This window comes from Vibrio sp. 1557, from assembly GCF_033340175.1.
Taxonomy (GTDB): domain Bacteria; phylum Pseudomonadota; class Gammaproteobacteria; order Enterobacterales; family Vibrionaceae; genus Vibrio; species Vibrio alginolyticus.
In genome coordinates this window covers 57,672-173,014 of the sequence record NZ_JAWOVZ010000002.1, presented here as the reverse complement: position 1 = coordinate 173,014, position 115,343 = coordinate 57,672, and the positions used below count along the sequence as shown (strand labels likewise).

The following is a 115,343-nucleotide window of genomic DNA, read 5'->3' as shown; positions in this document are numbered from 1 at the left end:
TGATATTGATGCCTGCATCTTGCAGGTCAGACACCTCATCACGTAGTGCCAAAGCAAGTTGCTGCGCAATTTCTTGACGTGTGATGTCTTCACGTGGGAACGTCCAACATAAAATCGTTACTGGTCCAGTCAACATGCCTTTCATCTGTTTGCTGGTTAGCGATTGTGCGTACGTCGACCATTCAACTGTGATCGGTTTTTCACGTTCAATGTCAGCAACTACAATGGCAGGTTTCACACAGCGAGAACCATAACTCTGTACCCAACCAAATTTGGTCGTTTGAAAACCCGCCAAGTTCTCAGCGAAGTATTCCACCATGTCGTTACGCTCTGCTTCACCATGAACTAGCACATCTAGGTCGAGCGCCTCTTGACGTTTTACTGCGTCAGCAATATGTCCTTTAAGTGCTTGGATATATTCAGACTCAGATAATTGACCTGTACGATAAGCGCTGCGCTGCACCCGGATTTCATCCGTTTGAGGAAAAGAGCCGATTGTCGTTGTTGGCAACAAAGGCAAGCCCAATACTTCAGCTTGATGCGCAGCACGCTCCGCGTAAGGTGCGCTGCGCTCGGCAAGTGACGCAGTAATACTGTTTAAACGTGCTTGAACTTGTGGCTTATTCACATGCGTTGCCGTTTTACGTGCTTTGATTGGCTGGCTGTAGGTATCACAAGCGAGAATCGCATCTTGATCACCATCGAGTGCGCGGCCAAGCAAGGCGACTTCTGTTACTTTTTGTTTTGCGAACGCAAACCAGCTTTTCACTTCCTCACTGAGTTCTGTTTCCTGTTCCAGATCAACCGGGCTATGTAGCAAAGAGCATGAGCTCGCAACCCAAAGGTTGTCGCCCAGTTTTTCTTTTACTGGCTGTAGACGTTCAAGTTGCGCACTCAAATCCGAGCGCCACACGTTACGACCGTTGACCACGCCAGCAGACAGCACCCACCCCTCCGGTAGTTTGGCAACCACGTCGTCAAGCTGCTGAGGCGCGGCAGATAAATCGATATGTAAACCATCCACTGGTAGCTTTACAATTTTGTCTAGCGTATCGCTTATAGAGTCAAAGTACGTCGTTAGCAGCACTTTTACATCGCTTCGAATCACTTGGTACGCTAGCTTGAACGCATCAGCCCATTTGCTTTCTAGCTCCAGTGACAAAATTGGCTCATCAATCTGAACCCACTCAACACCTTGACTTGCGAGCTTTGCCAAAATAGCTTGGTAAGCCGTAAGCAATCGTGGCAGTAGCGTCAGGCGATCGAACCCTTCTTCTACCTCTTTACCTAAGTAAAGATAACTGACTGGACCAAGCAAAACTGGCTTCACTTTATGCCCAGCTTGGGTTGCTTCGTTGACTTCTTCAAACAGTTGCGGCCAGCTCACTTCAAACGTATCGTCCTTGCTGAATTCAGGGACAATGTAATGGTAGTTTGTGTTGAACCATTTGGTCATATCCGATGCCGCAGCGCCCGCACAGCTGCAACCCGCCTGAGATTGACCGCGACCCACTTTAAACAACGTATCCAGGTTAGGGAAACCATCAGCGTGACGCTTTGGCACATGACCCAATAGCAACGTGGTCGTCAGTACATGATCGTACCAAGCGAAGTCGCCAGCGGTGGCAAAACTCAGACCAGCATCCGTTTGTATTTGCCAGTTTTTGGCGCGTAGATCTGCCCCAACCTTTTTAAGCTCAGCTTGATCAATTTCTCCTCGCCAGTATTTCTCCTGAGCGAATTTTAATTCTCTTTTTTCACCAATGCGTGGATAACCTAGTATGTGAGTCGTTGTCGCCATGTCCCTATTCCTTTCTCAATTTTGTTCAATTTGTTTGGGTCAGAGCATCTTTCGGTAAATAATAAGATGTCTGGATGGCTAAACTATCGCTCTCATCTGATATTAGAACAACGTCCATTTATTCAACTTGTTTATTAAAAAAATTCATCATGAAGCGACATGATTCGCAAATAAAAACAACAAATAGACGTCTAGACGTTTACATATCCATTTTTTGTCGTTAAGTTATTTACACGATTGCTATTCTGTTCATAGCGAGCAACAAAGGATGAAAGGAATTCATGATAGAGCTAAAACATTTGCGGACACTCACTTCGCTTCGAGACACTGGCTCTCTAACGGCGACAGCGACCGCTTTGCATCTCACTCAGTCGGCACTGTCTCATCAGATCAAAGATTTGGAGGCGCGAATTGGAGGGCAACTGTTCCTGAGAAAGACTCGTCCGGTGAAGTTCACTTCAGAGGGAGAAATCCTATTGCGTCTTGCAGAAGATATCCTTCCGAAACTCGCAAGAGCAGAAAATGATATAGCGAGCTTGAAAGAAGACGTCAATGGCCGATTACATATGGCCATTGAATGTCACTCTTGCTTCCAATGGCTAATGCCTGCACTTAGGGAGTACCAACTTGCTTGGCCTAGCGTAACATTGGACTTTTCCTCTGGTTTTGGCTTTGAACCACTCCCAGCTCTATTGGCAGGCGAACTTGATCTCGTTATTACTTCCGATATCCAACCTCGATCTGAAGTCCACTACGAGCCTCTATTCGACTTTGAAATGCGTTTAATTACCGCAACCAATCACCCATTGGCGGAAAAAGAAATTATTGATCCGCAAGATCTCGCAGATCAAACCATGCTCTCTTATCCGGTTCAAAAACAAAGGCTGGACGTCGTAAAACACTTTCTTCAGCCAGCAGGAATAGAACCTGCGAAATGGAAGCAAGCCGACAACACTCTCATGTTAGTTCAGATGGTCTCTGCTGGATTAGGGGTGGCGGCACTACCCAATTGGGCGATTTCTGAATTTTCTCGCCAAGGTCTTATTACCAGTAAACCTTTCGGCCAAGGCTTATGGCGTCGCTTGTTTGCTGCAACGCGTCACTCAGAGAAAGAAAAGCGTTACTTACAAGCTTTTTTCGCAACCGCGAGGCTACAATGTAAAAGCCACCTTGACGGAATCAAGGTGGCTTAAAAGATTTGGATTATGAAAGGCTTAGCGTTGATATGCTTTAAATTGGTTAGTCAATGGATCGTACTGATAACCGAGCATATCAAGCTTGCCGACTACAGACTCTACATCCATCTCATACACTGATACTAACTCGTCAAAACTGTCGCACTCTAAACGTAGCTTTTCGTTGACGATACCTAGCAAAATAGTGCTGTCCAGATTACCTACATTGCTTAAATCCATCGCGACTCTCCTCTTCGACAAGGTATATAAACAAGCGTAGTAGCAATTATGCGAATTTAAAGTGAGTGCGATCTAAAACGTGATCACCTTATACCCAAGCACCAAGAAAGCACTTGGATATAAGCTGTCTAGCTTTGTCTTTAGAATAGAGGTTAAGCCGCGAGAGAGAATAAACCTTGCAGGCTCGTCATCGACGCGAGTGCTAGCAACAAGGCAACGCTCAGTTGCACCTTTTCTGGTTTCTTATGCGTAAAAATATGCCAACACCACACAATAATTGAAGAAATTAGCATAGCTAAAGACAGCAAGATCGGCTGTGTCGCAGCGTTTAGTGTGGCTTCATTTAACTGGTAAGAAGCAAACAACGTTGCGATGACTAATAGCATTCCAGACACAATGCCCGTAACTGGTAAAATACGGTGAAATGCCTGTAGTCTGCTGCGAGCTATCGTAAGCAGCAATTGAGAAAATGACGCCCCAAGGAAAAATATCATTAGCGCCATCGCTATCGATGCTGGCCAGCTTGATTGCTCAAATACTTGAATACTCACATACGCAAAGGCCAAACCATTCGCTAAATGCATCGCCCATAGTGGCCCTTTCTCACGCGTTTTCTTGGTTTGAACCTGAGAATAAAAGTAGAAAATAGCAAACACGATCATAAATGCTTCAATGCGAAGTGACGCAACAGCGAGCCACAATACAGCTACTGCTGGCAACATTTTATGAAGACGTCCTCGCTGACCAGGACAAATATCGCCCTTTATTAGAAGCAAAGTCAGTAGCGCTTGTGCGCCAAATAGCATCGGAGGGAAAGTAACCAGCAATTGTTGAATCATGTTGAATGCACGCTCAAAAGTCATTTTGGGGGGCGATAATATCAAATCAACTATCGCCAAACCACCGAAAGTCGGCCCCCAAATGAGCTAAAACGGTAAGACAATTTTATTCACAGAGAGGCAAGATACTTCAACGCGTCTTCCTGCGTTAAAACTCCACGGTACTCTTCTTTGGTATTACACAGTACCCAAGGGAAACGAATGCCGGTTTTAACCAACTCTCGAATAACAGAGACAGGTAAATCCTCATCAACCAACACAAAATCGGTGCTCATTATATGATTAACAGGACGTTTCCAAATTCGGCTTTCTCGTTCAGTTTCTCGCTCTGTGCCCATCGAGGGCGTTAGGTGTAAATTCACCGTCTCTTTCGTAATTAACCCAACACAACGATTTTCATTGAGAACAACTAAAGGCGAGCTTGGATTCAAATTCATGTACTCCACTGCCAAGGAGAGCGGTTCTCCAGGGTCCATAGACCTGACTTGTTCATGGCTCACAGATTGCAACACATCACTTTGCTTAGACTCAATCGCGATGTCAGAGAACAGATGCTCATAACTGTTCGCTTTATCCATCAAATCGACAGGCACGGCAGCAGAAAATAGAAAGCCCTGCATGTAATCGACACCGATTTCTGCCAATACTTGAAGTTCTTGCTTGGATTCCACGCCTTCAGCAACCACTTTTACATTCATTTGCTGTGCAAGCTCGGTGACCATTTTCACAATGTTATAGCTGGTGCTCCCTTTATGAATGTTCTTGATGAATTTTCGGTCTATTTTCAGTAAATCAAACTGCCCTTTTTCTAGATAAGAAAAAGAAGAATACCCAGTACCGAAGTCATCAATCGCGATCTCAATGCCCTCTTTCCGCACTTCCTCTAGAGCTCGAGTATGCTCCTCATCTTGTTCAAAATACGCGGTTTCTGTTAGCTCGATAGTTACTCGCTTAGGGTCTACACCACTGGCTTTAATCAAATCATGCGACCGCTGAAGGATCTGAAGAGAATCCAATTTCGTATTGAGGGAGCGATTGATGGTCACGCCCACTTCCTCGCCATAAATTTCTTGTAAGCGCGGAAAGTGCTTCAACGCAGCTTGGCAGACCACATCATCAAGTGCCGCTATGAGTTCTAGATCTTCAATAATAGCGATCATCTTCTGCGTACAATACGCATCATTTTCATCATAGAAGCGTGCGAGGGCCTCGAACTTAACCACTCTTCCGGTTTGAACGTCGATAATCGGTTGAAAGTAAACGTCCACTAGTCCACTCTCTATTTGCGCCTCCAAAAACGCCTCGAGATGTTGGCGCTTCACTAATTCAGAGTGAAGTTCACTGTCGTAAAAGTTGAAATAGCTGCCTTCACCGGAAATAGAGGACAACATCGCTTGCGCTGCATGTGCTAGCGCTTGTCTTGGTCGGTTCGTATCATAGCCAAGGATTGACACACCAGTTTGGCCTTTAACGATAGTGGCATGCATTTTTGTGCCCATTTCATTTCTAAGCTCATTAAAGAATCCTTTCATGGCAATTTGGATCAAACGAACCGGGCTCAACCATTGACAATGAGGGGTCTGCAAGCATACGACAAACACATCCCGAGATAACTGCCCCGCAATACTGGTGTAGCGACTTCGCATAATAAAATCTGCAAAACCTAATTGCTGTTCAAGCAAGTATCTCTCCGAAAACTTGGGTCTGAGTGTCATAACAATGTTGAGTTCTTTATTTCTGCTTTCATTCGCTAAGTTAGCTAATTGGAGTTCAAATTCTTTCCTCGTTGGTAAAAAGGCAGCCCAATCATGCTGTTGTTCACAACGATTTTTCATCCACAACAACGAAGCAGAAATATCCGTAGAAAATCCGAGATAAAGAATTCGTCCAGAGTGAAACGTAAGTCGGTAAATACAAAGATGATGAGCTTGGTTGCTACCATTTGCTGTTTTGCTCAGCAAGTTACCACACCAACATCCTTCATCATTAATTTGCTGCCACAGCTGCTCATAAAACGCTTGGCTATGGTGAGAGGTACTGAATATATGAGTTTTAAGCCCAACCAGATCTCGGTTTTGATAGCCCATTTGTAACTCAAAGGCACGGTTACAACCTAAGATGCGCGTATCTTCATCGGCAACTAAAACGCCTACATTTGGCAAATCAAAAATCGTTTCGAGGATTTTCGCTAACTCCTCGCAACCAGTGATTGTTAATTGTGGAATGATAGTGCCTTGGATAATGCGCTTATTGAGCCTTTCAAAACTAATAGTAACGTGCACTAAGTTAACGTTTTTTAGCATCATGCAACAAGAAAACCGCCCCCGTCCGCCAAAGAGTTCCACTTCTAGAATTCGTTGTTTTAGAGTTTCTTGTTGCCCCATCAGCATATGATCAAACAAGTTATTTAGGCTGGTTACTGGCGTACTTATCCCAAATGCCTTTGCCATTCCTTGCTGATCACATTCGAACTCGCGAGTATCAATATCGTAAGACCACTCTATAACAGGAGTTAGACTGGAAGTCGTTTGCATTTTTGGATGCACTGTTGTCGTAGATTCACTCATACCCTAGCCCCTTTTTTTGTAATTAGCCCAAGGCTCAAAATTCACAGTCAATTCGCGACATTCCAGTTGGGACCTGCCGATCCTCTTTATAGATGGATTGTGTCAACGATAAGCCTATCGACTTAGAACTATTTCCAGAGCAGCTCAGCCTTTTGCATTTAATATGCACTAATTTGATTATAGGCTTTACCCCATATAAGCACACCATTGCTTATACTTTGTATTAAGATTGCGACATTTTTCATGAACCGATCTATAACCATGAGGCTTTCAAGGTGAAATTAGACAGAAAATCGCCGATAGAGCATTGATATTTTTACAAACCAAATAAAACTCGATGAACTAAGCTGGAATAGATGAGTTTGTTATAGATACCTGATAATCAAATCGCTATAATTCGCGCTCCCTGGAACAGAGAGCAAAATATGACCAATAACATCACTCCTATTCATGAGTACAAAAAATACTGGGCAGAGTGTTTTGGTACGGCACCTTTCTTGCCGACCAGTCGCAAAGAAATGGATGCCCTAGGATGGGATAGCTGTGACATTATCATTGTAACCGGTGACGCTTATGTGGATCACCCAAGCTTTGGTATGGCTATCATTGGCCGCCTGCTAGAAGCACAAGGTTTCCGTGTCGGTATCATTGCTCAACCAGAATGGCAAAATAAAGATGCGTTCATGCAACTTGGTAAGCCAAATCTGTTCTTCGGGATCACTGCGGGTAACATGGACTCCATGATCAACCGTTACACTGCGGATAAAAAACTTCGTCACGATGACGCGTACACACCAAATAACGAAGGTGGCAAACGCCCAGACCGAGCAACGTTGGTTTACTCTCAACGTTGTCGTGAGGCATACAAAGAAGTACCTATTGTTTTAGGTGGTATCGAAGCTAGCCTACGCCGTGTGGCACACTACGATTACTGGTCAGATAAAGTTCGCCGTTCTGTACTGTTTGATGCAAAAGCAGACATCCTACTTTTTGGTAACGCAGAGCGCGCACTTGTCGAAGTAGCACATCGCATCGCAAACGGCGAAGACATCAGCACCATGACCAATATTCGTGGTACTGCCGTGAACTTGCCAGCTGCACCAGAAGGCTACACGGTTATTGATTCTTCTCGCATTGAAAAACCTCGTAAAGAGGCGTTCGTACCAAAGAACCCATACGAAGTAGAAACTCAGTGTGAAACTAAAAAAGACGAGCCAGTTGCACAACCAATCACAATTCGCCCATCACGCCACGATGCTGCGACGACTGCGGTCCGTTTACCTTCGTTTGAAAAGCTAAGAAACGATCGTATTCTTTATGCGCATGCAAGCCGTGTATTGCATCTAGAAACGAACCCGTACTCTGGTCGAGCGTTACTTCAAAGCCATGGTGATCGTGAACTTTGGGTAAACCAAGCCCCAATCCCATTGACGACCGAAGAGATGGACTTTGTGTTTGGCCTGCCTTACGCGCGTGTTCCTCATCCTATGTACGGCAAAGCAAAAATTCCTGCGTACGACATGATCAAGACGTCTGTGAACATCATGCGTGGTTGCTTTGGTGGCTGTTCTTTCTGTTCGATTACCGAGCATGAAGGTCGAATCATTCAAAACCGTTCGAAAGAGTCTATCATCAACGAGATTGAAGAAATTCGCGACAAAGTTCCGGGCTTTACCGGCACAATTTCCGATCTTGGTGGCCCGACTGCAAACATGTACCGCCTGGGCTGTAAAGATCCAAAAGCGGAAGCGAACTGTCGTCGTCCTTCTTGTGTATTCCCGGGCATCTGTAACAAGCTAAACACAGACCACAAACACACAATCGATTTATACCGCGAAGCGCGTAAAGTTGAAGGCGTGAAGAAAGTGATGGTTGCATCTGGCGTACGTTACGACCTTGCGATTGAATCACCAGAATACGTGAAAGAGCTCGTGACTCACCACGTGGGCGGTTACTTGAAGATTGCACCGGAACATACAGAGAAAGGTCCTCTTGATCTAATGATGAAGCCAGGCATGGGTACGTACGATCGCTTTAAAGAGATGTTCGAGAAATACAGTGCAGAAGCAGGCAAGAAGCAGTACTTAATCCCTTATTTTATCTCTGCGCACCCAGGCACAGAGGACGAAGACATGCTGAACCTTGCTCTGTGGCTGAAAAAGAACAACTTCGAATGTGACCAAGTACAAAACTTCTACCCTTCGCCAATGTGTAACGCAACGTCGATGTACTACTCAGAGACAAACCCTCTGAAACGCGTGAAGTACAAAAAACGTGAAGATGTACCTGTAGCAAAAGGTGAACGTCAACGTCGCCTGCATAAAGCGCTGTTGCGTTATCACGATCCAGCAAACTGGCCAATGATCCGTGAAGCCCTAGTCAGTATGGGTAAAAAACATTTGATTGGTGACAAACAAGGCTGTCTCGTTCCTGCAGAAGACATTGAAGCACAAACACCTGCGCAACGTCGTAAATCTGGTCGTCACGGGGCAAACCGCTTTGCAACCAAACATACCAAAAACCAACCAGGCTTCGGTGGTCATTTGAACAAACGCTCTGAAGGCGGTTCAAAAGATGGTAAACCATCTGGCAACCGTAACGGTTCGGGTAAAGCTACAGGTGGTCAACGCCCTGCAAGCAACGGCCAACGTCCTAGCGGCAACGGTGCAAACCGCCCGGCAGGTAGCAAGCCGCAAGGCCAAGGTCGCCCACAAGCACAAGGCAAACCAACTGGTCAACGTAAACCAAAGCGTCGCTAACTCTTTAGCACTTAGATACTAGAAAGGGCTCCAGAGGTAACTCTGGAGCCCTTTTGTTTTGTCGGCTCATTGAGGCGTCACTCACAACTAAAACTTTGATTCAATCAATACAAAAAATGGTAAACACCAACCAACTTATTGGAAAAACAAACAATTATTTGATTGACGCAAAACCATAAAAATCTAACTCATTGATTTTTAATTGCTTTATTTTGGTGCGATATTTGCGTAACAGAGTAAAACTCTTAAACATGGGCTAACGATGAATAATCCACTTCCCCCAAAAACTTCTATGTTCTGGTATGACAACAGCTATACCTATGAGGAGGCCGTTCAGGCATTTGAAAGCGATGGTACACTGAAATCGCTGAATATCGTTCCAACCACGGAATCCGATGATCTTGCTGGCTCACCCCCAGAGCGCAGTATGTTTTGGGAGGGAGAAACAAAAAAAATCGATCCGCCACCGCCGTCTGAACCTGAGCCTCTCAATTTAAAAACTGAGAAAGAAGCAACGGAAGCATCACCTGCGCACTTTATCCCAGTCCGCTATGCCATCGATCAGCTAGAAACAGAAGAGACACAACCTTTTGGTTTGCCTGAAGAATGGAAAGGCCAAGGCCCAGCCAAACTCAATACCGTTGGTTACACCCTGCGTCAACTGCGCGACGGTTGGCTGTATGTCTATGATGCAATCAACAAAAGCTTAGACGAATACGAAATCAAAGGAACGCAATTCACGCTCTATAAGTTGGGAGAATCAGAAAGCCCAAAATCAGAGCAGCGTGGGACACCACAAGATGCAAAGCCCTTCCTTACTTACGTCAACGGAAGCGTACTATCGATTTGCTTCTCTGAGCACCGGTGGACATGGCACACGTTCATGCGCGTACTTAACAATCCGAGTAATCATATCGATCGCATGCAAACCATTGTTCTGTCCTCAAACGAGAATCAGCACAACATTGCACCAATAGATAAGTTAACCCAAGTCGCTGATATTGAATCTTCTGCCGTCGATGATGGTCGCTTTGCGGATTCTGGCATCGCCACCAAAGCAGATGAAGATGGTTCTGTCTTTAAACCTGTCGCAGTCGAAAGCGATTTAACCTCTGCGATTCCAGAAGAAGAATCAGGCTACTTCGTCGCGATAAAAGATTACGCCGCAGACATTCAAGATATGTCACTGCATTTTGTTGGTGCCGCAAGCCCTTACCGCCTTTTCACTGACCAGTTTTCAAACCAGTGGAACTTGATGCAGACCGCCATGCAACTGTGTATGTTTGGTGCAAGTGACGAGATAGACATGCCAGCTAGCGTTAAGCGTAACGGCGAAGAGCTGTCGTTTTATACCGACATGGCTGACTATTATGACTCCTCTCACCAACTTGATTTGGCAGAGCAGAACAAAAGCTCAGTTCAGTCCGGCTATCCTGCTAAATTTTCCGCTGGAGCGATTGAATCACACCAACATACCCAAAGTGACATTGCTAAAGCGATACAGGACAAATATCGAATTTCTGCGAGCCGTTTTGGTAAATACGAACAATGGATAGCGACTGAACGCTGGCGTCAGCAGCTCAACTGGAAGCAAATGCTGAGCGAGATGCAAGAGCTGTCAGAACAAAAAGAAACCATGCTAGCCCAAGTGGTTTCGGTCAAACGCGACTTTATCGCAGTAATGGAGTCCTTAACGCCGCATCATCTCGAAAGAACCTTCGACCTATACAGCGAAGACACACAGTACAGCTTGTATCAACTGCACAAGCAAGCCGTTGAGTCATTTACTCTGGTGATGCAAGAAGAAGACCGACAGTGGGCTGAAAGCCAATGGGAAAAACCAACCAGTTTACTTGCTCTCTATGCCTCAGGGTTTAGTCGTAGTTTATTTAAAGTGATGGAGAAGAATATTACAGAGGCGCTTGATGAACAGTCGATCGCCTCAGAAAATCCTGATCCTGATAATCAGTTGATGGACCAGATATCTGATACCAGCAACCGCGTGAATATGTACTCTAAGATCATGGATTTTGTTTCCAACCCAAACACTGCGGAAACGGACTTTCTCAAGGATATCGCCAAAGGCTTCCAAGAGCTGGACATTATCTTTAAATCTGCAATAGGTGCACTTGCAAAAGGAGTTTTAGAGTTTGGCGTTAGCATGACTTCACAAGCATCGATTTTACTGATGCCTGTTTTCGCTAAACCTCTGAACCGTCAGAGCTATTATTTGTTAGCCGTTATTGCAGAGCATATGGCACACAATATGCCGGTGACTGTAAATGAAAGCTACGCTCGCGATTTTAAAAAATGGAAAACACGCGTAAATGATTACCTAAGTGAGCTCAAGAAAAACGATGCGGTCATTGCTGACTTCCAGAAAAACAACCGCAAAGCCGACTCTAAATACACAACAGCTTTAAAAAATAAAAAGAGAATTAAGAAGGCACTCGCTGTAACTACATTGGAGTACCCACAATATATTGAATTACCCGATGATCTACCGCAAAGAACCGTCGAGCTTAGAACTCGGATCGCTATGAATAAGCTCGATGATTTGAATAAACTGTTCGAGAATGCAGGTGGCCTAGGCTTTTTAGCACTAATATTCAACTGCATCGCGCTTGGTGATGCCATGAGTAGTATCCAAGACACGGGGTTAATGTCCTCAGATGAATTTTTGGATATTCAGCAAAAGCTTTTTTATACAGTAAACGCTTGGACGGGAATTCGCACCGGTAAGCTATGGGATAGCGTGAAAGGTGAAGCCCAACTCAGAGCACACTCACGGATAAGGCTTAAAAAGCTAATTGCAGATCAAGCCGATGGTTTCGAACACCTAATAATAGACGACATAAAAACCTTCAATAAATGGCTTGCAGTTACTGGGATCATAGGTGCACTAGCGTCAGGAATAGAGGCTTATCGTGTTTTAAATAGCATCGATGACCTAGAAAGAGATGCAAGAATCGCTGGGTATTTTAACTTTTCTTCGTTGGTCGGATTAACGGTCGTTGGTGCCTTTCAGGCCATTGGTGGAATAACAGGTATATGGTCGGCAAACGTTCTCTTTGGAGGACCAGTAATGTTTGTCATTATGGGACTCACTGCGGTTTACCTTCTTAGTAATCATATCATGAGTAAACTTAAACAAGACGATTATCAAAAATGGTTAGATAAACTTCCTTGGGGCTATCACCCAGATAAAGCACGTTGGAGTCAATCCTCAAGCTTGGTAAAGAGAGAAAAGCATAATTCTTCTTTAGTACAAGAGGCCCTTTTTGAGTTAAAAACCATAATGGATAAACCTTTAATCTGCCAAACACCAATGATGCGTACCGTTCCGAATTCATCAACACAGTACCCAGCAGCAAAACAAGAATTGTTTGGTATTGAGCTACATATCCAAGTTCCCACCAATAATGCAAGAGATGGCATAAAACTTCGGACAAATACTTCTGTAACAGAGGAGGGACTGATGTCGGGAGCTTGGTACACTGGAGTAAATCTAGAAACGTTGAATAGTTCAACGGATTCCTCAGATTCTCAAAGCGTCTATAAATTAACTTTACCAATGAAAGACTCAGCTAACTATCTAGCATTTGAGATTGAATACATCCTTGATGATAAAAACGAATTAAGCCGTAAGTACTGGTTCCAAAATAATGCAAAACAGCGTGCAACTTATACGGCGATTTCAGACAATACTAAACAAGCAACGATCAGAAGTTCATTAACTTCTGATGCTAGTGAACTTAGCTTACAGGAGTAACCCTTGGCTTATTTACCTTTTTACATCACGCCAGACGAACTTTCGGCCTACCAAGAAGAACAAGAGCAACAAATTCTAAAGGGGAAAGATCTTGCAACCTGGCACAAGCACGATATTGAGGAACCTTTTCGATACTTATATTTATCGATTGCTATAGCCGCAGTTAGCCCATTATTTTTCCTTACCTATTTCCTACATGATAGTAGTGAAATGATCTTAACTTACATTTTATCGGGTCTGACGATAATCATGTCTGGAGTGTCCTATTTGACTTTTGGTTTAGACAATCGCTATGACTACACCTTGTCCGACAACGGCTTAGTGATAAAAAAGCGACGTGATTTACCTAATTGGGTAAACTCAGCAACGCAGGTCATGGGCTGGGTTGGTGCTATAGTTTGTGTAGTAATGGTAGGTATTGCTGGGCCCATGGTTCTTGTCGGTGCTGGAGGGTTTATACTGGTTTCATTTCGTATGCTAAATCGTCAGCCTGACGAACCTACGGAAGTTCGAGTAGCAGAGACAGAAGATTGGCTGTTCGCCTACTACAACAAAAAGCGTAAAGTGATTCGCTTCTACCACAAGTATGACGAGTGTTCTAAATGGAGCCTAGAGAAGCATACCATCTTCAGAGCTCAAACTCGTGGTTATAGCTACATATTCTTTAGGACTGTTCAAGACCTAGATGCAATGCTAGAGACCCTTTCAAACAAATACGACATTGAATGTATTGATTTTCCAGACCATAAAGCGTTTTTTGAAGGCAGACCTGAACCTCGAATTGAAGATATCCCTTCTCGCAGCCTTGAATTTCCGGTAGCCGATACCTTTGACCTGAGAGCTAAAAACGCCCCACTTCCTGAATGGCGACGTATTTACAACGGCAAGTGGCAAACGGAATCTGAAATCGAACAATCAAAACCTGAACTAACGACAGCCAAGGAGTAACCCTTGGCTTATTTACCTTTTTACATCACGCCAGATGAGCTTTCGGCTTATCAAGAAGAACAAGAGCAAGAAATTCTAAAGGGGATGAACCTCACAACCTGGCACAAGCACGATATTGAAGAGCCTTTTCGATACTTATACCTATCGATTGCTATAGCCGCTGTCAGTCCATTATTTTTCCTTACCTATTTCCTACATGATAACAGTGACATGATCTTAACTTACATTTTATCGGGTCTGACGATTATCATGTCTGGTGTATCTTACCTGACATTTGGGTTGGACAATCGTTATGATTACATCTTGTCCGATCGCGGATTGGTTATAAAAAAGCGACGTGATTTACCGAATTGGGTCAACTCTGCGACTCAAGCCATGGGCTGGATTGGAGCAATAGTTTGTGTCGTGATGGTTGGGGTTGCTGGCCCCATGGTTCTTGCCGGAGCTGGTGGGTTTATATTGGTTTCATTTGGTATGCTTAAACGTCAGCCTGATGAACCAACAGAAGTGAGAGTAGGCGAACGAGAAGATTGGCTGTTTGCGGGCTACAACAAGAAAAGGAAAGTGATCCAATTCTATTTTAAGCAGGACATATGCAGATATCGAGATACTGCTCATAAGACTATCTTTCGCTCACAAGATAGATCAGATTGTTATGTTTTCTTTAAAACTGAAGCAGATTTAGAATCCATGATCGCGCAACTGTCAAAGGTCTACAAGCTGGATTGTACAGAGGTAGATGACCACAAAAAGCTGTTTGAATCGAAGCCAGAATCAAGGCTCTTTAGTATTCCAGTTTGTAGTAGAGAATATCAAACCGAAGAGGTATTTGATTTAAGGGCGTCAAATGCCCCACTTCCTGAGCGTGAATACCTTTACAACGGCAAGTGGCAAACCGAGTCTGAAATCGAACAATCAAAGTCTAAACTAACTACAGCTCTGGAGTAACCCTTGGCATATTCACCATTTTACATCACCCCAGAAGAGTTGGCAGTTTATCAAGAGGCGCAAGAGCAAGAAATACTCGCAGGCGATAATGTCAGAACATGGCATAAGTATGATGTAGAGGAACCATTTCGCTATTACTTTAAACTTTTTGCGCTTCCATTTGTGATCGCCCCATTCCTACTAACTTTGTTTATACACACGAGTGACACGGTTGGCGTAACTATTTTTTCTTTTATTTTGTCGGTGATGGTGTCTGGAGCCTTTTACCTTACGATTGGCCTCGACTATCGCTATGACTATATTTTTTCTGACAAAGGCTTTGTGATGAAGAAGCGTCGCAACATGCCTAAGTGGGCGAATACCGCCACACAAGCCGTTGGCTGGATCGGTGCGGTAGTTTGCGTTTTGATGGTAGCGGTAGTTGGCCCGATGGCGTTAGCAGGCGCTGGTGCTTTTATATTAGTCTCCTTTAAAATGCTTAAACGTCAGCCTGATGAACCAACAGAAGTGAGGGTCGGAGAACGTGAAGACTGGCTCTTTGCTGATTACAATAAGAAAAGGAAAGTAATTAAGTTCTTTTTTAAGTATGACAGGTGCGAATACCAAGATACTGCTCAGGAGTTTACTTTTCGCTCACAGGGACGATTTTATTGTTACATTTTCTTTAAAAATGAAGTGGAATTAGAATCCATGGTCACGCAACTGTCAGAGGCCTACAAACTGGATTGTAAAGAGGTCAATGATCATAAAAAGCTGTTTGAAGCGAAGCCTGAACCTAGACTTTTTACGACTCCCGCTTATTATCGTGAATACCCTACCAATGAAGTGTTTGATTTAAGGGATGCGAAAGCGCCACTCCCAGAGTGTAAGTATCTTTACAACGGCAAGTGGCAAACCGAGTCTGAAATCGAACAATCAAAATCTGAACTAACGGCAGCCAAGGTATAAACCTTGGCTTGTTTACCTTTTTACATCCCCCCATGAAAAGCTTTAGGTTTACTCTGATGTACAAAAAGAAAAATTGGTTCAAATAACGAATTTTTAACTCGAGGATAGGATAGTAAGCCCGAACCTTTCTATCCTCAACTAAACACCCATTTTGCACTGAGTAAATAGTTACTCACCATGCCTGCCAATATGCCTAAGATCAAAGCCAAATAGACCATCACCCCTTGCGTTCCTAGCGCGAGCGTTACGCCTTTGAACACAATAAAGTTAGGCAAAGCACTGATAAAGGCACTCGCCATAAATTTTTGCCATTGAGCGAAAGGGTTGGTTTTTTCTGCTTGAGAGAAAGTCAGCCAGCGATTGCCAAGCCACGTTGTGGTAGCTGCAAACAAAAATGCTATCCCACGAGCCAGCATCAGATCCAGACCAAACCTATGGAACAACACAGAAAAGATAAGGGTGTCGACCATAAAGCCGACACCACCTACTAGAGCAAACCTTTCCAGCGAAGTAAATTTTGGTAATTTGCGCATTCCGTTATCCAACCACACAGGTGTAGAGTGAGCGTTTCGATTTTGCTGTGAACTCGTTGGTACAACTCAACGCATTTTCATGAATCATGCTATCCACTTGCTGCGATTTACCAATCAGGTGGAATTTCTTCAGATTGTTTAAGTCATTCTTATCTTCAAGCTTTTTCGCCTGACCATGACTATAGAACTGACCTGAGAACGGGCGCTTACCAATGTAAAAGACCGGAGCGTTGTCATTAATTTGCGCGAAGATTATACGGTCGCTGCGGCTATCTGCTTTGCCCATATTCAAAACCAACATCGCAATCATAAGCAGGGCTGGCAACACCGCTGCCGTTCCGGTCAACCATTTGAAATCGTGTTTATCCACCAGCATTGCAATCAAAATACCCAACGCAGGCACACCCGGTAATACGTAAGCAGGCAGAATATTCCCAGCCATGGTGAACAAGATCATTGGAGAAATCAGCCAACACATCAGGAAGCTAAATAAACCTTGATGATCGGTTTCAATAGCTTTGAGTACCTTACGACGTTTCCAAGCCAAGATAGGCAATACAATTGACCAAGGCGCAGCCGATTGCAGCCAGAATACCCAGATCATCCCACGTGGTTGATCATGAGCAGAGCCATACAGGTCCCCTTCCCAACCGCTGACAACAAAACGCTTGAAGTGCTCGCCAACAATGAAGTAATCAATAAATCCAGGCGTCGCCATTTCTGCCATGATGTACCAAGGCAGAGCAATCGCCAGCATAAGCGCCAAACCCGATACAATTGGAAAACGCTGCCACAAGGCTTTGAAGGCACCGAAGAAACCATGCTGAATCACAAGCCAAGGAAACACTGCGATGCCCATGATCACGATCGCCACTGGACCTTTTGCTAATAATCCACAAGCCAAACCAAAGAAACCGAGGTAACCCCACAATCGGCTGTGTTTGTCTTTGCCAAGCCAGCAGTAGTAAAAGCCGACCATCGCCATCGTCATTGCCAACGTCAGCGCCATGTCTGTCATCACCGCACCCGCAGCAATTGAAAAGATGCCACACGTCGCCAGTACCAACGCTGCGATGACTGCATTAAAGCCAGCGCGATGCGCCATGAAAGCAACAAAAACAATCGTCGCAACACCCGCTAACCAATGAGGCGCGCGCACTGCAAATTCATTCAATCCAAACAGCTCAATGCCGTAAGCACTCATCCAAGTGAACAGGGGTGGTTTCCCCCAAAAAGGCACGCCGTAATCAAACTGTGGGGTAAGCCAATTGCCTGTTTCCACCATTAAACGCGCCATTTCGCCGTAGCGGGCTTCTGTGGTGTCCATCAAAGGGTAGGCAGCAAGTGAAATAAGACGAAGTAAAAGAGCAAACGCCAACAACAACCACAGATGGGTTTTATTAATACTCATGATTACGCGGTTTCTCCCAATTTAAACTTCATGGTTTGGATGGATTGATGTTTTGCAGGCTGCTCGTAAACAGACTGAACAAGATAAAGAGGACGTTGCTTGGTCTCGACAAAAATGCGGCCAATGTATTCGCCCAAAAGGCCAATCGACAGCAGTTGCACACCGCCCAAGGCAAGTTGGACGACCATCATGGATGGGTAGCCAGTGACAGGCTCACCAAACACAACAGTTTTCATCACTATGAATGCGCCATAGATAAAGGCACTGAACGCCACCAATGCACCGGCAAGTGTCGCTAAGCGCAAAGGACGAATGGAAAACGAGGTAATGCCGTCCATTGCAAGGCCAATCAACTTGAGGTAGTTCCATTTGGTCTCACCACAGAAACGAGCGTCACGCTCAAACTGAACCGTCACTTGCTTGAAACCCGGCCAAGAAAAGATGCCTTTCATGTATCGGTTACGCTCTGGTAGCGCATTGATGTGTTTAACCACTTTTGCGCTCAGTAGACGGAAATCGCCCACATTCTCCGGCACATCCAATTTCGCCATGCTATTAAGCACTTTGTAAAAGCAAGCGGCCGAGAAGCGTTTGAACCAAGTTTCACCGTGGCGTTCGCTGCGCTGCATATTCACCACGTCATACCCTTCACGCCATTTTGATACCATTTGTGGGATCAACTCCGGCGGGTCTTGCAAGTCGGCATCAATCACGATCACCGCTTCACCTTGGCAGTGTTCCAGACCCGCACTCATGGCGGACTCTTTGCCGAAGTTACGGCTTAATGCAATACAACGAACGTCGCTAGAAGATTGAGAAAAGTTTTGCGCGATCATTAGGCTTTCGTCTTTGCTACCGTCGTCGACATAGACGATTTCACAGCGTTCTGGCATTTCATCCAAAACGGCGGCTAAACGACGATGAAATTCTGGCAAGACTTCTTGTTCGTTAAAGAATGGCACCACAACAGACAAAACTGTTTTAGGCTCAGTGTGTTGGCTCACCTTTGAAAAGGTTGCAGCGTGAATGTTGAAGGTTGACATGCTACTCTTCCACTAAATCCGATGAATGAATCCAGTCTACAAACATCAATGTGAAAGAGATGTTGTTGACATCTTTTTCACGTTCTTAGTGAATAATGTTCGGTTAAGACGAAGTCTTATTTTCGAAAACCCGCCCACTTGGAGAGAAATACATGAAACGCGTACTTTTAGTCGAAGATAATCGAGAAATCGCAGGCATGCTGTTCGATTATTTTGAGTGTGCAGGTATGGAACTCGATTATGCAGACAACGGTGAGCTCGGCTTGAAACTGGCGATGGAAAACACCTTCGACATCATCCTGCTCGACCTCATGCTACCACGCATGGATGGCCTGACCATGTGTAATAAACTTCGCGACGCGGGCAACAACACACCAGTGCTTATGCTGACGGCACTTGATAGCCGTGACGATATGCTCAAAGGCTTCCAACACGGTGCCGATGATTACCTGACTAAACCTTTCGATCTTGATATTCTAGAAGCGCGCATGATGGCACTGATCCGCCGTTACCGTGGCACTGTCGCATCGAGTAAGTTGGAATACGGTGAAGTCTCTATCGACCAAAAAACGCGTAAAGCTTACCGCCAAGATAAACTGCTAGCGCTAAACCCAACCACTTACACCATTCTGGAAATGCTTGTGAAAAGCGCACCAGATGTGGTGACACGCGAAGAAATCGCCTTCCAACTTTGGCAAGAGAACGAGCCGAACAACGACGTTCTGCGCAGCCACATTTACCAACTTCGCAACCAACTTGATAAGCCATTTGAACAACATGTGCTTATCACCGTGCCGAAAGTTGGCTTCCGATTGGAGACTGGTGCATGATCAATCGCTTACTTGCTAGCACGCAAAGCACACAAAGTATGACAGGGCGACTCGCTCTGTTTTTCTCTTTTGTGTCGGTCGTGATTGGCATCTTCTGCTTTTTGTTGATTACCGGCTCCCTGCTTTGGTCTGAAGACCGCGTGGGCGAGCGTCGTATTATGGTCGACAAAAAAGAAGCGATTGAACATTTCCAGTCCCACCCAGAGCAAGGTAGTATTCAGCTTGACCTGCTCACCACCGCATACAACGACATCTCATTGGTTGCCGAGCGCTACCAAAAATACCTGATTGGTCAAAAGCACTTTCTTGATGAGGTAGAAGACGGTGAATACTCGCGCATGGTTTACATGAGCACCTACACCTATAAAGGCGTTGAGCATCCGGTGATTCTGGTTTCCTTGATTGATGAAATCGAGATCACCTCAGAGGAATTCATTCTCGTCGTCGCAATGGTGCTGTCCATTGTCGCCGTGCTGGTGTTCCTGTTTGGTAGCCTGCTGCTGCGTTTATCACAGCGCCTGATTGAACCCGTCAATGCGCTTAAAATCCAACTCGATCATCACCAAGGCGATGCCACGCAGACCTTTAGTGTGCCTGAGGGCTCAGCCAAAGAGTTCCAAACCCTTGCGGATGAGTTGAATGAGTACCGCCACAAAATCAACCAAGTCATCAAGCGCGAGCAAGCCTTTGCACGATACGCGAGTCATGAACTGCGTACACCGTTAACCGTGATGAAAGGCTCAAGCAGCTTACTGGCGAGAAGTGCGAACACGGATTTCCAAACCCGCCAAGTGCACCGAATTCAGGATGCAACGCAGCAGATGTCGACCATGGTGGATGCCCTACTCGGCTTAGTACGTTACGAGCGTAATGCAGATGATTCACCAGTGCGCAGCATCACCGAAGAAGAACTCAACCAAATCATCTTCCAAAGCCAAGCTCAGGCGGATGAGAAAGCACTCAGCTTTGATGTACAGATCGACGGCAACCCTAGAACGCGCGCGACCAATGCCGTGTTGACCATTATTCTTGGCAACCTGATTCGCAACGGCATCGCTGCGACACCTTCGGGATCAATTCATATCAATATGGATGAAAACACCATCTCGGTGCGCGATGAAGGTGAAGGCTTTTCGACCATTCCACATTCTGATGGGCACGGATTAGGTTTGATGATTGTGGACGATTTGTGCCAACGCTATGGCTGGCAATTTAAGATTGGTACACATCCAGAAGGTGGTTGTGAGGCGGTGATTAATCTTGCGTCAGAGCATCAAGAGGCTTGATCAGAGTAACTTCCTCAGCGCCTAATTCAATTGAGAGGTATCTACTTTGCTAAGTATCAAACGAGCAATTCGATACCTCTTTTTAATTTCGATTGAATGAAATCTTATGCTGCAAGCGCTGCTAATCGATTGAATGCTTGCGATGCCGATTCCGACGCCTCACACACAGAAAACATATCTTCGATAAAGTACTTCAACGCTCTAGATTCAATGGTTCGGATTGCCGCTTGCTGTTCGTCCGATAAGTAACCGTAAATGCTCGCCGCACCAAAATCGCCGAAGATCATCTCACCTTGCTCATTAACCAAAGTATTGTGCGCATACAAATCGCCATGGCACACCTTGTTGTCGTGCAGGTGATTAAACACGTCCACCATCTGCTCAACAATGGAATTGACTTGCTCGACCGTCAACGTAAAACCTTGTGGGAATGTATCTCGGGTGCAAGTTTCCAACGTTGGTGGCAAACCCAAGTTGTAGTAACAGTTTGGGATCAGCTCCATCACCAAAGCAAGCTCATTACCGTCATCCACTTGCGCGATGGATTTCACCAAGTTGTTGTGATGCCCGGCTTGCAAACATGCTTCAAGTTCATCATGTGGGTAGCCGTCGCTGGTCACTTCGCCCTTGAACACTTTCACCGCCACTTCATTCGGGAAGTCGTATTGAGCGTCAGTCCAGTTAGCATGAGAAATCACACCACTCGCACCTTGGCCAAGAACATGATTAAGCGAGTAACTGTTTGTCGTCACTTTCGGCACACTGTCTAACGAAGATGGGTGTTTGCAGAATGGGTTACCTGCGAAAGCAAACCATGCCAATTTAGGCAGCTTCATCAACACATCCGGGAAGTGCTCTAACTGGTTCGCAGATAAACGAATCAATTCTAAATTGACCAAGTTTTCCATGCTGTTTGGCAGTTGTTTGATGCGATTGCCCGCCAATGCAAGCTTTCTTAGGCGTGGTCTTTCACCCAGACTGTTTGGCAGAACTTCAATCTCGTTGTCGGTCAGAATCAACCAACGTAACTGAGTTGGTAGTGAGGCTTCACTCACCACTTTAATCTTGTTGGTTTTAAACCCAACCATCTCAAGGTTTGGCAATTTACCCAAGACCTCTGGCAGATGGGTGAACTGGTTGTTGGAAGCAAAGATGATTTTTAGCTTGGTCAACTGTTCCAACTCTGGTGGTAAATCTGACAGTGCGTTACCAGACAAATCTAACACTTCAAGCGTTTCTGCAAGCTCTAAAATTTCCATAGGAAACTCAGTTAGCCCTTCTGCCAACTTCAGTTGTTTCGTTCCTACTAATTGTCCTGTTTTTAATTGTTCTAGAGTTTGCAAAACCAAGCCTTCTGATTGAGTTGAAATAAGCGGCGTAGTTTACGTGGCTTGAAGCAGAAAGGCGAGCCATTGCATTACAGCCCCAGTAAAAGCGCGTCAAAACATCAGGAATAACCGAAATGGTTGTACTGAAACCCAGACTTTTTATCTGGGTTTAATGGCGTTACACTACGCGCCCTTTTTAAATGGCAAAGGTGACACGGTTTATTCCGTCAGCATCGACATGAAACTCTCAGAAAGTCCTATCACCCAACATAGCTTTAATGGGCACAAATTTTTCCTTAAACGTGACGACATGCTCCACTCCCACTTTTCTGGGAACAAAGCACGTAAGTTTATGACGTTAATGGAAGAGCACAATCCCGACATCACCACGTTAATAAGCTTTGGCTCCGCTCAATCTAATGCCATGTACTCGCTAGCGGCTCTCGCCCAGATTAAAGATTGGGCATTTGAGTTTTATGTTCATCACATTCCATCTTGGCTAAAAAGCTCCCCCATCGGAAACTATCGCGGCGCTCTCGATTTGGGTATGAAAATCACCGCCATGCAAGACATCGGTAGCGAACTCCACCCTAGTGAGTACATCCACCAGGTACGAAGATTAGATGAATCGACATTGCTTATTCCAGAAGGTGGACGTTCCCACCTCGCTGAAGCTGGCATCAAACAGTTAGCACGAGAAATTCTTGATTGGACGCGATTGAGAGGTAAAGAGCAGTTTGCGGTCGCCCTGCCATCAGGCACTGGCACGACGTCTTTATATCTTCATAAACATTTAAGTCCACACGGCATTGAAGTGCTAACTTGCCCTTGTGTAGGCGATGCAGATTACTTAACTGAGCAGTTCAACCAGCTCGGTGAAAACAGCCACCCAACCATTTTAACTATCCGCAACAAACACCATTTTGGTCGCTTGTACGAAGAAGATTACATCACATGGAAAGCACTCTTTGAGCAAACCGACCTCGAATTTGACCTGTTATACGACCCGTATATGTGGCAATGCCTCACCCCTTGGTTGGAAGAGAACACAGATAAAATGGTGATTTATATTCACCAAGGCGGGTTACTTGGCAACGAGTCGATGTTGCCAAGATATCAACGAGAATTTGAATAGCGTGTTCAGATAAAGTTGTTGTTGATTCCAGTGATTACTCTATTTGATGAGCGCCAGAATTTCTTTGAATTCAGGTGCTCGGCAATCTTCGACCATTTCATACAAACACATTTCTAGCCCAGTGAGCACCACACCGTTAGCGGTTAACTTCGCAAGAGCGAGCGCTTTATTGGCAGCGGTTCGGGAAGATACACAATCCGCGACTAATTCAACGCGATAACCGGACTGGCGCAGAGAAACCGCGGTTTGATAGACGCAAATGTGGGATTCAATACCGCAAACCAACCAGGTATCAACTTTCGCGTTCTCCACCGCGACCTTAAACGTCGCCTCTTTGCAACCATCAAACGTGTACTTGGTAATAGGTAAATGCGTGCTTTCAAGCACTTCACGAATCGGCTCCGCGGTTGGGCCCAACCTTTCTCGATTCTGTTCTAGCCACAGAATAGGCAAATCTAGTGCTTTGGCACCCTTTACCAGTTTCGTGATATTTTCAATCAGTGCGTCGCTTTCATGCATTAATGTAGCGAGTTTGCCCTGAACATCCACCACAATCAGGCCCGTGTTTCCTTTCGATAACATTTCCATCTCCTATCTTGTGCGACCACAAACCATACTCAACAAGTTGAGCAACAGTTAATGTATCAGAACCCTTTCATGTTAGAGCAATAAAACCTAGAAAGATGACCTTCGCTCACACATTTGCCCTTAGGTAAGTGTGGTTTGAACTGACTATTTAAATTTCTCTCGAATTAGCTCAATCAAGGCTTTGACTTTATTGGGCAGAAATAAGGCCGAGGGATAAATCAGAGTAAGATGCTGCTTCGGATGCGCGAATTGAGGCAGCACCTCGACCAACAAACCGTCTCTCAGTGCAGGCTTGGAATGAATTTGAGGAATAAACGCGATGCCGTTTCCTGCTATCGCCATCGAGCGCAGCAAGTTGAGGTCATCCGAACGCAACGCCACATGCAGATCTGAATCGAGCAAATCGGCATTGTAACGATTAGTTAAAAGGCGATGCTGCTTAAGATCTTCCACCGTTTTTACTGGCGGATGCGATTCTAGATAGGCTTTTGACGCAACAAAGTGACTACGATAAGGCAAAAGACTGAACTGCACATAGCTGTCATCGGTGACTTTGACCACGCTCGGAAGAAGCTGTAAATCAAACGATTGACGCTTAAGATCGACACTCTCTTGATGGTTTTCAATCTCGACCGAAATCTCCGGATACCGCGTTGTGTACTCGGTGATGATCGCGTTAAACGCGGCAGAGCTCATCAATGCGGAAGGAATGGCTAAACGCACCTTGCCCGTCAGCTCTTGTTGATATTCGTGCATGGCATTTAAACCTTGCTGAATATGGTCAATAGGCTGCCCCACCAACTCAAACAAGCGTTTCCCGTGCTCCGTCAACTCAATGCTGCGTGTTGTGCGGATCAAAAGCTGTACCCCGAGCGATTTCTCTAATTCTTGCAGGCGACGACTCACTTTTGAGCGTTGTAGTTGATTCGCCTCTGCCGCTGCACTTATACCGCCGTGAACCACCGTCTGAGTGAATAGGTAAATATCATCAAAACTAACGTTCATTGTCCTATTTTTAGGTCATTTATGTTCGTATTATCATTCTACTGAATTGTGAGTGACTTCTCTATAATTCGCTATCCAATATGTTTAACGGAACTTGTAATGACGGCTGACCAAAAATTCAAACACTGGATGCGAACTTTGATTGTCCTGTTCATCGTACTATTTTTGTACATTATCATTGCTGACCGCCACGCCCCCTTAACGACCGAAGGACGAGTGCAAGGATACGTTGTCCAAGTCGCACCCGAGGTATCTGGTAAAGTGACCGACGTTCTCATCGAGAATAACCAGTCCGTTCAAAAAGGCGATGTGTTGTTTACGATTGATGATCGTAAATACAAGATAGCGCTTGAACAGGCGGAGCTGTCTCTGCAATCCGCCTATGAAAAAGAAGCAACGCTGTATTCTCAACGCGAAGCCGCTCTTGCCAATATTGCCCGCGCACGAGCGACATTTGATAATGCACACCGCGAGTACAACCGCTTACTGACACTATCGAAGCAGAAAGTCATCTCTCAATCGACACTCGATAATGCCTTTGCCCAAAATCAGGTATCACGTGCAGCGCTTAAAGCGGAACGACAAAACTTAAAAGTCATTGAGGCGCAATTAGGCGACCAAAAAGGTCAAAGCACCGCCGTTCGAATTGCCAAAAACGGCATCGAAAAGGCGCAACTTGATTTGGCAAATACCGCGGTACTCGCTCCCAGTGATGGTGTCGTGACCAACCTGCAACTAGAAGTTGGCACGATGGCAAACACCAACATGCCATTGCTGACGTTTGTACCAACAGGATCACTCTGGGTAGCCGCTGATTTTCGTGAAAAATCCGTCGCGAACGTAGACAAGACTTTCCACGCCTTGGTCACATTTGATGCCAACCCAGGTTCGGTGTACGACTTTGATTTAGCTAGCCGCGATTACGGTGTAGCAGCCGCACAACAAACGCCTAATGGCGCACTAACCAAAGTGGAAGTGAACAACCGCTGGGTACGTGATGCGCAGCGTACACGAGTGAACCTAACCAGCAGCGAAGAGTTACCACCAGCACTGTTTGTCGGCTCTCGCGCTACCATTGTTTTGTACCCAGACAACAGCATTTTCTGGCAGTTGATGGCGCAAGCACAGATTCACCTCGCAAGCTGGTTCCACTTCATTTACTAGGCGGCGACAATGAAAACCTTACGAATTTGGTTCGGCTGCTCTTTAGGGCTCGCGCTAAGCATGATGTTCGGTTGGTCTTACGGATTTTTTGCCATCATGATGCCGCTGTTTATATTGGGCAGAATGGACAACTTTAATCTTTCGGCTTTATTGATCGTGTTTTTCTCTGCGGTGTGGACAACCATACAAGCCACATTTTTGCTGGAATACTTGCAGTTTCATCCAACATTAATGACCGTAGCCGTCGGAATCATGATGCTGTTCAAGTGCATTGCAATGATGAACCAGAAAACCTATTTGTTTGGTTACATGGGGCTGTTAGTGGGTTCAATTGTGTTGAATTTTGCCAGCTATAACTTCATGGATATTGAAGAGTTCAATGTCAACATGTGGGTGATGGCGTTCAGCAATATTTTTGTTTGCGCATTCGCGTATTGGTTGTTCCCGGAGCCAAAATCCTCCGCCGAACACATTGAGATGTCGACCCCAGTGAAAAGCGATATTGACTACATCAGCCAAGTTGCCATGGGTTGGGTAGTGGCGATGGCGGCGTTTATCGTATTCCAAGTAGCGGACTTATATGACTCGTTATCCGCACAAGCTTCCATTTTGATCATCCTAACCCCAATGACTTTAGCGGGCTCGCTCGCCATGGCAAAAATTCGCATCATCGGCACCGCACTAGGCTGCATCGCAGGGATGGCTGTTCAGCTGATATTGGGCAGTTGGTATGGGCATGGGCTACTCTTTTGGCTCGCCTTTACCATTGCAATGGGGCCATCCTGCTTGTGGCTCACAAAGGGGCAAATTAAAGCGGCTATCGCGTTTTCTGCCATGTCTGCCCTATCGGTTCCGCTGACGACTTCATTGGTGCCAGAACAAAAAGACGCGTTCTTTTCGATCTTGTACCGTTTCAGCTCGATTTTCGTTGCGGTTCTGCTCACCGCGATGGTGATGTGGGTGGTGCATCACTGGATTCGTGTGATGTTGCTAAAGCATCCTGAGATTAAGAACGTGGAGTTGAGTTAAATCTGGCCGAGGCTGGAAACGGGAAATGTATGCCGCTCACTTTACTGTGAGCGGCATTTTTATTTAAAACGGTCGCCCTGAACATCGAGGAACGAGCGTGGTTCAGGATCTACTCACCGAGTGCTGTGAAGTTCTAAGGTTATCGCCATTTCCTAGCGAGCTGTAACCCGATTCCTAGTCTCGTTTAAACTCGCTGGAATGACGCTATCTTGAAACTGCTCTAATACCTAGGGTTGTGGCGAGCAATATATCTTCCAACATCCGTCACCCTGAACATCGAGGAACGAGCGTGATTCAGGATCTACCCACCGAGTACTTTGAAGTGCGAAAGTTATCGCCATTTCCTAGCGAGCAGTAACCCGATTCCTATTCTCATTTAAACTCGCTGGAACGATCCTATCTTGGAGCAGATCCAATGCCTGGGGTTGTGGCGAGCAATGCATTTTCCAACATCCGTCATCCTGAACAGCGAGGGACGAGCGTGATTCAGGAGCTACCCACCGGGTGCTTTGAGGTTCGTAGACTATCGCTATTTCCCAGCGAGTTGTAATCAGATTCCTAGTCTCGTCTAGACTCGCTGGAATGACGCTATCTTGAAACTGCTCTAATACCTAGGGTTGTGGCGAGCAATGCATTTTCCAACATCCGTCATCCTGAACAGCGAGGGACGAGCGTGGTTCAGGATCGACTCACCGAGTGCTGTGAAGTTCTAAAGTTATCGTCATTTCCTAGCGAGCTGTAATCAGATTCCTAGTCTCGTCTAGACTCGCTGGAATGACCCTCTCTTGGAGCAGATCCAATACCTAGGGTTGTGGAGAGCAATGTATCTTCCAACATCCGTCATCCTGAACAGCGAGGGACGAGGTGATTCAGGAGCTACCCACCGAGTGCTTTGAGGTTCGTAGACTATCGCTATTTCCCAGCGAGTTGTAATCAGATTCCTAGTCTCGTCTAGACTCGCTGGAATGACCCTCTCTTGGAGCAGATCCAATACCTAGGGTTGTGGCGAGCAATGTATCTTCCAACATCCGTCATCCTGAACAGCGAGGGACGAGCGTGATTCAGGATCTACCCACCGAGTGCTTTGAAGTGCGAAAGTTATCGTCATTTCCTAGCGAGCTGTAACCCGATTCCTAGTCTCGTCTAGACTCGCTGGAATGACCCTATCTTGGAGCTGCTCAAATATCGGTTTTGTGGCGAGCAATGTATCTTCCAACATCCGTCATCCTGAACAACGAGGGACGAGGTGATTCAGAATCTACTAATCACGTGCTTTGAAGTGCGAAAGTTATCGTCATTTACCAGCGAGCTGTTATCAGATTCCTAGTCTCGTCTAGACTCGCTGGCATAACCCAAATTTGAATACAAGCCAAATAGTTGGGTATGTGAGTAACATATCTCCCAACATCCGTCATCCTGAACAGCGAGGGACGAGCGTGATTCAGGATCTACCCACCGAGTGCTTTGAAGTGCAAAAGTTATCGTCATTTCCTAGCGAGCTGTAATCAGATTCCTAGTCTCGTTTAAACTCGCTAGATTGACCCTAATTTTAGTTCATGGTGCGGAGCCTAAGTATTAATATCAACCCACCAACTCTTTACGAATGATCTCCGCACCCGCACTTAACGCATTGAGCTTAGCGGTCGATACTTCACGAGACAAAGGTGCCATACCACAGTTGGTACATGGGTAAAGCTTGTCGGCATCAACGTACTTCAACGCCTCTCGCAATGTGTTCGCTACTTCTTGTGGCGTTTCAATTTCGTTGGTAGCGACGTCAATCGCACCAACCATCACCTTCTTACCGCGAATCAACTCAAGTAACTCAATAGGCACTCGTGAGTTATGACACTCAAGCGAGATAATATCGATATTTGACTGCTGCAATTTAGGGAATACTTCTTCATATTGTCGCCATTCAGTGCCTAGCGTTTGCTTCCAATCTGTGTTCGCTTTGATGCCGTAGCCATAGCAGATATGCACCGCCGTTTCACATTTCAGCCCTTCAATCGCACGCTCTAAACATGCAATGCCCCACTCGTTCACATCATCGAAGAACACATTGAACGCAGGTTCATCGAATTGAATGATATCGACACCTGCCGCTTCAAGCTCTTTCGCTTCTTGGTTGAGGATCTTTGCAAATTCCCAAGCCAGCTTTTCACGGCTACCGTAATGATCATCATAAAGTGTGTCGATCATCGTCATAGGGCCTGGCAGCGCCCACTTGATAGGTTGCTTAGTTTGCTGACGCAAGAACTTGGCATCTTCAACAAACACGGGCTTTGTGCGGCTTACTGGGCCAACCACAGTCGGAACACTTGCTTCATAACGGTTGCGAATGGTCACCGTTTTGCGGTTTTCAAAATCTACGCCGCTTAAATGCTCAATAAAGGTCGTCACAAAATGTTGCCGAGTTTGCTCGCCATCACTGACGATATCAACGCCTGCCAGTTCTTGTTCTTGCAAAGCGACACGTAGCGCATCGCGTTTGCCATCAATCAGTTCTTCACCTTGCAGTTTCCACGGTGACCAAAGTTTTTCTGGTTCGGCCAACCAAGAAGGTTTCGGTAAGCTGCCAGCCGTTGAAGTCGGTAATAGTGTTTTCATCGTCATTCCTTTCTAGATTCTCGTTATCGATTACGCGCAGCTTGCAGACCATTGTTCAAGCACAGATTGATAAGGTTTGATGAAATGCTCCTCGGCAAATTTCCCTTGTTCAATCGCCAGTTGGCTGCGCTCTTCTCGGTCGTAAACGATTTGAGTTAGCGAGTGGTCTAGGTTTTTTAAGTTTGGCTGGTAGCAATTACCGGCAACCGCGTTGGCATTGTAAATCTCAGGTCGGTAAATCTTCTGGAATGTCTCCATCGTGCTAATCGTACTGATAAGCTCTAGGTTTGAATAATCGTTCAACAAGTCACCGAAGAAGTAGAATGCCAATGGTGCAACACTGTTTGGCGGCATAAAGTAGCGCACCTGTAAGCCCATCTTTTTGAAGTACTGCTCCGTCAACGAAGATTCGTTCGGCTGATATTCAAAGCCCAAAACAGGATGTTGGTTTTCGGTGCGTCGATATACCTTGTTGTCCGATACGCTCAGACAAATCACTGGCAGCTTTTTGAAATGCTGTTTGTAAGACTCAGAATTAACGAAAGCTTTGAACAGTTTGCCATGCAAATCACCGAAGTTCGCTGGGATACTGAACTGTGGCTGGTTTTTGTTGTGGTCCAACAGCAAAACGCTAAAGTCGTAATCACGCACGTATGAAGAGAAGTTGTTGCCCACAATGCCTTCGATACGCTCGTTAGTGTTGTGGTCAACAATGTTAGTTTTGAGCACTTCAATCGATGGGAATGCTTCTCCACTACCTTGGATATCCATATCAACAGAGATGATTTCAAGTTCAACTGAGTAGCGGTCACCTTGCGCGTTATCCCAATATGCCAACGCATTAAAACGATTATCGATCATTCGGAGCGCATTGCGCAGATTCTCTCGGCGGTAGTTTCCGCGAGCCAGATTAGCAAAGTTGGTAGTGATTCGCGTGTTGTCTGATGGTTGGTAATTCTCATCAAAGCGAATGCTTTTGATAGCAAATGTGAAATCGTTATTCATCGTGAGTTGGTATCCTATTTCCTTAGATAAAGCAGACTTTTCCTAACTCTGTGCATGGGGACATTTTTTGTTTTTTGGTTTTCCCAATCGTTAGGTTGCACAGCACTTACGACGAACGGTTCGTACAAAAAACGACCGTCGCAGTGCCTAACACCAGAGCAGTCCTTTTTTTATACTTGCTTCACGAGTTGAGTAATATTGGTATTGTTTCACATTGAACATGAAGGAAATTCATAGTGGCAGTTCCAACCCTGAGAGAGCTATCGTAGATACTGTTTTTCATTGACACCAATACACGTAACTTGGCGAGCATATTGCCAATATGTGTAATTAAGAAACGGATAAGAGATTAGCAGTACGTAAACCAGTTTAAGCCGAGAAAACGCATTGTATGAACAAGGCACCAACTGGAATATAGGGCAGCGTAACTTAAATAGCACTTTTCACACTCCATCGTTTATTCAAGCATTCGTTTAATTAGAAGTACGTTACATTTTATATTCTCGAAACATGATTATTTAATAATCTTATTTATTTCTTTTTCTATCTTTACCATCTTAAACGTAAAGTTTAATTTCCTGCTGTAAAAGCACATATAACTTCATACACGAACATGGCAACTTCATTGACGGACTTTATCACTAAACTATTACATTAAGCTCTAAAAAAATAATAACAAAAAAACATAAGCCACTGTTTTAATTTGAATTAAACCCATAAACCCGAGATAACCACATAACGATACTTTACTTAATTTGGTATAACAAAAACCCTAAAAATAACATGGCTAACATTTATAAAATTCAATTTTATCAATAGAAAATATCAACACAACATTAGAAAATTAAAATTAAGCAATAACTTAAAAAGACAAGACTTAATAACCAAATTCTTATTTATTATAGTTGAGTGGTGAATTTAAAAACTATGAGACATTAATCCCACGAATCTATCCTTTTTCTTTTTTTAATAAAAAACAAGATGCACTATTTCACCGCTCATTTATTGAGCTTGAATTTATAACCTGTCCATAATTATAAAGTGCCCATCAAGATGGTTTAAAACAAAAGTCTTTATGGGCTGACTAATAGGAAAAAATAATGGAAAAACAGCATCTTTCCGCGAGTATTATCGCACTCGCTTTACTTGGTTCTTTAGCACCAGCACATGCTGAAGATACATTGAAATCTTACACTTCGACATTGCTTCAGCTTGATGATGGTGATGCACGCTCGAAAAAAATCCGCTTAATTTATTCTTTAGAAAATGTCTGGAACCAATCTTTGCTACCAAATGGCGCTAAAGAAGCCAAGTTGATCCTAAATGGCGGTTCTGGCTTCGACATGACTAATGTTCCAAACAAAGAACAAATCTATGGTTTTGCTACTGGGGGAGATTACCGTTACACCGTTCCAACGGCTTTTAAGCTGGCACTGAGCTATTTAAATGGCGCCCCTTTACGCCACATGAGCCATGCTCCAGAAAACACCATTGCAACGGCATCTGTCAGTGAGTCTCTAGATTTTAACCTTGGATTCAGTGCTTCTACTTCTCCAAATATTAGTGGGGGAATCTCCTGGAGCAACCGTGTAACGTACGACCAGCCCGAGTTTCAAACGGTCGCCGATTTTAACCAAGCTAACGAAAGCATTAATTGGTTAATTGAAAACAAGACTATCCGCCATAATACGCCAGCTAAAGACTGGTTATTATATCGTTGGACCAGTTGTGACATGGGTAATTTGATAGATTACAATGAGTTACCTGTCGTTATGCGTTCAGATTTTAAACCACAAGTCGGCGTCGTATATAGAAAAAATGACATTCAAGATGGCCTAGATACATCAGAGGTCAAGCTGGTTGCTGGTTGGCGAAAAACCAATTACTACTTTGGTCGCGACTGGTGTAGCTGGTATACCACACCAGAAAATACCTGGAAGAAAAATCGTGATAGCAGTCAATGGACAGAGACTAGCCGAGCCGTAACTATCTCTTGGAATGACGATCTCTACCACTAACTTATTAGCCTGCGGCCACGGAATAAATAAGTGGCCGCCGCATTTACTAATGAAATAAACGGTAAGACATGACACATGACAAGTAACAAAAAACTCTTGACTGGATCGGCGCTAGCACTTGGTGCAGTACTCGCCATATTTCTGATTAATTCAAATAACAAGAATGCCCAGACCGAACCTGTTGCAAGCCTTGACGAGCAAATCAAGACAGAAGACGCTGCGACAATAAGTGTAACGCCTCCTGAGAGCAATGCTGCTCAAGAGGTTGTTACCGCTCCAACACCACTAAGTCGCAATGATGATACTTCCGACGTCATTCCAGCTACACCTTGGATATCTGCCCCATTAAGTGAACTGAGCAATGAACTGTACGATTTTATTGAAGCTGAACAGGTAAGTTACATCAGTACGACCGACTATCCATTCGACGAGAAAAAGCAAAAACAATTGCGAACATTAGCTAAGCAAGGGGTTCCTATCTTGTTTGACAATACGGAGTCATCCTATTTGGATAGCTACGGTGTCAGCGAAACCAAAGTCGTATCAGAGTATTTTGGTACGGCGTCTGAAGGTGATGTCATCATCGCTACCGGAGTACAGAATGCAGATGGCAGCATTCATTATCTAGTTTTGCCTTTGAAGAGCAAAGATCTCAACGATAACAGTAAATTGATTGAGGACACTAAGCTCGCAATCACTCTACTTAAAGAACAAAAGCATGACTTGATAAAAGAGAGACAAAACGAACATCGCGAATAAAAGTAAAGGGAGATAGCCTCTGTATCGCTATTTCCCTTAAAACTCAGTTCTCAATTAAGAAAAGCTCATTTCTCCCTACTTACCGGCACCCTATCCGAAATCACCTTGCCGTCTTTGATGGTGATGATGCGTTTAGTGCGCTCTGCCAGAGCGTTATCGTGCGTCACGATGATCAGCGTTCTACCTTCGGCGTGGAGTTGGTTGAACAAGGCTTCAATCTCTGCGCCGGATTTTGAATCCAATGCACCCGTTGGTTCATCTGCTAAGATGATTTGCGGATCGTTGACCAAGGCTCTTGCAATCGCGACCCTCTGTTTTTGACCACCAGAAAGCTGGTTTGGTTTATGGTCTAAACGATCCCCTAGCCCGACTTGCTCTAGCAATTTAGCTGCGCGCTGGCGACGTTCTTTGGCTTTGATACCAGAGTAAACCAACGGCAGTGCCACGTTATCAAGCGCCGTCGCGTATTCCAATAAGTTAAAGCTTTGGAAGACAAATCCGATCTTTTGGTTACGAATGCCAGCCAGCTCATTCGCACTTAAACTTGCGACGTTTTGGCCGCCAAGTTGGTACTTGCCATCGGTGGGCTTGTCTAAACAGCCGAGCATGTTCATCAACGTTGATTTGCCTGAACCGGACGGGCCAAGAATCGAAAGAAACTCGCCTTGATTAATGGTTAAGTCAACGCTGTCTAGCGCGCGAACTTCCGCCTCCCCGCTTGAGTAGTATTTACAGATGTTGGTCAGCTCAACAAGCGGCTTGTTCGACATGTTCTTTCCAGAGTTATTGTTGTTATTCACTTTGTAGCGCCTCCAACGGGCTGACTTTTGCGGCTCGGTTTGCAGGTAACCATGCAGATGCCACACCAATGATCACTAAGGTGAGGATGACAATCGCGACAACGACCCACGACAACTCAGGGACAGGTTTACCCAGTTGTTCATAAAAAGCATTGCCCTCTAAAGGAATGGAACTGATGGCAGACACCAGCGCGTACGTAACGGCTAACCCAAACGCCCCCCCCATCATCATTGTCAATAAAGACTGTACTAAATAGTGCATGCGAATAGCCGTTGGTGTTGCACCGACTGCCATGCGCACACCGATATCACGCGTAGATCGCTTTACGGTGGCATACATCACATTGGCGATGCCAACACCAGCAACAGCTAACGTCACGAAGCCGATAATGCCAAGGAAACTCTGCAAACCTATCAGAAACTGCTGCATACTCTTTTGCTTAAGGAACATATCATCGACTTGGACGACCTGTTCATCACTGACACTTGCCCCGTGTTTACGGGCAATCACTTGCCTGATCGTCTTTGCTAAGGCTTCTCGGTCTACATCCGCTTGTGGCTGCACATTGATGCCACCAATTTCACCGTTGACATGAAATCGCTTCCACGTCGCTAACGGCACAAAGCTGGAATAGTTGATAAGATCCCCCAGTTCTATTTGGGCGCTGTTTTTCTCCAATACGCCCACAACAATGAACTCCTCATTGCCGATTTTTACCTTTTTCCCCACAGGGTTGACTTGCAATGTGACTGTCGCAAACCAACTAAAGTCCTCATTAGGGTTGAATAAGTCGGCTGCCAGTTCATAACCCAGTACAACGACTTTGCGCGTCTCTTTTTGATCGAGTGGGTTTAACCATCGTCCCCCCGCCATCGGCACCAAATTGGTCATGGATTGAAACTCGCTCGTGACCGCTAACGGCTCTTGCCACGAGCTTCTGTCACCAACGGTGATGCGCTCTTTCCACTTCGCCGTTGGCGCAACGCTTTTTACATCGGGTAACGCTCGAACAACCTCTGAATCGTCCATTTTTAGTGTCAGAAACTTACCTTGGTGAAAAGCACCGTGGTCGACGGTGGCCATCCCTCCGGTCAAATAAATCAAGTTGCCGTTACCATTTTGTGCGGTTTTCAATACGCCCTGACGAATACCCTCACCTACCGCCAACATAGCAGCGATACAAAGGGTCGCCCACGCTACTGCTAGAATGGTCAAACCCAGTCTCAGCTTTTCTGCGGCCATTTCTTGGAAAATTTGTCTCATCGGTAACAACATGGCTAAGCCCTCGCACTCAAAGCAATGACTGGCGTGAGACGTGATGCTCGCCTTGCTGGGAAATACGATGCCATCAATGCCAAGATAAGCGTCACAAGTAAAGACCAAGCAATGGAATCTGGCGTGATCACAGGCAAACCAATCCATTCCGGTAATCCCATGCTGCTTAGGACAGATACCACGGCATACGAAAACATCAGACCTAATGCCGTGCCCACAGCTACCAAAATAAGCCCCTCAAGAATAAACTGACTGAGTATGGATTTTTGAGTCGCCCCGATCGCCAAACGCACACCGATTTCACGCGTGCGCTCAGTGACGGATAAAAACATGATGTTGGCAACACCAAGCGCACCGACCGCCATGGTCATCGCACCGCTCGCTCCGAGAAAAATCTGAATGCCACGCAAAATTCCACTGATGACCGCCGCACCTTCACTAAAATCGGGTAATTCGACCGCATCTTTATCACTTGGGTCAAAATGAAGCTGCTTGGCGAAAAAGTTCACGATATTTTGTCGAAATGACGATGCATCCATCCCTTCTCTCGGCTTCATCAATACCATCCAAGGTTTCGCATCCCACAAATCGCGGTACGTTGTTTGAGGAATGAAAACCGTGCGGCTATCGCCGAATGAAATGCCAGTGTCCTCACCAACGGTTATCCCAATCACCAAAAACGGAATGCCGTTGACTTTGAGCCTATCCCCGATTTGGATTCCGCCCATTTGCGCAATTTGATCGCCTAACACTGCCACGCGAGTGTGGTTGTCCATATCACTTGGTGACAGGTTTCTCGAACCGGATTGCAGCTTGCGTTGCATTAAAGGAAAGTAAGACGTATCAATACCGCTGACCGTTCTCGATAAATTCTGTCCTTTGAGATTGGTGATATTCGCATCCCATTTGGCGTAAACGCTCGACGCCTGTTGCACAAAGCCTGACTGTTTGATCATGTCGACTTTTTCTTGTGGAATATCAATTTGTCGCCTTGAAGGTAACCCTTGCCACGGTTTACTGGTACTCGACGGAAACACCACTTGCACATTGTTGATCATAAATGAAAACGACTGAGTCTGATGGCGATAAAAGCCTTCGCCAAGTGCGATTAACACCACCACAGAGATCACGCCCCAAGCAATCGCGATAATGGCTAGAACGCTCTTCATGCGGTGCGCCATCAACGTTTGCCAAGTTTGTTGCAATAGGCTGCTCATGAATGAAAAGCCCGAGAGATCAACGCCATGGTATCGTCATCGAGTTTCCCTGCGGTTTGCAGTAAGCCGATTCTCTTACGCCAGTAGCTGTACAAGTTGGTTTGCAGACTGTTTTTCGCCTCAAACAAGCTGTTGTGTGCGCTGATAACTTCCGACACTTCAAGCAGACCAGCGTCGTAAAGTTTCTCTTTGCTTTGCAACACTCTGGCGCGCGACTCAACCAGCTCGTTCGCTATCAAAACTTGATTCCAGTTGATATCGACCTGAGTAAACTGCTGAATAACTCGTTTCTGAATATCAATTTCCACTCTACGCATATCTTGCTTGGCGCTTAAAATGTTCAACGATGCTTCGTCCACTTTCGCTCGCACTGCACCATTGAGGTCAATCGGCAAACTCAAACTAATCCCAGCGTTAAACTCGCCGTTTGAACGATTGTCACCATCGCTGTAGCCCACACTGCCTTTGACGGTTGGGTAGTATCCACCTTTAGCTGAATCTTTCGCGAACTCGCTCGCTTTCACCATCTGCGCCGCCACCAACAGCTCTGGACTGCTGTCTTTAGCCAGCTTTAGCCATTGCTCCTGAGAGTCCACCAGCATCGGCGGCTGAATCAAAGAATCCGTTCGAATTTGGTCGACACTCTCCGGCATTTGATTGATTAACGCCGCAAGCTCTGCTTTTTTCACTTCGAGATCGGCTTTTGCATTGAGGATACTTGCTTGCTCAGAAACTTGATTCGCTCGCATCTCTTCAACATCAACCGACTTCACTTTGCCTGCTCGATAGCGTTTCTCGATGATGTTGAGAAGTTCCTTCCCCTCCTCCAGCTTGGACTGCGCCAATTTGAGGTCGCCCTTTGCGCTTGCCACATCTAGGTAAGCGGTGAGCAACTTCTGCGCAAGCTCGTTATGTGATTGAGATAGCTCTAACTGTGCTTTGAGATAATTGGCATTCGCTTGATCCAGTTCCGACCACAAACTGCTATCCCAAATAGTTTGAGATAAGGTAGCGCCGTAACTGTTGGAATGGCTTGAGGACTCATTCCAATCCGCTGACGCACTGGCACTTAAACCCGGCAATAACGCACTGCGGCTACTCTGTACGCCAACCTCGCCAAGCTGGACGCCGATTTTCGCTTTTTCGTAATTTGGATCGTTCTGCTTTGCTTGTTGCCAAGCTTGTTCAATAGAAATTGCGTAGGTCGGCAAACTGAGCGTGGCAGCCAACAATGCAAAGGCGATTGTTGATCGTTGCAGCTTAACCATGCGCCGCTCCCATCATACTGTTGTCGATAACCTCTTCATCAAGCTCCACGCCGTCAAGCACTTCGACATTGATGCCATCTGACAGACCGAGTTTCACAGGTTGTTTATGAAACCCTTGTTCTGAGCTATCGGGGATCAGAACATTCGGTGCGTCACCATCAAATTGCAGAGCGCGCTCCGGTAGCGTGAGCACGTTTTCAGAAGTCTTCAGAATGATTTGAGCCGTCGATGAAAAACCAGAACGAAGCAACACATCTTGTGGGATCTTGAGTTCTCCCACTTCAACCTCAAAACCGTTATCAAAACTTTTAGCCGAAGCGTTGCCTTCTGGTGAGTTAAGGTTCTCAGATTGAATCGCTACTTTGGTTAGCACACCAGAAATCGCCACATCAGGATAAGGCGCAACCGTCAACATAACGGGCATTCCCGGAGACAACTGCGCAGCATCATGCTCACTGACGCTACCTTTAAAAATCAGACTGTTCATGTCGGCCAATGACATCATTTCAGTCGCGGCTTGGCTTGATTGAGTCGAGATGATCGGCTCTCCGACCTCAACTTTCTGGTTGAGTACCGTGCCATCAATTGGCGCGTAGATCGTCGACGTTAAACGCGCATCACCGATAGACGCCTCACCACTGCGGATGAGTTCGAGATTCTGGCGCTTTTGCAATACGTCCGCTTGCGCAGATTTGACTGCCGAGCGCGCACTTACGTATTCGTCGTAGTTACTTGGAATAATATCCTGCTTGACCAAGCTTTCTAAGTTGGACATTTTTTGTTTGGCGGATTCCAGATCGGCTTCGCTACGCATGAGTTCTGCCGATGCATCCGTTAATGCTTGGGGGGTTGGGTTTGGACGCACTTTGATCAGCGGTTGGCCTTGCTTCACCTTTTCACCAACTTTCGCGTAAATTTCACCGACGATACCGTCGATTTGTGACTTGATAGACACGGAGTGTGCAGGGACAATTTTACCAACAGCCACCGCTTGTTTTTCAATCGTGCCTTTTTCCACAATCAATGTAGGCAGCAATTCTGGTTGAGCAGCAGATTGGAGATAGAAATACGTACCACCGCCGAGCAGCGCGAAGCTCACAGCGGAGACAAACCAACGTTTCGTCATTATTTATTCCAACAATTATTGGGTAGTCTAATGACTACTCCTAAAACACAAAGTTGAAGGAATAATATCCTGCTTTAATAGCGGTTTGGTTGTCACAGTTGGTATGGTTTTGTCAGTCGGCTCTGACAATCAAAAACTAAAGAATCATTCAGCAAAGACGTTGTCTACGATGGCGACTAACAAGCTCTGTAACCGCTCGTTTCAACCGCCACCCTTTTCATTCTGAACAATGTGCAAAATGGCGCTGATCTGTATCCAAGTGAGCAGCTGTTTCTTGAGCGTTTAATATGTTCTCTTGATTAGCCCCAAACTCAGCCCCCGTTCCAGGCCAATAATATGTATCTTTATCACGACATAGTGTGAGAATGACAGGATCATTGTGTATATTGGGCTCATCTCCTAGCTCGCCATACATACTGAAAGTAATCTCAGACCCAACGTCTCCACGAAGTTTCTGAATCACTTCTGCTTGAACTTTAAAGAGAACATCTTCCTCGTGTTCAGCAAACTTTTCAAAACCTGTAATTTTCACCACTGCAGAATAGGGCGTTTGAAATATCGCATCTTTGAGTACCTCATTCTGAGAGTACACTCCCTGTGAAGCACAAGCTGATAAGCTCACACAGCCTAGCAAACTTATAAATTTCTTCATATTTAACTTTCCGTTCCTGCTAAGACAGAGCCTTTTGTATATACAGGTAAAGTACCTTTTGTTTCATCGTAGTTACTCGGTACTACGAACTTGTCCCAGACATCAATAGAGTACTTTGCTATATTGACTTGGTTGCTTTGGTTTCCTCCTAACATGTACAAATGCCTACCATCAGGGCTCTTTCCCACGACAAAAGCAACATGCCCACCACCTTTTCTCGATTTAATCCCTAGAGCTCCATGTATAGGTTCTGAGATGTTTTTACCAAAACCCTTCCACTCCTTTGCTCGATAAGCTTCTTTTACTGGAGTGATTCCGTGTTGTTTAAAAACCCAAGCGGCAAACGAACCACACCAAGCATTTTGACCTCCAGAGTCATCAGTGCCCCAGAACTTAGATGCTGTAAAATACTCTAAAATCCTTGGATTGGCCTTAGTGCCTGAAACTTCTTTTTGTCCAATTTCTCCCAACGCTGTTTTCATCCAAGGTACTTTGGTTACTAGTTTTTGAGCATCATGAGGATCATTTTTCACTGAGCTATAGGATGGTAATCCATTGAGCTTACGATGAGTTCTACCATTTACATCGATCCGACCATCTGGCTTTACCATATAAAGTAGCTTACGCTGACACACTTTTATTGCCTCTACTGTTTTCGACAAATGAGGACTCCGCCCTAACGAGCCATCAACAACCAACAGTCGGGTAAAACCTATTCTCTTTTGGTTATCATTTAAAAATTGTTGAACTGCTTTAACATCATTTTTCGAATTAGTGCCATTTATACCAACAGAGCCCCGGATTTTTAATCCCATTCTCGTTACCTTTATAACTAATCATATAATTAAGAAAGTACGCTTTAGCGTGACAACAATAAAGATAAAATGTTGTTTTATACGATTAGCCATACGAGGGAAATTAGGTGTTGAAAATATAGATTACAAATAAACTCAGCTCATATCACTAAAAACATCTATTTAGCATCTTTTGGTCACGCTTCAAAACAGGACAGCCAGATGTTTTAAACCATGCGTATTAATAGACGAAAAATGTTTATAAGAGAACACTTAAATTAACATAGTGAAACTATCAATTACTATTTTAAATTTAAATAAAATTCCTTTTTAAGGTCAATCTATAATTAAATTTATTAAACTTTAATTTTTTATTAAATTGAGCTTTGATTTATTAATCTGACTATTTAACTAATTTCATTTCAGTTAATTGTACTTTTTGGCATGTTAGCGGGTGATGGCGGCGCCAATAACACCGACCCATTTTCAGAAGGAATAACGGACGATAACCAATGGATTGTGGAAGAACCACACATGATGATTATTACCCTAGACCAAGTGTTGCTCGATTCTCGACCAACCGGTTCAAGTTATGATGGCCCATACGAGATGTGGAATGGTATGCCATACGCACACATTATTATTCCCGTTAGAGCGAGAAAATAAAAAGAAAAAATCCGATACTCAATATTTTGAATATCGGATTGTTATTGCGTTATCGAGCTAACCAAATTCTCGCTAATATTCCTATCGGAGTAGTAACGCCAGTTGTGACGGAGGAAATTTCACCATTTCTTAAAACATAAATGGTTGGGGTCACGCTAATTTTCCATTCGCGCATAATATCGCTTGAAGGATCGTTTATGTTTTCGAAACGATATTCTTTTGCCCTCATAAACTGCGCCACACGCTCATTCGGTCCCGACGATCCAGAAACGCCAACTACGGTGTAGTCATCACTCAGCCAACTCACGCTTGGGCTTACAAATTTACAAGCGGGACACCAAGTCGCCCAAAAATAAACAACGACAGGTTGTTCATAACTTTGCGCGATTGCATCGAAGTATTCACCATCGCTCAATACTGAGCTCAATGGTGGTGACTCCTGTTTAGGAATATCTTTAGTGCGATACCAATCCATCGCGATAGAAATCGCGGTGACAATGAGCACCATCTGTACGATTTGAATGAGCCAATATCGGAATGTTCTACGCTGCTTTGTCGAACTCATTGAATAGCTCCCCCACTCGCTTGCTTCACCGCACTTAAAACAACATCATCAGTCAGAATCACAGGTAACGGGATACCTTGTGGCGCTGCCGGGCCATAGACGATGTTAAACGGCACACCGTAACGCCCATGAGCTCGTAAAAAGTCAGTTACCGAGCCGTCCGGATGTGTCCAATCCCCTTTTAACGTCGCTACATTAGGGCTTTGCAGCAATGAGTAGACAGGATCTTGCCAGATCACACCGATCTTGTTCGCTTTACACGTGACACACCAATCCGCAGTGACATCCACAAACACCACTCGCCCATTATTGACGTGATCTTCAATCGCCGAGTTAGAAAGCTTCTGCCACGCTAAGTCCTCAGGAAGCGGTGTCGCCCATTGGTCGGCAGTGATACTACCAAGTAGCAGCCCGCCAGCAATTAAGATAAGCGATGCAGAGCCGGATAGCACGAGTGCTTTATCGCCATGAACGCGTTTAACGCGAATCATCAGAACAATAAACGCGACTAAACCGGCGAAAATGACCCAAAACACTGGGAGGTGATTGGCCATCAAAGACAGTAGCCAAACGCTGGTGGCCAACATCATCACACCAAATACGTTTTTGACCACGTTCATCCACTGACCCGGCTTCGGCAATTTAAGCGCAATACTTGGGAAAATTGCCACCATAATCCAAGGCAACGCCATCCCCAACGCTAAGGCGGTGAAAATAGCAAACAGCGTAACCACATCGGCACCCAAAGCAAACGCCACGGCCGTTCCTAGGAAAGGCGCAGAACACGGCGTAGCAAGCAAGGTTGCAAACATCCCTTGCACATAGTGTCCAGCTAACGAGTTGTCACCTTTCGAGGCCAGCCATGTATTGGTACCCGATGATAGACGGACTTCAAACAGCCCCAGCATATTGGCCCCAAACAAAGTGGTGACCAACACCATCAAACCTAAGAACCAGGGGCTTTGAAATTGCACGCCCCAACCAATGGCATTACCTGTTAGCTTGAGCACCAAAATAAAACCAGCGAGAATCCAGAACGACGTTAATATACCAAGTGACGAGGCAACAAACTGAGCGCGAATTTGACGACGCTCGATACCTTGAGCGGCAACAATACTACTTAGCTTCATCCCCAAAACCGGAAGAACGCAAGGCATAATGTTAAGAATTAAACCGCCGAGCAACGCGAATAGAAAAACACTCGTTAGAGACGTGCTCGGCAGCGGTTCAACTATTGCCTCAGCAGTTGCTTGAGTGGTTTCTTCTGCTAGTAAATTGGTGTCTTTGATGGTCACAAACAGCGACTGACCATCTAACTCCACATCGCCCAGCCAAGTATCAACGATATAGCTCGCGGTGACGATGTTTCCTTCTGGATGCATTCCTTCAAGCTTGAAGCTATAGTCTCGCGTTGCTTCATCGACAACATCCACCAGCACTTGTGGTTGTTGCCAACCCTGACTGTTCTGTAGCTTGATTTGTAGTTTCGATTGGTTCGCATCCCAACTCGCCTGAGTAACATCAATAAACGGCGATGGCTGCGGCACGTTACTCACTGCTTGAGCGTAACTGAACATCACGTCTTCATCGACTTTTAGATCAGAAGGCAAGAACGTCAATTGAATTTGATAGTCGGTCAGCACACAAATCGTCGTACAAGAAGAAAGTGTCAGTACCGCATCAATCGTGACAGGTTTGGACATGTCTTCGACGTGCAGCGTCATGGGGAACAAAGTGTCGCCTTTATACCCAAGAGTCTCGATACCTAATAGTTCGAATTTTTGTGGGTGCGGCCATTGCCAATCCACTTTGGATAAATTTTGTGAATTTTGCCAATCAATAGATGGTGCTACGCCGCCCTCACCAGGTGAACGCCAGTAAGTTTTCCAGTCCCCAGCCAACTTGACGTCCAGATAACCAGTAATTGTTTTGGCTTGCGGATCTTGTTGACCAGTGAGCACAAAGCGCGTTTGCACTGGAGGATGTTGTGGGTTGGTTAGCCAACCTGTATCAGTAGTTTGAGCTGAAATACTCAGAGAGAGCAAACTCAAAGCAAGCGTCATAAAAAACATGGACGCAAACTGAGTCAGTTTAGTAATTTGATTCATAGTGATTCCTAGTTAAAAGACAAAGGTGCTAAATAACTGACGCTAGTGGTCAGAAAGCACGCTTTTATTCTCGGAACACACAGAAAGTCAGATGGACTCGATACTTACGGCCTATCGGTTCCGTCCAATGTTGCGCACCAATATAGGCACTGCACAACCAAATTGCCGAAGCAAAAAGACCCACAAACAGAACAACAATAAATACATCGAGTTGATGTTGAGAAAACTGAATTAACTTTTCAGACAATTCGCACTTGCTGGTTTCTTTAGTATCAATCGACTTGACGCTCGAACGCTCATCAGTAAGTGAAACCGCGGGCGATTCCGTCTCATATTTCATAGAGCATGACGATGCAAAGCCTGAATTTTGCATCAGACACACAACGACCACCCAGCCAATAATCGCCAGTAGCCATTTTGCCCGCTTATGTGGCGTGTGATGTCGTTTAGTCAACAAACTCATAAGAATTCAGATAAAGTAAGAACGAAGAAGATAATACGCGAGTCGTCATAAAGCTCAAGTTGTATCCTCTAAATAGCCTTAAGAGGCTTCACTCGCTAAGCTTTAATCTAACTTGCCATAAATATATGCCAACTCTGCGACGGTTTTTGCCGAGAACTTCTTCAATAGATTGGCTCGGTGTACTTCAACCGTTCGCATTGCTATGCAAAGTTCGTCAGCAATACGAATGTTGCGTTTTCCTTCAATGATCAAACGTAAAATGTCTTTTTCTCTAGGTGTGAGCGATTCATAAGCCGATTTAGCTACTGCCATATCGAGGTTTGTGGCAGACTGCGCCTGTCCCTGCAAAATAGCTCGTGCCAGTTCATCGCCTTTGACTGGTTTTTGGAAGAAATTGACCGCCCCAGCTTGTAATGCATCGACCGCCATCGGGACATCACCATGCCCTGTCAGATAAATAACGGCCAACGGGCTGTTGGCTTGATTTAAAATTTGGTGCACTTGCTGACCACGAAAGTTGGGCATTCGGCTATCAAGGATCACGCATCCGGCTTGATGAATGTCCACTTTATCGAGAAAAGATTGCCCATCAGCAAAAGTCGTCACGTTGAAGTCATGCTCTTCCAGCATAAAAGCGAGCGAGTCACGCACCGATTCATCATCATCGACTACAAAAACAGGTAGCTGCTTTTCACCGCTGCTCATTGAATGCTCCTATGCCTAGTTCAGATTAGTTTTGATATGGAAACACAAGCTCAACCAAACAACCATGTGGTGCTGTCGAGCTGATGACAAACTCGCCACCATGCATTTCCATCACATCGCGACAAATGGCTAACCCCAGCCCAAGCCCTTCTTCTTTGCTACTCACAAACGCTTGAGTCGGATTCTCTTGCTGCAACCCTGTACCATTGTCTAACACTCGAATGGAAAGTTGATTGACTTGGTAGTCACTATGCAGGGCAATTTTACCTTGATAACCTGACGAGTGATATTTCTCTTGGAACAAAGTACACGCATCAATCGCGTTACTGATCACATTAACTAAAACCTGTTGAACGCCAACTGCATCGACAAGTAACGGACGAATGTTCCCTTCTGTACTGGCCACAATAGAAATGTTTTGCTTCTTCATTCGAAAATGGAGCAACTCAATCGTGTCATCAATGAGTACTTGAGGATCGCACGGCGCTTTGTCGACACTACGCTTGCGGATCAACGTTCTTAAGCGCTGAATAATTGCATCGGCTCGTTCAACTTGGCCCTGTATTTTCTCAAGCACTGGGACAATATCTTCATGAGGGCGCTTTTTGGCCAAGCGAAGTAAACCGCCTTCACTGTAATTGCGAATGGCCGCCAATGGCTGATTGAGTTCATGGGCAAGACTAGTGCCGATTTCTCCGACAATCGCGACTCTTTGTGAGTGTTCTAACTGTTCGCTTTTCTCTTTTAATCGTAACGATGTCTGCTCCAACGCTTGCTTACTCTTGCTAAATCGATACTCAAGCCAAAAGTGGTACGCGTTCAACACAATAACAAACATGAACAGCGCCCATGCCCATTCTTGATGACTACGCAGCCAGCGCAATGCTTCTTGCCACCAAGGTTGTTGCAACGGATGGAGATCCAACGCCTGATAAAGTTTGTCGATGCTCAGCAAGCTGACGGGGGACGTCCAACCTGACGCGCCTGCCGCAATAACCGCAGGGTGTTCAGGTGGCATCGCTAACAATACTTGCGCAATCTGTTTGGCAATCTGAGCTGAGCCGCGCTCTGTTTTGGCAAATGACCAGTTAGGATAAAGCGGTGTGGAAAGAGCGCATAACGAGCGCTCGTTCGGCTGTTGATTTAAAACTCGGTAATTACCCGGTTGTAAAAGCCCTTCACTTAACATCTGTTCCAATAAACAAGCAGGGACGACGGCCGCTTCCACATTGCCATCACGTAATTGATACAGGTTGGCATCAATAGGAAAACCAAGATAGCGGACATCGGAAAAGAAATCGTTTGGATTAAGCCCCATTTTGACTATTTGATAGCGCATCGTTAGATAACCACCAAAGGCTTTTTCTGATACCGCCGCAACGGGACGTCCTGAGACATCTTGCACCGTTTGATAACTTGAATTGGCTCGAACCACAAGCGCCGAACCAATTCCGTAATTCGAGTTTTGTGGTGCTCTGCTGGTTAGCGTTGCCATCCACGACAGCGCGTATTGCCTGCCCAACCGCACTGCTTGACCTGGGTTGGTTAAGATGAAATCCATGGTCTGAAACTTCACCGCTTCGCCCATTTCATCCAAGTTAAGGGGATGAAGAACAAAATGCACATCGGAAATTTGCTGATTGAGCCAATCAATGGTCGGTTGCCATCTCTGCTCGGCATAAAGATGACCACGTATCGCTAACACGCCCACTTCGACTTTTTTCTTGACCTGTGGCTGCTCTGCTTTTTGCTCTTGCAGATCTGCTTGTTCAGAAACTGCGCCGTGAGCCAAAGATGCAAAGGCAACTAAGCAAAGAATCCAAAGCTGAAGCCACAGTGCTTTTTTCATGATGAGTCGAATCGTTCCGTCAAGAGAGTACGACAAGAATAACAGCTACCTTCCCTAAACCACATTTGTTTTAGATCAAGTTTGATCTGGGTATGTGGAAATCCACAATATAAGCCTCGCAGTGCATTTCTCACAATGGAATCAGTCAATTCAAATACAACAAAAAAGCAGGTGAGTTATGGATTCCACCAAACGTCGCTTTCTCAGCGCGGTCACAGCCGGAGCCGCGTTAATTCCAGTCGCAGGCATTGGCACGGCAACTGCGGGAAACATTATTCGAAATAACCAGTCCGCTGACCGAAAAGGACAAGTCGGGAAGCGTTATGCCATGGTGATAGATTTGCGTAAATGTGTCGGATGCCAGGCTTGCACTGTGGGTTGCAGCATCGAGAACCAAGCGCCTATCGGTCAATTCCGAACCACCGTAAAGCAATACGAAGTTACGTTAGATGATGGCTCTACCACGCGAGAAGCAAAAGCCTTTATGCTACCGCGCCTTTGTAACCACTGCGACAACCCACCTTGCGTGGCAGTGTGTCCGGTTCAAGCAACCTTTCAGCGCGAAGATGGCATTGTCATGGTGGATAACAGTCGCTGCGTAGCGTGTGCGTATTGTGTACAAGCTTGCCCTTACGATGCTCGCTTTATCAATGAAGACACCCTCACCGCAGATAAATGTACCTTCTGTGCTCACCGTCTAGAAAAAGGTCTATTGCCTGCCTGCGTGGAAACCTGTGTTGGCGGAGCACGTGTAATTGGTGATTTGAATGATCCATCAAGTGAAGTCCGCCGCTTAATTGCGAAGCACCAAGACGATATCACAGTGCTAAAACCCAATGAAGGCACCAAGCCTCACGTGTTTTACATCGGCATGGATGAACGCTTCACCAGCCACATCGACGGACAACCTGCTATTTACGACCCACAAGGAGAGCGCGCATGAACATCACCGAAGTGTTAGTCCAACCTCAAGCGATGGCTTGGCTCCCGTGGGCGGTGCAGTATTTCTTCTACATCGGTTCGGCTTATGCGGCTGCTGTTTTATTCCTAATCGCACTGTTATTTGAAAAACACACCAGTCACAGACTGCGCGCTGCGCTTGTTCTGACGCTGGCCATCGGCGCTATCGTAGGCCCGTTGGCGTTAACTGGCGACCTTCACCAACCGGGACGCGCATGGCATTTTTACGCCCACATCACTCCGTGGTCATGGATGTCTTTAGGGTCGCTTTTCTTGCCTGTTTTCTCAGGTTTAGCGGTAGTAACCGCATGGCTGTATCTCCGCGAGGATCTGATCAACTTACGTAATCAGCCAGGGAAAGTACTGCCTCTAATTTCAAAGCTGTCACTGGGTGACTGGGCGCTCTCTCGTAGAGTCATGCTTATGGTATCTGTTATCACGGTGCTATCAGGCATCACCATTGCAGTCTACACAGGCGCTGAAATTGCAGTCGTTAAATCGCGCTCTTTATGGCACCAACCCGCGTCGCCGGTTCTTTGGTTTGTCACTGCATTTATGAGCGCGGTCGGATTTTCTCTGTTGATTTGGCTCTTGCTGCCTAGTCAGTCAAAGACACTGACATCTGGCGATACTAATTTACTTAAAAAATCAGTGGTTACCAGCGGTGTATTAACGCTGATACTGCTACCGATTTGGGCATCCAACAATTCCGCATTTTCGCTCTATTCTAGCGAACAGTGGATGCACAACATTGCCCTGCTCACTTTTGTCGTTTTAGGTTGTGTTTTGCTCGCTTTCATCTTCTTGCGCGATACCCAAAAGTCCGCATCAGCCAGATTTCGTCACGTCATAGGGCTCAGTTTTGTGTCTGCTGCCGCACTGGCAAGTGCATGGCTGATTCGCTGGTTTACCATCATGGAAGTGCAAATCATCGCCAAGTTCGATGCAGGGCTGTATCCATACCAACTCACTATGGATGGAAATGGCTGGATAGGCATTATCGGCATGCTCGGATTATGGCTTGCACTGGCACTGCTCGGTTCGGAGCTGGTTCAGCCAAAACAAAAGATCGAAGTAAAAGCCTCATCACTCACCTTAACTGAACGCTAATCAAAGGGGATTTCATCATGGATAACAAACGCCGTCAGTTTTTGAAATCAGGCATTGCAGTGGGTGGGCTTGGCGCATTCGCTGCGGGTTACGCCACCACCACCAAACACATGGTCGAAGGTGCGCTCGAAGGCACTGCGGGAGAAAAAACGCGTGATATTCACCACGGTAACTCGCTTGAACCAGAGTACACGGTCAACAGCAAAGGCAACCTAATCCCTAATCCAAATCAGCGCGTTGCGCCATCGATGTGCTTTGGTTGTTGGTCACTGTGCGGATTGCGTGTACGCATTGATAACCGCAGCGACGATATTTTGCGTATTACTGGCAACCCATATCACCCACTCTCTCATCAGCAACACATTCCGTTCGAAACGCCAGTCAAAGATGCTTATTTAAGTTTGACAGGAGAAGCGGGCCTTGACGGTCGTTCAACAGCATGCGCACGTGGCAATGGGATGCTAGAAATTCGCAACAGCCCGTACCGCATTACTCAGCCACTGAAACGAGTTGGAAAACGCGGCGAAGGAAAATGGATTCCGATCAGCTATGAGCAATTGATAGAAGAAATCGTAGAAGGTGGTGATTTATTTGGTGAAGGCCATGTTGATGGCTTACGCAACATTCGCGATTTAACAACGCCCGTAGATCCTGAAAACCCAGAATATGGACCGAAAGCCAACCAATTATTAATGACCAACGCCGGTAACGAAGGCCGAGACGACATATTCAAACGCTTCGCGTTCAACAGCTATGGTACACGTAACTTTGGGCATCACGGCTCTTACTGCGGCTACGCATTTCGTGCTGGCAGCGGCGCATTTATGAACGACTTAGATAAGAACGCACACTTAAAGCCAGATTTTGATAATGCGGAATACATCATCTTCATCGGTATGTCGCCTGCGCAAGCTGGCAACCCTTTTAAGCGCCAGGCGCGCCAACTCGCCAATGCGCGAACAGAAGGTAGCCTGGAATACTCCATCATCACGCCAAGTTTGCCTGCGGGTTCATCGAGCTTGGCCGCCGGTGACAACAACCGCTGGATACCAATCAAACCGGGCACCGACTCTGCCCTCGTGCTTGGCATGATCCAATGGATTATCGAAAACCAACGCTACAACAAAACCTTCTTGGCGCAGCCGGGGGCAAACGCGATGAAACGAGCCGGCACAGCGCACTGGTGTAATGCTACGCATCTCGTGATAAGCGATAATCAGCACCCGAGAAACGGCACGTTTTTACGCGCGTCGGACTTGAATCTGCCATTCGAGGGAGAAGCGTTGTCTGACTCCGACCCGTACGTCATCGTGGATGAGCAAAGCGGCGAATTTGGTGTTCATACCCAAGCTGAGGAAGCGGCACTGTTTGTCGATAAAACGGTTTCGCTTGCATCGGGCGAAGTGCGCGTAAAATCGTCTCTACAAAGACTCAAAGAAGAGGCGTTCAAATACAGTCTTGCGTTCTACAGCCAACAATGTGAAATCCCTGTCGAACAAATTGTTGAACTAGCAAAGCGCTTTACCAGTCACGGAACAAAAGCGGTGGTCGATACCCACGGTGGCAACATGCACACCAATGGGTTCTATAACTCGTTTACTATCATGATGCTCAATGCGTTGATTGGTAATATCAACATGAAAGGCGGCGCGATGGCCAAAGCGGGTGGCTATCCAACTTCCGCTGCGGGTCCTCGTTACGACTTCACCAAATTTGCTGGCAAAGTCGGCCCGAAAGGCGTCTTTTTATCGCGCAGTAAATTCCCATACCACAAAACCAGCGAATACAAACGTCGCGTTGAGGCTGGTGAATCCCCTTATCCAACTCGCGCGCCTTGGTATCCGTTTGCCGCGCCACTGCTGACAGAGCACCTATCTGCGGCTATTGATGGGTACCCATACCGCGTTAAAGCGTGGATCAATCACATGGCGAACCCAATGTATGGTGTACCCGGTTTGAAAGCGCTGCTGGAAGACAAGCTTAAAGATCCAAAGCAGCTCGGTTTGATTGTGTCTGTTGATGCGTTCATTAACGAAACCACCGCATTGTCGGACTATATTGTGCCGGACACGGTCACCTACGAAAGCTGGGGTATGGCAACGCCTTGGCACGACGTTCCGGTGAAAACCGTCACCGCTCGTTGGCCGATAGTGGAAGCACGAACAGAGAAAACCGCCGACGGTCGCTCGATTTGCTTAGAAAACTTTTTGATTGATGTCGCCAAGAAAATGCAACTAGGCGGCTTTGGTGACAACGCGATTCAAGATGCGCAAGGGAATTGGCTCGCTCTCCACAGAGCTGAAGATTTCTACTTACGTTCCGCGGCAAACTTGGCTTATGTGAAAGGCGGGGTGCCTGAAGTTTCGGCAGAAGACATTGCGTGGTCCGGCCTAGAGCGTTTAATGCCAGCCATGCAGAAGACGCTGACAGCGGATGAGATGAAACGTGTGGCGTTTATTTTTGCTCGCGGTGGACGTTTTGAAAATGCAACCGAAGCGTATCAAGGTGAGCAAATGAAGCACAAATGGACACGACCTGTCGCGATATGGAATGAACGTGTCGGCAGCGCAAGAAACACCATGACCGGTGATTTCTACACGGGTTGCCCAACATGGCATCCACAAAAACTGGCCGATGGCACACCAATGGAAGACCAGTTCCCAAGCTCAGAATGGCCTTTCAGCCTAACGAACTTTAAATCCAACATTCACAGTGCGGTATCCAACCTATCGCCAAGGTTGAACTCGATTAAAGGCGTAAACCCAGTGTACATCCATCCAATCGATGCCGAGCGCGCAGGCATTAAAACGGGTGATGAGTTTGTTATCGAGACACCATCTGCAAGCACCAAAGCACTTGCGATGATAGTCAGCGGGATTCGCCCTAGTACACTCGGATTTGAACATGGGTTTGGTCATACCGAGCTAGGACAACGCTCGCACTGGATCGGCGATAAACAACAACCCGTAAAAACGCGCAGCCAAGATGGCGTCAATATTAACGACATTGGCTTAATTGACCCTACTCGAGAAGGCAAAGGCGTGTTGTTGGATTGGGTCGTGGGCGCGGCGGCACGTCAGTCCCTGCCGGCCAAAATCCGCAAAGCGTGACGCCGCACGTTAAGACGTCTCTACCACTTAGAGCTGCCGATTTGTGCAGCTCTTCACCACTTGTTTTTATCGCTTATAGAACAACCAATAAAAACAAATACGGCCATTTACACTTATTAAATATGTGGAAATCCACAATACCTTTCATTATTGACAAGGCCGACAATATTGTCCAAGTGACTACCAAGTAGCACTTGGACATATTAATAAAAATTAAAGTGAGTCAGCATGTCAAAAATTCTTCCAGTGGTGGTGGCCTGTTTGTTAGCAACCACTATGGGCGCAAGCGCCTCGTCTATTCCGGAAAAAGCCAGCGTATGTAGCGGTTGTCACGGCCAAGATGGCATGGGACAGCCAAATATCGCGCCTATGATCGCTGGTTTAAACGCGAATTATCTCAACACTCAAATCGAACTATTCCTTAGTGGCGAACGCCAAAATGTGGTCATGCAAGGCATGGCGAAGGAACTCAGCGATCCCGCAGACCGTAAGGAAGTGATGGAGTACTTTGCTAACCTCCCGAGCTATGAGTTCACGAATCCAGAACAACGCGGCGACCAAGCTGATATTCGTAACCCGTATCGTAAATTAATTTTCCAAGGCGATTGGGATAGAAATATTCCAGCTTGCGCAACTTGTCATGGAGCCAGCGGTATGGGCGTCGACAAGTTCCCTCGCCTCGCAAGCCAACATGCTGATTACTTAAAAACGCAATTGATGGCATGGAAAAACGGCACTCGCAGTGGCGACCCGCTCAATATGATGGGGACCATCGCAAAAAATCTCACTGACAAAGAGATCGAAAATCTTGCTTACTACTTTGCCTCATTACGTTACTAGGAGCAGTCATGAAACGTTTCTATTCTTTGTTCGCACTGCCTTTCATTTCTACGCTCGTACTAGCTAACGATCCATTACCGGACCGCCAGAAAGAGCTACCTGCGATAGAAAAAGAAAATCACGGTGAATACTTAAAACCGCGTGATCTCAGCACAATCCCAAACACCGCATTTGGTGAGCAAGTAAAACGCGGTTACTCGCTCTTTGTTAACTCACAACAAATGCGCGGAAAATACGTTGGCAACGAACAAAACTGTGTGAACTGCCATATGGAGGCAGGACGAAAAGCAAACGCTGCGCCACTGTGGGCAGCTTACATGGCATACCCGGCATATCGTAAGAAAAACGATCGCGTAAACAGCTATGCTGACCGTATCCAGGGTTGTTTCGAGTATTCCATGAACGGTAAAGCGCCCGCTTACGATTCGACAGAAATTGTTGCCCTTAGTGCTTACGCCTACTGGTTAGCAATGGGCGGCTTGCTTGACAAACATGGTATGGCGGATGAACCCATTCCAGAGCTAGACGCAAAAACGTTGCAAATTGGTGGAAAAGCAAGAGACTTCCCGTTGCCCGAAGCCATCGCACAAGCATTACCAATTGAAAAGCGGGGTAACCTCTCTGGGCGTGGCTACCCAAAAATCGCCGCCCCTGAGCAAGAACCATCAATAGAGCGAGGCGCATTGGTCTACGAAAAGAACTGTGAAACTTGCCATCGCGCCGACGATTCAGGCATCAAAGACACCAACGACTATTCATACATTCCACCACTTTGGGGCGAATATGCGTATAACTGGGGCGCAGGTATGCACCGGATTAACACTGCAGCCTATTTTATTTACGAAAACATGCCGCTTGGGAAAAGTGTGCAGCTGACAGAGCAAGAAGCTTGGGATGTCGCAGCATACGTCAACAGCCATGAGCGTCCACAAGATCCTCGATTCAAAGGCAATGTCACCGCAAACGCGGAGAAATATCACCAGCACCAAGGCTATTACGGCAAAACGCTCAACGGTACGCAAGTCGGCTCCAATGCCTTTAAGAGCGGAACGGTCAAGTAAAGTACAACTAAGTACCTTAAATAAAATGCTCTTTTTCCCTGCTCTGATTATCTGGGCAGGGTTACTTACCCTTAAAAACAAGTAATTACCCCTCCACAGACAAGCAATATCACATTATTTTCGGCTTCCAACATACTCATCTTCGCCGTAAAATCTTGTACCAAACGTGACTTCGTTTATGTCTTAGATCTCCCATATGCTCTAATGCCAAAAGTAAGAAACTCGTAAACTCCTGAATCAAAACAAGCGTGCCTAGTGAAAAAAGAGTATTCTTAAAGCAAATGAATCTAAAACCTACCCGATGAGTATTCAACCTAATTCCCGTCAGTTAATTTCATGCGAAGAGTGCGGCCTTGTTGTTCGCATTCCCGATATCGAACAGGGGCAAAAAGCACAATGTCCTAGATGTTCGCATTCGCTGACTAAAGTGAATGCCAAGCCTTACCAAAGCGTGATCGCCATATCATCGGCATGTTTGATCATGTTAGTGCTAAGCATTTCTTTCCCTTTTATGTCGTTCAGCGTGCAAGGGTTGTCGCAAGAAATCACCTTGTTGCACGCTGCCAAAATGCTGGCTGAGTTTCAAAATGTGCTTTTGGGTGTGCTGCTACTCGCAACAGTTCTCGTTTTGCCTGCAATCTATGTTGGTCTCATTCTCTTTCTTCACCTTGAAGCATTAAAAGCACGTAAACATACCCCCTCTAGAAAGCAGCAACGAATGGCAAAAGTTTTATGCCGTCTTCTGTTTCGAGTCGAACCCTGGTTAATGGTGGATGTCTTTTTGATTGGCGTGTTAGTCAGCTTAATTAAAATCGCTTCCCTCGCAGACATAGGAATGGGCACTTCATTCTGGGCGTTTTGTGTATATACCGTTCTGGTAGTCAAATGCATATCAATGGTCGACAAAAGCTGGCTCTGGGGACACTTTATTCCAGCTATCGAGCTATCTGATGTAAAAGAGGGTGATACGCACCATAACCACAACCATATTGGTTGTCATACGTGTCACCAGCTCAACCCTATTGAAGCTAAAAAACACCAACACTGCATTCGTTGTAAAAGCCCTATTCACAAATACAACCCCGCAGACAATTTACAAAAAGCTTGGGCACTTTTGTTTGCTTCAGTCATTTTCTATATCCCTGCAAACCTCTACCCTATGATGTACACCGTAAGCCTTGGACATGCAGAAGGTTCGACTATCATGGAGGGGGTAATATTGCTTTGGCATTTAGGTTCTTACCCTATTGCGATGGTAATTTTCTTTGCTAGCGTATTTATTCCAATGGCGAAAATGCTGGCACTCGCGTGGCTGTATTACAATGCGCAAAAAGCGCGATATCTTCCGCACGAAGAGAGTATTTCACGCTTAAAGATCTACCGCATAACTGAGTTTATTGGCCGTTGGTCCATGATCGATATCTTCGTCGTCGCGATCTTAGTTGCACTGGTTCAGCTGCAAAACTTAATGGCGATTTATCCAGGTCCTGCTGCGCTCTCTTTCGCGGCAGTGGTCATTTTTACTATGCTTTCTGCAATGATATTTGACTCACGTTTGTTGTGGCAATTGCCACAAAACGAAGTGCAGGAGCCGATTTCTGACAACTTAAACGAGAAAGCCAAATATGAGTGATGAGAACAACGTAACCGCTCAAATAAAACCGCAAAAGCAGATTTCTGCGATATGGATTGTCCCGATCCTTGCGCTAGCCATGGGAGCGTGGATGCTGTTCCAATATATCAACAGTACAGGCCCACAAATTACTCTCCAACTGCCAACCGCAGATGGGATTGAGGTTGGCAAAACCGAAATCCGAGCATTGAATGTAAAAGTCGGACTGATTACTGAAGTCACTCTCAGTGAAAATTACGATCACATCATCGCTAAGGCACAAATGAACAAGGATGCAGAACGCATGCTGCGAGATGACACCATGTTTTGGGTGGTGAAGCCTCGTATTGGCCGTGATGGCGTTTCAGGTTTAGAGACCTTGCTCTCTGGCGCTTATATCCAACTTCAACCGGGTAAATCTAAGATAGAGAAAGAGCGCTTTACGGTCTTAGATGTTCCCCCAGTGGCCTCTCCTGATGCAGAGGGGTTACGCCTTGTGTTAACACACCGCGAGGCCGGTAAACTAGGCGTTGGTGACCCCGTCATTTATAAAGGCTTTACGGTTGGTCGTGTAGAGAAAACCAGCTTTGATGTTGACACTCGCAAAGCGTTATACCAACTCTTTATTTTCAAGCCTTATGACAGCTTAGTGCGCACTCGTACCAAGTTCTGGCTGAATTCTGGCGTAGATTTACAGCTCAATGCTGAAGGGTTCGAAGTCAAGTTTGGCTCATTAGAGAGCATGCTAACGGGTGGTGTTACCTTCGATACCGTTCCAGGTCTTGAATCCGGTGAACAGCTCACTGAAAATATGGTCAACTTCCGCTTGTACGATGATATTAAACAACTTCGAGAAGGCATGTACGATGATTATATTGAATTCGTTATGCTTTTTGATGAATCGGTACGAGGACTTAAACGTAAGGCACCTGTCGAATATCGAGGCTTGAGAATTGGTACTGTGATGCGTGTACCAATGCGACTTCCAACCCCAGAAGAGAACTTTTCTGCGAAAAAAATTCCTGTATTGGTACGTATCGAGCTCGGCCGTGTTTATGGCGATTTCCAATCCCAATCTTTACCAATGTTAAAAGATAAATTGAAGAGTGAGTTTGCTAAAGGCCTACGTGGTACTTTAAAAACAGGTAACTTATTAACAGGCGCACTATATGTTGACGCCGACTTCTATCCAAATGACGAGCCTTACGTACCGAGTAAGTTTGCTGATTTAGATGTTTTCCCAACCATGCGTGGTGGTTTTGCGCAGGTTCAGCGCCAAGTGAACGACTTCCTAAATAAGATTAATAACTTACCGATGGAAGAAACGCTAGATTCTCTCAATTCAACGTTAAAAACGTCTGAAAAAACGTTAGCTTCAGCAGAACGCGTGGCGGACAGTATTGATAAACTTTTGAATCAAAAAGAGACGCAAGAGATCCCAACAGATATTCGCCAAAGCTTACAGCAATTACAAAAAACACTCGATGGTTATGGGCCCAACTCAACCATGTACAGCGAAATGGAAGCCACGCTAAAAGAATTAGAAAGCGTGATGACAGAGTTTAAACCCGTACTTAAACAGCTAAACGAAAAGCCAAACTCTCTTGTGTTTGGAGAAGATGAAATCAGTGACCCAATACCAGTTAAAGGCAAAAACTAATGAAACGAGTATTCTTTCTGTCTATCGCGCTATTTGTCGGTCTAACGGGTTGCAGTAGCGCTCCGCAAACTAAAGGAGCTATGTACCTTCTACCTAAGGCGGAACCAGTGACGCTGAGCTCTTCTGATATCGCTCAGCGCCCAACTTTAGTTGTTCGTCCAGTGACATTGGCGAGTTATTTGAATGATAATGGCATTGTTTATCGAACCTCTGAGACCCAAGTTATTCAGGCGAAGCACAATCAATGGGCGCACAGTATTTCTGAGCAAATCACTCAGAGAGTCGTCGCGGAACTACGTCACAAGCAAAGTCATTACTGGCCGACTGAAATGAATAATCTGTTGGATCAAAGCGGTGAAGCCAAACTCCAGCTTACGTTAAATAAATTTAATGGCAGCTACAAAGGTAATATCGAAATTGAGGGGGAATGGTTACTCATTAATGCCGAAGGTAAGGTAGAAAACAGCGCGCCAATACAAATCTCTCAGCCGCTTCAAGATGAGGGCTATGAAGCGCTCGTCAACGCTTTATCCATAGGCTTAGAAAGCCTAACCTCAGACATTGCCAAACAACTCTAAGTCAATGTTAATTACAGGGAAGCAAGTTGCTTCCCTTTTTTATGCAGAGTGTAGCGACTTCTACTAAGCTGAAAGCTGACGAAAAGCCGAAAAGGAAATTGGATGAAACCATGTAACCTGCTATCACTCTCCTCACTCATTCTTGTATTACCTACATCAGTAGCGCTCTCAGCTGAGACACAAGAATCTCGTTGGCGAAATAGCATAGAAGTGTACATGCTAGGACTGAATATCCACGGGGATACCAGTATTGGTCGCTTTTCATCAGAGGTGGATGTCGATCCTAAGTTCATCGTAGACCACCTCGATATTGGGGCGATGTTGCGATTCGAGAGTATTTACCAAAGTAAGTGGGGCTACTACATAGATTATAGTTTCATGAACTTAAGTGGTGATGTTAATAATATCAAGGGCGCTCTGCCTAACGCTCGTTATCGTGCGGACATCGAAATACGGCAAGGTGTTCTAGAAGCAAAGGCATTCCAACGCGAACAATATTCATTTGGTAAACTGGATTATATGTTTGGATTACGTTGGTGGGACAATGACATCACCGGCAAGCTGTATCGTAATGACAACCGGGTACTAGAAGATAGACTGTCATTACAAGAAGATTGGGTCGATTTTTTAGTTGGCTTGCGACTCATTGATGAATTGAGTGAAAACTGGCGATTTCATGCCAGTATCGACGCCGGACTTGGCAACGATACTCACTTCACTTATGCCATTCAAACTGGTGTTCGTTATCGCTTTAACGAATGGTCTGATCTCAACTTAGCTTACAAGTCGACCTGGGTCGATTACAAAAATGAAGAGGTATTTGAATATGATACGGCTTCTCAAGGGCTTTTAGTCGGACTTGGCTTTTACTTTTGATCAGGTGAAACCCTAGCCTATATTCAAGCGTTGTAACGTGTACTAGCTCTAGGTACACGTCTAGTGCCGCGTTACAGATGCTTAAATAAGGCAAATTGATCTTCATCAGACTATAAATTGCTCTTCGGTGTTACTCTCTGTCGCAAAATATAAAACCCCACTCTATGACCTCATATAGGTCTTGTTGATAAGGTTCCCGAGTAGCAATGTCGATTAACATTTCCGATTTAACCACCGCCCTAAATAAGGTGGAGCATATTCATAAAGTGCAGCTTGAAAACGTACATCAGTTCTTCAAAGCAAACGAAGCTTTCTCGTTGCAAACATTCAGCCAGCTGATATCCAGCGACTCGCTTGATGATCGATTTAAAACCATCGATAAAGCGTTCTCTTTGCTTGGTGATGCAAAAACCTACCTTTTAGAAGTGTCTTACCTTGTTAAGTAAAAAAGAAAGCCCCGATAAAATTCATTACCGGGGCTATCATTTTCTATCTAAACTACTGATTTACAATTTGTAACGATCATCAATTACCGTTAATTCTGGGAAGGTTTTACCCTCGTCCATCGCTTCTTCTGTCTCTTCTTTTACTTGGTTATCAATCCAGAAATTACCGATATCCATTGGATGAAGCACCCATTCTGTCGCTTTTGTCATGCCGTTTTTAGGAATTTTAACCCAGCGCCAATGAGCAACTCGAGAATAAGGCACCATGTAGCCAGGAACGATGATATTCGCTTTGCTGACATAGTTTTGGATTTGATGCGACAAGTCGTAACGCTTCTCCTGATCAAACTCAGAATCATACGCTTCAATTAACTTGTCTAGCTCAGGGCTGCTGTAGTTGGTGTGAGCATTCGTTTGTGGTCGATTTGCATTATCCGAGTGTAGGTATTCCCAATACGCAGGGATCTCACCAGAGCCCATATTCAAAAACGCTAGCTGATGCTTTTTCTCAAGAATGTATTTAAACGCAGATGAGCCATCCACCAAGTTTAACGTGAACTCAAGACCAGCAAGTTTCGCTTGCTCTTTCAGGTATGCAATACGCGGTGTCCAAGAGTTGTATCCGTAGGTGATAGCAAAGCTCAAGCGTTGGCCCTTGTCGTTAACACGAATACCATCTGCGCCCACTTTGTCAAAGCCCGCTTTTTCGAAGTGTTTAACCGCCGCATCAGCATCAAACTTTGGCGGTGTATTGTTAGGATCATCGTATTCGCCATGACCAAAGCCGAGTCCATGCGGTTTACGTGAATAATCTCCACGCATGATGTTTTCAATCATGCCGTCATAGTCAGTGGCTGCCATAACACCTTTACGCACTTCTAGGTTATCCAACATCGGCATCGCTGTGTTCATCCAAAGACCACCAGCTCCTTGCGGTGCTTCGTTAAAGCCCCAGTACTTTTGGATATAGCCTTTTTTGTACACATCACTATTGGTCTTGTCATGCCAAAAGCTTGGTAGCACCATCTCAAAGTAGTCTAAGTTGCCTTTCTCAAAGTGCTTCATGGCAATATCAGGATCGCGAATCACCTTAATGCGAACCTTTTCAACGTTATAACGGTTTTTATAGTAGCGGTTGTTGTATCCCCACCAATCTTCACCGACATGTTTGAATGTTACGCTCTTACCTTTCTTCACTTGATCAATGTAGTAAGGCGCTGCGGTTGGCTCAGATTTAAAGTTAAACTTTCTGACGAAGTTATCAGGCATGCCATCGTTATTTGCGTCCTTTTCTCCTTCAAAGAAGTGTTCAGGACGAGGCTGAAAACCATTACTTGGCATGTTAATCATAACCATAAGTGAGTCATGACTTTGAGCTACAGCAAGATTGACTTTGATCGTGTAGTCATCAATTTTTTCAACACTCACAATACTGTTTGTGAAGAAGTCGTTATACCACGGGTCGATAATGTCTTTTGACGTGTAGTACTTCATCATAAAGACGTAATCATCTGCTGTAATTTTTTCACCATCTGACCACTCGGCCGTTTCGTCGAGTTTAAAGAATACGGTTTTGTTGTCTTCTCCAAATGCCCATGACTTAGCAAGTTGAGGGATCCATTTGCCAGTATTTGGATGACGCTGAGCCAGTTTTGGTGAACCATCCATTAAGTATTGGCGCAAACCTGAGTTCGCATCTGGACCAACACTTCGTAATGTTTGCGGAAAGCTCTGAATGTAAGTGCGATAGGTGCCACCTCGTACCGCCTCTTCAGAGGCAAATAGAGGTTCGTTGTTGTTTGAAATCCATTCGATATCAGCTGGCAATTCTGCCGCACTCAGTTGAAAACTGGCAGCGGTCAGTGTTGCTAGTACTGAAAATGGCAGTTTTTTAGTCATGTTTCTTCCTTGTTGTGTTTGCGCACTAAGGTCGTAACAAGGAAGACAGCGTGTGAAAGCTCACAGAAAGCTGCGATTTAAAATACGCAGATAGGAAATAATAGGAACGTAATATGAAGTGACGTCCTGCCAGCTTCTATATTAATTTCAAAGAGTTTCACTAGGTCATCCTAGACCTTACAACGCAGTGAATGCATCTTCGCCATAGTATTCTTTAGACATTTGTAACGCAAGCCATCAATAACACATGGTTGCATTTTCGAGGCATCACAGTGAGTTATGTTACAAAAGTGTGATCGGCATAGTACCAAGCCCTACTTTACTCAGAATAAACCGCAGAACCTTTATCTCAATTGGCCCCGATATACCAGTTAAAGCGAGTAAATGATCAGACATAGCTGGTTAAAAGGAATGGTTGTTTACCGCGATCAGTATTTTCATTCGATGTAAAAAGTGAGGCATCTTAGCCTCACTTTTCTCCATACAATCGAGACAGTGCTTACATGTTAGATAAGCTCTCATTGATCGACTTCAGCACTTCTGCAGGATTTGACGCTTGAGTGATAGGGCGACCAATCACAAGATAATCTGAACCTGATTGGATAGCGTCTACTGGCGTCATGATACGGCGTTGGTCACCTTGTTCTGAGCCAGCAGGTCGAATACCAGGGGTCACTAACTTAAATTCTTGGCCTAGTTCGCTCTTCAGTAATGAGGACTCTTGCGCTGAACATACCACACCATCTAAGCCTGCGTTTTTGGTCAAGGTTGCTAGACGAATCACTTGCTCCTGAGGCGCAACATTCAAACCAATACCAGCTAAATCACTTTGTTCCATACTGGTTAGTACCGTTACACCGATAAGAAGTGGACGATCTTTACCATATGGCTCAAGAATTTCACGTGATGCCGTCATCATACGCTCACCACCGCTCGCGTGTACGTTCACCATCCATACACCCATTTCAGCCGCAGCGCGAACTGCTTTCGAACAGGTGTTTGGAATATCGTGAAATTTTAAATCTAGGAATACCGAGAAACCACGTTTATGGAGTTCACGTACAAAATCAGGACCAAATAGCGTAAACATCTCCTTGCCAACTTTTAGTCGGCATGACGCAGGATCAATTCTATCTACAAACGCAAGTGCATCTGCTTGGTTATCATAATCCAGTGCGACAATAACTTTTTGGTCGATCATTTCATCTCCTAACTGTTTTGGTTCTTATTAAATAAAAAGTTAAAAAAATGCAGCGGACAGAAACTCTGCCAGCTGCATTAAGAATTATTCACCATCCAATCCGCGGATTGGCTTGATCGTCCCCCATCCTTTACAGGACGGACAATGCCAATAAAGGGAATGGGTAGAAAATCCACACTTCCGGCATCGGTAATGTGGTTTCACTTTTAACTGTTCACCCACCATCGCTTGTAGTGTTGATAGGCTGTCTTTCGCTCGACCATCTTCTGCTTCTGCAATGTGGTAGTCAATTAAACGGTAGAAGCCCTTCATGGTTGGGTTTTTCAGCAATTGTTTCGTCAGTAACTCTTGAGCAGCCCCAACGTTCTCGTGATGAGCAACTAATTGAGCCAACATCAACTCGGCTGATACGCCTGCTTTCTTATCAATACAAGCTCGCAGAAACTCGACAAGTTCATCTTCCTGGCCCAGATGATGATAGCATTCTGCAATAGTTGGCAAGACATCACTGATAAAGTCTTTATCTTGCTCAAGTACCCCTGTCAGATATTTGATGGTGTGCTTATAGTCTTCAGACTCTAGATAAATTCGTCCCAAAGCAATACTTGCTCGAACACACTTCGGGTCTTCCGCTAACGCTTTTTTAAAATGCTGTATTGCCTTATTAGTATTCCCATCAGCTTGGTCGAGCATGGCTATTTCACACCAAAAATGGGCAATATTTGCACGCATCCTTGAGCGTTTATTACCTAACTTAGCCAATTGGTTCGCGTAATAAATCGCCTTTTCCCATTCTCGTGTTTGCTGATAAATGGTCACTAATTGTTGAAGAGCCGCCTCTTTGTAATCTGGCTCTTCGACTAACTGTTCGAAGATTTTCTCTGCACGATCAAGAAAACCTGAGACCATGTAGTCTTTCGCTAACTGTTGAAGGGCGAGGTTCTTTTGGTCCAGTGTTAAGCCTGAACGAGAAATAAGATTTTGGTGAATTCTGATTGCGCGGTCGACTTCACCACGAGACCGGAACAGGTTACCCAACGCAAGGTGAGTATCGATGGTCTCGTTATCAACTTGGAGCAATTCAATAAAGTGATCGACAGCCTTATCTGATTGGTCAGAGAGCAGCAGATTAAGACCCGTCATATACTGACGAGAGATTTGATGAGATTGCTTCTGCTTGTCTTGCTGAGCGCTGCGATGCCCCATATACCAGCCATACGCAGCAGCTATAGGCAACAACAAGAAGAGTAGTTCAAGCATTAAAGTTAAGCCTTATCCTTATGCCTGTTTTTCAATGGCTGGCTTATCAGCAGCGTTGTTTGATTCAGTTGGTTCGTACTTTTTCAGTTTTTTCTTTAAACGACGGACCTGTAGCTGAGTTTTCAGTTGGATGCTACCAAAGATAACCCACGCTAAAGCAAAGCCAACCACAAATACTACACCTAATAGCGTAGATAAGTGGAACTCTCCTTTTGCTAGAAGATAGTTAAAAGTCACGAGCTCTTGGTTTTGGGAACCTAACGCCAATGCAATTAAAAAGAGAGCTAAAACAGCAACGATTTTTATAATTTTCATGTTACATCACCCTTCTAGGAGTAAGTCGGTAAGATTATGCAGGAAAATGCTTCTTCAGACTACGTATATTAGCAATAATCTATACCCAAGTAACCTCAAGATGCTTAGTTTGTAGACATGCTTAGAAGTTAAAGTTATTTGGGTATAGAAAGCAGCAAAGAAAACAGCTGAATCCACAATTAGATTAGTAAACGATCTTGGATGTATGACTAACTTGGATACATTACAAAAAAGCGGCATACACAAACGTATGCCGCTTTTTTCAAACTAATAAGAGTGCATTAACCAATATTTACACGCTCACGAAGTTCTTTACCAGGTTTGAAATGTGGAACGTATTTACCTTCCAATTCCACTTTATCGCCCGTTTTAGGGTTACGACCTACGCGAGGCTCGCGGTAATGAAGAGAAAAACTACCAAAGCCACGGATCTCGATACGGTCACCGCTCTCTAGTGTAGAGGCCATGTGCTCTAAAATATCTTTTACAGCATCCTCTACCTCTTTCGCTGATAAGTGTGTTTGCTCAGCGCAGAGTCTTTCAATCAGTTCAGACTTAGTCATAGTTGCCCTCTTTGAGTATCTTTATCACTTATTATAGTAAGTAATACTAATTCCAACAAACACTTGCTGACAATTCTAGACAAATTTTATGCAAAATGCGCAATGAAGAAATGCCTTTTATTAAGATAGTTTACTGTCATTAGTATTACTACTTAAATATGACCAAATATAAAAAAGGAGCCTTGCGGCTCCTTTTTTGCTTAAGCGAGTATATTATTCGCCTTTAGCAGCTTTGAAAGCGTCAGCCATTGCGTTACCGAATGCATTGTCATCTTGCTTGTTGATAGATGCCATTGCTTCTTGCTCGTCAGCTTCGTCTTTAGCTTTGATAGATAGGTTGATTACGCGGTTCTTACGGTCTACACCTGTGAACTTCGCTTCAACAACATCACCAGCGCTTAGGATTAGAGAAGCATCTTCTACGCGATCGCGTGATACTTCAGAAGCACGGATGTAACCTTCAACGCCTTCTGCGATTTCAACAGTAGCGCCTTTAGCGTCAACAGCAGTTACAGTAGCGTTAACTAGAACACCTTTCTTGTTGTCAGCAACGTAAGCATTGAATGGGTCATTTTCCATTTGCTTGATGCCTAGAGAGATGCGCTCACGCTCAGCGTCTACTGCTAGAACAACTGCAGAGATCTCGTCGCCTTTCTTGTACTCACGTACAGCTTCTTCGCCAGCAACATTCCAAGAAATGTCAGATAGGTGAACTAGACCATCGATGCCGCCTTCTAGACCGATGAAGATACCGAAGTCAGTGATAGACTTGATCTTACCAGTAACTTTGTCGCCTTTAGCTTGTGCTTCAGCGAATGACTGCCATGGGTTAGCTTTACACTGTTTCAGACCTAGAGAGATACGACGACGTTCTTCGTCGATTTCAAGAACCATAACCTCAACTTCGTCGCCAACATTAACAACTTTAGAAGGGTGGATGTTCTTGTTAGTCCAATCCATTTCTGAAACGTGAACTAGACCTTCAACGCCTTCTTCGATTTCAACGAAGCAGCCGTAGTCAGTTAGGTTAGTTACGCGACCAGTTAGTTTGTGACCTTCTGGGTAACGCTTAGCGATTGCTACCCATGGATCTTCGCCTAGTTGCTTAAGACCTAGTGATACGCGAGTACGCTCACGGTCGAACTTAAGAACTTTAACTTGGATCTCGTCACCAACGTTAACGATTTCAGATGGGTGCTTAACGCGCTTCCAAGCCATATCAGTGATATGTAGAAGACCGTCAACGCCACCTAGGTCAACGAACGCACCGTAGTCAGTAAGGTTCTTAACGATACCTTTAACTTCAGAACCTTCTTGTAGAGTTTCTAGAAGCTCGTCACGCTCAACGCTGTTCTCTGATTCGATAACTGCACGACGTGAAACAACTACGTTGTTACGTTTTTGGTCAAGTTTGATAACTTTGAACTCTAGCTCTTTGTTTTCTAGGTGAGCAGTGTCGCGTATTGGACGTACGTCTACTAGAGAGCCAGGAAGGAAAGCACGGATACCGTTTAGTTCAACAGTGAAACCGCCTTTAACTTTACCGTTGATGATACCAACAACAGTTTCAGCTTCTTCGTAAGCTTTCTCAAGTACGATCCAAGCTTCGTGACGCTTAGCTTTCTCACGAGAAAGTTGAGTTTCACCGAAACCATCTTCAACAGCGTCTAGAGCTACGTCTACTTCAGCGCCAACTTCAACTTCAAGTTCGCCAGCAGCGTTCTTGAACTGTTCAGCAGGGATAGCAGATTCAGACTTAAGACCAGCGTCAACAAGAACGAAACCGTTCTCGATAGCTACTACAGTACCTTTAACGATGCTGCCTTGTTGGAATTCTGTTTCGTTTAGAAACTCTTCAAAGAGTTGAGCAAAAGATTCAGTCATTTAATTAATCTTCAATAAATTAAACTTCCACGGGTATCCTACCGCATGGGGTTATTAAATTCGCCAGTCATCATCCTTGCGACCAACGCTCTTAGCCTAGTCGAGTATTATTACTCAGCTAGCTTCGATTCGATATATTGTAGTGCCTTTTCTACTACTTCGTCGATAGTCATCGACGTAGAATCTAGCACAAGCGCATCCTCAGCAGGGCGTAATGGCGCCACTGGGCGGTTACGATCTCGGTCGTCACGCTCTTGGATCTCGCTTAAAAGGTCAGCAAATCTAACATCTAACCCTTTCTCTTGCAACTGTTTAAGGCGTCGATTTGCACGCTCTTCAGCACTCGCATCAAGGAAGATTTTTGCTTGCGCACTCGGGAATACAATTGTGCCCATATCACGACCATCAGCAACCAGACCCGGAGCGGTCTCAAATGCACGCTGACGACGTAGTAATGCTTCACGAACACGTGGCAAAGCCGCAACTTTAGATGCTGCCATGCCTGTTTCTTCTTTGCGAAGCTCCCCTGACACGTCTTCGCCTTCTAGAATGACCTTAACTAAGTCACCTTCCGCGATAAATTGAACGTCTAGGTGGGTTGCTAGTGGGACAAGAGCATCTTCTGACTCGGTGTCGACACCGTGGTGAATCGCAGCGAGTGCAAGTACACGATAAATTGCGCCAGAATCTAAGAGTTGGAAACCCAACTTTTTCGCCAGCAACATACATAAAGTGCCTTTACCTGCACCACTAGGTCCATCTACGGTTACAACCGGAGTTTGAGAGGACATGTTCTTCTCCACCAATAGTTTCTTTTCAGCAATTTGCTCGGTTTTCGAGGCGCACATTATACGGGTAATCAGTCTTTGGAGCGAGGAAAAATGTCGTGTAAAGCATTACACCTAATGCGTAATTGGATTCATCAATAAACATAAAGTTCAACAAAAACGGCGAGAGCTTCTGCCCTCGCCGTTTTAAATGTCATGAACTTAAGCTCGATTAAACAATCGGTTTTTGACCACGCTCAGCTAACTTTAAGATCACACTGTCAGCAACTTTGCCCGCGACACCTGCTAGCTTGTCTGCCAGCTTTTTCTTCTGCACATAATGCACAGAAAGTACGGTTTTATCTTTGCATGCCGCAACAACGATATCATCAGATGTACTAATGTCATCCACCAAACCAAGCTCTTTCGCTTGTGTACCGAACCAGTGCTCACCAGTGGCTACTTTGTCTAGGTCCAAACTAGGACGACGCTCACGGATGAAGTCTTTAAACAAGACATGTGTTTCTTCAAGTTCTTGCTTAAACTTATCGCGCGCTTTATCGGTATTCTCACCGAACATCGTTAGCGTGCGTTTATATTCACCCGCTGTTAGTTGTTCGTACTCAATGTCATGTTTCTTCAACAGTTTGTTGAAGTTAGGAATTTGTGCGATAACGCCAATAGACCCCACAATTGCAAATGGTGCAGAAACAATCTTATCTGCTACACATGCCATCATGTAACCACCACTTGCCGCAACTTTGTCAACAGAGATGGTCAGAGGAAGACCCGCAGCTTTGATTCGGTCCAGTTGAGAAGAGGCAAGGCCGTAACCATGAACCATACCACCGCCAGACTCTAAGCGAAGTAACACTTCATCACCTTCACGTGCGACAGCCAAAATAGCGGTGATTTCTTCACGTAGAGACGCGACTTCTTTTGCGTCTATGCTACCGTTGAAATCAAGAACAAATAGGTGTGGTTCACGCTTGCTATCTAATGAACCGTCTTTGCTCGCTTGTTTGATTTCTTTCTCGCGAGATTTGTTCTTCTCTTTTTCTTCTTTCTTGACGGCTTTATCTCGAGCCTTGATGAAAGCATCGTCATGCAAATGATGCTCTAACTGCTCAACAGATTGTTTGTGTTGCTCTGAAAGGTTGGTAATCTCTAACTCCCCTTTCGCCGCACCCGATTTGCCACCAGCCGATTTTGCAATAATGAGCAGAACAATTATCGCAGCAACCACCGTGATAATTTTGGCCAGAAACAGACCATAATCTAATAAAAATTCCAACGAGAGCTCCTTTATCTCATTTCAGATGACGTTAGTATGTTACGCAGAAACATCAGCGAGAAGGCAGCGCGGTTTGTAACCACTTGTTCTGATTGATAGCATACCTAACGAAAGTTCTGGAATTGGTATAACACATGAATTGGTGTATTGTAACCATCTTGTCACGATTACCAAGATTTTCCATTGAGAAACAGGCGTTTTTTAGCGTCAATTAACTATCATGGACCCTCTTACAATAATAAGGATTTATCGCCGTGAACTACTCCGTTTCAGCTGATGCTCTAAAAGGTAAAGTCATTCTTGTTACTGGCGCTGGTAATGGCATCGGCCGTCAAGCCGCGCTTTCTTATGCCGAGCACGGTGCAACTGTTATTCTCTTGGGTAGAAATGTGCAAAACCTTGAATCTATCTATGATGAGATTGAAGCTGCTGGCTATCCACAAGCTGCTATCATTCCATTGGATCTCAAGGGTGCAACTCAGCAGAATTACATTGATATGGCAGAGACAATCGAAGGACAGTTTGGTCGCTTGGATGGTCTATTACACAACGCAGGTGTCTTGAGTTCGCTGTGTCCATTTGATCAAATCAAAGAGGAAGACTTCGACGATATCATGCAGATCAACGTGAAAGCCGAAGTGCTAATGACTCAAGCATTACTGCCTGTGATGCGTAAATCAGAAGCTGGGCGTATTATCTTTACCTCTTCAACTGTCGGCCACTCTGGCCGCGCATTCTGGGGGCCATACGCTATCTCTAAATTTGCCGTAGAAGGCATGATGCAAGTTTTAGCTGACGAGCTGAGTGATACACCGATCCGCGTTAACGCAATTAACCCTGGTGCCACTCGTACTCGCATGCGTGAAAAAGCATATCCGGGTGAAGATGCGAATACTCTCAAAACGCCACTGGATATCATGCCGCTATATTTGCACTTAATGGATCCTGCGGTTACCGATGTGAACGGTCAGTGCATCGACGCTCAACCGAAGCGTAAATAACTCATTCAGGTTACCTCACATAATCGATTGAAAAGGCAGCAAACGCTGCCTTTTTTCATTTCTCTCTTCATAAAAATCTTGCGACTTTCTCCCACAGAAATATACTGTACATATATACAGGTATTTATTATGCAAGATATTATTCAGAACTTAAAAAGCCAACACCTTGTTTGGCAAGCAAATTTAACGAAAGCAGATCCTCAGCAGTTGCAGACTAGTTCCGGTTTTTCTGAATTAGATGATTTGCTCGGCGGAGGCTTTCCACCTCATGGCGTAGTGGAGATGGAATCTATTGGTAGTATTGGTGAATTGCGTTTGCTCGCTCCCTATTTAAAAGCCACTCAGACCAATGGTATGACCGCATTTATTCAACCACCTGCGCTAGTGAATTCTCTGTTTTTACACTACATCGGGTTGGATATAAACCAAGTGTGGGTTGTTACTCCAACTCACCCCAAAGATGCTCTTTGGGCTGCAGAGCAATGTCTGAAAAGTGGGGTATGCAGTAATGTTTTGTTATGGCAAGAAGAGCTTGAAATACATCAAGTGAAACGCTTACAGGTAGCAAGTGAACAAGGGAGTTGCCCTCTCTTTATGCTTAAAACAGATTCTATCAACCGCTTGTCTTTGCCTGTGTCACTCAGTTTAAAACTGAAAGGCGACGAGCAAGGGATTAATGTTGAAGTGCTGAAAAGGAAAGGAGGCTGGAATAGAGGTAGCGTTAGTATCGGCTTCCAACACCATTACCCGCAACTGGTGAAACCATCATCTGAAACTGTGCACTCGACTGTGGTCAATTTCCCACTGGCGAACCAAGGTTAGTGATATGGCTCTGTGGATTTACTTGCACTTCCCTCGCCTGCAGCTAGACGCACTCTTTGGTGATAACCAAGAACAACCCGTGGTGATTGTCGAAAGCCAACGTTGCCAGATTCTTCAATACAACGAGATTGCCGAACAACAAGGCATTAAGCCTGGTATGGGCCTAGGCAGTGCTGCGTCCTTGTGTCGAGATTTACAAGTGCATCCTTATCATCCGCACACCGAATTGAGCAAGTTACAAGAAATTGCTCAATGGCTGTATTTGATCACATCTGACGTTGTGTTGATGCCAAACCAAGGTATTTTGCTGCGTGCTACTCCAATGCTCGCTCTGTATGAAGGGCTTGAAAACTATTGGAATAAAGTCAGAGCTCACTTATCGGAGCTGAAACTGAGTTTTCAATTCGGATGTGGTTTTTCGCCTTTTGCTGCCAAATTGATGGCAATATCAGGAGCGAACGTCATCAGTGAAGACAAATCTGCCATACAAAAAGCTTTATCACCACTACCGTTAAAACTGACAGATTTATCAAACGCTACCGTAGAGAAGTTACAACGTGTAGGCGTCACCACATTGCAAAACCTGCTTGAACTGCCATTGCAAGACATCGCACGACGCTTTGATATCGATTTGGTGAACTACGTTGGTCGACTGACTGGGCAGTTTAAACACCCTGTCGACTTTTATCACCCTACCGAATCCTTCCAAGTTTATTTAGAGCTCTTGTTTGAGATCGAAAACGTTCAGTGGATTAAAAAGCCGTTGACCAAATTACTTCGTCAACTCGAAACCTTTCTAAAATTAAGAGATAAGGTCGCTTTTGAACTGTGTTTAACACTCCACCAGCGTGAGAAACAAGAGCAACACCTTCAACTCACTTCTGCGCAAGGTGATTACCTATGTCAGCGTTGGCAACAGTTAGCGAGTTTAAGCTTAGAATCACTCTCGCTTAATGGCCCAGTCACAGGGCTAACGTTAAAAGTCATCCGTCAAGGTGAGCCTCTTAGTGCATCACGCGATCTCTTTGCTGGGCAGAAAGGAAACATGAATGCTTTAGAGCTGCTCTCTTTACTGCAAGCTAAATTGGGAAAAAGTGCCGTTTTAAAACCCAATATTGCTTGCGATCCTAGACCAGAAAAGGCCAGTCAGTATCGCCCTGCTGATGCTCCGGATGAAAAGGGGCACGCCATACCATCCATACTACGCCCAGCAATGCAATTACCGACTCCCATTGTATTGCAAGAGCAAGTTTCTTTGGTCCACGGACCTGAGCGAATAGTTTCTGGGTGGTGGGATGGTGATGAGATCATGCGTGATTACTACATTGCACACACCAAGCAAGGCCGCTGGTTATGGATATTTCGCGATCAGCACAAGCACTGGTTTCTTCATGGCTATTTTTGTTAAATCGACAGTTATTTTTGTTGGGTCATTATGAGTTACGCGGAACTATTTTGTCAGTCTAACTTCTCTTTTTTGACTGGGGCTTCTCATGCAGAAGAGCTGGTACTCCAAGCTGCTTTCTATCGCTATCAAGCTCTAGCTATAACGGATGAATGTTCAGTCGCGGGCGTTGTCAAAGCCCATGCAACCATCGAACAACATAAACTCGATATCAAACAAATCGTTGGAAGTATGTTTTGGTTAAATGATGAATGCCAAATCGTACTGCTTTGCCCTTGTCGCAAGGCTTATGCCGAGTTGTGTCGTATCATCACAAACGCAAGGAGACGCAGTGAAAAAGGCAACTATCAACTGTTCGAATGGGATTTGATGTCGGTTCGACATTGTTTGGTATTGTGGCTGCCCACACATCAAGAGAGTGATCACTATTGGGGGCGCTGGCTCAATCAACACCACGCTAATCGTTTGTGGGTAGCGATTCAGCGCCATTTGAGTAACAACGATACTGAGTACATTGCGCACTGCGAGCAGTTAGCACATGAATTTCAATTACCTATAACTGCCTGCGGAGGCGTTCTCATGCATGATGTTGAACGCTTGCCATTACAGCATGTACTTACTGCTATAAAACATGGGTGTAGCGTCGATAAACTCGGTTTTGACCGTATTTCGAATACTGAGCGAGCGCTTCGTCCTTTTAAAAAGTTGATTCGGATTTACAAACCAGAATGGCTGGAAGAAAGTACTTACATCGCCGATTTATGCGAGTTTAAGCTCTCCGATTTAAAATACGAATATCCTACCGAGCTGATCCCAGATGGTTATACACCCGACTCTTACTTACGTATGTTGGTCGAACGTGGTAAAAAGCTGCGTTTTCCTGAAGGCGTGCCAGCAGAAGTCAATCAAACCATCGAGAATGAACTGGCGCTTATTCAAGAGCTTAAATACCACTACTACTTCCTTACTATTCACGACATCGTAATGTTTGCGAAACAGCAAGGTATTCTTTACCAAGGGCGAGGTTCCGCTGCAAACTCTGTAGTGTGTTATTGCCTGGAAATTACCGCCGTCGATCCTCGACAAATCGCTGTCTTATTCGAACGATTTATCAGTAAAGAACGTAAGGAACCGCCGGATATTGATGTGGACTTTGAACACGAGCGCCGTGAAGAAGTTATCCAGTATATTTACAAAAAATATGGTCGTGAGCGTGCAGCACTTGCTGCAACAGTGATCAGCTATCGCTTTAAAAGTGCCGTGCGTGAAGTCGGTAAAGCACTAGGGATTGAAGAGACCCAATTAGATTTTTTCATTAAGAACGTTAATCGCCGAGATCGCAGCCAAGGCTGGCAAGCTCAAATTATTGAACTTGGCTTACAACCAGAATCTCTCAAAGGGCAGCAGTTTATCCAATTGGTCAACGAGATCATTGGCCTCCCACGCCATTTATCTCAGCACGTAGGTGGCTTTGTAATTTCATCTGGCCCTTTATATGAGTTGGTACCTGTTGAAAATGCCTCGATGGAAGATCGCACTATCATTCAATGGGATAAAGACGATTTAGAAAGCTTGAAGCTACTAAAAGTCGATGTACTCGCACTCGGCATGTTAAACGCCATCAAAAAGTGCTTTCAACTGGTCGAGAAACATCACCAGCGATCCCTCTCGATTTCCGAGATCACTCGCCGACAAGATGATCCACACGTGTACCGCATGATCCAAAAAGCTGACACGATAGGCGTATTCCAAATTGAATCTCGTGCACAAATGAGCATGCTTCCTCGCCTAAAGCCTGCTTGTTATTACGACTTAGTGATTCAAATTGCAATTGTTCGTCCAGGCCCTATTCAGGGTGATATGGTGCATCCTTTTTTAAAACGACGAGATCACAAAGAGCCTGTCAGTTATCCATCGGAAGAAGTAAAAAGCGTTCTGGAGCGGACTATGGGCGTCCCTATTTTCCAAGAGCAAGTCATCAAGCTAGCCATGGTAGCCGCAGGGTTTAGCGGCGGCGAGGCCGATCAACTCCGTCGAGCGATGGCATCATGGAAAAAGAATGGCGATCTCGCTAAATTCAGACCAAAACTGATCAATGGTATGCAAGAGAGAGGTTATGACTTAGCGTTTGCTGAGCGCATTTTCGATCAGATTTGCGGCTTTGGTGAGTACGGCTTCCCTGAAAGTCATTCAGCGTCTTTCGCAGTGCTGGCATATTGTTCTGCATGGTTAAAATATTATTACCCAGCCGAATTTTACACTGCATTATTGAACAGCCAACCAATGGGATTTTATAGCCCATCGCAATTAGTACAAGATGCTCGCCGACATGGCGTCGAAGTATTGCCGGTGTGCGTCAATCATTCAAAATATCAACATCATCTCGTCTCACGTCCGAATGGCAGGCTCGGCGTGCAACTTGGTTTTCGCTTGGTGAAAGGCTTTAACGCAGAAAGCGCACAAAGGCTTATTGAGCGCAAACCACTTAATGGTTACCGATCGATTCAAGAAGTAAAGCAGATATTAAGAAGCCGAAGTGACATTGAATTATTGGCTTCAGCCAATGCATTTCAGGCCTTATCGGGAAATCGTTATAACGCTCGCTGGGCAGCAATGGATTCCTTATCTGACCTACCATTGTTTCACAAGGTCGAAGAACCCAATGTTAGCTACCAGACTCAACCCTCTGAATATGAAAATTTAATTGAGGATTACGCAAGCACGGGACTATCTCTTAGCCGCCATCCAATTAAATTATTAGAAGAAACGGGCAAACTCCCTCACTTTACCCGCATGAGGCAACTGACAGAGAAACCGCATAAGTCACTGGTCACAGTGGTAGGTGTGGTAACAGGAAGACAATCTCCAGGCACCGCCGCTGGCGTGACATTTTTTACGTTAGAAGATGACACGGGCAACATTAATGTGGTCGTTTGGCAAGCTACAGCACGAGCCCAAAAGCAAGCGTATTTAGGCGCTAAAGTATTAATGGTGAAAGGCATTCTTGAAAGAGAGGGAGAAGTCACGCACGTCATTGCTGGTAAGTTGATTGATTGCACGCACTACTTGAACAATCTACAAAGTAAATCTCGGGATTTCCATTAGTACAGAGGAATTAAGGAGAGAGATGTTAAAAATCAGAGAGAGGTGCGCTCCCTCTGGTTTCACTAGATCTAATCATGCACTTTTAGAAAGCATCTGGCGTAACCGGTCTTGAGCAACTTCAACCAACAGATCTGGTTGGAATTTAGAGATAAAACGATCACAACCTACTTTTTGTACCATGGCTTCATTAAAACTACCGCTCAGAGAAGTGTTCAATGTGATAAACAACTTAGACATACGTGGATCTTGGCGCACTTCATGGGTCAGTTTATAACCGTCCATTTCAGGCATTTCAGCATCCGTAATCATCATCAATAGCTCTTTTTCTACATCTTTACCTTCATCACACCAACGTTTTAAAACCGTTAACGCTTCTAGCCCGTCACGACACTCGATGATATTCATACCTAATTGAGAAAGCGTATCGCGAACTTGATTACGAGCTGTAGAGGAATCATCCACAATCAGAACATTACGCCCGACCATTGCTTGGGCCAATTCTTGATCGAGAATGTCCTCCGAGATAGTCACGTCGTAATGCACGATCTCTGCTAAAACTTTTTCAACGTCAATAATTTCGACAATTTGAGAGGCATCCCCCTCTTTGATTTGCGTGATAGCCGTGAGGTAATTCGAGCGACCAGACGTGGAAGGAGGCGGCTGAATTTCAGTCCATGCCGTATTAATAATGTTTTTAACCGGACCGACTAAGAAGCCCTGCACCGTGCGGTTGTACTCTGTCACGATCAAATTTTCTTCTTCCGCTTCACCACGTAAAGCAGGAAAACCAATTGCGCCTCGTAAATCAATCACTGGTACCGCTTCACCTCGTAGAGAAGCAACCCCACGAATATTGTAGTGCGATCCTGGGAGCTTGGTTAACGGCGGAAGCTTGATGACCTCTTTCACTTTGAACACATTAATCGCAAATAATTGGCGACTATTTAAAGTGAACAGCAGAAGCTCTAGTCGATTTTCACCAACCAAGTTTGTACGCTGGTCAACCGTATTTAACACTCCGGACATACTACTACCTAAATTATGGATAATTCTTATTTTACTCGAAATCAGTACAGACACAGCAAGGTTATACAACCAAATAACCTTAAAATATTTGGCTTTTCGAGCACAGCTTTAAAGTACAACAGTTTTAGCGTATTACTTCTCTTTGCATCAGACGCAAAGTCACGCAGCACATTGAAAGCCATTTTGTTTATTTACTTGAGCTTTTTAGGAAATTACATGAATGGCGCAGATATAGCAATGCAACATAACTCAAATTCCCTTTCTAGTAATAGGCGATCAAAAAGGGTGAGCCGTTAAGTCTCACCCTAAATCACCTACAAATGCAGTCTCAACAGCCAGGCACATCATCATGTTAAAAAGTACTTAACCTTCCACAACCTTCATCAATAGTTGACCATCGTACAACGCTTGCTTAATCAACGCGGCACCAGGCATTGTGGCTTGCTTATAGAAACGAGACTCCACCAGCTCAAGATCTTGGTGATAAACAGGTAAACTCTGTTCTTCGATACAGCGACGAACCGCAGGATAAAGCACATCTTTTGCTTGGTTAATCACACCACCGATCAAGATTTTCTCAGGGTTAAATAAGTTGATCACAATAGCAATTGCAGAGCCTAAGTAGCGTCCAAGTTTTTCAATCACATCGACGGCCAAAGGATCACCGTTTGCAGCGGCTTCACAAATGCTCTCAATACTCATTTCCTCTTGTTTAGCAAGAATAGAGTCTTCGCCATCAGCGATTCGTCTTACGACTTCTTCACGAATTGCCTGAGAACTGGCAACGGTTTCCAAACAGCCTATATTGCCGCAATGACAACGTTTTCCATTTGGGTCAATTTGAATATGCCCGAGTTCACCAATGTTACCGTGACGGCCTTGCAAAACGCGCCCATCCAGAATGATGCCCGCACCTAAACCGTGGTGGATAGAGATAAGAACGGAGTTGTCATTATCTTGAGAATGACCAAAAAGCTTTTCTGCTAATGCCCAAGCTCGCGTGTCATTGGCAATGAAAACTGGCAAGCCCGTTGCTTTGTATATCTCTGGTCCAAGAGCAAGATTTTCGACATTGTAATGAGGCATCTGCAAAACGACACCTTGCTCTGAGTTCACGAGACCAGGCAGCGTAAGGGCAATACTGGTAACACGATCAAGTTGATCCGCGTAAGTCTGAAAGAATTCATCAATTTCGTAAAGCAGGCGCTCAAGCACATCGTCTTGATCAAGCTCGTGTATCTCGATTTTAGTATCGATTAGTACATCACCGCCTAACTCATGCAAAGCAATGGTTAAATAACCCCGCCCCAAACGCATTGACAAAAATTGCCAGCCTTCATTATTGACCTGCAAACCGACAGCAGGTCGACCACGACTCGTCGCTTCTTGTACTGTCGTTTCATGAATCAAGTGCGCTTCAATTAATTCTCGAGTGATTTTGGTGATACTAGCAGGAGCAAGCTCACTCTGCTTGGACAAATCAATTCGAGAAATAGGACCTTTTAGGTCAATTAGTTTATATACACGACCAGCATTGACCTGTTTGATATGATCAATATGGCCCGGTTGAGCCATGTACATCTTGCACTCCGAAATTCTATAACGGGACAATTTTTTTACTTTGCGAACTAATTGTGAAGTGAATTAATAAATCCCCGTGACAAGCATCACGTATAAACCTGTTTGTTTGTGTATTCAATCAAATAACGAAGAATCTACTCCTGTTAAATTGTTTGAAAAATAACTTATTTTTATTCACTAAATTATGAAGTAATGCCTTTAAAGCAGCGTATTTTTATCAATAAGGCCATTGCCTGTCGAATATCTGTCTGTTTTACCGGGGTTACTCTTAATGTAAACATTCTGTGCATATACTTATATTCAAGTAGCTTTAAGGTGTGGGCTAAGCGAGGCTAACCTTGAGAGCGATTGCGTAAAGTAAGGATAGAGTTCAAGTTACCTGTACACACACATTCATCGGAGAATCTATGACTTCCAAATTAAGACGAACAAAAATTGTCACTACGCTGGGTCCTTCAACGGATAAGGACAATATACTTGAGGAGATCATCAAAGCCGGTGCAAACGTTGTCCGTATGAATTTTTCACATGGAACCAGTGAAGACCACATTCAACGTGCGAACAAAGTCCGTACCATTGCAGCAAGACTTGGGCGTCAGGTTGCAATTCTTGGTGACTTACAAGGCCCTAAAATCCGTGTATCAACGTTTAAAGACGGCCAAGTCATTTTGAATGTGGGCGATAAATTCACATTAGATAGTGATTTACCAAAAGGTGAAGGCAATCAAGAATCTGTAGGGTTAGATTATAAAGAACTACCGCAAGATGTTTCACCAAATGACATTTTATTACTCGATGATGGACGCGTTCAGCTGCAAGTTACCAAAGTAGAGGGTAATAAAGTTCATACCCGTGTGATTGTCGGTGGTCCACTGTCCAACAATAAAGGGATCAACAAAAAAGGCGGCGGATTGTCAGCCGATGCGCTCACAGAGAAAGATAAAGCCGACATTCTTACCGCCGCAGCAATTCAAGTAGACTACCTTGCTATTTCATTCCCGCGTAACGGCGAAGACATGCATTACGCTCGACGCTTAGCCAGAGATGCAGGCCTTGAAGCCATGTTAGTGGCTAAAGTCGAACGAGCAGAAACCGTCGCGACCAATGAGTCTATTGACGACATTATTCTCGCATCCGATGTGGTGATGGTTGCACGTGGTGACCTTGGTGTAGAAATCGGTGACCCTGAGCTCATAGGTGTCCAGAAAAAACTGATTCGCCGCGCACGCAGTTTAAACCGTATCGTGATTACTGCGACACAAATGATGGAGTCCATGATTACTAGCCCAATGCCAACGCGTGCTGAAGTGATGGATGTGGCCAATGCGGTTCTAGACGGCACTGACGCGGTGATGCTTTCTGGAGAGACCGCTGCAGGTAAATATCCTGTAGAAACGGTCAAATCCATGGCCGAAGTATGTGTGGGGGCAGAAAAAATGTCGGAGGCAAGTCTATCAACCTATCGCTTAGATAGAACCTTCGAAACCGCTGAAGAAACCATCGCAATGGCAACCATGTACTCTGCGAATCACATGGAAGGAATTAAAGCGATGATCTCGTTAACTGAGTCCGGCAGGACTGCGTTGATGATGTCTCGCTTAAGCTCTGGCTTGCCAATATTTGCCTTATCACGGAATGAATCGACACTAAATCGAGCAGCATTATACCGAGGCGTGACACCTGTATATTTCGAGTCAAAAAGTGATGCGGGTTTACCAACGGCTCAAGCAGCGATTACTAGCCTTAAAGAGCAAGGGTTCTTGCACAAAGGTGATTTAGTCATTATTACTCAAGGCGATGTAATGGATGTTGTTGGCTCAACCAACTGCATGCGCATTCTACAAGCGTAGTCGTTATACCTAACCGGAGTTAACCACAAGAACCCGCAAATAAGGCTCCGAAAATGGAGCCTTATTTATATGCTTTGTATATTGCGCACATCGTGAACGTAAGAAGGTTTATGCACTCTCTCTACCATCAATTTCAACATCCAGCTGGTCATAGAGTTGAACTAGGTTAAACCCAGCTTGAAGCCCAAGTTGATAGTCATGCTCTAGTGACTCTTGGTCACTTAACAAAGAAGAAGAACGAAGTCCCTCTTTAGGCGCAACTTGTAAAATAAAAGTGTCGTCAGGTGGAGCAGATATAAAGGCCTGAGTGAGCTCAAATGTTTGATAATGAATCATCAGCATGTCGGCTAAACCTGAATCAAAATTCTCACCAATCAGATGACTTAAACGATACAAGTTATCGGCACCGAACAACCAACGGCCTCCATTTAACAGCATTTTCCCTGCAAGCTTCGATTGATGTGCTGCATTAATTTTTTGTTGGAAGAACGACGCCCAATCCAGCTTCCACTGATTCACTTTTTGCTGCCATGATTGCTGTACTGAGTTGATAGACTCCCGATACCATTCGACAGGCACATCCCCCACCTCACTTTGGGCTCTCGCTTCAATCTCTGAAAACGGCTCTGTGCGAATGACAATAATGTTGCGAGCATTCTGACGCCACGCTTCTTGAACAGGGATAGAGGCAGACACGCCGCCATCCACAAACTTATTGCCATTTACGTCGACAGGTCCGTGATATAACTTGGGAATCGCACATGTCGCTAGCATAGTGTTAAACCACGAGTCATCCAAGATTGGTAGATATTGATCTGATAGCGTCTCTATATTCGTTACCGCAGCAAACGCCCCTCGTTTTCCCAATGCACTGCGACCTAAATCAAGGTCAAGCTTGTATGGGAAATCTTGAATCCGTTCTAATGCCCACTCTAAACCTAAGTACTGCTGCTTTCGGATATAGCGAAACAGATTAAAAAATTCAGGAGACGTTGTCAGCTCGGTAATAAAAGCTTTGCCCATGCCATGTTGACGACACAAGTAAGAACATAAGTTAAGTGCTCCGGCAGAGGTGCCATAGAATTCATCGAAAGGATCGAAGTTGGAAAGTAAAAAGGCGTCTAAAACGCCAGCGGTAAAAATCCCTCTCTGCCCTCCACCTTGCGTGACTAAAGCAGTTTTACCATGCCTAAAGTGCTCATAAACTTTTACATCAAGCTCTGCATGGCTTTCTGTGATTATACCGCTGTTACGTATCATAGGCTCACGCCGTTTTGTTAAAACGTTTGGTAAAAGTGGTTATCTTAAGCTGTTGTAATAGCAATGATGCCAAATGACAAAAGCACTGCAAAAACAGTCACCACAATGATTAATGCGGATTTTAGATCGTGTTCCATAAACACCTCCTTAATATGTAACAAATTAATAACACCGGTGTGAAATATGTTCAAGATTTGCTTAATTTAGTCGCGCAATTTTGACTAACCCATCACAATTAGCTTAGTCATAATAAGGAGATAGGGCATGAACCAAAAACTCAGCTGGCTAGTAGGAATCATGATGATGAGTACTGCTATCAATGCACAAGCGAATATCATCGTTACACCATACATAGGCTATACAGGAGGCGGCCAAGTAGAGGATGAAAGTGGTAATACATACGATCTCGACCCCGCAGTGAATTACGCTCTTTCAGTCGAGACTCCCTTAGAAAAAGGAAGGATCGGATTGTTTTACTCCAATCAATCGACGGAACTTGAAAAGCTGTCCAACTCGGCAGATATCCATTATCTGCACTTCCAAAGCAGCATGTACTATCCTGTCGCAGAAAAATGGCAAACCTATATCGGTGTAGGTTTGGGCGCTTCTTACGCCGATGTGGATTGGGTAGACAAAAAATACGGATTTTCGGCTAGCGCTTTTGCAGGGCTGGAATATGAATTTTCAAAGAACTTTGCATTAACAGCCCAACTGAGATGGTTAGGAACGGTCGTTGATAACGATACATCTGGCGCCTGTACTCTACCTAATGACGGCTCAAACTGTATCATTAAGTTCGATACTGATTGGATGAACCAATTCCAATCAAATGTCGGTTTTAGTTTCCGCTTCTAATTTTTATGCATGTTCCTTTATAGGACTCGTCACAAAGAACGCTGAACGAGTCCTGCACAGAGCCGATAAAGGATATCGTCTAAACACCATTGTTTGGCAAAGTAACGAAGCATCATCTAGATAGGTGCACAAAAGATAGCCGTACGCCCTAATTAATCAAAATAGTCTTAAACACCAAAGCAATTATTAGATCCCAGTCATTTATTCCAGACAAACAACCACACACCCACATAAAACCACAATCAAACTCAAATTTAACAAGATTAAAACCAGACAACGCATCTGAATTAACATTTAGATTCTATTGCGCTAAGTATTATTAGAAGTTAGTCTGATCAGTGAAAACAGATAAATATTTCAGTTTTATCAAACACACATCAAAATTTTAAGATTAATAATCTACTTTCTCTTACAGTAGCCAGAATATAGCTCTATAAAATTATAAGAAGTTAGAATTAAGGATAGAAAAGCTGATGGATAACAGCGGTCCTTTCTTCCAACTATTTGCGCAATTATTACTGTGTTACGTAGAGAGCTTCATTCCTCAGGGAGTCTTATAGGAGTCAAATATGAAGCGAGAACAATGGGGATCCCGGGCGGGATTCATCTTAGCAGCAGTTGGGTCTGCTATCGGTTTGGGAAACATTTGGCGTTTCCCATACATGGCCTATGAAAACGGTGGCGGCGCATTTTTTATTCCTTACATTTTTGCCATGATCACTGCCGGTATTCCATTTATGATCCTTGAGTTCAGTATGGGACAAAAATACCGAGGCTCGGCACCAAAAACACTTGCGAAAATTCATTCTAAATTTGAATGGCTTGGCTGGTTCCAAGTTGGTGTGGCTGCAGTTATTGCCGTTTACTATGTGGCTGTTATCGGTTGGTCGATTTCTTACTTTGGGTTGTCGTTCACTCAAGGTTGGGGAACCGATACCAACGCATTTTTCTTTAGTGAATACCTAAAGCTAGGTGACAACTCACCAACAGACTTAGGCAGTATTCAATGGAAGATTGCTTTATCCATGGTAATTGCTTGGGCAATTACTTACACCGCCATTGCCAAAGGCGTGAAATCAGGAATTGAACGAGCATCTAAAATTATGATGCCAATCCTATTCTTGATGGTGATTTTCTTAATCGGACGTATGATTTTCTTGCCAGGAGCTCTAGATGGCGTGAACTACATGTTCGAACCCGATTTCAGCAAAATTTGGGATGTGAAAGTATGGGCAGCGGCATATGGTCAGATCTTCTTTACGCTAAGTATCGGCTTCGCCATCATGCTAGCTTACTCTAGCTACCTACCAGAAAAGTCAGACATAACGAATAACGCGTTTATGACCGTGTTGATCAACTGTGGCTTCTCGATCCTAGCCGGCATCATGATCTTCTCAGTATTGGGTTACATGGCTCAAGAGCAAGGTAAGCCGTTAACAGAGGTGGTATCTGCAGGCGTTGGCTTGGCTTTTGTTACTTTACCTGCGGCAATTAACCTACTACCTGCCCCATATATTCTTGGTCCACTGTTCTTCTTTGCACTGGTGGTTGCTGGTCTAAGTTCGCATATTTCAATTATGGAAGCCGTAACTTCAGCCATTATCGACAAGCTGAAGTGGAGCCGTAAAAAAGCTGCAAATGTTGTGATTGGTATTGGCTTCGTTGTCTCTATGGCGTTTGCTACCAATGGCGGTCTGCTGCTACTCGACCTAGTAGACCACTTTGCAAACAACGTTGGCATCATGGTTGGTGGTCTGGTTGAGATTGTCTTGATGGCGTGGCTATTGAAGCGCGTGCCAGAAGTACGTAATTACGTTAACGAGCGCTCTGATTTCTCTGTTGGTCAATGGTTCGAGATCTGCTTACGCTTCGTTACACCAATCATGCTCGCCATTATCTTAGCGACCAAGCTATACGCCCTAATTACTGAAGGCTACGGTGGCTATGATCTAACTTTAGGCTGGGCACTTATCGCCGCACTCTTTATCTTTGGTCTAGTGATCAACGCAGTGAACCGCAAGGAGACAGCAAAATGACAATCAGCGCAATTATTATGATGGTTATTGGTTTAGGTATCACTTGGGGCGGCGCTGCCGTTTGCATTAAGCGAGCCATGAATAAACAATAGAACGTTAAGTTCCATACAAAAAAACGCCGGTAGTTACCGGCGTTTTTTTATACATACATTAGTTCAATTCTAGAAACTGTACTTGATGCCAACGGCGCCGCCAAGTTGCAAGTCAGCACCTTTGTAAAGATCTAGCTCTGGGTGTATTTGGCCATAAAGGTCCCAGCCGCGTGATAAATCCCAGTTCACACCAAGTGGTACTCTCACACCAAACTCGTCATCCCATTCATACCAGCCACCAACGCCGACATACCAAGTCACAGGCATGTTTTGATCGAATGTTCCACGCTTAGCGATGTAATCAAACGCCATACCATCGTTTCCGATAATGCCACGATATTTGTTATCTAACTCTACAACAACACTTAATTGTTGATCGACAGCCATACCAACTGATAGATCCGTTGGTTCGCTTGCCGCCATTGCCGTACTAGAAACTAGTCCCAAAACTAAAATGAATTTGTTCTTCATACACGTTATCAATTATTCAAAAAAACATTATTCGCTATTCAAACATAATGGCATATCAATATGTCAACGATGGGTAAGCTCGATGTATGAAAAAGCTGACAAAAGTAAAGATGAGTTTAGGATCACACTAAAAAAGGAACTGTCAGTTAATAAAATAGGAACTAAAAAAGGAGGCCGAAGCCTCCTTTTATGCATTACTATGAATGACTGCGATTAACCGTGGTTACGAATCCACTCATCCATTTCAGTTTTTAGGTTATCAGACTTAGTACCGAAGATAGCCTGTACACCACCAGCTACAACTACAACACCAGCAGCGCCTAGTTGTTTTAGCTTGTCTTGGTCAACAGCTGCTGTATCTGCAACTGCTACACGTAGACGTGTGATACATGCATCTAGACCAGTAATGTTAGCTTTACCGCCAAACGCTGCAACCAGTTCACCGCCCATATCAGAGCCAGAAGTTACAGCTGCACTTTCCGTTTCATCTTCACGGCCAGGTGTTTTTAGGTCAAGCGCTGTGATTACACCACGGAACACTACGTAGTAAATTACTGCGTAAACTAGACCGACGGCAATCATTAGCACCATCTTCTGAGCGTTACCAGATAGGACTAGGAAGTCGATCAGACCGTGAGAGAAAGAAGTACCGTGTACAAAGCCTAGAGTGTTCGAAACGATGTATGCAGAACCAGCTAGTAGAGCGTGGATACCGTATAGTAGCGGAGCAACGAATAGGAATGAGAATTCGATTGGCTCAGTAATACCAGTTAGGAATGAAGTCAGTGCAGCTGACGCCATGATACCCATTACTTTTGCACGGTTTTCTGGTTTAGCACAATGAGCAATTGCGATTGCTGCAGCTGGTAGACCGAACATCTTGAACATGTAACCACCCGCTAGCTGACCGAAGCCATTACCAGCAGCACGAGATGCTTCATCAGCAACTAGGTAACAAGTTAGTACACCATTTTGAGCTTCACCGGCAGCGTTAACACAAGAACCTGCTTCGAAGAAGAACGGTACGTTCCATACGTGGTGTAGACCGAATGGGATTAGAGAACGCTCAACAACACCGTAGATACCGAATGCTAGCTGTGGGTTTTGGTGTGCAGCCCAATCAGAGAATGCAGAAATTGCACCGCCAATTGGTGGCCAGATAACAGAAAGGATAACACCTAGGATGATCGCAGCAAAACCAGTGATGATTGGCACTGCGCGCTTACCAGCGAAGAAGCCAAGGTACTCTGGAAGTTGGATTTTGAAGAAACGGTTGAATGCCCAAGCAGCCACACCACCGACAAGGATACCACCTAGTACACCTGTATCGATTTTCTCAACACCCATAACGCCCGCCATTACACCTAGCGTTGCCGTCATGATGCCGTAACCAACGATAGCTGCAAGACCTGCAACACCGTCGTTGTTAGTGAAGCCTAGAGCTACACCTACTGCAAATAGAAGTGCCATTTGGCCGAATACTGAACCACCAGCTTGTTCCATAAGATTAGAAACGATCTCTGGAATAAAGCTTAGATGGGCAGCACCCACACCTAATAAAATACCTGCAACTGGTAAAACTGATACTGGAAGCATCAGAGCCTTACCAACTTTTTGCAGGTTAGCAAAAAGGTTCTTAAACATGTTTATGCTCCTGATAAATTTATAAGTATTATTTGGGCACTAACGGCACACCCCCGTAGCCTAAAGGTTAGCACCCAATGAAAATGTAACCACAACTGCATTATATTTTCCGGCTCTAAATATATATTGATGACCCTCAAACTTTCCACACAGTTACGAAATTTAGTTTCAAAACAAGTCTTGGATCACACCCAAAAACAGCCGATGAAAAGGTTTGCATTGCACTTATATTACTGTTTTATAAAGAATTAATTATTTATATAATTAATTTTAAGGCGTAAATAAAATACGCCTCAATGTTATTTTTAGTAACAAAATTACATTTGTGATTTTTGAATGTTATTAAATCAACATTTTTAGTAAACATTAAACTCGTGAGCGTATCTGTTGTTTTTATCAACAAAAAAGGAGCCTAAGCTCCTTTTTTATGCTCTTATTATTTTTTCATCGCAAAAAAAGATCTCGGAAGTTTTCGGTGGTTTTTTGTGCCACTTCAGAAAGAGAGCACGATTTGAGTTGCGCAATATAAGAAGCGACTTCGACAACGTAAGCGGGTTGATTCTCTTTGCCACGATGAGGGACAGGAGCCAAGTAAGGAGAATCTGTCTCAATAAGAAGCTTCTCTAAAGGTAGAGTCTTCACCACTTCTTTTAGCTCTGTAGCTTGACGGAAAGTAACAATCCCCGAGATAGAAATATAAAACCCCAGCTCCAGTGCAGCTTCAGCAAATGGAAGATCTTCTGTAAAACAGTGGATAACACCACCACATTTCTCTGCCCCACCCTTACGCAAAATATCTAGAGTATCCGCACGTGCGTTTCTGGTATGGATAATTAAAGGTTTGTTGAGCTCCACTGCAAGATCAACGTGTTGCTCAAAGCGCTCTTTCTGTAACGCGGCCGTTTCGGGCTTGTAATGATAATCTAAACCCGTTTCGCCAATAGCGACGACTTTTGCATTCGACGCATGGTGGCGCAATACGTCCATCGAAAAGTCGCTTTCAACATCAAGTGGGTGCACACCGCACGAAGCATAAACATTGTCATAAGGCTCGATCATTTCCATCATTTTCGGGAAAGAATCCAGCGTTACTCCAACAGAAAGTAGTTCAGTTACGTTTGCTTGTTTAGCTTTGTTAATAACGTCTTCCACATTGATGTGGAGATCGTCGTAATTCAATTTGTCTAAATGACAATGAGAATCTACGAACATAATGCCTCTCGTGATTCAATTAACCAATTCATTGATAGTAGCTCAAGGTTCAGGCCAGGAAAGGCTTGCACCTGAGCTTTCAGGTTCATCAGCGCCTTCGCTGATGAGTACAAACCGTTATAGTTGTCCGGTTGGAACTTTGTCGCGCCCGGAAGCATTTGAGCTTCTGATACACCAAACTGCGCTTTCTGAGCATCTGTCAGTAAATACCATGCCCAGTCTAGTGATTGCTCTGAGTGTTTAGCGATTAAAGAAGCACACTCAGAAACGTCTGAAACAGGCGAAGACATTGCCTTAATAAAACTGCGTTCAAAAGCCAAGTAAGCTTCGAGCTCACCATTATTTAACGCATCCAATGTTTTTATTGGAGAGCCCATATTCAGTTTTAAGGCATAAGCAGGAACTTGCTTCGCCCCTTGTTCGTGCATCCATTGCATCGCTTGTTCCGCTGACGGAGGCGCAACAACCCAGTGTTGGCAACGGCTACGAATCGTTGGGAGCAGACGCTCCTGATTGTGGGTAACGAGCAAAAACAAGCACTTTGCCCCAGGCTCTTCTAGCGTCTTTAACAGCGCATTCGATGCCGACTCGTTCATAGAGTCCGCCGGTTCTATTACAAATAGGCGGTAACCATTAAGCTGAGATGATTCCTGAGCTAGACGGTTACAAGCGCGAATTTGGTCCACCGTTATCGCCTTTCCTTCTTTCTCTGGCTTGATCCAGTGTAAATCAGGGTGGTTTTGAGATTGATTTAGCTGGCAGCTATGACAAAAACCGCATGCTTCACTCGCGTAATTTTGGCAAAGAAGTGCTTGGCTAAAAAACTCGATAAGTTTTTCGATGCCCAAGCCCTGCTCGCTTTGTAATAAAAGCGCACCTGGTATTCTGTCCGACTCTAACCCTACTTTGAGGTTATCCCATATTGGCTGTAGCCATGGATAATCATTTAACATGAGTCACCTAAATTTACGTTTCACTTATTGACGAGCTAGCCACTCGTTTAGAGCGTCCCGAATATCACGCGACACGCCTTCAATCGCCTGTTCTGCGTTAATGATAACGATGGAAGGATCGGCATGAGCAATCTCCAAATAACGCTCACGTGTACGCTCGAAGAAACTAATATCCATCTTCTCTATACGATCTAACTCACCACGCCCACGTGCACGCTCAAGCCCAACACGAGGGTCAATATCCATATAGAGAGTGAGAGCAGGTTTAAAATCACCAAGCGTTGTATCCCGGAGATTTTTCATTAACGATGCGTCAATCTGACGGCCACCACCTTGATAAGCTTGCGACGACATATCGTGTCGGTCACCAACCACCCACTGACCGTTTTCCAAAGCTGGTTTGATCACGTTCTCAACCAACTGAACACGTGCAGCGTACAGAAGAAGCAACTCCGTCATGTCCTTAAGTTCTTCACCTTCGTGCTCTTCTTTCACCAGAGCGCGCATTTTTTCTGCTAGCGGTGTGCCTCCTGGCTCACGGGTATTTACGATATCCTCAATACCGGCCGCTTTTAGCGTATCTAAAACGGTTTTAATCGCAGTGCTTTTACCCGCGCCTTCTAGGCCTTCAACGACAATAAAGTTTGCTTTCATCATTTGTTCTTTCTTAGTTCTCTTAAATAGGCACGAACAGCACGGTTGTGCTCAGCAAGGGATTTCGAGAATACATGTCCGCCCTTTCCACTTGCTACAAAATATAAATAGTTGCTGCTTTCTGGATTCAAAGCCGCTTCAATGGAAGCTTCACCAGCCATCGCAATCGGTGTTGGTGGCAATCCATTGATGGTATAGGTGTTATATGGTGTCGGCGTACGCAAATCTTTCTTACGAATGTTGCCATCGTAGGCGTCACCCATACCATAAATAACTGTCGGATCAGTTTGTAACCGCATGCGTTTATTCAATCGGTTGATAAACACAGAAGCGACGCGCTCACGCTCAGAATCAATAGCCGTCTCTTTCTCGATGATAGACGCGAGAATCAAGGCTTCATATTTGTCCTGTAATGGCAGCTTTTCTTGACGCGCTTCCCAGTTAGCATCCAGTATTTTATTGAGTTTTCGATGCGCTCGTTTTAATAACTGGCTTTCACTCGCACCCGCTGTGTAATGGTAGGTTTCTGCTAAAAACAACCCTTCTAGCTTTTCTCTCTCAATTCCGAGCTTCGCAGCCATTTCTTTTTCTGAAAGATCGGTTAAATCATGCTTTAAATAAGGAGCACTTTTTAGTTGATCTACCCATTCAGAAAAGCGGCTGCCTTCAACAAAAGTGATCGCAAACTGGTATTCTTTTCCAGTATTCAGATGCTCCAATGTTTGCGAAAGTGACATACCAGGCTCAAGTTGGTAAGTACCCGCTCGCACTTGCAACAATTCTGGATATAAGTGAGGAATTAAACGGATGTACTCCGATGTTTCAATCACCTCACCTTCAACTAAGGCGCGCATGACATGATGAAAGCTTGTACCACTTTCTACAGTAAACAGCTGAGGTTGTTCCAATAGAATAGGCTTTTCAACGTATTGTTTAGCCTGTGAAATTATATAAAAAACAGCTGCTGCGCCTATCACTGCGATCAGCACAACAAAAGCCAACAGTTTTTTAATCACGTAGTTAAATTCCCTTGCAGTCGTTGAGTCAATTTTCCTATCGGAAATATAGTCTTAGAGTTCGATGTCACTATGCTGCGAATAGGTGCGACACCTAATATTGAGTTACACATGAAAGCCTCGTCAGCACTCAGCAAATCTGGAAGTATAAAACGCCCCTCGATGACTTCAATATGACTTACTTTAAGTAACTCAAGCACCTTACGACGCATTACGCCCGTAACGCCTGATAAGGTCAGCTCCGGCGTAAATACTTTATTACCTTTAACCCAAAAAAGGTTGGCCATTGTAGTTTCAATGACATGGTTTTGCACATTTAACGTTATTGCATCTGCAAACTCTGTATTGTCGATTTCAGCCTTGGCGAGAATCTGCTCTAAACGGTTGTTGTGCTTATGTCCCGCAAGTAAAGGTTGAATCCCTAGACGAGTATTACAAACGCCCAAGTCCACACCTTGTTCTTGCCAAGATGAATAATGAGAAGGAAATGCAAAATTGGAAATCGTCACGATAGGGCCTTTAATCCCATTAGGGCTATACCCTCGCCCGCCAATACCGCGGCTAACGTGAATCTTCACCCCCGCTCGTGCGTCAGATAAAACCGCTTTGCTTGCCCAACCATGCACAACTTTCCAGTCAGGTGAAGAGATCTTCAAAGCGTCAAGGCAAGCACTCATGCGCTCAGTATGCTCCTGCCAGTAAACCAACTCTCCATTTTGGGTCAGGATGGTGGTAAAGCCTCCATCACCGTATTGGAATGAGCGATCACCTAGCTCTACATGCGTTTGCGGAACTCCATTTACCCAAAACATTCACGTACCTTCAAATTAGCAGACAACAAATAAAACAAAACGGCTCAATGCTAAGCATCGAGCCGTTAGAATACAAGTTTCGCTTATCTAAATAAGGTTAGATAGTGTTACTCAGCGAACTTTTTGAAGATCAAAGAACCGTTTGTACCACCAAAGCCAAACGAGTTACAGATAGCGTATTCCATACCTTCAACTTTGCGCGCAGTGTGCGGCACAAGGTCGATGTCTAGACCTTCTTCTGGATCATCAAGGTTAATCGTTGGTGGAACGATTTGGTCAACCAAAGACATAACCGTGATAATTGCTTCAACAGAGCCTGCTGCACCTAATAGGTGACCAGTCATAGACTTAGTTGATGATACAAGTACTTGCTTCGCACCTTCTTCACCAAGAGCACGTTTCACGCCCTTGATTTCTGCAACGTCGCCAGCAGGAGTAGATGTACCGTGAGCATTCACATAACCTACTTGGGTACCTGTGATGTTCGCGTCACGCATTGCCGCTTCCATCGCAAGTGCACCACCAGAGCCATCTTCGCTTGGAGAAGTCATGTGGTAAGCATCACCAGACATACCAAAACCAACCAGTTCTGCGTAAATCTTCGCGCCACGTGCTTTTGCGTGTTCGTACTCTTCAAGCACCATCATGCCAGCACCATCACCTAGAACAAAACCATCACGGCCTTTATCCCATGGGCGAGACGCTTTTTGAGGCTCTTCATTACGAGTAGATAGTGCTTTAGCTGCACCGAAGCCAGCCATGCCAAGAGGCGTAGAAGCTTTTTCTGCACCACCAGCAACCATCGCATCTGCATCGCCGTAGGCAATCATACGTGCTGCATGGCCGATATTATGCAGGCCAGTAGTACATGCGGTAGAAATCGCGATATTTGGACCACGGAGACCACGCATGATAGATAGGTTACCTGCAACCATGTTTACAATGGTCGAAGGAACAAAAAATGGGCTAACTTTGCGAGGGCCTTTGTCTACTAATGCAGTATGGCCAGTTTCGATAAGGTCAAGACCGCCAATGCCTGAGCCGATAGCAACACCAACTCGAGCCGCATTTTCTTCGGTAATTTGTAAGCCAGAGTTATCAAGAGCTTGAATACCCGCTGCAATGCCGTACTGGATGAAAAGGTCCATCTTACGAGCATCTTTTTTAGACATGTACTCTGTGCAATCGAAATCTTTAACAAGACCTGCAAAACGAGTTGAGAAGTTCGTAGTATCAAAGTGCTCGATATTTACGATACCACTTTGACCTTCTAGCAGGGCTTTCCAAGATGATTCTACTGTGTTGCCTACCGGTGACAACATACCCATGCCAGTGACAACTACACGACGCTTGGACACGATATAATTCTCCGGGAATTGAATATTTCTATGAGAGGATAGAAGAAGTTAGAAAGAACACAGGCGGTCTAGGAGACCGCCTGGGAGAGCTAATTACTGAGCGCTGTTTACGTAGTCGATTGCAGCTTGAACAGTAGTGATCTTCTCAGCTTCTTCGTCAGGAATCTCAGTGTCGAATTCCTCTTCTAGAGCCATAACTAGTTCTACAGTGTCTAGAGAATCAGCACCTAGATCATCAACGAAAGAAGCTTCGTTTTTAACTTCTGCTTCGTCTACACCTAGCTGTTCAACAATGATTTTCTTTACGCGTTCTTCGATGTTGCTCATTTTTCTTTTCCTTTACAGATTTCGCCTAATGCGATGATTCCGTAGTTTATTCGAACTATTGAAAGTTGCAAGGGGGTCCTTGCTGGTCAAACCACAAAATTAGCGAATTTAACCGAATTTCAATACATTTTTGACTTAAATCATGCACAAATCTTGCGCATAAGCATGACAAGTTCATGACAGTTAACTGCAACTATAGGCTATTTTTCACAATGTAAAATAGCTTATTTTGCATAAACTGTCGCATTAAACCATGTACATGCCACCATTTACATGCAAAGTTTCACCAGTAATGTACGCTGCTTCAGGAGAAGCAAGGAAAACTACTGCTGATGCAATTTCACGTGGGTCACCTAAACGACCTGCTGGCACGTTCGACAAAGTTGCCGCACGTTGGTCATCACTTAGCGCCTTAGTCATGTCAGTTTCGATGAAACCAGGAGCAACAGTGTTCACTGTTACACCACGAGACGCAACTTCACGAGCCATTGATTTAGTAAAACCAATCACGCCCGCTTTCGCTGCTGCGTAGTTAGTTTGACCAGCATTACCCATGGTACCAACAACAGAGCCTACGTTGATGATACGACCCGCACGTTTTTTCATCATACCGCGTAAAACCGCTTTAGACATGCGGTAGATAGGCGTTAGGTTGGTATCGATGATGTCGTTCCACTCATCATCTTTCATGCGCATCAATAGGTTGTCACGAGTAATACCAGCGTTATTCACCAGAATATCGATCACACCAAATTCTTCGTTGATCGTTTTTAATGTCGCTTCGATAGACTCGACATCAGTCACGTTAAGCGCTAAGCCTTTACCGTTATCACCAAGATACTCGCTGATAGCAGCCGCACCACTTTCAGAAGTAGCAGTACCGATAACCGTAGCACCTCGCTCGACAAGAAGTTCCGCGATCGCGCGGCCAATACCACGGCTTGCGCCGGTAACTAGCGCGATCTTACCTTCTAGATTCATCATGTTGTGTTTCCTTTTCTTATCGCAAATTTATCGCTTGATGGATTACTTCGCAGCGTCTAGCGATGCGATATCATTCACTGCGGCTGCAGTTAGCGTTTTCACGATACGTTTTGTTAGACCTGTTAAAACTTTACCAGGACCAAGCTCAAGAAGATTTTCTACGCCTTGTTCGTGCATCAGTTCAACTGTTTCAGTCCAACGAACTGGGCTATGTAGCTGACGAACAAGCGCATCTTTGATTTTTGCAGGATCTGTCTCAGCAACCACATCAACGTTGTTGATAACTGGCAGCTGTGGTGAGTTAAATTCGATAGACTCAAGAGCTACAGCAAGTTTTTCCGCTGCTGGCTTCATAAGTGCACAGTGTGAAGGTACTGAAACAGGAAGAGGAAGCGCACGCTTCGCACCAGCTTCTTTACATAGCGCACCAGCTCGCTCTACTGCGTCTTTGCTACCAGCGATAACGACTTGACCAGGCGAGTTAAAGTTTACTGGAGAGACCACTTCGCCTTGCGCTGCGTCTTCACACGCTTTTGCAATCGCATCATCAGCCAAACCGATAATCGCGTACATTGCGCCAGTACCAGCTGGTACTGCTTCTTGCATAAGTTGACCACGTAATTCAACCAGCTTGATGGCTTCTTTAAAGTCGATAACACCCGCACATACAAGTGCTGAGTACTCACCTAGGCTGTGACCGGCTAGGTTTGCTGGTTGCTCTAAGCCAAGTTCCTGCCATACACGCCAGATTGCAACAGATGAAGCTAGCAAAGCTGGTTGAGTACGGAAAGTCTCGTTTAAATCTTCTGCAGGTCCATTTTGAACAAGCGCCCATAGATCGTAACCTAGTGCGTCAGATGCTTCTGCAAATGTTTGTTTTACTACGTCATATTGTTCGCCTAGTTCTGCAAGCATACCTACAGCTTGAGAACCTTGACCTGGAAATACGATAGCAAACTTGCTCATGTTGTTTTCCTTTAAGCAAAGTAAAAAGAAATAAGATGCACCAAGTGCACCTTAAATTTTGAATTCTTGTGAAACTTAGAACTTCACAAGGGCCGAGCCCCAAGTGAATCCGCCGCCAAACGCTTCAAGAAGCAGAGTTTGACCGCGTTTAATACGACCATCACGTACCGCTTCATCTAGTGCTGTTGGCACCGTCGCAGCTGATGTGTTGCCGTGTTTATCAAGTGTAATCACGACTTGGTCTAGTGACATCGAAAGTTTCTTCGCTGTCGCTGAAATAATGCGGTAGTTCGCTTGGTGCGGCACTAGCCAGTCTAGTTCAGACTTATGCATGTTGTTGGCTTCAAGCGTATCTTTTACTAGTTTCGATAGCTGAGTTACAGCGACTTTGAATACTTCGTTCCCAGCCATATGAAGCCATTTATCCGCATCTTGCCCCCGCACAGGTACAGGTAGGCTTAGAAGCTCTCCGAATTGACCATCCGAGTATATGTGGGTAGAGATAATGCCAGGCTCTTGGCTAGCGCCTACGACAACGGCTCCGGCACCATCACCAAATAGGATAATGGTTGAACGGTCTGTCGGATCACACGTTTTAGACAAAGCATCTGAACCAATCACAAGTACGTTTTTGCACATACCAGATTTGATATGTTGGTCTGCAACAGATAATGCGTACACAAAACCAGAACAAGCAGCGGCTAAGTCAAAAGCTGGACAACCTTTAATGCCAAGCTTTGCCTGCACCTGACACGCAGATGAAGGGAAAGTATGGCTACTGCTCGTTGTGGCTACGATAATCAGGTCGATATCGTTTTTATCAATACCCGCCATATCGATAGCGTTTTCAGCTGCGTAGAATGCCATGTCTGCTACAGTTTCGTTTTCTGCAGCAATTCGACGCTCTTTAATACCCGTGCGAGCAACGATCCACTCATCACTTGTATCTACCATTTTCTCTAGATCTGCGTTTGTACGCACCTGAGATGGCAGGTAGCTGCCAGTACCTAAAATTTTGCTATACATGAAGACTAATAATGCCTCTCGAGTAAAACCGCTTCCAAACGATCGCTAATACGGCTTGGTACTTGTCGTTTGACCTCGTGTACTGCCTCGCCAAGTGCATTGACAATCGCAGATACATCCGCACTTCCATGGCTTTTTATGACAATGCCGCGCAATCCTAGCAAACTTGCGCCGTTATACTGGTCGGGGTTCAGTGTTTTTAGTTCATTAAACAGCCTAGAAAACAACTTTCTAGCTATCCAACCCTTTATCGTTGATGCCATTATGCTGGTTTTAATTTTTTCGATAAAAAGTTGAGCTGTTCCCTCACTGGCTTTTAAGCATACGTTGCCGACAAATCCATCACAAACAATGACGTCCGCAACATCATGCAAAATTTGATTACCTTCAATATAACCGACAAAGTTAATCGCATCGGTCTGAGAAAGCATTTCTGCGCAACGTTTGACTAAATCGTTACCTTTAATCTCTTCTGCGCCAATATTGAGTACAGCAACGCGAGGAGGACGACCCAAGTGTTCTTCAGCTAATGCACTGCCCATTACAGCAAATTGGAACAAGCTATCAGCATCGCACGATACATTCGCCCCCAGATCCAGCATCCAAGTACGCTTTCCGGTAATCGTCGGTAAAGCGGAAACTAAAGCAGGACGTTCAATGCCAGGAAGTAACTTAAGAATGAAACGCGATAGTGCCATTAATGCACCGGTGTTGCCACCACTAACACAAGCATCCGCTTTCTGCTCAGAAACCAAATCGATAGCCATACGCATAGAACTATTTTGGCTATTACGTAACGCCAATGAAGGTTTTTCTGAGTTCGAGATAACTTTCTCGCTGTGAAGAATAGTCAAGCGGGAACTGGTCGAGGTACCGAGTTGAGATAATTGAGACGTGATCAGAGATTGATCACCAATAAGAATCACTTTTAGCTCTGGGAAATGAGACAGTGCCTGCACGGCGGCAGGCACTGTTACGCGTGGACCGAAATCCCCGCCCATTGCATCAAGTGCAACGGTAATACTTTGCAAAGGTTCAACCTTACTTGTTGATAACCTTTTGACCACGGTAGTAACCTTCAGCAGTTACGTTGTGGCGTAGGTGAGTTTCACCAGAAGTCGCGTCTACAGATAGAGCAGCTGTAGTTAGCGCATCGTGTGAACGACGCATACCGCGCTTAGAACGAGTTTTACGGTTTTTCTGTACGGCCATTGACCCTACTCCTATACTATTGGGTTAAAAACCTGAAGAAGAATCGGCTACCACACCTATTACTTTTTCAGACTTTTCAAAACGTCGAATGGATTCGGTTTTTCTTCCTCAATTTCTTCAGGAATCTCACCAAAAACCATGTTATTTGAATCAACGCTACAATCCGCTTCATCGTGCATCGCAATTTGAGGTAATGCTAAGATGAACTCGTCTTCAACAAGTTGTATGAGGTCTAATTCACCATATTCATTTAGATCTACCAAATCATAAATTTCTGGTGCTTCCTGTTCTGTTTTCTCACCGTAGTAAGGAGTAGAAAGGAATTCAACTTCGCACTCATGTGCGAATACCTCATTACAACGCTGACACTCTAAATCGACTTCGATGTTAGCTTTACCAGAGATAACAACGAGTCGCTGTTCATCCATCCCAAATGACAATGAGACTTCTGCGTCGCGTTTTACGCCTTCAGTTGTTTCCACTAAGCGCTTGAAAAGACTAGCTTGGATGATGCCATCGTAATCCAATCGTTTCTGTGCAGCTTTAGCTGGGTCAACCGTTCGCGGTATTTTTACCTTTTGCATAGGGCGCGAATATTATCTTCCAAATCAAAATTAGTCAAAGAAAAAGGCAAAAAAGTTGTACTTTTTTACGCTTAACATACAGAGCATTAGCCAGAATCATTTTTGATCTATTATCCTATTGGAAATGCTCCCACGAATTGTAATTCAAAATGAAAAATTACCAACTGGTTTTAGCCTCAACCTCCCCTTTTCGTAAACAACTGCTTGAAAAGCTCTCACTACCATTCGTTTGTTTATCACCTGATTGCGATGAAACACCTTTTGACCAAGAAACGCCAACTGAACTTGTGCAGAGACTGGCCCAAGAGAAAGCAATATCTTGCCAGACGGATAAAGCAAGTTTAGTTATCGGCAGTGACCAAGTTTGTGTCATTAATGGTGAAATCGTTGGCAAGCCTTTAAATAGAGATAACGCGATAAATCAACTTTTGGCTCAAAGTGGAAAAGTCATCACTTTCTATACTGGTCTTGCGGTACATAACACCGTGACAAACCATACAGAAGTCGGCTTTGATTCTTTCGAGGTGCACTTTAGAGATTTAACGCTTGAACAAATCGAACGCTACGTCGACAGGGAAGAACCTTTTTACTGCGCAGGCAGCTTTAAAAGCGAAGGCATGGGAATTTGTTTGTTTACGAAATTAGTTGGTAAAGACCCGAACACACTTGTCGGACTACCATTGATTGATTTGATTGATATGTTGCATGTTCAAGGACTCGATGTCCTTTAACCCAAATACGATAAAAGGGAGCCACAGGCTCCCTTTTGCATCCGCGAGGAAAACATGGTTACGCGTTTCTTAAACCCGCCAACACTTTTTCTAGTTTCGGTTCCATCGGTGCGTTGATTTCCATCCACTCATCATTTGATGGGTGTTGGAACTTGATGTTTGCCGCGTGTAGGAACAAACGATCTAAACCAACTTGACCTGTGTAAGCGTCAAAGCGACGATCACCGTAGCGATCATCCCAAGCGATTGGGTGACCAGTGTATTGCGTATGAACTCGTATTTGGTGAGTTCGACCAGTAATCGGACTCGCCTGAATCAATGTAGCTTGTTCGAACTTTTCCAAAATCTTAAAACGCGTTTCTGACGGCTTACCATTAGGGTTAACACGAACAATACTGTTCACTTCGTTTTTGAGCAGTGGCGCGTTCACAACCTTACAACTGCTTTTCCATTGCCCCATGACAAGAGCTAAGTAAAACTTCTTTACTGTCTTTTCACGAAACTGGGCTTGCAAGTGACGAAGTGCAGAACGCTTCTTAGCAACCAGCAAAATCCCTGAAGTATCACGGTCAATACGATGCACAAGTTCAAGAAAGCGAGCTTGAGGACGCAGAGCCCTAAGCGCTTCAATCGCACCAAACTTTAAACCACTGCCACCATGCACAGCGGTGCCAGATGGTTTGTTTAGAATCAACATATGATCATCTTCGAAGATAATCATATTTTCCAACTCAGCGACTTTGTTAAGTTTCGTACTTGGTGCGACATCGTCATCTTTTTTCTCGACGGTCACCGGTGGAATACGAACGAGATCGCCTGCTTTTAACTTGTACTCTGCTTTTATACGCTTTTTATTTACGCGCACTTCGCCCTTACGCACAATTCGGTAAATCATGCTTTTAGGAATGTCTTTTAATTGGTTGCGCAAAAAATTATCAATGCGCTGACCCGCCATATCTTCGTCGATATCGACGAACTGGACTTTTGTTCTTATTTCGTTCATGGGCGGTATTGTAAACTCAATTTCGTGCGACTTCACATTATTCTTGTCGTAAAAGAAACACTCCGTGGCACATACTGGTCTAAATTTCGCCAAGCTTTTGTTTAAATTATTAAAACTCTCAATCAAGTTCTCAATTTGTTTTCTGTCTTGAACAGTTTGCACATCTCAATTGCTTATGAAACAGCCAGTTATAAAATAGAAATTTTGAGTTTAGCGGCAAATTTTCTATCGTTTGCGTGAAAGCAGATTGCTGATAGCCACGCGCACTGCTATAGTTCACAGCTGCTAAGGAAGGTTTGGTTACATTTTATTCATTACCAATCATTTATCCTCAAGCAATGTGAGTAGATCGTTGAAGGTCGAGTGCAGCATTGGCGTGAGACACATCGAATTCAACACTCTTGCCACCCTACTCCTCGCATATTCACGTTGAGTACCTACCGCCCAAATAGCGGGTCACAAGTCTACGTTTCCAACAGAAACCACAAGAGGCTTGTGATGACTGAAGTGCCCGAGAGCATCCCCTTCCAGCCGGGAGGCTGCAAAATACAAGCCATGGGATCAGGCACCGTGAAAGAGCGAAAAAACAGTGGCAAGTCGACAAGAAAGATATAAAAGAAAAGACAACGAGAATTTTCAATGAAAAGAATGTTAATTAACGCAACTCAAAAAGAAGAGTTGCGTGTCGCTCTGGTTGATGGCCAGCGACTTTTCGATCTTGATATCGAGAGTCCAGGACATGAATCTAAAAAAGCGAATATCTACAAAGGACGTATCACACGTATCGAACCAAGCTTAGAAGCCGCATTTGTTGATTACGGCGCCGAGCGTCACGGTTTCCTCCCTCTCAAAGAAATTGCCCGCGAATATTTCCCTGAAGGTTACACCTACCAAGGTCGTCCAAGCATCAAAGAAGTGCTAACGGAAGGCCAAGAAGTTATCGTTCAAGTGGAAAAAGAAGAACGTGGAAGCAAGGGCGCTGCTCTTACTACTTTCATTTCTCTTGCTGGTAGTTACCTTGTTCTGATGCCTAACAACCCTCGTGCTGGCGGTATTTCTCGTCGAATCGAAGGTGACGAGCGTACTCAACTAAAAGCCGCATTAAGTACTTTGGAACTGCCTCAGGGCATGGGCCTAATCGTACGTACTGCTGGCGTTGGCAAGAGTGCTGAAGAACTTGAGTGGGATTTGAATGTACTACTTAACCACTGGGGTGCAATCAAAGGTGCAGCGGACTCTAACCCTGCTCCATTCTTAATCCACCAAGAAAGTAACGTTATCGTTCGTGCAATCCGTGACTATTTGCGTCGTGATATTGGCGAAATCTTAATTGATAGCAACACCATCTACGAACGTGCAAAAGAGCACATTCAATTGGTGCGCCCTGATTTCCTTAACCGCGTTAAGAAATATGAAGGCGAAGTTCCACTATTCAGCCACTACCAAATCGAAAGCCAAATTGAATCGGCTTTCCAACGTGAAGTGCGTCTGCCATCTGGCGGTTCTATTGTTATTGACCCGACTGAGGCACTAACGTCTATCGATATCAACTCTGCTCGTGCAACCAAGGGCGGTGATATTGAAGAAACAGCCCTAAACACGAACCTAGAAGCAGCCGACGAAATTGCTCGCCAGTTACGTCTACGTGACTTGGGTGGCTTAGTGGTTATCGACTTTATCGATATGACACCTGTTCGCCACCAACGAGAAGTAGAAAACCGTCTACGTGAAGCCGTTCGTCTTGATCGCGCTCGTGTACAAATCGGTCGTATTTCTCGCTTTGGTTTGTTGGAGATGTCACGTCAACGTTTAAGCCCTTCTCTAGCAGAAGCAAGCCACCACATCTGTCCTCGCTGTAGCGGTACTGGAGTCGTTCGCGACAACGAATCTCTAGCACTTTCTGTACTTCGTTTAATCGAAGAGGAAGCACTGAAAGACAATACAGCGCAAGTTCTCGCAGTTGTACCTGTGCCAATCGCTTCTTACTTGTTGAACGAAAAACGTCGTTCAGTTAACCATATCGAACGCATTCAAGAAGTGAAGATTACGGTTGTTCCAAACTCTGACATGGAAACGCCGCACTTCGAAGTTATCCGTGTTCGTGAAGGTGAAGAGTTCGATCTGATTTCTTACCTACTTCCTAAAAAACTGGAAGCAATGAAAGAAGCGGAAGGTAAAGAGCCAGCGGAAGTTGACGTAAAACCAAAACGAATTGAAGAGCCAGTTCTTAAAGGCTTTGCGGCTCCGTCTCAAACCGCACCTGCACCAGCAGCTAAACCAGCTCCTGAAGCGAAGAAGAAAGAACAAAACGTTGAACAAGAAGAGAAACCTGGATTGTTCAGCCGTCTGTTTAAAGCACTTGGTAGCTTCCTATTCGGTGGTTCTGAAGAAACAAAAGAAGAACAGAAACCTCAGGAAGAGAAAAAACCAAATCGCGATAATCGACGTAACAAACGTGATCGTAACGATCGTCGTCGCAATAACAACCAGCGCGATAATCGTGATAACCGCGACAATCGCGATAACCGACGTCGTCGTAAGCCTCGTGATGAGCAGGCTAATGAGCAAAACGAAGCTCAACAACAAACAAATAAACCGCAAAACCGTAACCAAAAGCGTAAACCTAAAGCTCAACAGGCAGATAAAGCCCAAGAGCAGAAAGCAAACGCAAAAGTAGCGGAAAAAGGTCTGCAGCTAGCAGCGGAAGCTCGTACTGAAACAAAACCAGAAGAGAGCAAACCGAAGCAGCAAAATGCGAAAGCAGAAAAAGTGAAAGAGCGCCGCCAACGTCGCAAATTGAACAAGTCTGTACGCGTTAAGGACCAAGAAGCTATTGAGAAGAAAGCCGAAGAAACAGCGGTTAAGACTCAAGAAACGGTTGAAGCTAAAGTTGAAAAGCCAACAGAAGCAGCGGTAGAGGCACAGCAAGACAACAAGCAAGCAGAGTCTAAGCAACGTCGTAATCGTCGTTCGCCACGTCACCTGCGTGCAAGCGGCCAGCGTCGTCGCCGTGGCCGTGATCGCCGCCCTAACCCGTTCCGCCTACGTAAGGGAGGTGTCGCTTCTCCTGAAATGGCTATGGGTAAAGTAATGCCACGTTACATTCCGAAACCAGCACCTAAGAAGGAAGAGCGAGTTAAGGAAGAAGCTGTAGCAGCAGTACCTACAATCCAAGGTGGCTTTGCGTGTCCAGAAATGGCAATGGGTAAAGTGATTATTCGTCGCGAGCAACCTGTCGTAACAGATGCGCCAGTTGTTGAACACAAGGTTCAAGAAACCGTTGAAGCGAAAGTGGAAGCTCCAGTAGTAGAAGCACCTGTTGTTGAAACAGTAATCGCAGAAAAAGCTGAATCGGCAGTAGTAGAAACAGCATCGGTAGAGCCTATCGTTGAAACTCCTGTAACTGAACATGCTGAACCGGTTGATGCCATTGTAGAAACGGCACCTACTGAAGAGCCTATCGTTGAAGCAGCAAAAGAGATTGTAGCCGAAGCGCCAGTAGATAAACCAGAGCCTAAAGTCGAAGCCATTAAAGTTGCTGCTAAGCTAAACGCTAGCGCACCGATGACGAAAGCACCTGGCCCTCAAGAGCTACGCGAAATCACGGTTGCAGCAGCGCCGTTCAAAACCGAACGTTACCAAGCTAAAGGTGCAGGTAGCCAAGTGGCTAAAAACCGTGCATCGGCAGAGATGACAAAGCCTAACTTTAACTAGGCTAAATCATTACGTTCAACTGCTTAACGGCATAAATAAATTAAAGGCTACCATCTGGTAGCCTTTTTTATCTTCATATTTGCCCACTAAATTGTTCATATAAATACCAATTCGTGATCACATTTGTACGCCATTATTCGTATCATTCTTGAACTTAATCACACTTTTCGGTAGCATGCGCCGACTCAAGTTTTCGACACCATTCTGATGCTGCTCTTTTAATACTACGGTTTACACTGCAATGTTTGATTAAAAATCAACCTTCCAGTGGCTTGTGCAAATACGAATATGTGTCGGGTTTAACTCATTGCAAAGAGAACTTAAAAACAAACATGTTCGAATTTCCCCAATTTTCTAAGCACTCCGTAAAAAATGATGTGCTATCAGGCTTAACCGTTGCGCTAGCATTGGTTCCTGAAGCTGTCGCATTTGCGTTCGTCGCAGGCGTAGATCCGATGGTCGGTCTTTACGCTGCATTCATCGTTGGTCTTATTACTTCCATTTTCGGTGGTCGTCCTGGCATGATTTCTGGTGCAACAGGTGCCATGGCAGTCGTAATGGTTTCGCTTGTCGCGACTCACGGTGTCCAGTACCTATTCGCAGCCATCATGCTCGCTGGTATTCTTCAAATTGCCGCTGGTATGTTTAAATTGGGTAAGTTTATCCGTATCGTACCTCACCCTGTGATGATCGGTTTTGTGAACGGTCTGGCTATTGTTATCTTCCTAGCTCAGTTGGGTCAGTTTAAAGCGCCAGACATCAACGGCATGCTTACTTGGCTACCACAAGACCAGATGCTGCTAATGCTTGGTTTGGTTGCGCTGACTATGGCAATCATTCACTTTCTACCAAAAATCACAACAGCTGTACCCTCTTCACTTGTTGCGATCGTAACGGTGACGGCTTTAGTGGTTGGCTTGGATCTGGAAACTCGAACTGTTGTTGACTTCCTGCGTACAATGTCTGGTGATGAAGCTGCAACACTCGCAGGTTCACTACCAACCTTCTCTATTCCTGCGGTACCATTTACACTAGAGACACTACAAATCATTCTTCCATACGCGATCATTCTCGCGGCCATTGGTCTAATTGAATCTCTACTAACACTGACAGTTTTAGATGAGATGACGAATACTCGTGGTCAATCTAACCGCGAATGTATCGGTCAAGGTATGGCAAACATGACGTGTTCTGTGTTTGGCGCAATGGGTGGTTGTGCGATGATTGGTCAGTCGATGATCAACGTAAACTCAGGTGGTCGCGGCCGTCTATCTGGTATCGTTGCGGCTATCGCTCTATTGATGTTTATCTTATTCGCTTCTTCGCTAATTGAAATGATCCCACTCGCTGCTCTGGTTGGTGTGATGTTCATGGTTGTCATTGGTACATTCGAATGGGCAACATTTAAGCTAGCACGCCGCGTACCGAAGCAAGACTTCTTCGTTATTGTTCTTGTGACCGTTGTTACTGTTCTTACTGACCTTGCTGTTGCCGTAGCGGTTGGTGTTATCGTTTCTGCATTAATGTTTGCATGGCAACACGCTAAGCACATCTATGCCGACACGTGCTTAAACGAGGAAGGTTCAAAAGAGTACAAGATTCACGGCCCTATTTTCTTTGGCTCTGCGGCTAACTTCCTGGAGTTGTTTAACGCGCCTGAAGATCCAAAAGATGTGATTGTCGATTTTGCAGACTCTCGCGTGACAGATCACTCTGCAATTGAAGCCATTGAAACACTGGCTGAGCGTTACAATGCTCAAGGTAAAACGCTGCACCTTCGTCACCTAAGCCCAGATTGTCGTAAACTTTTGGACAAAGCTGGCAGCTTGGTTGAAATTAACGTGAAGGAAGACCCAAGCTACAAAGTCGCAACCGACATACTAGCGGGTTAACACGAATAAAAAGGGATGAGCTGAGCTCATCCCTTTTTCTATTGTCTTCAAGCACGGCGATTATAGCTTCTTCAAAATTGCGTCTGATGCCTCTTCGATTAAATCAAGCACCAGTTCAAAGCCATCTTCCCCACCATAATATGGGTCCGGGACTTCGTCGTAACCTGACTCAGAATGACTTAAAAATAACGATACTTTGTGTCGATACTTCAACGGACAAATATCCAATAAATCGGCCAAATTTGCTTTATCTGCGGCTAATATAAGGTCAAACTTTTCAAAGTCATCAATGGTGACTTGGCGCGCTTGCATTCCTTTAAAAGAATAACCTCGCTGCTTTCCTGCTGCCATCGCTCTTGAATCCGGTCGGTTTCCTGCGTGGTAGCCAATTGTACCTGCCGAATCAACCTCTACTTCAACGCCTAGCTTTTGAGCTTTCGCTCTTAACACTGCCTCTCCAGTTGGTGACCGACAAATGTTTCCCATACAAACAACAAGTATTTTCTTCATTTTATTCCCTGAATTATCGGTGGTTTTTCTTCACGATATGTTGGTCTATCATAGCGAGATAAATCAATGAACCCAAATTAACTTGGGCACAGCACGAAAAGGAATTGAGGAAGTATTATGTCTATCGAAGAAAATAAAGAAGCACGCCATAAAGCTCGCCAACAAAAAGTCAAAGAACAGGTAGACGCAAAAATCGCTGCGGCTCAAGAGGAAAAAGGTCTGCTACTGATCATTACCGGAAATGGTAAAGGTAAATCGACATCAGGATTCGGTACGATCGCACGCGCAGTGGGTCATGGTTTGAATTGTGCTGTCGCGCAGTTTATTAAAGGTACTTGGGACAACGGTGAGCGCAACCTACTTGAGAAACTCGGCGTTGAATTCCAAGTAATGGCAACCGGCTTTACGTGGGAAACTCAAAACAAAGCCGCTGATACCGAAGCAGCGCAAGGCGTATGGCAAGAATGTAAGCGCATGCTGCAAGACGACTCTATCGATGTCATCTTGTTTGACGAGCTAACTTATATGGTGAGCTACGGCTACATCGACTTAGACGAAGTGGTCGAAGCGCTGAGCAACCGACCTAAAATGCAGTCGGTTATTATTACTGGGCGTGGCGCACATCGAACCCTGATTGAAATGGCCGATACCGTTTCTGAAGTGAAAAATGTAAAGCACGCATTTGAATCTGGCGTAAAAGCCCTCAAAGGCGTCGATTGGTAACACTCGCAGAGTAATTTAAAAAGGGTTGGCAAAATGCCAACCCTTTTGATTTTCACGCACGGTTAGTTGAAAAGATTCTTCAATAAACCATCGACCGCATCTTTGGTTTTCTCGTCTTTGATTTTGTCCGTTAGCTTCTCCACGCCACGATCGATTTCTTTCTGGGCTTTCTGCTTCAGAACATCATCGAATACGAGCTTGAATTTAGGTTCTGCCCACTTACCAGACACATTGATTGGAATCGTGATGTCTTTCAGCTCATCTATATCTTTACCGCCCTGGCCTTCTAGGCTACCTACAACTGACGTGCTGATAGTAAAGTCGACTGTTTCATTGATGTAGTTTGCGGTACCTTTACCACGAACACGTAACAATGGAGACTGAGCTTGCATATTATCCGTTGATACAACACCTTTGTTGAGTTTCAATGTCGCCGTCATCGCACTGAAGTCTGTTTTCTTAGCTACATTGGTACCTTCAACTTTTTGCCCTTTAAATTTCGCATAGTTTTCACGAATCAACTGAGCAACGTTGATGCCATTCACCGCACCGTCAGCAAAATTGATAACAACCGTACCAGATAGATTCTTCTTGATACCGGTAGGCGTGAGACTCTTACCTGTAACATTCACATCAATGTTACCTGTCCCTTCAAGTTTGTCGTTTTCAGCAACGTCTATAAGTAGCGGTTGAACTTTCACGCCTTTGATTGACTTTTTAACACTGTAAGTCGCTGGTGATTGGCGTGCATCTAACTTCGCTGTCGCTGAGATTGAGCCTTGGTACAACTTCGAACTAAATGATGTAAGCTCAAACACGCCACGATTCGCAGTGAAGCTCGTTTTTACCGCTTCCATCTTCGCATTTGCCGCTTTGAATTTGTCGATGGTAATGTCACCCTTTACATCTAACGTTTTCAACGCAGACAAATCAGGCTCAACCTCAGGTCCGGCAGGAGCACTCTCGCCACCAGAAGCAGGCTTATTACCTTCGGCAGCTTGCTTATCTAACCCTAAGAACTCATCAAGATCGATATTGGGGCTATGGAGAGCAAAGCGTACTTTAGGAATATCACCGAGTGTCACATCTGCCTTACCATCTAGGGCGATAGCATTCGCTGTTAACTTCTCTAGAACAAAACTCAGATGGTTTTTCGTTAGGTCGAAAGACAGATCAGACACCATGTCGACTTTCATCGGGGACTGAGGTAAGGCATCACCCTCAAAAGTCGATTTAAGAGTTAACTTATCCAACTGTACTTTGCTGATAGCCTTGTCCACGCTAAGTTGACCAGCACCCTGCATATCTAACTTCATACCACCAGCGTCACCCTTAATGGCATAAGTCAGGTTATTTACTGTATCGAATTCAAACGTGTCTAAACCGATCGTTGCCGATTCAATTTTATTGGCAGGGTCAGAGTATGTCGCATCAAAGTTGATGTTCTTTAGCGCGTAGTTTGCCAAACCTTTTTCTAGCTTAAAGTCTGCCTGACCTTTCGCGGTGAACTTTTGGTCGTTCATTTCGCCCTTCACGCCAAAATCAGCCGTTGTCCAGTTGTCAAAAGCGAATTCGGAAAGGTTTAATGAAATATCATAAAGTTTGGTGTAACTACCGGCTTGCTTATCCTGCATTTCTAATGAACCGTTAGAAACCGTAACGCCAGCAAGATTAATACTCCAATCAGAACCAGAAGTTTGCGTTTCACCATTTTGCGTAGGCGCAGCATTGTTCTCTTGTTCTGCTTGTTGTGTTTGGGCTTTCGTCAATGCATCAATATTCTTGCTGCCATCTTTCTTGGTTTCAATGTAGAACTCAGCACCATCAAGCGTGACGTTTCCAATTTCAAGCTGTTGACTAAAAAGTGGCATAACAGAGATGTCTACACCAACGGTATCAACTTTGAATAAATTGGGTTTACTAAAGCCTTGTGGGTTTCGCAATTCTGTATGTCCCAACTCAAAGCCAATTGATGGGAAAAATTGCCAACTGATATCCCCTTCAATCACCAACTCTAATCCCGTTTGCTTTTGCGCTTGCTCAACAATAAGGGGTTTAAACTGATTCGGATTGACGAAGATGGTTAACGCTAAAATTGCGACCAAAATGACCACAATCGGTATTGCTAGAATTAAGAGCAGTTTCTTCATTTGTTTTTCCTTGCTCGAGTGTTTTTACAATTATAAGCGCAGACTCCATTTGCCGCTGACAGTTCCACAAAAGCGTGAAAAGTGTCTGGTTTTAACCTGCAACTGACTAATTTAAAAACAAAAAAAGAAGTGGCACTTAAGGTGCCACTTCTTCTCTTAAAAATAAAGCGATATAGCCGTCTATAGGCTTAAGCTTTCAAAAGTCTTGCAATGTGAGCTTTTAATACATCAATTGCGATACGGTTTTTACCACCGCGAGGAACAATAATGTCCGCATATTGCTTAGAAGGTTCGATAAACTGCATGAACATCGGACGTACTGTTTGTTGGTATTGCTTAAGAACAGACTCCATAGTTCGGCCTCGTTCTTCCACATCACGCTTAACACGGCGAAGCAAGCAAATATCTAACGGTGTGTCCATAAATACTGTCGCATGCATCAAATCACGAAGACGAGGGTCTGTAAGAAGAAGGATACCTTCTAGAATGATCACCTTTTTAGGTGTCATTGTGGTGGTGTTAATTGTTCTTGTGTGCTCAGTGTAGCTGTACTCAGGCACTTCTACTGCTTCACCACGTACCAATTTTTCTAGGTGCTCACACAGTAGGTCGTGGTCCAACGCACTCGGGTGATCGTAGTTCGTCTTTACTCGCTCTTCCATGCTTAGGTGGCTTTGGTCGTTGTAGTAGCAATCTTCCGTGATGACACCGATTTGATGATCGCCTACTTTCGCGCGAAGCTCATTATAAATAGTGCTCGCGATCAGACTTTTTCCAGAAGCAGAAGCGCCAGCAATACCTACGATGACGCATTGATTATTATCAGACATTAGTTTGCACCCGATGATGATTTCTAGTCACATAAAAAGATAAACTGCCTGATTATAGGGAGTTCACCCCATAGTTACTAGTTGGAATTAGGGTTTAGTCATAAGTTTCTGCCTGCTCAGAGGATTAACCTCCGAGCAAACGTTAAAATGTGCAATTATCAACCAGCAGGCATAGTAAACTTAGTTCACCATTGTAAAGCTAATCGCATCTGGTTTTGCTTTGCCTTGCCAAAACATCGTGCTACATACGCGATCGGCAAGTTGCTTATAATACCCTGCATGCTCACTTTCTGGGCGTCTTGCTACCGTTGGCACGCCAGCGTCAATATCTTCTCTCATAGAGATATGAAGCGGAATTTGTCCTAACAATGCTAAGCCAAATTCTTGCGACATTTTTTCAGCTCCGCCCATACCAAAAATATGCTCTTTCGCGCCACATTGACTACAAATGTGATAACTCATGTTTTCCACAACACCAATAACCGGGACATGGACTTTGTTAAACATTGCCGCTCCCTTCCTTGCATCGGCAAGGGCTAAATCTTGCGGCGTTGTGACTAGCACGCTACCTGTTACCGGAATTTGTTGTGACAGAGTCAATTGAATATCCCCCGTACCTGGCGGCATATCAATCACCAAATAATCCAAATCTGGCCAATCTGTTTCAGTTAATAACTGCGACAATGCTTTTGAAGCCATTGGACCGCGCCATATCGCCGCTTCTGATTTATCCACCAAATAACCGATAGAATGAGTATAGATGCCGTGAGCAAAAATGGGTTCCATCCACTTGCCATCACGAACTTCTGGTTTAGCATCTTCTTGCCCCAACATCATAGGTACAGACGGACCATAGATATCTGCATCCAACAATCCCACTTTCGCCCCAGATTGAGCAATCGCCAACGCTAAGTTAACTGCGGTAGTAGATTTACCAACGCCACCTTTCGCAGAACTGACGGCAATGATGTTCTTAACACCCTTAACCGAGTTAGCCACTTGAGTTTCTAAAGCTTTAACTCCAAGGCGAATATTAAATGGGAATTCAGCCACTTTACCCGAGGCTTGCTGCTGTTTGATCCAGTCATGCAGTACGGTTTGAAGCTCATTACTTGCGAATGGCAACGTTATATCAATAGAACCCTGTGTCGTAATCGAAATTGCGCCATGAATATCTGCCCAGTTTTCCACCAACTGTGGATGTTGGAATTGGTTAAACCAGTGACAAAAATCTTGTTTTGAAGTGAACTGATGCATAAGCCCTCCTTTTAGATGTCATGCTACCACCGTCCAGGCTCAACCAGAACCCCAAAAAAACTAAGGCATTCCGCAGTTTGACACCTTGGAGTTAGTCAGTTCATGGGGTAGTATTATCCATCAAAATTTATTTATACCTATCAAGAAAAGCGAATATTAAGTATGGCAAACGATCCAAAAAACTTTCCGTCAAGGAAAATGCTGGTAACTTGTGCCCTTCCGTACGCTAACGGTTCGATCCACCTTGGTCATATGCTTGAGCATATCCAAGCGGACATTTGGGTTCGTTACCAACGCCTACGCGGCAACACTGTAAACTTCATCTGTGCTGACGATGCTCACGGCACGCCAATCATGCTTAAAGCGCAACAGATGGGTATTACTCCTGAAGAAATGATTGCCGCAGTTAGCGAAGAGCACCAAAAAGACTTCGCTGGATTTGATATCAGCTTTGATAACTACCACAGCACACACTCAGATGAGAACCGTGAGCTAGCGTCACACATTTATCTTGAGTTGAAGAAAAATGGCTTTATCTCTAGCCGCACTATCTCTCAGCTGTTCGATCCAGAAAAAGAGATGTTCTTACCGGACCGTTTCGTAAAAGGTACCTGTCCAAAATGTAAGTCTGAAGACCAGTACGGTGACAACTGTGACAACTGTGGTGAGACTTACAGCCCAACAGAACTGATCAATCCTAAATCTGCGGTTTCTGGTGCGACGCCAGTAATGAAAGATTCAGAGCACTTCTTCTTCGACCTGCCTCAGTTTGAAAGCATGCTAAAAGAGTGGACTCGCTCTGGCTCGCTACAAGCTGAAACAGCGAACAAAATGCAAGAATGGTTCGAATCTGGTTTGCAGCAATGGGATATCTCACGTGATGCACCATACTTTGGCTTCGAGATCCCTGGTGAGAAGAACAAATTCTTCTACGTATGGCTAGACGCGCCTATTGGCTACATGGGCTCTTTCAAAAATCTATGTGACAAGCGCGACGACCTAGATTTCGACGAGTATTGGAAAAAAGACAGCTCAGCAGAGCTGTACCACTTCATCGGTAAAGACATCGTTTACTTCCACAGCCTATTTTGGCCAGCAATGCTAGAAGGTTCTGGCTTCCGCAAGCCTAACAACGTATTCGTACACGGTTACGTAACCGTAAACGGCGCGAAAATGTCGAAGTCTAAAGGTACGTTCGTAAAAGCAAGCACTTACCTAGAGCACCTAGACCCTGAGTGTCTACGTTACTACTACGCTGCGAAGCTAAACAGCCGTATCGACGATCTAGATCTTAACCTTGAAGACTTCACTCAGCGCGTAAACGCTGACGTTGTTAACAAGATCGTTAACCTGGCATCTCGTAACGCAGGTTTCATCGCGAAACGTTTTGAAGGCAAACTGTCTGACAACTTTGCAGAGCCTGAACTTTACAACGAATTTGTTGCTGCTGCTGACCGTATCGCTGAGCTTTACGAAACGCGTGAGTTTGGTCGTGCAATCCGTGAAATCACGGCATTGGCAGACAAAGCTAACCAATACGTTGATGAAAAAGCACCGTGGGTTGTAGCAAAAGAAGAAGGCAAAGATCAGGAACTACAAGACATCTGTTCTGTCGGTATCAACCTATTCCGCGTACTGATGACTTACCTGAAACCAGTAATGCCATCGCTAGCTGCGCGTACTGAAGCGTTTCTAAACCAAGAGCTAACTTGGGAAAACATCGCTGCTCCACTAACAGGCCACGAGATCACTAAGTTCAAAGCACTGTTCAACCGTATCGATCCGAAGAATGTTGAAGCGATGATCGAAGCGTCTAAAGAAGATGCGGCGGCAGAAATGGCGGCGAAAGAGAAAGCTGAAGCGGAAAAGAACAAGGCTAGCCAAACCGAGCTAGACAAAGAACCAATCGCTGAAGAGATTGAGTTCGATGCTTTTGCTGCAGTAGATATGCGTATCGCTCGTATCATCTCTTGTGAAGAAGTACCAAAAGCCAACAAACTGCTTAAGTTCCAATTGGACATCGGTGGTGAAACTCGTCAGGTATTCTCTGGCATCAAGTCAGCTTACAAACCTGAAGAGCTAGAAGGCAAGCTAACGGTAATGGTAGCAAACCTAAAACCTCGTAAGATGAAGTTTGGTATGTCTGAAGGTATGATCCTAGCGGCAGGCCCTGGTGGTAGCGACCTGTGGATCCTTGAGCCACACGAAGGCGCTCAACCTGGCATGCGCGTAATGTAAGTTGTAGCTTTACGATCAAATTTAAAAAGTCCTCGCCAGTTCAGCGGGGACTTTTTTTGACTGAATTCACACTTTTGGGGAATTTGTGCACCAAACTTGTACAGCATCTTTCCCGTCACAAGCCTAACTCACTGTTTTAGTAGAAGTTAATTAGTGGCATCAAAACTGCAATCTTCCTTGTTAGGTCCAAACAGTAACAAGGAGTTGGTTATGTTTGTTTTGATTTCCACATTATTATCTATCGCTATTTTAGCCGGAATATATCACTTATCTTCTAAACGAGAGCAGCAACACGCGCGTAAATATCAGCTGTTAACATTATTGCGAGATGTTGTTCATCTGCTGAGACGCCATCGAGCTGCGACGCACTACTCACTTCAATTTCAACAAAATAACGAACAAGAATTAGAAGTCCTTCATAACGATCTCACCAACAAGCTTCATCTTTTAGTCGAAACCTCACGGTTTGAAAACAAACCCATGTATCGCGTATTACAGATTAAAGTAGGGAAACTACTTGAACAATGGGATGACCATAGTGTTGCAAGAAACCAGATGGAGCATGGTAAGTTGATTCGTCATTGCTTGTTCTTGATGGATGAAGTAACCATCGCATGGCTAGCGGTTGAGCAAAGAGATGACTTGCATAATGAGTATCACATGAACTGGCAAAACATTATGGATAGCTTGGAGACCCTGACTCAGTTACGAATCAGCATTCAAGATTTAGGAGAACAAGGCGGAAATGAGCGTTTCAAAAACTATGCATCGGTCATGATGCGTAAGCTAAACCAACTAGCGGTTATCGCTCCACTTAGCATTACCTCTCCTGCTTCCACGCGCTCAATACAGACGCTAAATGAATACGTGACAGGGAGTCATGTCGACTTAACAGAAGCAGAGCTTTATGGCGTCACATCGGACTTGTCATTGACCATCTTCAATACTTACGACCATGTCCTTTCAGATGTCGTAGAGTCATTATATCTACCGTTACCCAGACTCTCGCTAGCAGGATAAACGTTCCATACCTTATTATTGGTGCTAGGTCCGTCGCCGACTTATAAATAAAAACAAAAAAACCGCAGGCCTAAGGCACTGCGGTTTTCATTTATTCAACTTGTCAGCGCTTAGCTGTCGTCTTCCGTGAAGTTCGTTGGTAATTGCTTTTTCATTTCGTTCCAGATCAACGCACTTTCCATACCATAATGACGAATCACTACTGGTAGTTGCTCACGCTGGCCACTTTCACAAGTTTCGAGCAATTGATGGTAAAACTTCAGAGCTAGCTCACGAGAAGCTGGATTTGAGAAGTAGTAGCTACCGACACGATCGTAGAGCTTCTTCAAACCATTAAAGATCAAACCGTAAATTTGATTTCCTGAATGGAATGCTAGGCGCTGGAAAAGCATATAATCGTAAAAGTTGAACGTTTTAGCAATCAAGATTTCTTGACGCTTCGCTTCATCTTTCTCGTTATCTTCTTTCACATTCTGCAGAACTTTTTCAGCATACGGCGAAGAAGCGATGAATTCGTCCCAGGAAGCCGCATTCATTAAAGCTTCACAAGATTCGATTACGTTCTTAATTGTACGCTCAGAGCTCTCTTTGTTCGCTTTAAATGCATAGCGCATAAAGATAGGACTGATGTTAGTACGTGCCGCAAGCAGATCTTCTACAATGTTTGTCGCATTATCAACGTCTAGCGTCATTAAAGTATCCAAAATATGCAGACCAGAGGTCTCCATAAATTGGTTAACTTTCGTAGGTTTGCCGTGCTGGATAGTCAGCCAGCCATCACGGGCTAGTCGTTGAAGAACCTCTCTTAAAGTCGTTCGAGTAACACCAATCAGTTCGGACAGCTCGCGCTCAGCAGGTAAAATTGAGCCTGGAGGAAAACGGCCGTTCCAAATGCTCTCGATAATATATTTTTCTGCGAATCCCGCAGGGCTTTTCGCCTTTATGACCATTCTACTTTTTATCCAATATTGATTTCTGAGGGTCGATAGTACTCATCATACCACTACTTAGCGGTTTGAGAAAATTTACGATCAATAGTGGAAACGACTCCATAACATAGAGTTAATACTCTATATGTTGTGTCAATTTAAGAGGCTCTAACATGCGAGCGAAAGCAGTAAAATATGAATTTTCATTTAATTAAACAGCTCACAAATCTCGGAGAAATAAAGACAACCGTGTCACATTTTTATATTCAAAATATGAAAAATTACTTTGTATATCACAGTTAATATTCTTTCTTAATTTGCCTTTTCTCGTCACTGGCCGTCATTTAAAATCCAAGAGGATTTTTTTAAGACTTTCATGGTATAGTAACGCCGTTTTGATCGCGTTATTACATTTAAAAAGTCATTTTAGTCGGTAGCATCACGTTTTGTTATTGACTAATAAATGCCTGAGTGTAGAGTTTGCGGTCGAAAGTGAGCGGTGCTTGAGTTCAGGGGAAGTAACTTGGCAAGACTACAATAAACAAAGGATTGTTGTTTTACTAAGTTATTGTTTTTAAAGACTAGTTAATAAGTCTAACAAACAGATACTTAAGCACTATTGTAGTGTCTATTCATAATTTTGTTATAAAGAGAATTATCATGCCGATATCGCTCGGAAACGCTTTTATCAAGAACTTCCTTGGTAAAGCGCCTGATTGGTACAAAGTTGCCATTATAGCCTTCTTAATAATTAACCCGATTGTATTCTTCCTAATAAACCCATTTGTAGCTGGATGGTTGTTGGTCGCTGAATTTATTTTCACGCTAGCAATGGCATTAAAATGCTACCCATTACAACCTGGCGGTTTACTTGCTATTGAAGCCATTGCTATCGGCATGACTAGCCCTGCGCAAGTTAAGCACGAATTAGTAGCAAATATCGAAGTACTGCTACTTCTGGTATTTATGGTTGCGGGCATCTACTTCATGAAGCAGCTATTGCTGTTCATTTTTACCAAGATTTTACTTGGCATTCGCTCTAAAACCCTACTATCACTCGCGTTCTGCTTTGCCGCGGCATTTTTGTCTGCATTTTTGGATGCCTTGACGGTTATCGCCGTTGTTATCAGCGTGGCGATCGGCTTTTACTCTATCTATCACAAAGTAGCGTCTGGTAACCCTATCGGTGACCATGACCATACACAAGATGACACGATCACTGAACTAACGCGTGATGACTTAGAAAACTATCGTGCCTTTTTGCGCTCTTTGTTGATGCATGCTGGTGTAGGTACTGCCTTAGGTGGCGTAACCACGATGGTTGGTGAACCTCAAAACTTAATTATTGCAGACCAAGCGGGTTGGTTATTTGGTGAATTCCTAATCCGTATGTCTCCAGTGACACTACCTGTATTTTTCTGTGGTCTC

General features: G+C 44.7%; 96 protein-coding genes (2 of these 96 cut by a window edge). 39 read left to right on the top strand and 57 right to left on the bottom strand.

Annotation, left to right across the window (positions count from 1 at the left end):
- On the bottom strand, positions 1–1,801 hold the 5' portion of the coding sequence (gene metE, locus R7070_RS04000) for a 5-methyltetrahydropteroyltriglutamate--homocysteine S-methyltransferase (protein WP_256900122.1). 482 nt of this gene lie to the left of the window's left edge; the window shows 1,801 of its 2,283 coding nt (coding positions 1–1,801); it begins with the start codon at positions 1,799–1,801; its stop codon lies off the left edge, out of view.
- Positions 1,802–2,082: 281 nt separating this feature from the next.
- On the opposite strand from metE, the gene metR reads away from it, so the two are divergent.
- Positions 2,083–2,994, top strand: coding sequence for an HTH-type transcriptional regulator MetR (gene metR, locus R7070_RS03995; protein ID WP_053349657.1), 912 nt, complete (start codon positions 2,083–2,085; stop codon positions 2,992–2,994).
- 21 nt (positions 2,995–3,015) lie between these two features.
- Here metR and R7070_RS03990 read toward each other — a convergent pair whose 3' ends face one another.
- The 3 genes from R7070_RS03990 to R7070_RS03980 form a co-directional block, all read right to left on the bottom strand.
- The gene (locus R7070_RS03990; RefSeq protein ID WP_005376762.1) at positions 3,016–3,216 is read right to left on the bottom strand and encodes a DUF4250 domain-containing protein; all 201 of its coding nucleotides are present in this window, start codon (positions 3,214–3,216) and stop codon (positions 3,016–3,018) included.
- A gap of 152 nt (positions 3,217–3,368) precedes the next feature.
- Positions 3,369–4,079: a hypothetical protein gene (locus R7070_RS03985; protein ID WP_005389354.1), complete on the bottom strand. Its 711-nt coding sequence runs from the start codon at positions 4,077–4,079 to the stop codon at positions 3,369–3,371.
- Between the two features lie 86 nt (positions 4,080–4,165).
- Entirely contained in the window at positions 4,166–6,622 is a 2,457-nt protein-coding gene (locus R7070_RS03980; RefSeq protein WP_258495581.1) for an EAL domain-containing protein, read from the bottom strand.
- Positions 6,623–7,047: 425 nt separating this feature from the next.
- Between R7070_RS03980 and R7070_RS03975 the strand changes: the two genes are divergently transcribed.
- The 5 genes from R7070_RS03975 (at position 7,048) to R7070_RS03955 (ending at position 15,997) form a co-directional block, all read left to right on the top strand.
- On the top strand, positions 7,048–9,381 hold the full coding sequence (locus R7070_RS03975; RefSeq protein ID WP_054574765.1) for a YgiQ family radical SAM protein: 2,334 nt from the start codon (positions 7,048–7,050) through the stop codon (positions 9,379–9,381).
- A 262-nt stretch (positions 9,382–9,643) separates the two neighbouring features.
- Positions 9,644–13,153, top strand: coding sequence for a T6SS effector BTH_I2691 family protein (locus R7070_RS03970; RefSeq protein ID WP_213905741.1), 3,510 nt, complete (start codon positions 9,644–9,646; stop codon positions 13,151–13,153).
- A gap of 3 nt (positions 13,154–13,156) precedes the next feature.
- Positions 13,157–14,101 carry a hypothetical protein gene (locus R7070_RS03965; protein ID WP_033905695.1) on the top strand — a complete coding sequence of 315 codons (945 nt, stop codon included), beginning with the start codon at positions 13,157–13,159 and terminating at the stop codon, positions 14,099–14,101.
- 3 nt (positions 14,102–14,104) lie between these two features.
- Entirely contained in the window at positions 14,105–15,049 is a 945-nt protein-coding gene (locus R7070_RS03960; protein WP_017634702.1) for a hypothetical protein, read from the top strand.
- Between the two features lie 3 nt (positions 15,050–15,052).
- Positions 15,053–15,997 (top strand): hypothetical protein, encoded by a 945-nt coding sequence (locus R7070_RS03955; RefSeq protein WP_256900120.1) that lies wholly within the window; start codon positions 15,053–15,055, stop codon positions 15,995–15,997.
- Between the two features lie 134 nt (positions 15,998–16,131).
- On the opposite strand, the gene R7070_RS03950 is transcribed toward R7070_RS03955, so the two are convergent.
- Genes R7070_RS03950 through R7070_RS03940 form a run of 3 tightly spaced genes read right to left on the bottom strand, consistent with a single transcriptional unit; the run spans position 16,132 to position 18,984 of the window.
- Positions 16,132–16,530 (bottom strand): GtrA family protein, encoded by a 399-nt coding sequence (locus tag R7070_RS03950; protein ID WP_017634704.1) that lies wholly within the window; start codon positions 16,528–16,530, stop codon positions 16,132–16,134.
- Positions 16,531–16,534: 4 nt separating this feature from the next.
- Positions 16,535–17,941 (bottom strand): ArnT family glycosyltransferase, encoded by a 1,407-nt coding sequence (locus tag R7070_RS03945; RefSeq protein ID WP_045412049.1) that lies wholly within the window; start codon positions 17,939–17,941, stop codon positions 16,535–16,537.
- Positions 17,942–17,943: 2 nt separating this feature from the next.
- Positions 17,944–18,984 carry a glycosyltransferase family 2 protein gene (locus tag R7070_RS03940; protein ID WP_017634706.1) on the bottom strand — a complete coding sequence of 347 codons (1,041 nt, stop codon included), beginning with the start codon at positions 18,982–18,984 and terminating at the stop codon, positions 17,944–17,946.
- Between the two features lie 152 nt (positions 18,985–19,136).
- On the opposite strand from R7070_RS03940, the gene R7070_RS03935 reads away from it, so the two are divergent.
- Together R7070_RS03935 and R7070_RS03930 are read left to right on the top strand one after the other, a co-directional pair.
- Entirely contained in the window at positions 19,137–19,814 is a 678-nt protein-coding gene (locus R7070_RS03935) for a response regulator transcription factor (RefSeq protein WP_005389368.1), read from the top strand.
- Positions 19,811–21,100 carry a sensor histidine kinase gene (locus tag R7070_RS03930; RefSeq protein ID WP_205390937.1) on the top strand — a complete coding sequence of 430 codons (1,290 nt, stop codon included), beginning with the start codon at positions 19,811–19,813 and terminating at the stop codon, positions 21,098–21,100. The genes R7070_RS03935 and R7070_RS03930 overlap by 4 nt, the downstream gene beginning before the upstream one ends.
- Positions 21,101–21,204: 104 nt before the next feature.
- Here the strand turns inward: R7070_RS03930 and R7070_RS03925 are convergent, their stop codons facing one another.
- Positions 21,205–22,443 (bottom strand): leucine-rich repeat-containing protein kinase family protein, encoded by a 1,239-nt coding sequence (locus tag R7070_RS03925; protein ID WP_064354152.1) that lies wholly within the window; start codon positions 22,441–22,443, stop codon positions 21,205–21,207.
- A 223-nt stretch (positions 22,444–22,666) separates the two neighbouring features.
- Between R7070_RS03925 and R7070_RS03920 the strand changes: the two genes are divergently transcribed.
- Positions 22,667–23,563 (top strand): 1-aminocyclopropane-1-carboxylate deaminase/D-cysteine desulfhydrase, encoded by an 897-nt coding sequence (locus R7070_RS03920; protein ID WP_064354217.1) that lies wholly within the window; start codon positions 22,667–22,669, stop codon positions 23,561–23,563.
- A 39-nt stretch (positions 23,564–23,602) separates the two neighbouring features.
- On the opposite strand, the gene R7070_RS03915 is transcribed toward R7070_RS03920, so the two are convergent.
- On the bottom strand, positions 23,603–24,145 hold the full coding sequence (locus R7070_RS03915; RefSeq protein ID WP_182016760.1) for an isochorismatase family protein: 543 nt from the start codon (positions 24,143–24,145) through the stop codon (positions 23,603–23,605).
- A 150-nt stretch (positions 24,146–24,295) separates the two neighbouring features.
- Positions 24,296–25,156: a LysR family transcriptional regulator gene (locus R7070_RS03910; RefSeq protein ID WP_005376746.1), complete on the bottom strand. Its 861-nt coding sequence runs from the start codon at positions 25,154–25,156 to the stop codon at positions 24,296–24,298.
- A 99-nt stretch (positions 25,157–25,255) separates the two neighbouring features.
- Here R7070_RS03910 and R7070_RS03905 point away from each other — a divergent pair, with 99 nt between their 5' ends.
- Together R7070_RS03905 and R7070_RS03900 are read left to right on the top strand one after the other, a co-directional pair.
- Positions 25,256–26,320, top strand: a complete 1,065-nt coding sequence (locus tag R7070_RS03905) for an HlyD family secretion protein (protein WP_025625303.1) — start codon at positions 25,256–25,258, stop codon at positions 26,318–26,320.
- Positions 26,321–26,329: 9 nt separating this feature from the next.
- Entirely contained in the window at positions 26,330–27,349 is a 1,020-nt protein-coding gene (locus R7070_RS03900; protein ID WP_085569774.1) for a DUF2955 domain-containing protein, read from the top strand.
- A gap of 1,581 nt (positions 27,350–28,930) precedes the next feature.
- Here the strand turns inward: R7070_RS03900 and R7070_RS03895 are convergent.
- Both R7070_RS03895 and R7070_RS03890 read right to left on the bottom strand, forming a co-directional pair.
- Complete coding sequence (locus R7070_RS03895; protein ID WP_047103352.1) at positions 28,931–29,959, bottom strand: methionine synthase; 1,029 nt, start codon at positions 29,957–29,959, stop codon at positions 28,931–28,933.
- 30 nt (positions 29,960–29,989) lie between these two features.
- Positions 29,990–30,964 carry a DUF1852 domain-containing protein gene (locus tag R7070_RS03890; RefSeq protein WP_005376733.1) on the bottom strand — a complete coding sequence of 325 codons (975 nt, stop codon included), beginning with the start codon at positions 30,962–30,964 and terminating at the stop codon, positions 29,990–29,992.
- Positions 30,965–32,064: 1,100 nt separating this feature from the next.
- Between R7070_RS03890 and R7070_RS03885 the strand changes: the two genes are divergently transcribed.
- Positions 32,065–32,982, top strand: coding sequence for a leukocidin family pore-forming toxin (locus R7070_RS03885; RefSeq protein WP_005376731.1), 918 nt, complete (start codon positions 32,065–32,067; stop codon positions 32,980–32,982).
- A 75-nt stretch (positions 32,983–33,057) separates the two neighbouring features.
- Positions 33,058–33,741 (top strand): hypothetical protein, encoded by a 684-nt coding sequence (locus R7070_RS03880; protein WP_053349643.1) that lies wholly within the window; start codon positions 33,058–33,060, stop codon positions 33,739–33,741.
- Positions 33,742–33,806: 65 nt separating this feature from the next.
- On the opposite strand, the gene R7070_RS03875 is transcribed toward R7070_RS03880, so the two are convergent.
- From R7070_RS03875 to R7070_RS03845, 7 genes are all read right to left on the bottom strand, one after another.
- Positions 33,807–34,511, bottom strand: coding sequence for an ABC transporter ATP-binding protein (locus tag R7070_RS03875; RefSeq protein ID WP_206225594.1), 705 nt, complete (start codon positions 34,509–34,511; stop codon positions 33,807–33,809).
- A 22-nt stretch (positions 34,512–34,533) separates the two neighbouring features.
- On the bottom strand, positions 34,534–35,817 hold the full coding sequence (locus R7070_RS03870; RefSeq protein ID WP_054574777.1) for an ABC transporter permease: 1,284 nt from the start codon (positions 35,815–35,817) through the stop codon (positions 34,534–34,536).
- A 2-nt stretch (positions 35,818–35,819) separates the two neighbouring features.
- A complete protein-coding gene (locus R7070_RS03865) occupies positions 35,820–37,034 on the bottom strand; it encodes an ABC transporter permease (protein ID WP_054574778.1) in 1,215 nt (404 codons plus the stop codon).
- Complete coding sequence (locus tag R7070_RS03860) at positions 37,031–38,302, bottom strand: TolC family protein (protein ID WP_042523056.1); 1,272 nt, start codon at positions 38,300–38,302, stop codon at positions 37,031–37,033. The genes R7070_RS03865 and R7070_RS03860 overlap by 4 nt, the downstream gene beginning before the upstream one ends.
- Positions 38,295–39,428, bottom strand: coding sequence for an efflux RND transporter periplasmic adaptor subunit (locus R7070_RS03855; protein ID WP_256900118.1), 1,134 nt, complete (start codon positions 39,426–39,428; stop codon positions 38,295–38,297). Before R7070_RS03855 ends, R7070_RS03860 begins: the two co-directional genes overlap by 8 nt.
- A gap of 217 nt (positions 39,429–39,645) precedes the next feature.
- Positions 39,646–40,080, bottom strand: coding sequence for a hypothetical protein (locus R7070_RS03850; RefSeq protein WP_017821643.1), 435 nt, complete (start codon positions 40,078–40,080; stop codon positions 39,646–39,648).
- 2 nt (positions 40,081–40,082) lie between these two features.
- Positions 40,083–40,895, bottom strand: a complete 813-nt coding sequence (locus tag R7070_RS03845) for a TIGR02594 family protein (RefSeq protein WP_005385788.1) — start codon at positions 40,893–40,895, stop codon at positions 40,083–40,085.
- A 423-nt stretch (positions 40,896–41,318) separates the two neighbouring features.
- On the opposite strand from R7070_RS03845, the gene R7070_RS03840 reads away from it, so the two are divergent.
- Complete coding sequence (locus R7070_RS03840) at positions 41,319–41,540, top strand: hypothetical protein (protein WP_064354163.1); 222 nt, start codon at positions 41,319–41,321, stop codon at positions 41,538–41,540.
- A 49-nt stretch (positions 41,541–41,589) separates the two neighbouring features.
- Here the strand turns inward: R7070_RS03840 and R7070_RS03835 are convergent, their stop codons facing one another.
- The 5 genes from R7070_RS03835 to R7070_RS03815 form a co-directional block, all read right to left on the bottom strand.
- Positions 41,590–42,105: a protein disulfide oxidoreductase gene (locus R7070_RS03835; protein ID WP_064354164.1), complete on the bottom strand. Its 516-nt coding sequence runs from the start codon at positions 42,103–42,105 to the stop codon at positions 41,590–41,592.
- Positions 42,102–44,213, bottom strand: coding sequence for a protein-disulfide reductase DsbD family protein (locus R7070_RS03830; RefSeq protein WP_318141097.1), 2,112 nt, complete (start codon positions 44,211–44,213; stop codon positions 42,102–42,104). The genes R7070_RS03835 and R7070_RS03830 overlap by 4 nt, the downstream gene beginning before the upstream one ends.
- A 64-nt stretch (positions 44,214–44,277) precedes the next feature.
- On the bottom strand, positions 44,278–44,676 hold the full coding sequence (locus R7070_RS03825) for a hypothetical protein (RefSeq protein WP_033905718.1): 399 nt from the start codon (positions 44,674–44,676) through the stop codon (positions 44,278–44,280).
- A 102-nt stretch (positions 44,677–44,778) separates the two neighbouring features.
- Positions 44,779–45,381, bottom strand: coding sequence for a response regulator transcription factor (locus tag R7070_RS03820; protein WP_085569768.1), 603 nt, complete (start codon positions 45,379–45,381; stop codon positions 44,779–44,781).
- Positions 45,382–45,406: 25 nt separating this feature from the next.
- A complete protein-coding gene (locus tag R7070_RS03815) occupies positions 45,407–47,230 on the bottom strand; it encodes a sensor histidine kinase (RefSeq protein ID WP_256900117.1) in 1,824 nt (607 codons plus the stop codon).
- A gap of 178 nt (positions 47,231–47,408) precedes the next feature.
- Here R7070_RS03815 and dsrO point away from each other — a divergent pair, with 178 nt between their 5' ends.
- From dsrO to R7070_RS03765, 10 genes are all read left to right on the top strand, one after another.
- Complete coding sequence (gene dsrO / locus R7070_RS03810) at positions 47,409–48,173, top strand: sulfate reduction electron transfer complex DsrMKJOP subunit DsrO (RefSeq protein ID WP_054729243.1); 765 nt, start codon at positions 47,409–47,411, stop codon at positions 48,171–48,173.
- Positions 48,170–49,300, top strand: coding sequence for an NrfD/PsrC family molybdoenzyme membrane anchor subunit (gene nrfD, locus R7070_RS03805; protein WP_256900116.1), 1,131 nt, complete (start codon positions 48,170–48,172; stop codon positions 49,298–49,300). The genes dsrO and nrfD overlap by 4 nt, the downstream gene beginning before the upstream one ends.
- Before the next feature lie 17 nt (positions 49,301–49,317).
- Positions 49,318–52,410: a tetrathionate reductase subunit A gene (locus R7070_RS03800; RefSeq protein WP_213874795.1), complete on the top strand. Its 3,093-nt coding sequence runs from the start codon at positions 49,318–49,320 to the stop codon at positions 52,408–52,410.
- Between the two features lie 276 nt (positions 52,411–52,686).
- On the top strand, positions 52,687–53,250 hold the full coding sequence (locus R7070_RS03795) for a c-type cytochrome (protein WP_370687796.1): 564 nt from the start codon (positions 52,687–52,689) through the stop codon (positions 53,248–53,250).
- An 8-nt stretch (positions 53,251–53,258) separates the two neighbouring features.
- On the top strand, positions 53,259–54,311 hold the full coding sequence (locus R7070_RS03790; protein WP_256900115.1) for a c-type cytochrome: 1,053 nt from the start codon (positions 53,259–53,261) through the stop codon (positions 54,309–54,311).
- A gap of 301 nt (positions 54,312–54,612) precedes the next feature.
- Positions 54,613–55,944 carry a paraquat-inducible protein A gene (locus R7070_RS03785; RefSeq protein WP_318141096.1) on the top strand — a complete coding sequence of 444 codons (1,332 nt, stop codon included), beginning with the start codon at positions 54,613–54,615 and terminating at the stop codon, positions 55,942–55,944.
- A complete protein-coding gene (gene pqiB / locus R7070_RS03780) occupies positions 55,937–57,583 on the top strand; it encodes an intermembrane transport protein PqiB (RefSeq protein WP_017821656.1) in 1,647 nt (548 codons plus the stop codon). Before R7070_RS03785 ends, pqiB begins: the two co-directional genes overlap by 8 nt.
- On the top strand, positions 57,583–58,161 hold the full coding sequence (locus R7070_RS03775) for a membrane integrity-associated transporter subunit PqiC (RefSeq protein ID WP_017821657.1): 579 nt from the start codon (positions 57,583–57,585) through the stop codon (positions 58,159–58,161). The genes pqiB and R7070_RS03775 overlap by 1 nt, the downstream gene beginning before the upstream one ends.
- Positions 58,162–58,263: 102 nt before the next feature.
- On the top strand, positions 58,264–59,037 hold the full coding sequence (locus R7070_RS03770; protein WP_017633868.1) for a hypothetical protein: 774 nt from the start codon (positions 58,264–58,266) through the stop codon (positions 59,035–59,037).
- 206 nt (positions 59,038–59,243) lie between these two features.
- Complete coding sequence (locus tag R7070_RS03765; protein ID WP_017821658.1) at positions 59,244–59,483, top strand: hypothetical protein; 240 nt, start codon at positions 59,244–59,246, stop codon at positions 59,481–59,483.
- A 60-nt stretch (positions 59,484–59,543) separates the two neighbouring features.
- Here R7070_RS03765 and R7070_RS03760 read toward each other — a convergent pair whose 3' ends face one another.
- From R7070_RS03760 to sohB, 8 genes are all read right to left on the bottom strand, one after another.
- Positions 59,544–61,382, bottom strand: a complete 1,839-nt coding sequence (locus R7070_RS03760; protein WP_017633867.1) for an extracellular solute-binding protein — start codon at positions 61,380–61,382, stop codon at positions 59,544–59,546.
- 499 nt (positions 61,383–61,881) lie between these two features.
- Positions 61,882–62,583, bottom strand: coding sequence for an orotidine-5'-phosphate decarboxylase (gene pyrF, locus R7070_RS03755; RefSeq protein ID WP_005376667.1), 702 nt, complete (start codon positions 62,581–62,583; stop codon positions 61,882–61,884).
- Between the two features lie 84 nt (positions 62,584–62,667).
- A complete protein-coding gene (lapB, locus tag R7070_RS03750) occupies positions 62,668–63,843 on the bottom strand; it encodes a lipopolysaccharide assembly protein LapB (protein WP_005376665.1) in 1,176 nt (391 codons plus the stop codon).
- Between the two features lie 18 nt (positions 63,844–63,861).
- Entirely contained in the window at positions 63,862–64,158 is a 297-nt protein-coding gene (locus R7070_RS03745) for a LapA family protein (RefSeq protein WP_005376663.1), read from the bottom strand.
- A 281-nt stretch (positions 64,159–64,439) separates the two neighbouring features.
- Positions 64,440–64,721, bottom strand: a complete 282-nt coding sequence (gene ihfB, locus R7070_RS03740) for an integration host factor subunit beta (protein ID WP_005385816.1) — start codon at positions 64,719–64,721, stop codon at positions 64,440–64,442.
- Between the two features lie 213 nt (positions 64,722–64,934).
- Positions 64,935–66,605: a 30S ribosomal protein S1 gene (gene rpsA / locus R7070_RS03735; protein WP_005385817.1), complete on the bottom strand. Its 1,671-nt coding sequence runs from the start codon at positions 66,603–66,605 to the stop codon at positions 64,935–64,937.
- Positions 66,606–66,715: 110 nt separating this feature from the next.
- Positions 66,716–67,396 carry a (d)CMP kinase gene (cmk, locus tag R7070_RS03730; protein WP_021033981.1) on the bottom strand — a complete coding sequence of 227 codons (681 nt, stop codon included), beginning with the start codon at positions 67,394–67,396 and terminating at the stop codon, positions 66,716–66,718.
- Between the two features lie 208 nt (positions 67,397–67,604).
- Entirely contained in the window at positions 67,605–68,666 is a 1,062-nt protein-coding gene (gene sohB / locus R7070_RS03725; protein WP_005385819.1) for a protease SohB, read from the bottom strand.
- 254 nt (positions 68,667–68,920) lie between these two features.
- Between sohB and R7070_RS03720 the strand changes: the two genes are divergently transcribed.
- The 4 genes from R7070_RS03720 to R7070_RS03705 all read left to right on the top strand — a co-directional run bounded on the left by R7070_RS03720 (position 68,921) and on the right by R7070_RS03705 (position 74,999).
- Positions 68,921–69,667, top strand: coding sequence for a YciK family oxidoreductase (locus tag R7070_RS03720; protein ID WP_005372980.1), 747 nt, complete (start codon positions 68,921–68,923; stop codon positions 69,665–69,667).
- A 129-nt stretch (positions 69,668–69,796) separates the two neighbouring features.
- Positions 69,797–70,489, top strand: coding sequence for a translesion DNA synthesis-associated protein ImuA (gene imuA / locus R7070_RS03715; RefSeq protein ID WP_318141095.1), 693 nt, complete (start codon positions 69,797–69,799; stop codon positions 70,487–70,489).
- A 4-nt stretch (positions 70,490–70,493) separates the two neighbouring features.
- Complete coding sequence (locus R7070_RS03710; protein WP_033905737.1) at positions 70,494–71,897, top strand: Y-family DNA polymerase; 1,404 nt, start codon at positions 70,494–70,496, stop codon at positions 71,895–71,897.
- Between the two features lie 27 nt (positions 71,898–71,924).
- On the top strand, positions 71,925–74,999 hold the full coding sequence (locus tag R7070_RS03705) for an error-prone DNA polymerase (RefSeq protein ID WP_256900114.1): 3,075 nt from the start codon (positions 71,925–71,927) through the stop codon (positions 74,997–74,999).
- A gap of 72 nt (positions 75,000–75,071) precedes the next feature.
- On the opposite strand, the gene R7070_RS03700 is transcribed toward R7070_RS03705, so the two are convergent.
- Both R7070_RS03700 and R7070_RS03695 read right to left on the bottom strand, forming a co-directional pair.
- Positions 75,072–76,025 (bottom strand): chemotaxis protein CheV, encoded by a 954-nt coding sequence (locus R7070_RS03700; protein WP_005372976.1) that lies wholly within the window; start codon positions 76,023–76,025, stop codon positions 75,072–75,074.
- A 363-nt stretch (positions 76,026–76,388) separates the two neighbouring features.
- The gene (locus R7070_RS03695; RefSeq protein WP_005385828.1) at positions 76,389–77,606 is read right to left on the bottom strand and encodes an ROK family protein; all 1,218 of its coding nucleotides are present in this window, start codon (positions 77,604–77,606) and stop codon (positions 76,389–76,391) included.
- A gap of 407 nt (positions 77,607–78,013) precedes the next feature.
- Here R7070_RS03695 and pyk point away from each other — a divergent pair, with 407 nt between their 5' ends.
- Positions 78,014–79,456: a pyruvate kinase gene (pyk, locus tag R7070_RS03690; RefSeq protein ID WP_005372972.1), complete on the top strand. Its 1,443-nt coding sequence runs from the start codon at positions 78,014–78,016 to the stop codon at positions 79,454–79,456.
- Positions 79,457–79,564: 108 nt separating this feature from the next.
- Here the strand turns inward: pyk and R7070_RS03685 are convergent, their stop codons facing one another.
- Both R7070_RS03685 and R7070_RS03680 read right to left on the bottom strand, forming a co-directional pair.
- Positions 79,565–80,716 (bottom strand): patatin family protein, encoded by a 1,152-nt coding sequence (locus R7070_RS03685; protein WP_005372971.1) that lies wholly within the window; start codon positions 80,714–80,716, stop codon positions 79,565–79,567.
- A gap of 44 nt (positions 80,717–80,760) precedes the next feature.
- A complete protein-coding gene (locus R7070_RS03680) occupies positions 80,761–80,853 on the bottom strand; it encodes a YnhF family membrane protein (protein ID WP_005372970.1) in 93 nt (30 codons plus the stop codon).
- 127 nt (positions 80,854–80,980) lie between these two features.
- On the opposite strand from R7070_RS03680, the gene R7070_RS03675 reads away from it, so the two are divergent.
- The 3 genes from R7070_RS03675 to R7070_RS03665 all read left to right on the top strand — a co-directional run bounded on the left by R7070_RS03675 (position 80,981) and on the right by R7070_RS03665 (position 83,699).
- On the top strand, positions 80,981–81,571 hold the full coding sequence (locus R7070_RS03675) for an outer membrane protein (RefSeq protein WP_005372968.1): 591 nt from the start codon (positions 80,981–80,983) through the stop codon (positions 81,569–81,571).
- A gap of 569 nt (positions 81,572–82,140) precedes the next feature.
- Positions 82,141–83,607 carry a sodium-dependent transporter gene (locus tag R7070_RS03670; protein ID WP_005372966.1) on the top strand — a complete coding sequence of 489 codons (1,467 nt, stop codon included), beginning with the start codon at positions 82,141–82,143 and terminating at the stop codon, positions 83,605–83,607.
- On the top strand, positions 83,604–83,699 hold the full coding sequence (locus R7070_RS03665) for a MetS family NSS transporter small subunit (RefSeq protein WP_017633863.1): 96 nt from the start codon (positions 83,604–83,606) through the stop codon (positions 83,697–83,699). Before R7070_RS03670 ends, R7070_RS03665 begins: the two co-directional genes overlap by 4 nt.
- A gap of 69 nt (positions 83,700–83,768) precedes the next feature.
- Here R7070_RS03665 and R7070_RS03660 read toward each other — a convergent pair whose 3' ends face one another.
- From R7070_RS03660 to yceD, 15 genes are all read right to left on the bottom strand, one after another.
- Positions 83,769–84,170: a hypothetical protein gene (locus tag R7070_RS03660; RefSeq protein ID WP_005372960.1), complete on the bottom strand. Its 402-nt coding sequence runs from the start codon at positions 84,168–84,170 to the stop codon at positions 83,769–83,771.
- Positions 84,171–84,383: 213 nt separating this feature from the next.
- Positions 84,384–85,814, bottom strand: a complete 1,431-nt coding sequence (ptsG, locus tag R7070_RS03655) for a PTS glucose transporter subunit IIBC (protein ID WP_005372959.1) — start codon at positions 85,812–85,814, stop codon at positions 84,384–84,386.
- A 444-nt stretch (positions 85,815–86,258) separates the two neighbouring features.
- Entirely contained in the window at positions 86,259–87,026 is a 768-nt protein-coding gene (locus tag R7070_RS03650) for a TatD family hydrolase (RefSeq protein ID WP_017633841.1), read from the bottom strand.
- Entirely contained in the window at positions 87,017–87,979 is a 963-nt protein-coding gene (locus R7070_RS03645; protein WP_054729226.1) for a DNA polymerase III subunit delta', read from the bottom strand. Before R7070_RS03645 ends, R7070_RS03650 begins: the two co-directional genes overlap by 10 nt.
- Positions 87,980–88,003: 24 nt before the next feature.
- Positions 88,004–88,636, bottom strand: a complete 633-nt coding sequence (tmk, locus tag R7070_RS03640) for a dTMP kinase (RefSeq protein ID WP_044129475.1) — start codon at positions 88,634–88,636, stop codon at positions 88,004–88,006.
- Positions 88,633–89,649, bottom strand: coding sequence for an endolytic transglycosylase MltG (gene mltG / locus R7070_RS03635; RefSeq protein ID WP_042523092.1), 1,017 nt, complete (start codon positions 89,647–89,649; stop codon positions 88,633–88,635). Before mltG ends, tmk begins: the two co-directional genes overlap by 4 nt.
- Entirely contained in the window at positions 89,646–90,461 is an 816-nt protein-coding gene (gene pabC / locus R7070_RS03630) for an aminodeoxychorismate lyase (RefSeq protein ID WP_042523095.1), read from the bottom strand. Before pabC ends, mltG begins: the two co-directional genes overlap by 4 nt.
- A gap of 107 nt (positions 90,462–90,568) precedes the next feature.
- Positions 90,569–91,819, bottom strand: a complete 1,251-nt coding sequence (gene fabF / locus R7070_RS03625; RefSeq protein WP_005372948.1) for a beta-ketoacyl-ACP synthase II — start codon at positions 91,817–91,819, stop codon at positions 90,569–90,571.
- Positions 91,820–91,912: 93 nt separating this feature from the next.
- Positions 91,913–92,146 carry an acyl carrier protein gene (gene acpP / locus R7070_RS03620; protein WP_004406112.1) on the bottom strand — a complete coding sequence of 78 codons (234 nt, stop codon included), beginning with the start codon at positions 92,144–92,146 and terminating at the stop codon, positions 91,913–91,915.
- A 246-nt stretch (positions 92,147–92,392) separates the two neighbouring features.
- Positions 92,393–93,127 (bottom strand): 3-oxoacyl-ACP reductase FabG, encoded by a 735-nt coding sequence (gene fabG / locus R7070_RS03615; RefSeq protein WP_025767222.1) that lies wholly within the window; start codon positions 93,125–93,127, stop codon positions 92,393–92,395.
- Between the two features lie 45 nt (positions 93,128–93,172).
- A complete protein-coding gene (gene fabD / locus R7070_RS03610) occupies positions 93,173–94,096 on the bottom strand; it encodes an ACP S-malonyltransferase (RefSeq protein WP_005387313.1) in 924 nt (307 codons plus the stop codon).
- A gap of 75 nt (positions 94,097–94,171) precedes the next feature.
- The gene (locus R7070_RS03605) at positions 94,172–95,122 is read right to left on the bottom strand and encodes a beta-ketoacyl-ACP synthase III (protein ID WP_017821385.1); all 951 of its coding nucleotides are present in this window, start codon (positions 95,120–95,122) and stop codon (positions 94,172–94,174) included.
- A gap of 5 nt (positions 95,123–95,127) precedes the next feature.
- Complete coding sequence (gene plsX / locus R7070_RS03600; protein WP_017633846.1) at positions 95,128–96,153, bottom strand: phosphate acyltransferase PlsX; 1,026 nt, start codon at positions 96,151–96,153, stop codon at positions 95,128–95,130.
- A gap of 10 nt (positions 96,154–96,163) precedes the next feature.
- Positions 96,164–96,334: a 50S ribosomal protein L32 gene (gene rpmF / locus R7070_RS03595; protein WP_005396978.1), complete on the bottom strand. Its 171-nt coding sequence runs from the start codon at positions 96,332–96,334 to the stop codon at positions 96,164–96,166.
- A gap of 59 nt (positions 96,335–96,393) precedes the next feature.
- Positions 96,394–96,918, bottom strand: a complete 525-nt coding sequence (yceD, locus tag R7070_RS03590) for a 23S rRNA accumulation protein YceD (protein ID WP_005387307.1) — start codon at positions 96,916–96,918, stop codon at positions 96,394–96,396.
- Between the two features lie 149 nt (positions 96,919–97,067).
- Between yceD and R7070_RS03585 the strand changes: the two genes are divergently transcribed.
- Positions 97,068–97,649 (top strand): Maf family protein, encoded by a 582-nt coding sequence (locus R7070_RS03585; protein ID WP_005380845.1) that lies wholly within the window; start codon positions 97,068–97,070, stop codon positions 97,647–97,649.
- 58 nt (positions 97,650–97,707) lie between these two features.
- Here the strand turns inward: R7070_RS03585 and rluC are convergent, their stop codons facing one another.
- Entirely contained in the window at positions 97,708–98,652 is a 945-nt protein-coding gene (rluC, locus tag R7070_RS03580; protein WP_021033985.1) for a 23S rRNA pseudouridine(955/2504/2580) synthase RluC, read from the bottom strand.
- A gap of 639 nt (positions 98,653–99,291) precedes the next feature.
- Here rluC and rne point away from each other — a divergent pair.
- Positions 99,292–102,366, top strand: a complete 3,075-nt coding sequence (rne, locus tag R7070_RS03575; RefSeq protein ID WP_042523100.1) for a ribonuclease E — start codon at positions 99,292–99,294, stop codon at positions 102,364–102,366.
- A 332-nt stretch (positions 102,367–102,698) separates the two neighbouring features.
- Positions 102,699–104,258 (top strand): SulP family inorganic anion transporter, encoded by a 1,560-nt coding sequence (locus R7070_RS03570; RefSeq protein ID WP_005380840.1) that lies wholly within the window; start codon positions 102,699–102,701, stop codon positions 104,256–104,258.
- 60 nt (positions 104,259–104,318) lie between these two features.
- Here R7070_RS03570 and R7070_RS03565 read toward each other — a convergent pair whose 3' ends face one another.
- Entirely contained in the window at positions 104,319–104,768 is a 450-nt protein-coding gene (locus tag R7070_RS03565) for a low molecular weight protein-tyrosine-phosphatase (RefSeq protein ID WP_025767219.1), read from the bottom strand.
- 117 nt (positions 104,769–104,885) lie between these two features.
- Between R7070_RS03565 and cobO the strand changes: the two genes are divergently transcribed.
- Positions 104,886–105,491: a cob(I)yrinic acid a,c-diamide adenosyltransferase gene (gene cobO, locus R7070_RS03560; protein ID WP_005380837.1), complete on the top strand. Its 606-nt coding sequence runs from the start codon at positions 104,886–104,888 to the stop codon at positions 105,489–105,491.
- Positions 105,492–105,553: 62 nt separating this feature from the next.
- Here cobO and R7070_RS03555 read toward each other — a convergent pair whose 3' ends face one another.
- The 3 genes from R7070_RS03555 to apbC all read right to left on the bottom strand — a co-directional run bounded on the left by R7070_RS03555 (position 105,554) and on the right by apbC (position 109,728).
- Positions 105,554–107,641, bottom strand: a complete 2,088-nt coding sequence (locus R7070_RS03555; RefSeq protein WP_005380835.1) for an AsmA family protein — start codon at positions 107,639–107,641, stop codon at positions 105,554–105,556.
- Between the two features lie 188 nt (positions 107,642–107,829).
- Positions 107,830–108,471: a uridine kinase gene (gene udk / locus R7070_RS03550; RefSeq protein ID WP_005380833.1), complete on the bottom strand. Its 642-nt coding sequence runs from the start codon at positions 108,469–108,471 to the stop codon at positions 107,830–107,832.
- 180 nt (positions 108,472–108,651) lie between these two features.
- A complete protein-coding gene (apbC, locus tag R7070_RS03545) occupies positions 108,652–109,728 on the bottom strand; it encodes an iron-sulfur cluster carrier protein ApbC (protein ID WP_005380830.1) in 1,077 nt (358 codons plus the stop codon).
- Positions 109,729–109,890: 162 nt separating this feature from the next.
- Here apbC and metG point away from each other — a divergent pair, with 162 nt between their 5' ends.
- Together metG and R7070_RS03535 are read left to right on the top strand one after the other, a co-directional pair.
- Complete coding sequence (gene metG, locus R7070_RS03540; protein ID WP_005387290.1) at positions 109,891–111,966, top strand: methionine--tRNA ligase; 2,076 nt, start codon at positions 109,891–109,893, stop codon at positions 111,964–111,966.
- Positions 111,967–112,176: 210 nt separating this feature from the next.
- Positions 112,177–112,986 (top strand): hypothetical protein, encoded by an 810-nt coding sequence (locus tag R7070_RS03535; RefSeq protein WP_025767216.1) that lies wholly within the window; start codon positions 112,177–112,179, stop codon positions 112,984–112,986.
- A gap of 110 nt (positions 112,987–113,096) precedes the next feature.
- Here the strand turns inward: R7070_RS03535 and fadR are convergent, their stop codons facing one another.
- Positions 113,097–113,936 carry a fatty acid metabolism transcriptional regulator FadR gene (fadR, locus tag R7070_RS03530; RefSeq protein ID WP_005380824.1) on the bottom strand — a complete coding sequence of 280 codons (840 nt, stop codon included), beginning with the start codon at positions 113,934–113,936 and terminating at the stop codon, positions 113,097–113,099.
- Positions 113,937–114,575: 639 nt separating this feature from the next.
- On the opposite strand from fadR, the gene nhaB reads away from it, so the two are divergent.
- On the top strand, positions 114,576–115,343 hold the beginning of the coding sequence (nhaB, locus tag R7070_RS03525) for a Na(+)/H(+) antiporter NhaB (RefSeq protein WP_005380822.1). Its footprint extends 819 nt past the window's final position; 768 of the gene's 1,587 nt are visible here — the first part of the coding sequence; it begins with the start codon at positions 114,576–114,578; its stop codon lies off the right edge, out of view.

Bases quoted from the DNA above. Each gene is read 5' to 3' on its own strand.
- metR (WP_053349657.1), top strand. From the start codon at position 2,083: ATGATAGAGCTAAAACATTTGCGGACACTCACTTCGCTTCGAGACACT.
- R7070_RS03990 (WP_005376762.1), bottom strand. From the start codon at position 3,216: ATGGATTTAAGCAATGTAGGTAATCTGGACAGCACTATTTTGCTAGGT.
- R7070_RS03985 (WP_005389354.1), bottom strand. From the start codon at position 4,079: ATGACTTTTGAGCGTGCATTCAACATGATTCAACAATTGCTGGTTACT.
- R7070_RS03980 (WP_258495581.1), bottom strand. From the start codon at position 6,622: ATGAGTGAATCTACGACAACAGTGCATCCAAAAATGCAAACGACTTCC.
- R7070_RS03975 (WP_054574765.1), top strand. From the start codon at position 7,048: ATGACCAATAACATCACTCCTATTCATGAGTACAAAAAATACTGGGCA.
- R7070_RS03970 (WP_213905741.1), top strand. From the start codon at position 9,644: ATGAATAATCCACTTCCCCCAAAAACTTCTATGTTCTGGTATGACAAC.
- R7070_RS03950 (WP_017634704.1), bottom strand. From the start codon at position 16,530: ATGCGCAAATTACCAAAATTTACTTCGCTGGAAAGGTTTGCTCTAGTA.
- R7070_RS03945 (WP_045412049.1), bottom strand. From the start codon at position 17,941: ATGAGTATTAATAAAACCCATCTGTGGTTGTTGTTGGCGTTTGCTCTT.
- R7070_RS03940 (WP_017634706.1), bottom strand. From the start codon at position 18,984: ATGTCAACCTTCAACATTCACGCTGCAACCTTTTCAAAGGTGAGCCAA.
- R7070_RS03935 (WP_005389368.1), top strand. From the start codon at position 19,137: ATGAAACGCGTACTTTTAGTCGAAGATAATCGAGAAATCGCAGGCATG.
- R7070_RS03930 (WP_205390937.1), top strand. From the start codon at position 19,811: ATGATCAATCGCTTACTTGCTAGCACGCAAAGCACACAAAGTATGACA.
- R7070_RS03920 (WP_064354217.1), top strand. From the start codon at position 22,667: ATGAAACTCTCAGAAAGTCCTATCACCCAACATAGCTTTAATGGGCAC.
- R7070_RS03915 (WP_182016760.1), bottom strand. From the start codon at position 24,145: ATGTTATCGAAAGGAAACACGGGCCTGATTGTGGTGGATGTTCAGGGC.
- R7070_RS03910 (WP_005376746.1), bottom strand. From the start codon at position 25,156: ATGAACGTTAGTTTTGATGATATTTACCTATTCACTCAGACGGTGGTT.
- R7070_RS03905 (WP_025625303.1), top strand. From the start codon at position 25,256: ATGACGGCTGACCAAAAATTCAAACACTGGATGCGAACTTTGATTGTC.
- R7070_RS03900 (WP_085569774.1), top strand. From the start codon at position 26,330: ATGAAAACCTTACGAATTTGGTTCGGCTGCTCTTTAGGGCTCGCGCTA.
- R7070_RS03895 (WP_047103352.1), bottom strand. From the start codon at position 29,959: ATGAAAACACTATTACCGACTTCAACGGCTGGCAGCTTACCGAAACCT.
- R7070_RS03890 (WP_005376733.1), bottom strand. From the start codon at position 30,964: ATGAATAACGATTTCACATTTGCTATCAAAAGCATTCGCTTTGATGAG.
- R7070_RS03885 (WP_005376731.1), top strand. From the start codon at position 32,065: ATGGAAAAACAGCATCTTTCCGCGAGTATTATCGCACTCGCTTTACTT.
- R7070_RS03880 (WP_053349643.1), top strand. From the start codon at position 33,058: ATGACAAGTAACAAAAAACTCTTGACTGGATCGGCGCTAGCACTTGGT.
- R7070_RS03875 (WP_206225594.1), bottom strand. From the start codon at position 34,511: ATGTCGAACAAGCCGCTTGTTGAGCTGACCAACATCTGTAAATACTAC.
- R7070_RS03870 (WP_054574777.1), bottom strand. From the start codon at position 35,817: ATGTTGTTACCGATGAGACAAATTTTCCAAGAAATGGCCGCAGAAAAG.
- R7070_RS03865 (WP_054574778.1), bottom strand. From the start codon at position 37,034: ATGAGCAGCCTATTGCAACAAACTTGGCAAACGTTGATGGCGCACCGC.
- R7070_RS03860 (WP_042523056.1), bottom strand. From the start codon at position 38,302: ATGGTTAAGCTGCAACGATCAACAATCGCCTTTGCATTGTTGGCTGCC.
- R7070_RS03855 (WP_256900118.1), bottom strand. From the start codon at position 39,428: ATGACGAAACGTTGGTTTGTCTCCGCTGTGAGCTTCGCGCTGCTCGGC.
- R7070_RS03850 (WP_017821643.1), bottom strand. From the start codon at position 40,080: ATGAAGAAATTTATAAGTTTGCTAGGCTGTGTGAGCTTATCAGCTTGT.
- R7070_RS03845 (WP_005385788.1), bottom strand. From the start codon at position 40,895: ATGGGATTAAAAATCCGGGGCTCTGTTGGTATAAATGGCACTAATTCG.
- R7070_RS03840 (WP_064354163.1), top strand. From the start codon at position 41,319: ATGTTAGCGGGTGATGGCGGCGCCAATAACACCGACCCATTTTCAGAA.
- R7070_RS03835 (WP_064354164.1), bottom strand. From the start codon at position 42,105: ATGAGTTCGACAAAGCAGCGTAGAACATTCCGATATTGGCTCATTCAA.
- R7070_RS03830 (WP_318141097.1), bottom strand. From the start codon at position 44,213: ATGAATCAAATTACTAAACTGACTCAGTTTGCGTCCATGTTTTTTATG.
- R7070_RS03825 (WP_033905718.1), bottom strand. From the start codon at position 44,676: ATGAGTTTGTTGACTAAACGACATCACACGCCACATAAGCGGGCAAAA.
- R7070_RS03820 (WP_085569768.1), bottom strand. From the start codon at position 45,381: ATGAGCAGCGGTGAAAAGCAGCTACCTGTTTTTGTAGTCGATGATGAT.
- R7070_RS03815 (WP_256900117.1), bottom strand. From the start codon at position 47,230: ATGAAAAAAGCACTGTGGCTTCAGCTTTGGATTCTTTGCTTAGTTGCC.
- dsrO (WP_054729243.1), top strand. From the start codon at position 47,409: ATGGATTCCACCAAACGTCGCTTTCTCAGCGCGGTCACAGCCGGAGCC.
- nrfD (WP_256900116.1), top strand. From the start codon at position 48,170: ATGAACATCACCGAAGTGTTAGTCCAACCTCAAGCGATGGCTTGGCTC.
- R7070_RS03800 (WP_213874795.1), top strand. From the start codon at position 49,318: ATGGATAACAAACGCCGTCAGTTTTTGAAATCAGGCATTGCAGTGGGT.
- R7070_RS03795 (WP_370687796.1), top strand. From the start codon at position 52,687: ATGGGCGCAAGCGCCTCGTCTATTCCGGAAAAAGCCAGCGTATGTAGC.
- R7070_RS03790 (WP_256900115.1), top strand. From the start codon at position 53,259: ATGAAACGTTTCTATTCTTTGTTCGCACTGCCTTTCATTTCTACGCTC.
- R7070_RS03785 (WP_318141096.1), top strand. From the start codon at position 54,613: ATGAGTATTCAACCTAATTCCCGTCAGTTAATTTCATGCGAAGAGTGC.
- pqiB (WP_017821656.1), top strand. From the start codon at position 55,937: ATGAGTGATGAGAACAACGTAACCGCTCAAATAAAACCGCAAAAGCAG.
- R7070_RS03775 (WP_017821657.1), top strand. From the start codon at position 57,583: ATGAAACGAGTATTCTTTCTGTCTATCGCGCTATTTGTCGGTCTAACG.
- R7070_RS03770 (WP_017633868.1), top strand. From the start codon at position 58,264: ATGAAACCATGTAACCTGCTATCACTCTCCTCACTCATTCTTGTATTA.
- R7070_RS03765 (WP_017821658.1), top strand. From the start codon at position 59,244: ATGTCGATTAACATTTCCGATTTAACCACCGCCCTAAATAAGGTGGAG.
- R7070_RS03760 (WP_017633867.1), bottom strand. From the start codon at position 61,382: ATGACTAAAAAACTGCCATTTTCAGTACTAGCAACACTGACCGCTGCC.
- pyrF (WP_005376667.1), bottom strand. From the start codon at position 62,583: ATGATCGACCAAAAAGTTATTGTCGCACTGGATTATGATAACCAAGCA.
- lapB (WP_005376665.1), bottom strand. From the start codon at position 63,843: ATGCTTGAACTACTCTTCTTGTTGTTGCCTATAGCTGCTGCGTATGGC.
- R7070_RS03745 (WP_005376663.1), bottom strand. From the start codon at position 64,158: ATGAAAATTATAAAAATCGTTGCTGTTTTAGCTCTCTTTTTAATTGCA.
- ihfB (WP_005385816.1), bottom strand. From the start codon at position 64,721: ATGACTAAGTCTGAACTGATTGAAAGACTCTGCGCTGAGCAAACACAC.
- rpsA (WP_005385817.1), bottom strand. From the start codon at position 66,605: ATGACTGAATCTTTTGCTCAACTCTTTGAAGAGTTTCTAAACGAAACA.
- cmk (WP_021033981.1), bottom strand. From the start codon at position 67,396: ATGTCCTCTCAAACTCCGGTTGTAACCGTAGATGGACCTAGTGGTGCA.
- imuA (WP_318141095.1), top strand. From the start codon at position 69,797: ATGCAAGATATTATTCAGAACTTAAAAAGCCAACACCTTGTTTGGCAA.
- R7070_RS03710 (WP_033905737.1), top strand. From the start codon at position 70,494: ATGGCTCTGTGGATTTACTTGCACTTCCCTCGCCTGCAGCTAGACGCA.
- R7070_RS03705 (WP_256900114.1), top strand. From the start codon at position 71,925: ATGAGTTACGCGGAACTATTTTGTCAGTCTAACTTCTCTTTTTTGACT.
- R7070_RS03700 (WP_005372976.1), bottom strand. From the start codon at position 76,025: ATGTCCGGAGTGTTAAATACGGTTGACCAGCGTACAAACTTGGTTGGT.
- R7070_RS03695 (WP_005385828.1), bottom strand. From the start codon at position 77,606: ATGTACATGGCTCAACCGGGCCATATTGATCATATCAAACAGGTCAAT.
- pyk (WP_005372972.1), top strand. From the start codon at position 78,014: ATGACTTCCAAATTAAGACGAACAAAAATTGTCACTACGCTGGGTCCT.
- R7070_RS03685 (WP_005372971.1), bottom strand. From the start codon at position 80,716: ATGATACGTAACAGCGGTATAATCACAGAAAGCCATGCAGAGCTTGAT.
- R7070_RS03680 (WP_005372970.1), bottom strand. From the start codon at position 80,853: ATGGAACACGATCTAAAATCCGCATTAATCATTGTGGTGACTGTTTTT.
- R7070_RS03675 (WP_005372968.1), top strand. From the start codon at position 80,981: ATGAACCAAAAACTCAGCTGGCTAGTAGGAATCATGATGATGAGTACT.
- R7070_RS03670 (WP_005372966.1), top strand. From the start codon at position 82,141: ATGAAGCGAGAACAATGGGGATCCCGGGCGGGATTCATCTTAGCAGCA.
- R7070_RS03665 (WP_017633863.1), top strand. From the start codon at position 83,604: ATGACAATCAGCGCAATTATTATGATGGTTATTGGTTTAGGTATCACT.
- R7070_RS03660 (WP_005372960.1), bottom strand. From the start codon at position 84,170: ATGAAGAACAAATTCATTTTAGTTTTGGGACTAGTTTCTAGTACGGCA.
- ptsG (WP_005372959.1), bottom strand. From the start codon at position 85,814: ATGTTTAAGAACCTTTTTGCTAACCTGCAAAAAGTTGGTAAGGCTCTG.
- R7070_RS03650 (WP_017633841.1), bottom strand. From the start codon at position 87,026: ATGTTCGTAGATTCTCATTGTCATTTAGACAAATTGAATTACGACGAT.
- R7070_RS03645 (WP_054729226.1), bottom strand. From the start codon at position 87,979: ATGTTAAATGATTATCCATGGCTACAGCCAATATGGGATAACCTCAAA.
- tmk (WP_044129475.1), bottom strand. From the start codon at position 88,636: ATGATGAAAGCAAACTTTATTGTCGTTGAAGGCCTAGAAGGCGCGGGT.
- pabC (WP_042523095.1), bottom strand. From the start codon at position 90,461: ATGTTTTGGGTAAATGGAGTTCCGCAAACGCATGTAGAGCTAGGTGAT.
- acpP (WP_004406112.1), bottom strand. From the start codon at position 92,146: ATGAGCAACATCGAAGAACGCGTAAAGAAAATCATTGTTGAACAGCTA.
- fabG (WP_025767222.1), bottom strand. From the start codon at position 93,127: ATGAATCTAGAAGGTAAGATCGCGCTAGTTACCGGCGCAAGCCGTGGT.
- fabD (WP_005387313.1), bottom strand. From the start codon at position 94,096: ATGAGCAAGTTTGCTATCGTATTTCCAGGTCAAGGTTCTCAAGCTGTA.
- R7070_RS03605 (WP_017821385.1), bottom strand. From the start codon at position 95,122: ATGTATAGCAAAATTTTAGGTACTGGCAGCTACCTGCCATCTCAGGTG.
- rpmF (WP_005396978.1), bottom strand. From the start codon at position 96,334: ATGGCCGTACAGAAAAACCGTAAAACTCGTTCTAAGCGCGGTATGCGT.
- yceD (WP_005387307.1), bottom strand. From the start codon at position 96,918: ATGCAAAAGGTAAAAATACCGCGAACGGTTGACCCAGCTAAAGCTGCA.
- R7070_RS03585 (WP_005380845.1), top strand. From the start codon at position 97,068: ATGAAAAATTACCAACTGGTTTTAGCCTCAACCTCCCCTTTTCGTAAA.
- rluC (WP_021033985.1), bottom strand. From the start codon at position 98,652: ATGAACGAAATAAGAACAAAAGTCCAGTTCGTCGATATCGACGAAGAT.
- rne (WP_042523100.1), top strand. From the start codon at position 99,292: ATGAAAAGAATGTTAATTAACGCAACTCAAAAAGAAGAGTTGCGTGTC.
- R7070_RS03570 (WP_005380840.1), top strand. From the start codon at position 102,699: ATGTTCGAATTTCCCCAATTTTCTAAGCACTCCGTAAAAAATGATGTG.
- R7070_RS03565 (WP_025767219.1), bottom strand. From the start codon at position 104,768: ATGAAGAAAATACTTGTTGTTTGTATGGGAAACATTTGTCGGTCACCA.
- cobO (WP_005380837.1), top strand. From the start codon at position 104,886: ATGTCTATCGAAGAAAATAAAGAAGCACGCCATAAAGCTCGCCAACAA.
- R7070_RS03555 (WP_005380835.1), bottom strand. From the start codon at position 107,641: ATGAAGAAACTGCTCTTAATTCTAGCAATACCGATTGTGGTCATTTTG.
- udk (WP_005380833.1), bottom strand. From the start codon at position 108,471: ATGTCTGATAATAATCAATGCGTCATCGTAGGTATTGCTGGCGCTTCT.
- apbC (WP_005380830.1), bottom strand. From the start codon at position 109,728: ATGCATCAGTTCACTTCAAAACAAGATTTTTGTCACTGGTTTAACCAA.
- metG (WP_005387290.1), top strand. From the start codon at position 109,891: ATGGCAAACGATCCAAAAAACTTTCCGTCAAGGAAAATGCTGGTAACT.
- R7070_RS03535 (WP_025767216.1), top strand. From the start codon at position 112,177: ATGTTTGTTTTGATTTCCACATTATTATCTATCGCTATTTTAGCCGGA.
- fadR (WP_005380824.1), bottom strand. From the start codon at position 113,936: ATGGTCATAAAGGCGAAAAGCCCTGCGGGATTCGCAGAAAAATATATT.